This window comes from Acidianus brierleyi (assembly GCF_003201835.2).
In the GTDB taxonomy this organism is placed as follows: Archaea; Thermoproteota; Thermoprotei_A; order Sulfolobales; family Sulfolobaceae; genus Aramenus; species Aramenus brierleyi.
Map to the genome: position 1 here is coordinate 1840434 of NZ_CP029289.2, position 114511 is coordinate 1954944.

At 32.2% G+C, this 114511-nt stretch carries 129 protein-coding genes, 5 tRNA genes and 6 pseudogenes (2 of these 140 only partly in view); 72 read left to right on the forward strand and 68 right to left on the reverse strand.

The annotated features are described in order from the left end of the window. The 18 genes and pseudogenes from rpl18a to glyA form a co-directional block, all read left to right on the forward strand. Positions 1-16: the end of a 50S ribosomal protein L18Ae gene (gene rpl18a, locus DFR85_RS25985; protein ID WP_110270789.1), read on the forward strand. Its footprint begins 245 nt before the window's first position; the window shows 16 of its 261 coding nt (coding positions 246-261); its start codon lies off the left edge, out of view; it ends in the stop codon at positions 14-16. Positions 17-22: 6 nt separating this feature from the next. Further along, entirely contained in the window at positions 23-463 is a 441-nt protein-coding gene (gene pfdA / locus DFR85_RS25990; protein ID WP_110270790.1) for a prefoldin subunit alpha, read from the forward strand. A 116-nt stretch (positions 464-579) separates the two neighbouring features. After that, a complete protein-coding gene (ftsY, locus tag DFR85_RS25995; protein ID WP_432417909.1) occupies positions 580-1533 on the forward strand; it encodes a signal recognition particle-docking protein FtsY in 954 nt (317 codons plus the stop codon). A gap of 31 nt (positions 1534-1564) precedes the next feature. Further along, positions 1565-1744: a protein translocase SEC61 complex subunit gamma gene (locus tag DFR85_RS26000; RefSeq protein ID WP_110270792.1), complete on the forward strand. Its 180-nt coding sequence runs from the start codon at positions 1565-1567 to the stop codon at positions 1742-1744. 7 nt (positions 1745-1751) lie between these two features. Further along, positions 1752-2210 carry a transcription elongation factor Spt5 gene (locus tag DFR85_RS26005; protein ID WP_110270793.1) on the forward strand — a complete coding sequence of 153 codons (459 nt, stop codon included), beginning with the start codon at positions 1752-1754 and terminating at the stop codon, positions 2208-2210. Positions 2211-2221: 11 nt separating this feature from the next. Then, positions 2222-2731, forward strand: coding sequence for a 50S ribosomal protein L11 (locus DFR85_RS26010; RefSeq protein WP_110270794.1), 510 nt, complete (start codon positions 2222-2224; stop codon positions 2729-2731). Positions 2732-2733: 2 nt separating this feature from the next. Further along, positions 2734-3390, forward strand: a complete 657-nt coding sequence (locus DFR85_RS26015) for a 50S ribosomal protein L1 (RefSeq protein ID WP_110270795.1) — start codon at positions 2734-2736, stop codon at positions 3388-3390. Next, a complete protein-coding gene (locus tag DFR85_RS26020; protein ID WP_168367186.1) occupies positions 3387-4397 on the forward strand; it encodes a 50S ribosomal protein L10 in 1011 nt (336 codons plus the stop codon). The genes DFR85_RS26015 and DFR85_RS26020 overlap by 4 nt, the downstream gene beginning before the upstream one ends. 43 nt (positions 4398-4440) lie before the next feature. Continuing rightward, positions 4441-4752, forward strand: a complete 312-nt coding sequence (gene rpl12p, locus DFR85_RS26025; protein ID WP_110270797.1) for a 50S ribosomal protein P1 — start codon at positions 4441-4443, stop codon at positions 4750-4752. A 57-nt stretch (positions 4753-4809) separates the two neighbouring features. Further along, positions 4810-7521, forward strand: coding sequence for an alanine--tRNA ligase (gene alaS, locus DFR85_RS26030; protein WP_110270798.1), 2712 nt, complete (start codon positions 4810-4812; stop codon positions 7519-7521). Further along, on the forward strand, positions 7487-8110 hold the full coding sequence (locus DFR85_RS26035; RefSeq protein ID WP_110270799.1) for a DUF434 domain-containing protein: 624 nt from the start codon (positions 7487-7489) through the stop codon (positions 8108-8110). The genes alaS and DFR85_RS26035 overlap by 35 nt, the downstream gene beginning before the upstream one ends. A gap of 48 nt (positions 8111-8158) precedes the next feature. Continuing rightward, positions 8159-8250: transfer RNA gene (locus DFR85_RS26040), tRNA-Arg, on the forward strand. Positions 8251-8346: 96 nt separating this feature from the next. Continuing rightward, positions 8347-8736 carry an adenosylmethionine decarboxylase gene (gene speD / locus DFR85_RS26045; protein ID WP_110270800.1) on the forward strand — a complete coding sequence of 130 codons (390 nt, stop codon included), beginning with the start codon at positions 8347-8349 and terminating at the stop codon, positions 8734-8736. 146 nt (positions 8737-8882) lie between these two features. Further along, positions 8883-9932, forward strand: a complete 1050-nt coding sequence (locus DFR85_RS26050) for a hydroxymethylglutaryl-CoA synthase (RefSeq protein ID WP_110270801.1) — start codon at positions 8883-8885, stop codon at positions 9930-9932. After that, a complete protein-coding gene (locus tag DFR85_RS26055; RefSeq protein WP_110270802.1) occupies positions 9929-11014 on the forward strand; it encodes a thiolase family protein in 1086 nt (361 codons plus the stop codon). The genes DFR85_RS26050 and DFR85_RS26055 overlap by 4 nt, the downstream gene beginning before the upstream one ends. Before the next feature lie 5 nt (positions 11015-11019). Further along, entirely contained in the window at positions 11020-11421 is a 402-nt protein-coding gene (locus DFR85_RS26060) for a Zn-ribbon domain-containing OB-fold protein (protein WP_110271863.1), read from the forward strand. After that, positions 11414-12647, forward strand: a pseudogene (hmgA, locus tag DFR85_RS26065) (hydroxymethylglutaryl-CoA reductase (NADPH)). Before DFR85_RS26060 ends, hmgA begins: the two are co-directional and overlap by 8 nt. Positions 12648-12670: 23 nt before the next feature. Beyond that, on the forward strand, positions 12671-13966 hold the full coding sequence (glyA, locus tag DFR85_RS26070; protein WP_281351033.1) for a serine hydroxymethyltransferase: 1296 nt from the start codon (positions 12671-12673) through the stop codon (positions 13964-13966). Here the strand turns inward: glyA and DFR85_RS26075 are convergent. From DFR85_RS26075 to DFR85_RS26090, 4 genes are all read right to left on the reverse strand, one after another. After that, positions 13959-14369, reverse strand: coding sequence for a universal stress protein (locus tag DFR85_RS26075; protein WP_110270804.1), 411 nt, complete (start codon positions 14367-14369; stop codon positions 13959-13961). The genes glyA and DFR85_RS26075 overlap by 8 nt on opposite strands. After that, positions 14366-15385, reverse strand: coding sequence for a phosphorylating glyceraldehyde-3-phosphate dehydrogenase (locus DFR85_RS26080; RefSeq protein WP_110270805.1), 1020 nt, complete (start codon positions 15383-15385; stop codon positions 14366-14368). Before DFR85_RS26080 ends, DFR85_RS26075 begins: the two co-directional genes overlap by 4 nt. After that, complete coding sequence (locus tag DFR85_RS26085) at positions 15386-16612, reverse strand: phosphoglycerate kinase (protein ID WP_110270806.1); 1227 nt, start codon at positions 16610-16612, stop codon at positions 15386-15388. Between the two features lie 236 nt (positions 16613-16848). Beyond that, a tRNA-Gln gene (locus DFR85_RS26090) sits at positions 16849-16921 on the reverse strand. Between the two features lie 136 nt (positions 16922-17057). On the opposite strand from DFR85_RS26090, the gene DFR85_RS26095 reads away from it, so the two are divergent. The 3 genes from DFR85_RS26095 to DFR85_RS32330 all read left to right on the forward strand — a co-directional run bounded on the left by DFR85_RS26095 (position 17058) and on the right by DFR85_RS32330 (position 18132). Beyond that, positions 17058-17735, forward strand: a complete 678-nt coding sequence (locus tag DFR85_RS26095) for a hypothetical protein (protein WP_162582757.1) — start codon at positions 17058-17060, stop codon at positions 17733-17735. A gap of 41 nt (positions 17736-17776) precedes the next feature. Continuing rightward, positions 17777-17865, forward strand: a tRNA-Met gene (locus DFR85_RS26100). 168 nt (positions 17866-18033) lie between these two features. Further along, the gene (locus DFR85_RS32330; RefSeq protein WP_110271864.1) at positions 18034-18132 is read left to right on the forward strand and encodes a hypothetical protein; all 99 of its coding nucleotides are present in this window, start codon (positions 18034-18036) and stop codon (positions 18130-18132) included. A 293-nt stretch (positions 18133-18425) separates the two neighbouring features. Here DFR85_RS32330 and DFR85_RS26110 read toward each other — a convergent pair. The 3 genes and pseudogenes from DFR85_RS26110 to DFR85_RS26120 all read right to left on the reverse strand — a co-directional run bounded on the left by DFR85_RS26110 (position 18426) and on the right by DFR85_RS26120 (position 20378). After that, positions 18426-18849: pseudogene (locus DFR85_RS26110) on the reverse strand (conjugal transfer protein). 1 nt (position 18850) lies between these two features. Next, positions 18851-19018, reverse strand: coding sequence for a hypothetical protein (locus tag DFR85_RS26115; protein WP_012713836.1), 168 nt, complete (start codon positions 19016-19018; stop codon positions 18851-18853). Between the two features lie 1069 nt (positions 19019-20087). Next, the gene (locus tag DFR85_RS26120) at positions 20088-20378 is read right to left on the reverse strand and encodes a hypothetical protein (protein WP_110270808.1); all 291 of its coding nucleotides are present in this window, start codon (positions 20376-20378) and stop codon (positions 20088-20090) included. A 471-nt stretch (positions 20379-20849) separates the two neighbouring features. Here DFR85_RS26120 and DFR85_RS32335 point away from each other — a divergent pair. Continuing rightward, positions 20850-21074 (forward strand): annotated as a pseudogene (locus DFR85_RS32335) (conjugal transfer protein); the annotation flags it as partial. A gap of 32 nt (positions 21075-21106) precedes the next feature. Here the strand turns inward: DFR85_RS32335 and DFR85_RS26130 are convergent. Both DFR85_RS26130 and DFR85_RS26135 read right to left on the reverse strand, forming a co-directional pair. After that, complete coding sequence (locus DFR85_RS26130; RefSeq protein ID WP_110270809.1) at positions 21107-22432, reverse strand: IS200/IS605 family accessory protein TnpB-related protein; 1326 nt, start codon at positions 22430-22432, stop codon at positions 21107-21109. Then, positions 22404-23003 carry an IS607 family transposase gene (locus DFR85_RS26135; RefSeq protein WP_110270810.1) on the reverse strand — a complete coding sequence of 200 codons (600 nt, stop codon included), beginning with the start codon at positions 23001-23003 and terminating at the stop codon, positions 22404-22406. Before DFR85_RS26135 ends, DFR85_RS26130 begins: the two co-directional genes overlap by 29 nt. Before the next feature lie 362 nt (positions 23004-23365). Between DFR85_RS26135 and DFR85_RS26140 the strand changes: the two genes are divergently transcribed. The 5 genes from DFR85_RS26140 (at position 23366) to DFR85_RS26160 (ending at position 26165) form a co-directional block, all read left to right on the forward strand. Next, positions 23366-23536: a YybH family protein gene (locus DFR85_RS26140; protein ID WP_168367187.1), complete on the forward strand. Its 171-nt coding sequence runs from the start codon at positions 23366-23368 to the stop codon at positions 23534-23536. Between the two features lie 34 nt (positions 23537-23570). Further along, positions 23571-23768 (forward strand): hypothetical protein, encoded by a 198-nt coding sequence (locus DFR85_RS26145; RefSeq protein ID WP_168367188.1) that lies wholly within the window; start codon positions 23571-23573, stop codon positions 23766-23768. Positions 23769-23791: 23 nt separating this feature from the next. Next, the gene (locus DFR85_RS26150; RefSeq protein WP_168367189.1) at positions 23792-25003 is read left to right on the forward strand and encodes an MFS transporter; all 1212 of its coding nucleotides are present in this window, start codon (positions 23792-23794) and stop codon (positions 25001-25003) included. A 314-nt stretch (positions 25004-25317) separates the two neighbouring features. After that, positions 25318-25710, forward strand: coding sequence for a hypothetical protein (locus DFR85_RS26155; protein ID WP_110270812.1), 393 nt, complete (start codon positions 25318-25320; stop codon positions 25708-25710). Between the two features lie 74 nt (positions 25711-25784). After that, positions 25785-26165: a hypothetical protein gene (locus DFR85_RS26160; protein ID WP_110270813.1), complete on the forward strand. Its 381-nt coding sequence runs from the start codon at positions 25785-25787 to the stop codon at positions 26163-26165. 141 nt (positions 26166-26306) lie between these two features. On the opposite strand, the gene DFR85_RS26165 is transcribed toward DFR85_RS26160, so the two are convergent. Next, entirely contained in the window at positions 26307-26597 is a 291-nt protein-coding gene (locus tag DFR85_RS26165; RefSeq protein WP_168367190.1) for a hypothetical protein, read from the reverse strand. Positions 26598-26659: 62 nt separating this feature from the next. Here DFR85_RS26165 and DFR85_RS26170 point away from each other — a divergent pair, with 62 nt between their 5' ends. Beyond that, a complete protein-coding gene (locus tag DFR85_RS26170; RefSeq protein ID WP_110270815.1) occupies positions 26660-26932 on the forward strand; it encodes a hypothetical protein in 273 nt (90 codons plus the stop codon). Here DFR85_RS26170 and DFR85_RS26175 read toward each other — a convergent pair. Further along, positions 26923-27165 (reverse strand): hypothetical protein, encoded by a 243-nt coding sequence (locus DFR85_RS26175; protein ID WP_246252865.1) that lies wholly within the window; start codon positions 27163-27165, stop codon positions 26923-26925. The two genes, DFR85_RS26170 and DFR85_RS26175, sit on opposite strands and share 10 nt — an antisense overlap. Positions 27166-27361: 196 nt before the next feature. Here DFR85_RS26175 and DFR85_RS31945 point away from each other — a divergent pair, with 196 nt between their 5' ends. Together DFR85_RS31945 and DFR85_RS26180 are read left to right on the forward strand one after the other, a co-directional pair. Then, positions 27362-27541 (forward strand): hypothetical protein, encoded by a 180-nt coding sequence (locus DFR85_RS31945; RefSeq protein WP_110270816.1) that lies wholly within the window; start codon positions 27362-27364, stop codon positions 27539-27541. A 579-nt stretch (positions 27542-28120) separates the two neighbouring features. Continuing rightward, a pseudogene (locus DFR85_RS26180) lies at positions 28121-29114 on the forward strand (transposase). Positions 29115-29274: 160 nt separating this feature from the next. On the opposite strand, the gene DFR85_RS26185 reads toward DFR85_RS26180, so the two are convergent. The 3 genes from DFR85_RS26185 to DFR85_RS26195 all read right to left on the reverse strand — a co-directional run bounded on the left by DFR85_RS26185 (position 29275) and on the right by DFR85_RS26195 (position 31079). Continuing rightward, on the reverse strand, positions 29275-29436 hold the full coding sequence (locus DFR85_RS26185; protein WP_168367191.1) for a hypothetical protein: 162 nt from the start codon (positions 29434-29436) through the stop codon (positions 29275-29277). 708 nt (positions 29437-30144) lie between these two features. After that, a complete protein-coding gene (locus DFR85_RS26190; RefSeq protein WP_168367192.1) occupies positions 30145-30690 on the reverse strand; it encodes a hypothetical protein in 546 nt (181 codons plus the stop codon). Between the two features lie 23 nt (positions 30691-30713). Further along, positions 30714-31079: a hypothetical protein gene (locus DFR85_RS26195; RefSeq protein ID WP_246252866.1), complete on the reverse strand. Its 366-nt coding sequence runs from the start codon at positions 31077-31079 to the stop codon at positions 30714-30716. Between the two features lie 531 nt (positions 31080-31610). Between DFR85_RS26195 and DFR85_RS26200 the strand changes: the two genes are divergently transcribed. The 3 genes and pseudogenes from DFR85_RS26200 to DFR85_RS26210 all read left to right on the forward strand — a co-directional run bounded on the left by DFR85_RS26200 (position 31611) and on the right by DFR85_RS26210 (position 33256). Next, positions 31611-32342 (forward strand): GNAT family N-acetyltransferase, encoded by a 732-nt coding sequence (locus DFR85_RS26200; protein WP_110270818.1) that lies wholly within the window; start codon positions 31611-31613, stop codon positions 32340-32342. A gap of 65 nt (positions 32343-32407) precedes the next feature. After that, positions 32408-32815, forward strand: a pseudogene (locus DFR85_RS26205) (hypothetical protein); the annotation flags it as partial. 93 nt (positions 32816-32908) lie between these two features. Beyond that, a complete protein-coding gene (locus tag DFR85_RS26210; RefSeq protein ID WP_110270819.1) occupies positions 32909-33256 on the forward strand; it encodes a hypothetical protein in 348 nt (115 codons plus the stop codon). Here DFR85_RS26210 and DFR85_RS26215 read toward each other — a convergent pair. Next, the gene (locus DFR85_RS26215) at positions 33228-33563 is read right to left on the reverse strand and encodes a hypothetical protein (RefSeq protein WP_110270820.1); all 336 of its coding nucleotides are present in this window, start codon (positions 33561-33563) and stop codon (positions 33228-33230) included. The two genes, DFR85_RS26210 and DFR85_RS26215, sit on opposite strands and share 29 nt — an antisense overlap. Positions 33564-33759: 196 nt before the next feature. Here DFR85_RS26215 and DFR85_RS26220 point away from each other — a divergent pair. Further along, a pseudogene (locus tag DFR85_RS26220) lies at positions 33760-34746 on the forward strand (IS630 family transposase). Positions 34747-35026: 280 nt separating this feature from the next. Here DFR85_RS26220 and DFR85_RS26225 read toward each other — a convergent pair. The 3 genes from DFR85_RS26225 to DFR85_RS26235 are packed head-to-tail and all read right to left on the reverse strand — an operon-like array spanning position 35027 to position 37681. After that, positions 35027-36112, reverse strand: coding sequence for a hypothetical protein (locus tag DFR85_RS26225; protein WP_246252867.1), 1086 nt, complete (start codon positions 36110-36112; stop codon positions 35027-35029). 2 nt (positions 36113-36114) lie between these two features. After that, complete coding sequence (locus DFR85_RS26230) at positions 36115-36849, reverse strand: 7-cyano-7-deazaguanine synthase (RefSeq protein ID WP_110271865.1); 735 nt, start codon at positions 36847-36849, stop codon at positions 36115-36117. Beyond that, complete coding sequence (locus tag DFR85_RS26235) at positions 36842-37681, reverse strand: hypothetical protein (RefSeq protein ID WP_110270822.1); 840 nt, start codon at positions 37679-37681, stop codon at positions 36842-36844. The genes DFR85_RS26230 and DFR85_RS26235 overlap by 8 nt, the downstream gene beginning before the upstream one ends. A 374-nt stretch (positions 37682-38055) precedes the next feature. Here DFR85_RS26235 and DFR85_RS26240 point away from each other — a divergent pair. Then, positions 38056-38144, forward strand: a tRNA-Thr gene (locus DFR85_RS26240). On the opposite strand, the gene ccr1 is transcribed toward DFR85_RS26240, so the two are convergent. The 9 genes from ccr1 to gcvT form a co-directional block, all read right to left on the reverse strand. Beyond that, positions 38144-38272: an aCcr1 family cell cycle regulator gene (gene ccr1 / locus DFR85_RS26245; RefSeq protein ID WP_110270823.1), complete on the reverse strand. Its 129-nt coding sequence runs from the start codon at positions 38270-38272 to the stop codon at positions 38144-38146. The genes DFR85_RS26240 and ccr1 overlap by 1 nt on opposite strands. A 76-nt stretch (positions 38273-38348) precedes the next feature. Then, positions 38349-39482 (reverse strand): SufB/SufD family protein, encoded by a 1134-nt coding sequence (locus DFR85_RS26250; protein ID WP_168367193.1) that lies wholly within the window; start codon positions 39480-39482, stop codon positions 38349-38351. 1 nt (position 39483) lies between these two features. Continuing rightward, the gene (gene sufB, locus DFR85_RS26255; RefSeq protein WP_110270825.1) at positions 39484-40923 is read right to left on the reverse strand and encodes a Fe-S cluster assembly protein SufB; all 1440 of its coding nucleotides are present in this window, start codon (positions 40921-40923) and stop codon (positions 39484-39486) included. A 63-nt stretch (positions 40924-40986) separates the two neighbouring features. Further along, the gene (gene sufC / locus DFR85_RS26260) at positions 40987-41727 is read right to left on the reverse strand and encodes a Fe-S cluster assembly ATPase SufC (RefSeq protein WP_168367194.1); all 741 of its coding nucleotides are present in this window, start codon (positions 41725-41727) and stop codon (positions 40987-40989) included. A gap of 24 nt (positions 41728-41751) precedes the next feature. Next, positions 41752-42744: an AbrB/MazE/SpoVT family DNA-binding domain-containing protein gene (locus DFR85_RS26265; protein WP_168367244.1), complete on the reverse strand. Its 993-nt coding sequence runs from the start codon at positions 42742-42744 to the stop codon at positions 41752-41754. A gap of 87 nt (positions 42745-42831) precedes the next feature. Next, positions 42832-43179, reverse strand: coding sequence for a hypothetical protein (locus DFR85_RS26270; RefSeq protein WP_162582763.1), 348 nt, complete (start codon positions 43177-43179; stop codon positions 42832-42834). A 5-nt stretch (positions 43180-43184) separates the two neighbouring features. Then, positions 43185-43937, reverse strand: a complete 753-nt coding sequence (locus DFR85_RS26275; RefSeq protein WP_110270828.1) for a proteasome assembly chaperone family protein — start codon at positions 43935-43937, stop codon at positions 43185-43187. Further along, positions 43937-44344, reverse strand: a complete 408-nt coding sequence (gene gcvH, locus DFR85_RS26280; RefSeq protein ID WP_110270829.1) for a glycine cleavage system protein GcvH — start codon at positions 44342-44344, stop codon at positions 43937-43939. The genes DFR85_RS26275 and gcvH overlap by 1 nt, the downstream gene beginning before the upstream one ends. Beyond that, the gene (gcvT, locus tag DFR85_RS26285) at positions 44341-45387 is read right to left on the reverse strand and encodes a glycine cleavage system aminomethyltransferase GcvT (protein ID WP_110271867.1); all 1047 of its coding nucleotides are present in this window, start codon (positions 45385-45387) and stop codon (positions 44341-44343) included. Before gcvT ends, gcvH begins: the two co-directional genes overlap by 4 nt. Positions 45388-45428: 41 nt before the next feature. On the opposite strand from gcvT, the gene gcvPA reads away from it, so the two are divergent. Together gcvPA and gcvPB are read left to right on the forward strand one after the other, a co-directional pair. Then, positions 45429-46799, forward strand: coding sequence for an aminomethyl-transferring glycine dehydrogenase subunit GcvPA (gene gcvPA, locus DFR85_RS26290; protein ID WP_110270830.1), 1371 nt, complete (start codon positions 45429-45431; stop codon positions 46797-46799). Next, complete coding sequence (gene gcvPB, locus DFR85_RS26295; protein WP_110270831.1) at positions 46774-48285, forward strand: aminomethyl-transferring glycine dehydrogenase subunit GcvPB; 1512 nt, start codon at positions 46774-46776, stop codon at positions 48283-48285. Before gcvPA ends, gcvPB begins: the two co-directional genes overlap by 26 nt. Here the strand turns inward: gcvPB and DFR85_RS26300 are convergent. Together DFR85_RS26300 and DFR85_RS26305 are read right to left on the reverse strand one after the other, a co-directional pair. After that, complete coding sequence (locus tag DFR85_RS26300) at positions 48278-48709, reverse strand: signal peptidase I (RefSeq protein ID WP_110270832.1); 432 nt, start codon at positions 48707-48709, stop codon at positions 48278-48280. The two genes, gcvPB and DFR85_RS26300, sit on opposite strands and share 8 nt — an antisense overlap. After that, positions 48696-49019 carry a chromatin protein Cren7 gene (locus DFR85_RS26305; RefSeq protein ID WP_168367195.1) on the reverse strand — a complete coding sequence of 108 codons (324 nt, stop codon included), beginning with the start codon at positions 49017-49019 and terminating at the stop codon, positions 48696-48698. The genes DFR85_RS26300 and DFR85_RS26305 overlap by 14 nt, the downstream gene beginning before the upstream one ends. Positions 49020-49362: 343 nt before the next feature. On the opposite strand from DFR85_RS26305, the gene eno reads away from it, so the two are divergent. Further along, positions 49363-50607 (forward strand): phosphopyruvate hydratase, encoded by a 1245-nt coding sequence (gene eno, locus DFR85_RS26310; protein ID WP_110270834.1) that lies wholly within the window; start codon positions 49363-49365, stop codon positions 50605-50607. 4 nt (positions 50608-50611) lie between these two features. On the opposite strand, the gene DFR85_RS26315 is transcribed toward eno, so the two are convergent. Continuing rightward, the gene (locus DFR85_RS26315; RefSeq protein WP_162582765.1) at positions 50612-50857 is read right to left on the reverse strand and encodes a hypothetical protein; all 246 of its coding nucleotides are present in this window, start codon (positions 50855-50857) and stop codon (positions 50612-50614) included. 174 nt (positions 50858-51031) lie between these two features. Here DFR85_RS26315 and cdvA point away from each other — a divergent pair, with 174 nt between their 5' ends. Genes cdvA through cdvC form a run of 3 tightly spaced genes read left to right on the forward strand, consistent with a single transcriptional unit; the run spans position 51032 to position 53646 of the window. Further along, positions 51032-51748: a cell division protein CdvA gene (gene cdvA / locus DFR85_RS26320; RefSeq protein WP_110270836.1), complete on the forward strand. Its 717-nt coding sequence runs from the start codon at positions 51032-51034 to the stop codon at positions 51746-51748. Positions 51749-51766: 18 nt separating this feature from the next. After that, entirely contained in the window at positions 51767-52537 is a 771-nt protein-coding gene (cdvB, locus tag DFR85_RS26325) for a cell division protein CdvB (protein WP_110270837.1), read from the forward strand. A gap of 2 nt (positions 52538-52539) precedes the next feature. Further along, a complete protein-coding gene (cdvC, locus tag DFR85_RS26330) occupies positions 52540-53646 on the forward strand; it encodes a cell division protein CdvC (RefSeq protein ID WP_110270838.1) in 1107 nt (368 codons plus the stop codon). A gap of 45 nt (positions 53647-53691) precedes the next feature. Here cdvC and DFR85_RS26335 read toward each other — a convergent pair whose 3' ends face one another. The 6 genes from DFR85_RS26335 to DFR85_RS26360 all read right to left on the reverse strand — a co-directional run bounded on the left by DFR85_RS26335 (position 53692) and on the right by DFR85_RS26360 (position 59327). Further along, a complete protein-coding gene (locus DFR85_RS26335) occupies positions 53692-55674 on the reverse strand; it encodes a DNA topoisomerase I (RefSeq protein ID WP_168367196.1) in 1983 nt (660 codons plus the stop codon). Then, entirely contained in the window at positions 55674-55958 is a 285-nt protein-coding gene (locus DFR85_RS26340; protein ID WP_110270840.1) for a DNA-directed RNA polymerase subunit K, read from the reverse strand. Before DFR85_RS26340 ends, DFR85_RS26335 begins: the two co-directional genes overlap by 1 nt. A gap of 37 nt (positions 55959-55995) precedes the next feature. Further along, complete coding sequence (locus DFR85_RS26345; RefSeq protein ID WP_110270841.1) at positions 55996-57114, reverse strand: pyridoxal-phosphate-dependent aminotransferase family protein; 1119 nt, start codon at positions 57112-57114, stop codon at positions 55996-55998. Continuing rightward, positions 57114-58079: a D-2-hydroxyacid dehydrogenase gene (locus DFR85_RS26350; protein ID WP_110271868.1), complete on the reverse strand. Its 966-nt coding sequence runs from the start codon at positions 58077-58079 to the stop codon at positions 57114-57116. Before DFR85_RS26350 ends, DFR85_RS26345 begins: the two co-directional genes overlap by 1 nt. A 194-nt stretch (positions 58080-58273) precedes the next feature. Next, the gene (locus DFR85_RS26355; RefSeq protein WP_110270842.1) at positions 58274-58888 is read right to left on the reverse strand and encodes an N-glycosylase/DNA lyase; all 615 of its coding nucleotides are present in this window, start codon (positions 58886-58888) and stop codon (positions 58274-58276) included. After that, positions 58821-59327 carry a hypothetical protein gene (locus tag DFR85_RS26360; protein ID WP_110270843.1) on the reverse strand — a complete coding sequence of 169 codons (507 nt, stop codon included), beginning with the start codon at positions 59325-59327 and terminating at the stop codon, positions 58821-58823. The genes DFR85_RS26355 and DFR85_RS26360 overlap by 68 nt, the downstream gene beginning before the upstream one ends. Before the next feature lie 146 nt (positions 59328-59473). Here DFR85_RS26360 and DFR85_RS26365 point away from each other — a divergent pair, with 146 nt between their 5' ends. Together DFR85_RS26365 and DFR85_RS26370 are read left to right on the forward strand one after the other, a co-directional pair. Continuing rightward, entirely contained in the window at positions 59474-59692 is a 219-nt protein-coding gene (locus tag DFR85_RS26365; RefSeq protein ID WP_110270844.1) for a hypothetical protein, read from the forward strand. After that, positions 59689-59979 carry a hypothetical protein gene (locus DFR85_RS26370; RefSeq protein WP_110270845.1) on the forward strand — a complete coding sequence of 97 codons (291 nt, stop codon included), beginning with the start codon at positions 59689-59691 and terminating at the stop codon, positions 59977-59979. Before DFR85_RS26365 ends, DFR85_RS26370 begins: the two co-directional genes overlap by 4 nt. Here the strand turns inward: DFR85_RS26370 and DFR85_RS26375 are convergent. Genes DFR85_RS26375 through DFR85_RS26385 form a run of 3 tightly spaced genes read right to left on the reverse strand, consistent with a single transcriptional unit; the run spans position 59943 to position 61592 of the window. Next, complete coding sequence (locus tag DFR85_RS26375; RefSeq protein WP_110270846.1) at positions 59943-60257, reverse strand: hypothetical protein; 315 nt, start codon at positions 60255-60257, stop codon at positions 59943-59945. The two genes, DFR85_RS26370 and DFR85_RS26375, sit on opposite strands and share 37 nt — an antisense overlap. Continuing rightward, positions 60254-60631: a hypothetical protein gene (locus DFR85_RS26380; protein WP_246252868.1), complete on the reverse strand. Its 378-nt coding sequence runs from the start codon at positions 60629-60631 to the stop codon at positions 60254-60256. The genes DFR85_RS26375 and DFR85_RS26380 overlap by 4 nt, the downstream gene beginning before the upstream one ends. Further along, positions 60612-61592: an NAD(P)/FAD-dependent oxidoreductase gene (locus DFR85_RS26385; protein ID WP_110270848.1), complete on the reverse strand. Its 981-nt coding sequence runs from the start codon at positions 61590-61592 to the stop codon at positions 60612-60614. Before DFR85_RS26385 ends, DFR85_RS26380 begins: the two co-directional genes overlap by 20 nt. A 105-nt stretch (positions 61593-61697) precedes the next feature. Between DFR85_RS26385 and DFR85_RS26390 the strand changes: the two genes are divergently transcribed. Continuing rightward, the gene (locus DFR85_RS26390) at positions 61698-64118 is read left to right on the forward strand and encodes a valine--tRNA ligase (protein WP_110271869.1); all 2421 of its coding nucleotides are present in this window, start codon (positions 61698-61700) and stop codon (positions 64116-64118) included. Here the strand turns inward: DFR85_RS26390 and DFR85_RS26395 are convergent. The 9 genes from DFR85_RS26395 to DFR85_RS26435 are packed head-to-tail and all read right to left on the reverse strand — an operon-like array spanning position 64109 to position 71858. Next, a complete protein-coding gene (locus DFR85_RS26395) occupies positions 64109-65314 on the reverse strand; it encodes a pyridoxal phosphate-dependent aminotransferase (protein ID WP_110270849.1) in 1206 nt (401 codons plus the stop codon). The genes DFR85_RS26390 and DFR85_RS26395 overlap by 10 nt on opposite strands. A 13-nt stretch (positions 65315-65327) precedes the next feature. Then, on the reverse strand, positions 65328-66074 hold the full coding sequence (gene trpC, locus DFR85_RS26400) for an indole-3-glycerol phosphate synthase TrpC (RefSeq protein ID WP_110270850.1): 747 nt from the start codon (positions 66072-66074) through the stop codon (positions 65328-65330). A gap of 3 nt (positions 66075-66077) precedes the next feature. Continuing rightward, entirely contained in the window at positions 66078-66659 is a 582-nt protein-coding gene (locus DFR85_RS26405; protein ID WP_110270851.1) for an aminodeoxychorismate/anthranilate synthase component II, read from the reverse strand. A gap of 1 nt (position 66660) precedes the next feature. Further along, positions 66661-67920, reverse strand: coding sequence for an anthranilate synthase component I (locus DFR85_RS26410; RefSeq protein WP_110270852.1), 1260 nt, complete (start codon positions 67918-67920; stop codon positions 66661-66663). Beyond that, positions 67902-68507: a phosphoribosylanthranilate isomerase gene (locus DFR85_RS26415; RefSeq protein WP_168367197.1), complete on the reverse strand. Its 606-nt coding sequence runs from the start codon at positions 68505-68507 to the stop codon at positions 67902-67904. The genes DFR85_RS26410 and DFR85_RS26415 overlap by 19 nt, the downstream gene beginning before the upstream one ends. Further along, on the reverse strand, positions 68491-69537 hold the full coding sequence (gene trpD, locus DFR85_RS26420; protein ID WP_110270854.1) for an anthranilate phosphoribosyltransferase: 1047 nt from the start codon (positions 69535-69537) through the stop codon (positions 68491-68493). Before trpD ends, DFR85_RS26415 begins: the two co-directional genes overlap by 17 nt. Then, complete coding sequence (gene trpA / locus DFR85_RS26425) at positions 69527-70261, reverse strand: tryptophan synthase subunit alpha (protein ID WP_110270855.1); 735 nt, start codon at positions 70259-70261, stop codon at positions 69527-69529. Before trpA ends, trpD begins: the two co-directional genes overlap by 11 nt. Continuing rightward, positions 70258-71535: a TrpB-like pyridoxal phosphate-dependent enzyme gene (locus DFR85_RS26430; RefSeq protein ID WP_110270856.1), complete on the reverse strand. Its 1278-nt coding sequence runs from the start codon at positions 71533-71535 to the stop codon at positions 70258-70260. Before DFR85_RS26430 ends, trpA begins: the two co-directional genes overlap by 4 nt. Positions 71536-71585: 50 nt before the next feature. After that, positions 71586-71858: an acylphosphatase gene (locus DFR85_RS26435; protein WP_110270857.1), complete on the reverse strand. Its 273-nt coding sequence runs from the start codon at positions 71856-71858 to the stop codon at positions 71586-71588. 92 nt (positions 71859-71950) lie between these two features. Here DFR85_RS26435 and DFR85_RS26440 point away from each other — a divergent pair, with 92 nt between their 5' ends. Further along, positions 71951-73027 carry an inositol-3-phosphate synthase gene (locus tag DFR85_RS26440; RefSeq protein ID WP_110270858.1) on the forward strand — a complete coding sequence of 359 codons (1077 nt, stop codon included), beginning with the start codon at positions 71951-71953 and terminating at the stop codon, positions 73025-73027. Further along, positions 72987-73283, forward strand: coding sequence for a hypothetical protein (locus tag DFR85_RS26445; protein ID WP_110270859.1), 297 nt, complete (start codon positions 72987-72989; stop codon positions 73281-73283). Before DFR85_RS26440 ends, DFR85_RS26445 begins: the two co-directional genes overlap by 41 nt. A 5-nt stretch (positions 73284-73288) precedes the next feature. On the opposite strand, the gene ppsA is transcribed toward DFR85_RS26445, so the two are convergent. Together ppsA and cdvB1/B2 are read right to left on the reverse strand one after the other, a co-directional pair. Further along, positions 73289-75625 carry a pyruvate, water dikinase gene (gene ppsA, locus DFR85_RS26450; protein ID WP_110270860.1) on the reverse strand — a complete coding sequence of 779 codons (2337 nt, stop codon included), beginning with the start codon at positions 75623-75625 and terminating at the stop codon, positions 73289-73291. A gap of 115 nt (positions 75626-75740) precedes the next feature. Next, positions 75741-76400, reverse strand: coding sequence for a cell division protein CdvB1/B2 (cdvB1/B2, locus tag DFR85_RS26455; protein WP_110270861.1), 660 nt, complete (start codon positions 76398-76400; stop codon positions 75741-75743). A gap of 75 nt (positions 76401-76475) precedes the next feature. Here cdvB1/B2 and DFR85_RS26460 point away from each other — a divergent pair, with 75 nt between their 5' ends. Next, a complete protein-coding gene (locus tag DFR85_RS26460; protein ID WP_110270862.1) occupies positions 76476-76760 on the forward strand; it encodes a hypothetical protein in 285 nt (94 codons plus the stop codon). Here DFR85_RS26460 and DFR85_RS26465 read toward each other — a convergent pair. Next, complete coding sequence (locus tag DFR85_RS26465) at positions 76732-78174, reverse strand: UbiD family decarboxylase (protein ID WP_110270863.1); 1443 nt, start codon at positions 78172-78174, stop codon at positions 76732-76734. The genes DFR85_RS26460 and DFR85_RS26465 overlap by 29 nt on opposite strands. Before the next feature lie 94 nt (positions 78175-78268). Here DFR85_RS26465 and thrC point away from each other — a divergent pair, with 94 nt between their 5' ends. The 5 genes from thrC to DFR85_RS26490 are packed head-to-tail and all read left to right on the forward strand — an operon-like array spanning position 78269 to position 83641. Beyond that, complete coding sequence (thrC, locus tag DFR85_RS26470) at positions 78269-79453, forward strand: threonine synthase (protein ID WP_110270864.1); 1185 nt, start codon at positions 78269-78271, stop codon at positions 79451-79453. After that, the gene (locus DFR85_RS26475; protein WP_110270865.1) at positions 79440-80774 is read left to right on the forward strand and encodes an aspartate kinase; all 1335 of its coding nucleotides are present in this window, start codon (positions 79440-79442) and stop codon (positions 80772-80774) included. Before thrC ends, DFR85_RS26475 begins: the two co-directional genes overlap by 14 nt. After that, complete coding sequence (asd, locus tag DFR85_RS26480) at positions 80762-81808, forward strand: aspartate-semialdehyde dehydrogenase (RefSeq protein ID WP_110270866.1); 1047 nt, start codon at positions 80762-80764, stop codon at positions 81806-81808. Before DFR85_RS26475 ends, asd begins: the two co-directional genes overlap by 13 nt. Then, entirely contained in the window at positions 81805-82461 is a 657-nt protein-coding gene (locus DFR85_RS26485; RefSeq protein ID WP_110270867.1) for a PHP-associated domain-containing protein, read from the forward strand. The genes asd and DFR85_RS26485 overlap by 4 nt, the downstream gene beginning before the upstream one ends. Then, positions 82418-83641: an Nre family DNA repair protein gene (locus DFR85_RS26490; RefSeq protein WP_168367198.1), complete on the forward strand. Its 1224-nt coding sequence runs from the start codon at positions 82418-82420 to the stop codon at positions 83639-83641. Before DFR85_RS26485 ends, DFR85_RS26490 begins: the two co-directional genes overlap by 44 nt. Here DFR85_RS26490 and argF read toward each other — a convergent pair. Beyond that, on the reverse strand, positions 83634-84554 hold the full coding sequence (gene argF / locus DFR85_RS26495) for an ornithine carbamoyltransferase (protein ID WP_110270868.1): 921 nt from the start codon (positions 84552-84554) through the stop codon (positions 83634-83636). The two genes, DFR85_RS26490 and argF, sit on opposite strands and share 8 nt — an antisense overlap. Before the next feature lie 28 nt (positions 84555-84582). Here argF and DFR85_RS26500 point away from each other — a divergent pair, with 28 nt between their 5' ends. The 5 genes from DFR85_RS26500 to DFR85_RS26520 all read left to right on the forward strand — a co-directional run bounded on the left by DFR85_RS26500 (position 84583) and on the right by DFR85_RS26520 (position 88549). Then, positions 84583-85206, forward strand: coding sequence for a DUF4443 domain-containing protein (locus DFR85_RS26500; RefSeq protein ID WP_110270869.1), 624 nt, complete (start codon positions 84583-84585; stop codon positions 85204-85206). Continuing rightward, a complete protein-coding gene (locus DFR85_RS26505; RefSeq protein ID WP_110270870.1) occupies positions 85184-86239 on the forward strand; it encodes an ATP-NAD kinase family protein in 1056 nt (351 codons plus the stop codon). Before DFR85_RS26500 ends, DFR85_RS26505 begins: the two co-directional genes overlap by 23 nt. A gap of 75 nt (positions 86240-86314) precedes the next feature. Continuing rightward, positions 86315-87034 carry a replication initiator protein WhiP gene (locus DFR85_RS26510; protein WP_110270871.1) on the forward strand — a complete coding sequence of 240 codons (720 nt, stop codon included), beginning with the start codon at positions 86315-86317 and terminating at the stop codon, positions 87032-87034. A 392-nt stretch (positions 87035-87426) separates the two neighbouring features. Beyond that, positions 87427-87753, forward strand: a complete 327-nt coding sequence (locus DFR85_RS26515) for a hypothetical protein (protein ID WP_168367245.1) — start codon at positions 87427-87429, stop codon at positions 87751-87753. Positions 87754-87763: 10 nt separating this feature from the next. Next, a complete protein-coding gene (locus DFR85_RS26520) occupies positions 87764-88549 on the forward strand; it encodes a hypothetical protein (RefSeq protein ID WP_110270872.1) in 786 nt (261 codons plus the stop codon). Here DFR85_RS26520 and DFR85_RS26525 read toward each other — a convergent pair. After that, positions 88500-89198, reverse strand: coding sequence for a hypothetical protein (locus tag DFR85_RS26525; protein ID WP_110270873.1), 699 nt, complete (start codon positions 89196-89198; stop codon positions 88500-88502). The two genes, DFR85_RS26520 and DFR85_RS26525, sit on opposite strands and share 50 nt — an antisense overlap. A gap of 101 nt (positions 89199-89299) precedes the next feature. Here DFR85_RS26525 and thsA point away from each other — a divergent pair, with 101 nt between their 5' ends. Then, entirely contained in the window at positions 89300-90991 is a 1692-nt protein-coding gene (gene thsA / locus DFR85_RS26530) for a thermosome subunit alpha (RefSeq protein ID WP_110270874.1), read from the forward strand. 18 nt (positions 90992-91009) lie between these two features. Here thsA and DFR85_RS26535 read toward each other — a convergent pair whose 3' ends face one another. Then, on the reverse strand, positions 91010-91363 hold the full coding sequence (locus DFR85_RS26535; protein ID WP_110270875.1) for a hypothetical protein: 354 nt from the start codon (positions 91361-91363) through the stop codon (positions 91010-91012). 121 nt (positions 91364-91484) lie between these two features. On the opposite strand from DFR85_RS26535, the gene DFR85_RS26540 reads away from it, so the two are divergent. Then, entirely contained in the window at positions 91485-91787 is a 303-nt protein-coding gene (locus tag DFR85_RS26540) for a hypothetical protein (RefSeq protein ID WP_110270876.1), read from the forward strand. A gap of 3 nt (positions 91788-91790) precedes the next feature. On the opposite strand, the gene DFR85_RS26545 is transcribed toward DFR85_RS26540, so the two are convergent. Continuing rightward, positions 91791-92168, reverse strand: a complete 378-nt coding sequence (locus DFR85_RS26545) for a hypothetical protein (protein ID WP_110270877.1) — start codon at positions 92166-92168, stop codon at positions 91791-91793. Then, a complete protein-coding gene (locus DFR85_RS26550) occupies positions 92155-92358 on the reverse strand; it encodes a hypothetical protein (protein WP_246252870.1) in 204 nt (67 codons plus the stop codon). Before DFR85_RS26550 ends, DFR85_RS26545 begins: the two co-directional genes overlap by 14 nt. A 53-nt stretch (positions 92359-92411) precedes the next feature. On the opposite strand from DFR85_RS26550, the gene DFR85_RS26555 reads away from it, so the two are divergent. The 4 genes from DFR85_RS26555 (at position 92412) to DFR85_RS26570 (ending at position 97452) form a co-directional block, all read left to right on the forward strand. Continuing rightward, positions 92412-94274 carry an arginine--tRNA ligase gene (locus DFR85_RS26555; protein WP_110271870.1) on the forward strand — a complete coding sequence of 621 codons (1863 nt, stop codon included), beginning with the start codon at positions 92412-92414 and terminating at the stop codon, positions 94272-94274. A gap of 2 nt (positions 94275-94276) precedes the next feature. Then, positions 94277-94351: transfer RNA gene (locus DFR85_RS26560), tRNA-Arg, on the forward strand. A 184-nt stretch (positions 94352-94535) separates the two neighbouring features. Next, the gene (locus DFR85_RS26565; RefSeq protein ID WP_110271871.1) at positions 94536-97025 is read left to right on the forward strand and encodes an adenosylcobalamin-dependent ribonucleoside-diphosphate reductase; all 2490 of its coding nucleotides are present in this window, start codon (positions 94536-94538) and stop codon (positions 97023-97025) included. A gap of 55 nt (positions 97026-97080) precedes the next feature. Next, entirely contained in the window at positions 97081-97452 is a 372-nt protein-coding gene (locus DFR85_RS26570; protein ID WP_110270879.1) for a transcriptional regulator, read from the forward strand. On the opposite strand, the gene DFR85_RS26575 is transcribed toward DFR85_RS26570, so the two are convergent. From DFR85_RS26575 to DFR85_RS26590, 4 genes are all read right to left on the reverse strand, one after another. Next, the gene (locus tag DFR85_RS26575; protein WP_110270880.1) at positions 97445-98428 is read right to left on the reverse strand and encodes a hypothetical protein; all 984 of its coding nucleotides are present in this window, start codon (positions 98426-98428) and stop codon (positions 97445-97447) included. The two genes, DFR85_RS26570 and DFR85_RS26575, sit on opposite strands and share 8 nt — an antisense overlap. A gap of 66 nt (positions 98429-98494) precedes the next feature. After that, complete coding sequence (gatE, locus tag DFR85_RS26580) at positions 98495-100387, reverse strand: Glu-tRNA(Gln) amidotransferase subunit GatE (RefSeq protein WP_110270881.1); 1893 nt, start codon at positions 100385-100387, stop codon at positions 98495-98497. Then, a complete protein-coding gene (gatD, locus tag DFR85_RS26585) occupies positions 100380-101705 on the reverse strand; it encodes a Glu-tRNA(Gln) amidotransferase subunit GatD (protein WP_110270882.1) in 1326 nt (441 codons plus the stop codon). Before gatD ends, gatE begins: the two co-directional genes overlap by 8 nt. Before the next feature lie 33 nt (positions 101706-101738). Next, on the reverse strand, positions 101739-101909 hold the full coding sequence (locus DFR85_RS26590; RefSeq protein ID WP_110270883.1) for a 30S ribosomal protein S30e: 171 nt from the start codon (positions 101907-101909) through the stop codon (positions 101739-101741). Between the two features lie 67 nt (positions 101910-101976). Between DFR85_RS26590 and DFR85_RS26595 the strand changes: the two genes are divergently transcribed. From DFR85_RS26595 to DFR85_RS26615, 5 genes are read left to right on the forward strand one after another with little or no spacing between them, the layout of a single operon-like run. Then, positions 101977-103230, forward strand: a complete 1254-nt coding sequence (locus DFR85_RS26595; RefSeq protein WP_110271872.1) for a C/D box methylation guide ribonucleoprotein complex aNOP56 subunit — start codon at positions 101977-101979, stop codon at positions 103228-103230. A 6-nt stretch (positions 103231-103236) separates the two neighbouring features. Next, on the forward strand, positions 103237-103938 hold the full coding sequence (locus DFR85_RS26600) for a fibrillarin-like rRNA/tRNA 2'-O-methyltransferase (RefSeq protein ID WP_110270884.1): 702 nt from the start codon (positions 103237-103239) through the stop codon (positions 103936-103938). A gap of 3 nt (positions 103939-103941) precedes the next feature. Continuing rightward, on the forward strand, positions 103942-104361 hold the full coding sequence (locus DFR85_RS26605) for a DUF61 family protein (RefSeq protein ID WP_110270885.1): 420 nt from the start codon (positions 103942-103944) through the stop codon (positions 104359-104361). Position 104362: 1 nt separating this feature from the next. Further along, the gene (locus tag DFR85_RS26610; protein ID WP_110270886.1) at positions 104363-105262 is read left to right on the forward strand and encodes a helix-turn-helix domain-containing protein; all 900 of its coding nucleotides are present in this window, start codon (positions 104363-104365) and stop codon (positions 105260-105262) included. Beyond that, the gene (locus tag DFR85_RS26615; protein WP_110270887.1) at positions 105243-106382 is read left to right on the forward strand and encodes a tRNA (guanine(26)-N(2))-dimethyltransferase; all 1140 of its coding nucleotides are present in this window, start codon (positions 105243-105245) and stop codon (positions 106380-106382) included. The genes DFR85_RS26610 and DFR85_RS26615 overlap by 20 nt, the downstream gene beginning before the upstream one ends. On the opposite strand, the gene DFR85_RS26620 is transcribed toward DFR85_RS26615, so the two are convergent. The 3 genes from DFR85_RS26620 to DFR85_RS26630 all read right to left on the reverse strand — a co-directional run bounded on the left by DFR85_RS26620 (position 106365) and on the right by DFR85_RS26630 (position 107966). Continuing rightward, the gene (locus DFR85_RS26620) at positions 106365-106736 is read right to left on the reverse strand and encodes a winged helix-turn-helix transcriptional regulator (protein WP_110270888.1); all 372 of its coding nucleotides are present in this window, start codon (positions 106734-106736) and stop codon (positions 106365-106367) included. The two genes, DFR85_RS26615 and DFR85_RS26620, sit on opposite strands and share 18 nt — an antisense overlap. Before the next feature lie 73 nt (positions 106737-106809). Beyond that, on the reverse strand, positions 106810-107688 hold the full coding sequence (locus tag DFR85_RS26625; protein WP_110270889.1) for a transcription initiation factor IIB: 879 nt from the start codon (positions 107686-107688) through the stop codon (positions 106810-106812). After that, complete coding sequence (locus DFR85_RS26630) at positions 107685-107966, reverse strand: H/ACA ribonucleoprotein complex subunit GAR1 (protein ID WP_110270890.1); 282 nt, start codon at positions 107964-107966, stop codon at positions 107685-107687. The genes DFR85_RS26625 and DFR85_RS26630 overlap by 4 nt, the downstream gene beginning before the upstream one ends. Before the next feature lie 174 nt (positions 107967-108140). Here DFR85_RS26630 and DFR85_RS26635 point away from each other — a divergent pair, with 174 nt between their 5' ends. Further along, positions 108141-109100, forward strand: coding sequence for a coiled-coil protein (locus tag DFR85_RS26635; protein WP_110270891.1), 960 nt, complete (start codon positions 108141-108143; stop codon positions 109098-109100). Continuing rightward, positions 109078-110133: a DUF373 family protein gene (locus DFR85_RS26640; RefSeq protein WP_110270892.1), complete on the forward strand. Its 1056-nt coding sequence runs from the start codon at positions 109078-109080 to the stop codon at positions 110131-110133. The genes DFR85_RS26635 and DFR85_RS26640 overlap by 23 nt, the downstream gene beginning before the upstream one ends. Here DFR85_RS26640 and DFR85_RS26645 read toward each other — a convergent pair. The 3 genes from DFR85_RS26645 to DFR85_RS26655 all read right to left on the reverse strand — a co-directional run bounded on the left by DFR85_RS26645 (position 110126) and on the right by DFR85_RS26655 (position 111767). Further along, the gene (locus tag DFR85_RS26645) at positions 110126-110338 is read right to left on the reverse strand and encodes a DUF5622 domain-containing protein (RefSeq protein WP_168367199.1); all 213 of its coding nucleotides are present in this window, start codon (positions 110336-110338) and stop codon (positions 110126-110128) included. The genes DFR85_RS26640 and DFR85_RS26645 overlap by 8 nt on opposite strands. A gap of 31 nt (positions 110339-110369) precedes the next feature. Beyond that, complete coding sequence (locus DFR85_RS26650; RefSeq protein WP_110270893.1) at positions 110370-110933, reverse strand: TATA-box-binding protein; 564 nt, start codon at positions 110931-110933, stop codon at positions 110370-110372. Positions 110934-111017: 84 nt separating this feature from the next. Further along, positions 111018-111767, reverse strand: a complete 750-nt coding sequence (locus DFR85_RS26655; RefSeq protein WP_110270894.1) for a metallophosphoesterase — start codon at positions 111765-111767, stop codon at positions 111018-111020. Between the two features lie 43 nt (positions 111768-111810). Here DFR85_RS26655 and dph5 point away from each other — a divergent pair, with 43 nt between their 5' ends. Next, positions 111811-112575 (forward strand): diphthine synthase, encoded by a 765-nt coding sequence (gene dph5, locus DFR85_RS26660; protein WP_110270895.1) that lies wholly within the window; start codon positions 111811-111813, stop codon positions 112573-112575. After that, positions 112563-113234, forward strand: a complete 672-nt coding sequence (locus tag DFR85_RS26665; RefSeq protein ID WP_110270896.1) for a DUF357 domain-containing protein — start codon at positions 112563-112565, stop codon at positions 113232-113234. Before dph5 ends, DFR85_RS26665 begins: the two co-directional genes overlap by 13 nt. Here the strand turns inward: DFR85_RS26665 and DFR85_RS26670 are convergent. Together DFR85_RS26670 and twy1 are read right to left on the reverse strand one after the other, a co-directional pair. Further along, the gene (locus tag DFR85_RS26670; protein WP_349290782.1) at positions 113225-113875 is read right to left on the reverse strand and encodes a DUF120 domain-containing protein; all 651 of its coding nucleotides are present in this window, start codon (positions 113873-113875) and stop codon (positions 113225-113227) included. The genes DFR85_RS26665 and DFR85_RS26670 overlap by 10 nt on opposite strands. 5 nt (positions 113876-113880) lie before the next feature. Then, positions 113881-114511, reverse strand: partial view of a 4-demethylwyosine synthase TYW1 gene (gene twy1 / locus DFR85_RS26675; RefSeq protein WP_110270898.1) — the 3' portion only. 446 nt of this gene lie beyond the right edge of the window; the window shows 631 of its 1077 coding nt (coding positions 447-1077); the start codon falls outside the window, past its right edge; its stop codon occupies positions 113881-113883.

The following is a 114511-nucleotide window of genomic DNA, read 5'->3' on the forward strand; positions in this document are numbered from 1 at the left end:
TAAAATAATATTGTGATGTATTATGTCAGATCAGCAAGGTAAAATAATGATATCTTTAGAAGATCTTCTAGCGCAGGCTGATTTATTAAAAAAACAGATAGAGGATTTACAGAAAGCTCAATCAGAAATAGCTGACTCCTTAAGCGCAATAAAAAGTGCCAAAGATACTATAGATGAGCTAAAAACTCCTAAGAATGATTTATTCTTATCAGGAGATAAAAAAGGATTTTTAATGCTAAGAATTCCTGAAGCGAAAGCAGATAAAGTAATAGTCTATCTGGGTCTAACTTACTATGCAGAAGTTACACCAGATACTGCAGTAAAGATTTTATCTGATAGAGAAAATGAACTTAATTTAACTTTACAAGAAGTTAATAAAAAGTTAAGCGAGAGTATAAACGCTTACTCACAGATTTCAGATATTCTAAATAGAATCCAAGAGCAACAACAAAAAGGTGAATAAATTGTTTTGATAAGTTAAAAAAAGCTTTTTCCAATTTTTCAAATAAACTTCTTGGAAAAGAAGAGGAAAACATTAACAAAAACGAGGAAACTAGTCAAGAAGTTCATACTGAGGAATTGCAAACAAATAAAACAACAGAAAGTAGTATAGAAGAAAAAGTTGAGAATGCTGAAAATAAAGAAAAAATTACAGAAAAATTAAATATTTTTAATAAGTTAAGATATAAAGAAATTAAGGAGAATGATATATCAGATATAATAGAAGAACTAAGAATGGAACTATTAGAAAGTGACGTATCACTAGAGGTAACAGATAAGATTTTAGAAGATCTTAAAACAAATTTAATAGGTAACAAAGTTAGCAGAAGCGAGGATTTAGAGCAACTTATAAAAAAATCATTAAAAAAGTCATTAAATGAAATTTTACAATATAATAAGATAGATTCAAATTTAGTCGATAATATAAAAAAATCTCCTAAACCTTTTATTATAGTATTCTTTGGAGTTAATGGAGTAGGGAAAACAACTACAATAGCCAAATTTGTTTATTTACTTAAAAAAAATGGTCTGAATGTAATAATAGCCGCAGCAGATACGTTTAGAGCCGCAGCTCAAGAACAATTAGCTGTTCACGCTAAGAAACTTGAAGTGCCATTAGTTAAAGGAAAATACGGAGGAGATCCTGCTTCGGTTGCATATGATGCTATTCAATCCGCAAAAAGTAGAGGAATTGACGTAGTTTTAATAGATACTGCAGGAAGAATGAATACTGATAAAGATCTAACTGAAGAATTAAAAAGAATAATAAGAATTGCAAAACCTAATTTCAGAATTTTGGTATTGGATTCTCTAGCTGGAAACGACGCATTAGAGCAAGCTAGATATTTTGAAGACGCGGTAGGCTATGATGCTGTAATATTAACAAAAGTTGATGCTGATGCTAAGGGAGGAATAGTTCTTTCTTTAGCATATGAGCTAAAGAAACCAGTTATATATTTAGGTATAGGGCAGGATTATGAAAATCTTATAAGTTTTGATCCTAGTTGGTTCTTAGATAGGCTTTTCAGTTAAATTAATATTTTGACTATACAATAAGTTACATATGGATATTATTGAGGAGATTAAGAAACTTCCTGCAGAGTGGAAAAAAATAGTTACAGTGGCTAAAAAACCAGATAAAGAAATGTTCAATCTTAATTTGAAAGTTACCCTAATAGTAATGGCTTTTGTAGGCTTGCTTGCCTTCTTAATCCAATTAGCACTGACTATACTTATTGGGTGAAATTTTCATGGAAACTAAAATTAGAAACTACTATGCAGTAAAAGTTACTGGAGGACAAGAAGTTAATGTAGCATTAATGCTAGAGGAGAGAATCAAGACAAATAATATAAGCGATGTCTATTCTATCTTAGTTCCTCCGGGTCTGAAAGGATACGTTATAATAGAAGCTGGAGGCCCTCATGTAGTTAAACTCTTAATAGCTGGTATAAGACACGTAAGAGGGTCAGTCCCTGGCCTAGTATCAAAAGATGATATAATGAAAATGATATCTAAGAAAGTTGCTGGACCTTTGGTTAAAGAGGGAGATTTGGTAGAAGTTACTGCTGGACCTTTCAGAGGAATGCAAGCACAAATAGTAAGATTTAATGAGAGTAGAGGAGAAGTAGTGTTAAATATTTTAGAATCTGCTTTTCCATTACAAGTAACTATACCTGTAGATCAGGTTAAACCATCAAAGAAATCTTGAGGTGATCGTGTATGCCTAAAAAAACAATTAAAATAGTGGTGGAAGGTGGTAACGTAAAACCGGGACCTCCTTTAGCTCCAACACTGTCACAATATAAGTTAAACATAGGAGAAGTAGTCAAGAAAATAAATGATGCAACATCTCAATTTAAAGGAATGTCAGTACCAGTAAACATCGACATAGATACTGATACAAAAGCATTTGAAATTAGTGTAGGAATACCTACTACAACTTCTTTATTATTGAAAAAAGCTGGAGCTCAAGAACCCTCTGGAGATCCTGCACATAAAAAAATAGGTAACGTTTCAATGGATGATGTAGTAGACGTAGCGCTAATGAAGAAGCCAAGTATGACAAGTAAAAGCTTGAAATCTTCAGTAAAGTCTATTTTAGGTACTGCAAAAAGTATAGGATTAACAGTTGAAAATAAAGATCCAAAAGATTTAGTAAAGGAAATCGATGAAGGTAAATATGATGATTTATTATCTAAATATGAAGAAAAGTGGAATAAAGGTGCATGATTATGATAGTTTCAAATGATAAATTAAAAGAAGGAATTACACTGGCCTTATCCGAGCAAAATAATCCAAAAAGAAATTTTAAGCAAAGTGTGGAATTAATAGTAACTTTTAAAGAAGTAGATATGAAAAAAGGAGAATTAAAATTAAGGGAAATAGTTGCTTTACCTAAAACTCCAAGTAAACCAAAAAATGTTGTCGTAGTACCTTCTTTTGAACAGACAGAATCTGCTAAAAAGGCAGAGCCTAATGTGCTTCTTGCCAAAGAAGATCTTCAGAAACTTCTTGGACAGAAGAGAGCAATCAAAAAATTGGCTATAAATAACGATTGGTTTCTCATTGCACAAGACTCTATGGCACTAGCTGGTAGAATATTAGGCCCAGCCTTAGGCCCTAGAGGTAAATTTCCTACACCATTACCTACATCGTCAGAGATAACTGAATATATTCTTAGATTTAAGAGATCAACTTTAGTAAAAACTAAAGATCAACCACAAACTCAAACATTTATAGGATCTGAAGACCAAAAACCCGAAGATTTAGCAGAAAACGCTTCTGCAGTACTTAGTGCAATAGAAAATAAAATAAAGGGACCTTCCGTAATAAAAGCTATATACATCAAAACAGATATGGGTAAACCAGTAGAGATTAAACTAAAGTGATAGAAATGAGCATAACTATACAACAAAAGAAAATTCCTCAATGGAAGATTGACGAAGTAAAAGAACTAGAGCAATTAATAAAAGAAAATAAGACAATTATTATAGCCAATTTAGAAAAATTCCCTGCAGATAAGCTTCACGAAATAAGAAAGAAATTTAGAGGATACGCTGAGATAAGAGTATCAAAAAATACTTTGTTTAAGATAGCAGCTAAAAACGCAGGTCTTGATATTACTAAGATAGAAAAGTATCTGAATAGTTCTAACGCATTTATATTCAGTAATGAAAATCCCTTTACAATATCAATAAATCTTAATAAATCTAGACTAAAGAGATACGCAATAGCTGGAGATAAGTCTGACGAAGAAATTGTTATACCTGCAGGAGATACTGGAATGCCAGCTGGACCTATATTAAGCACTTTCGGAAAACTAAAAGTCCCAACTAGAGTACAGGACGGAAAAGTAGCAGTAACTAAAGATACATTAATAGCAAAGCCTGGAGATACTATACCAGCAGAAGCTATACCTATACTACAAAAATTAGGGATAATGCCAGTATATGTAAAACTTACTATGAAGGTTGCATATCATGAAGGATTGCTAATACCAGCAGAGGAATTAGATGTCAACTTAGATGATTATAGATCAGAAATAGGCGAAGCATATAGAAACACTATAGCTCTTGGAGTAGAAATAGCATATCCAGTCCCAGATGTATTAAAGATTAGCATTACAAAGGCACAGAATTATTCTCTAAATCTTGCTGGAGAAATGGGCTATATATCTAAAGATACTGCAGAAATAGTATTTATAAAGGCATTAGCTAAAGCAAATGCGCTAGCAGAAGCTATAAATGATAAGGCTAACCTTGGTATACAAGTAGCGCAAAAACCTACAACGCAAGAAGCTAATAAGGAAGATAAGGAAGAAAAGAAAGAGGAAGAAGAAAAGAAAGGACCAAGTGAAGAAAAGTTAGGTGGAGGTTTATCCTCGTTATTTGGATAACAAAGCTTTTTAAATACCAGAATATTAACTAAGGTGATAAGATATGGAATATATATATGCAAGTTTATTGTTACACTCTGCTAAAAAAGATATAACTGAAGATTCATTAAAGAATGTACTTACAGCAGCTGGCATAAATGTAGACGAAGTGAGAGTCAAAGCTGTAGTAGCGGCTCTAAAAGAGGTTAATATTGATGAAGTACTAAAGAACGCAGCAGCTATGCCAGTAGCGGCAGCACCAGCAGCTCAACCAGCAGAAAAGAAAGAGGCTAAGGAAGAAAAGAAAGAGGAAGAAGAAAAGAAAGGACCAAGTGAAGAAGAAATCGCTGGCGGTTTATCTTCTCTATTTGGTTAAAAGAACTAGTTTTTTTACACATACTTTTTAATTCCTGAATATTTATCTTCTTTTAACATGATTGTAGACGAAAAGGAGTACAAGGTAAGGCTATTCAATAATAATTATTATAGGAAGACTTGTAATGTGTGTAAAACGCCTTTCTGGACAAAAGATAAAGAAAGAACTAATTGTGCAGATATTCCTTGCTCAGACTATTATTTCTTAGATTTGGATGTATCAAAGCTTAATCTAAGCGTGAAAGAAGCTAGAAGTAAGTTTCTTAATTTCTTTAAAAGACACGATCATGAAATTATACCACCTAAACCGGTATTAGCAAGATGGAGAGAAGATCTATATTTAACTATAGCAAGCATAGTAGATTTTCAACCCCAGGTCACTAGTGGATTAGTACCACCACCAGCTAATCCTTTAGTTATTTCACAGCCATGCATTAGATTGGAAGACATTGATAATGTAGGCATAACTTTTGGAAGGCATCTGACAACATTCGAAATGGGAGGTCATCATGCATTCAACTATCCAGATAAATACATTTATTGGAAAGACGAAACGGTAGAACTTTCTAAAGAATTTTTTACCGAAGAACTCGGTATACCAGAAGAGTTACTTACATTTAAAGAATCTTGGTGGGAAGGAGGAGGAAATGCGGGACCTTCATTTGAAGTAACAGTGGGTGGACTTGAGTTAGCTACTTTAGTATTTATGCAATATGAAATAAAAGGATCTGATTATATACCCCTTAAACTGAAAATAGTGGATACAGGATATGGTATAGAAAGACTAGCCTGGTTTACTCAAAAGACACCAACAGCTTTCCATGCCATATATGGAAACTTAGTATATACTTTCTTCAAAAAATTAAACCAGGCTCCAGTAGATGAGGAGATGCTAAAAACTGCAGCAAGACTAGCTGGTAGAATAGATACAGATCATCCCGAGTCTATCAAATTACACAGAGAAGAGGTAGCCAAAAAAATAGGTGAAAAACTAGAATATGTAGACTCTGAACTTACAAGAGCAGCTAGAGTATTCCAAGTATTAGATCATACTAAAACTATAGCTCTAATGCTAGCAGACGGTCTAGTGCCATCTAACTCTGGAGAAGGATATTTAGGAAGACTATTAATAAGAAGAACATTAAGAACTATGAAACTTCTAGGCGCTAATGCTGATCTTGTGGATTTGATTTCAGAACAAATAAACTATTGGAAAGAAGATTTTCCAGAAATGTTAAAGAATAAAGATTACATTCTTGACGCAATAGAAAATGAAGAACAGAAATTTAATGAAACCATAAGTAAAATTCCATCAATAGTAAATAACCTTAGTAAAAAGAAAAATATAACTGCTGAAGATTTGGCTCAAGTCTATGATTCTAATGGTGTTCCACCAGAGTTACTTACTGAAGAATTAAAAAAGAAAGGCATAGAACTTCAGATACCCTTCAATTTTTACGCACTAGTAGCTAAAAGACATCAAACTGCTCCTATAAAATCTGAAAAAGAAAAATCTAGATTAACAAAAGACGTAATTGATTTTGCATCAAAATTTGAGCCAACTAAAAAACTTTACTATACTAATCAATATCTAAGAGAATTTGACGGAAATGTAATCGGAGTGTATAAAAATTTTATAATAACTGATCAAACAGTCTTCTACCCAGAAGGCGGAGGTCAGCTTGGAGATAAAGGATTTATAATAACTTCCACTGGAGAAAAGTATTCTGTAATAGATACTCAAAAAGTGTCTGATGTTATATTGCACATACTTGATAGAGAAGCAAAAATTAACGTTGGGGAGAAAGTTCATGGAGAAATAGATTGGCAAAGAAGATACAGATTAATGAAACACCATACTGCAACTCATGTTATACTTGCAGCTGCTAAGAAGCTTCTAGGAGATCATATATGGCAAGCTGGTGCAGAAAAAACTCCAGAAAAAGCTAGATTAGATATAACCCACTATAAAATGCTTTCTAAAGAAGAAATCAGAAAAATAGAAGATATGGCAAACTTTGTTATAAACGATAGGAGGCCAGTTAACGCTTTTGAAATGAATAGGACAGAGGCAGAAACTAAATTTGGAGTATCGATATACGAAGGGGGAGTTCCAAATAAGGCCTCAATTAGATTGCTAGAAATTAAAGACTGGGACGTAGAAAGTTGTGGAGGAACTCATGTATCCAATACTAGTGAAATAGGGGCTATAAAAATTGTTAATGTTGAAAAAATTCAAGATGGAGTAATAAGGCTTGAATACGTTGCAGGAGATATGGTAACAAACTACGCAAGAGAAATAGAAGATGAGATAGATAAAACTTCTGAAATTCTAGGTGTTGATAGGTCTCAATTGGAAATTAGGTCACAAAGATTTATTGAAGACAAGAAAAAAGTTGATGAATTACTTAATGAATATAGAAAATGGTATATAGAATATTTGTTAGAAAATTCTAGTAAAGAAATATATAATGGCGTAAATATATTGATTTTGAAAAATATAATAGATCAGGAGATAGTTAAAGAAATAATGAAAAGATTTACTATTGATAGTTCTAAAGTTGTAGTTAATATATATAACAATAATCAAAAGTGGATTATAGAAATAGCTACGTCTAGTAATATAAAAGTAGATCCAATTTTAGATAACTTGAGAAAGATAGGAGGAAAAGGCGGAGGAAAAGGGACGTACTGTAACGTAAGTTTTGTTACAGTTAAAGAAGATGATATTATAAATGCTATTAAACAAGGACTTAAAGGAAGCCTATAAAGATTATAAATATCTATTAAATAGAGGTTATAGTAGAAAAATCGCTCTAGAATTGATATCGTCTAGATATTTTTTATCTGAATTGCAAAGACTTATTTTATATAGATGTACTCATTCTGATAATGAAATATCTTACATACAGAGCAAGATATCAACTGAAAATAATATTGTCGTTGATGGATTTAATATCGCTATAACACTAATCAATATATTAGATAATGATAACGCATTTTTATGCGATGATGGATTCATTAGAGACTTAGGCTTAGGTAAAAAGAAAGAAGATGAGAGAATCTTAGATATATTAATTCTTGTTTCAGAATACTGTGTCTGGAAAAAATTCTCTTGTGAAATAATATTAGACTCTCAAATAAGTAATAGTGGAAAAATTGCTGAAAAATTAAGGCAAAAGCACGTCACTGCCAAAACTGTTAACAAAGCTGATAAAGAAGTTATAATAAGCAATAAAACTATAGCTAGCAATGATTTTGTAATTCTAATGAATTCTTCAAAAATAGTAGACTTACTTGGTAAAATGGTAAAAGACAGTTATATAAAGTTAGTAAAAATACCAGAAGACCTAAGCTAACCTAAGCTAAGAAAAATCTTTAAGGTAGTTCTAATCTAATTACTCTATGGACCCGTAGCTCAGCCAGGATAGAGCGCCGGCCTCCTATGAAGGTCGGAGCAAGCCGAGGGTCCCGGGTTCGAATCCCGGCGGGCCCGCCACATAGATTAGGTATTATAAAAGTATTCCCTTAGATGATACACGTTACATTTATAAATTCTAAAAGTAGAACTTCACTCGGGGCATAAGAAAAGAAGATGTCAGAGGAAGCAGTTTTCCAAACCTCTTCTGAAGATAGGATAATAGGGAAGCACGTGTTTGGGAATCTATATGGAATTGAACCAGATATCTTAAATGACAAAGATCTCCTACAAAATCTAGTTTTGCAAGCTGTAAAGATAGCTAATATGAATCTAGTTGAAGTAAAGTCTTGGAGTTTCGGTGGAAAGAAGGGAGGCGTATCAGTAATAGCCCTCGTTGAAGAAAGCCATATAGCTCTACATACATGGAACGAGTATAACTATGCAACGCTTGATGTATACACTTGTGGAGAAAACAGCGATCCAGCGGCAGCTTTCAAGTTTATAACAGATAATTTAAAGCCCAAAAAATATCAGGTATTCTACGCAGATAGAAGTTCAGAGTGAGCTGAGGGCTATCATCTATCAAGTTTTTTGTTTCATCACATGATATTTTTTGTTATTTATCTTTAAATTTTTTTATAGACAGTTGTCTATAGGGGTATTAGACAATTGTAGAAAATCTTTAAAAATGTCTATAGCGTATAATAATAATGCATAGCGGTATAGTTGGTTGGGGATCTTATATCCCCAAATATAGAATTAAAGTTGACGAGATAGCAGAAACTTGGGGAAGAGAAAGGGCAGTAGTAAAAACCTTAGGTCTTACTGAGAAATCCGTACCTTCGCCAGATGAAGATTCTACTACAATGGCTTTTGAGTCCACAGTAAATGCTCTAAATCGAGCAAGAATAAATCCAGAAGAAATAGGTGCTGTATTATTCGGTTCAGAATCAAAAGTTTATGCAGTTAAGCCTACATCGTCGTTTATAATAGATGCTATAGGAGCCTCTAATTATTCAGTAAGTGCAGATTTAGAATTTGCTTGCAGAGCAGCATCAGCAGGACTTAGAATGGCATTATCCATGGTAGATACAAATCAAGTTAAATACGCACTAGTTATAGGCTCTGATACTGCTCAATCTAATCCAGGAGATATATTAGAACTTAGTTCTGCAGCAGCTTCTATATCATTTATAGTAGGCAAAGATACGGAATCTGTAGCTATAGCAGAAGCATCAACGTCTTATACTTCAGATACTCCAGATTTTTGGAGAAGAGATGGAGTCCCTTACCCACTGCATGGAGAAGCCTTTACTGGTGAACCTGCATATTTCGCACACATATTATATGCTGTAAATAAATTACTCCAAGATTCTGGACTAAGAATTTCTGACTTTGATTACTTCATATTTCATCAGCCAAATGGTAAATTTCCTCTTCAAATATCTAAAAAACTAGGAATACCTCTTGAAAAAGTTAAGCCTGGCTTAGTCTCCACGTATATAGGTAATCCTTATAATGCTTCTGCACTATTAGGATTAGCAAAGGTTCTAGATTTTGCAAAGCCTGGGCAGAGAATTTTAGTAGCTCCGTTTGGAAGTGGTGCAGGAAGTGACGCATTTAGCTTTGTTACCACTGATAAGATCTCTGAAAGACAAAAATTAGCTCATAGTGTAGATTTCTATATAAATAATAAGAAAATTGTAAGTTATGCACATTATGCTAAATATACTAACAAATATAAGGTGTATGAACAATGAGCGTGAATATTGCTTCATACTCAATGCTAAAAGTAGATAGATATTATGAGACTAATCTAACCAATTTATCTGTAGCTGCTGCAAAAGAGATAATAGAAAATTTGAAAGATAGTTTCAAGCCAGATATTTTAATTTTCGCAAATTCTTATTCAGAAAAAACATCTAACCAAGTTTTATTATCAACAAAGTTAACTAATATATTAGGCTACTCTGTTCCATCATTCAGGATAGAAAATGGAGATGCCAGTGGAGGTGCGGCTATATTTACAGCATACAATTTAATAAAGTCTGGAGAAATAAAATCTGCTTTAATTATTGGTTCAGAAAAACTTTCCGACTTTCCATCAAATTATCTAAACGAAATTCTTACAGAAAATATGGATGAAGAATTCTCAGAAAGACTTGGTATACTACCACAATCATTTGCTGCACTACAAATGAAAACATATATGAAAAAATATAATGTCGACTACGACTACTTTAGTAACTGGCCATATTTCATGCATAAATATGGGTCAGAAAATCCTTATGCATATTTAAAGTTCGCAGTGGATAAGAAAACAATACTGGATTCTCAGCTTATTTCAGAACCTATGAGATTATTTGATACTGCACCTAGAGCAGATGGAGCAGCAGCTATACTTGTTACAAACGATGAAATAGCTAGAAAACTTACTGACTCTCCAGTAAAAATTTCTAAAGTAACATCGTCTACTGCTGACATAAAAATTGGAGAAATTCCTAGCTTAAAGGAGGCTTATAATAAACTTGGAAAATTCAACCCAGATCTTATAGAAATTCATGACTCATATAGTATATATGCAGCTTTAATTTTAGAAGAATTAGGCTTTACTAAGGGAAAATCTTTATCTGAACTAGATAACTTACCAATAAATTATAGTGGAGGACTTAAATCTAGGGGTTACCCCGGAGGAGCTACTGGAATATATCAAATAGCTGAGGCTACAATGCAATTACTAGGTAATTTCCCAGGAAAAAGAGTTCCATCAAGCGAAAAAGCATTAGTAATTTCAATGGACGACTTAGGTAATACAACATATTTAACTCAGTTGACGAGGTGATAAAGATGAAGATCTTTCCACCACAAATATGGAGAAATAAAGAAACTATGTATAGATTAATTGCAGGAAAATGCGAAAAATGTGGCAACATAATATTCCCATATAGGGATGTATGCAATAAATGTGGATCTACGAAAATTAATAAAATAAAACTTAGTGGAAGAGGAACATTATTAACTTATACTACAAATTATCAACAGTTACCTGGATTAGAGAAAGTAACACCTACATATATAGGCTTAATAAGATTAGATGAAGGAATAGAAATCGTGGCTCCATTAACAGATATCGACGAAGATTTGAAAGATAACACGAGAGTAGAAGCTACAATTAGGAGAGTAAAATCAGATTCTAATAATGGTTTAATAGAGTATGGTATAAAATTTAGGCCGGTCGAAAATGAATAAAATAGAAGAAGTAGTAGATAAAGTTGTATCAGGAGAGATCTCCCTACATGATATAGATAATTATTTAGAAGCCAATGCTGCTATGGTAGCTAGAAGATTAGCTATAGAAAAAATTACTGGTGCAAAGTTGCCTTCTATAGGATCTACTATTTTAGATTATTCAGAAATAAAAGGAAGAAATGCCGAAAATGTCATAGGAGGAATCCAAATACCAGTAGGTATAGCAGGACCTATAAGGATAAACGGTGATTACGCTAAAGGAGAGTTTTTTCGTGCCAATGGCTACTACTGAAGGAGCGCTTATAGCTAGCGTAAACAGAGGAATGAAAGCAATACATGAGTCTGGAGAAGTTATAACGAAAATATTTTTCGATGGTATGGCTAGAGCTCCTGTTTTCAAATTCAATAGCATAAAAGATGCATATAATTTTGTAAGATGGGTAAAAGATTCATTTAACAAAATAAAGGATATAGCAGAAAGTACAACATCTCATGGCAAACTTCTAGATATACAGACATTTATTCTATCTAACAATGTATGGCTAAGATTCGTGTTTGAAACTGGAGACGCTATGGGCATGAACATGGCAACTATTGCTTCCGAGGAAATATGTGATTTCATCGAAAATAATTTTGAAGGGGCTACTTGCATAGCAGTAAGTGGAAACATGTGTAGTGATAAGAAACAGTCAATAACTAACACCGTATTTGGTAGAGGAAAATCAGTATCTGCAGAAATTATTATTCCTAAGGATACAGTTAAAAATATTCTTCACACTACTGCAGAAGCAATAACTGAGGTTAATTTAAGGAAAAACTGGCTAGGAAGCGCAAGAGCAGGAAATATTTACCAGTTTAATGCTCATTTTGCAAATATAATAGCTGCAATATTTCTTGCAACTGGTCAAGATATGGCTCAAGTTGTAGAAAGTAGTTCTGGATATACATGGACAGAAAATAGAGACGGTGATCTATACATTTCTATAACACTTCCTTCTTTGGAGATAGGTACTGTTGGAGGAGGAACAAGACTTCCAACTCAAAGAGAGGCATTAAGTATAATGGGAGTAGAAGGAAGTGGAGATCCGGCAGGGAGTAATGCGAAAAAATTTGCTGAAATAACAGCTGCTTCTGTCCTGTCAGGAGAATTAAATCTTTTATCTGCACTAGCAAATAAGGAACTGGGTAAAGCCCACAAGAAACTAGGAAGAAACCTCAAAGCTTAATTTTTTAAACAAAATAGTATCTAATGATGGAAATTCCTAAAGAACTCGAAAAGGTAATTGAATTAACAAAAGAACAAAACAAATGGAGAAGGACGGAGACAATAAACCTTATTGCATCAGAAAACGTGATGAGCCCTATAGCTGAATCTGTTTATATGAGCGATTTTATGTCAAGATATGCTGAAGGAAAACCTTTCAAAAGATTCTATCAAGGAACGAAATATGTGGATGAAATGGAGACATTAGCTATGGATCTGCTTAATGAAATAACCCCAAGTAAGCTCTCGGACCTAAGACCGACAAGCGGAACCATAGCTAATGCTGCAGTATTTAGAGTTTTAGCTAACCCTGGAGATAAAGCCTTAATAACTAAAGTTCAAGCAGGTGCTCATGTAAGTCATACTAGGTTTGGAACTTTAGGAGCTTTGGGTATAGAACACATAGAAATGCCATACGATATGGAGAATATGAACGTTGATGTAGAAAAGGCATCAAAAATGATAGAAGAAGTTAAGCCTAAATTTGTAGTTTTAGGTGCTAGCTTATTTTTATTCCCTCATCCTGCAAAAGAATTAGCCCCAATAGTTCATTCTGTTAATTCAAAACTAATTTATGATGCAGCCCACGTTTATGGCCTAATAGCTGGTAAAGAATGGGATAACCCTCTTGACGAGGGAGCAGATATTATGACTATATCAACGCACAAAACTTTCCCTGGACCTCAAGGTGGCGCAATATTATCCAACAATGAAGAGGTGTTTAAACAAATATCAAAGACAATATTTCCGTGGTTTGTAAGTAACCATCACCTGCATAGATTGCCAGCTACCGCCGTAACTGCCATAGAAATGAAATATTTTGGGAACGAATATGCTTCTCAGATAGTTAAAAATGCTAAAGCATTAGCGTCGTCTTTAGCAGAAAGAGGTTTCAAAGTTATAGCAGAACATTTAGGTTATACTAGAAGCCATCAAATAGCCGTGGATGTCAAAAAATTCGGTGGTGGAGCAAAAGTAGCAAAAATGCTTGAAGATGTAAATATTATAGTAAATAAAAACTTATTACCTTATGATCCTCCAGAAGCTGTCTCAAATCCAAGCGGATTAAGAATAGGTGTTCAAGAGATGACAAGGTTCGGAATGAAAGAAGGAGATATGGAAGAAATAGCAGACTTAATGAAACAAACAGTAGAAGGTAAAGATACTAACGAAATCAAAAAGAAGGTTATAGAATTTAGAAGCAGATTCTTGGAACCAAAATATACATTCAATGTAGATCTAAAAAACTATTCAAATAAAAACATTCCAATGCTTATCTAACTGTTATAACAGTTATAGGTGCATTAGCAGTAACTGATAATGCTGTAGATCCGATGTTTATGTCACTATTTACAGAAGTTCCTCTAGCGCCTAATATTATGGCATCAAAAGTATCTTCTGAAATTGTTTTTAAAATTTCGTTTGCAACGCTACTTTCTTTACTCATATTAATAACCTTAAAATCATATTCTATTTTCTGACCAATTCTTTCCTCTATTTTTTTCTTGACATGTGAAACCTCGTCACATTGTGAGCATACGTATACTACTGTTATCTTAGACCCATATCTCATGCTAAAGTCTTCTGCAAGATCCAAAGCCCTCAAACTGTTCTCAGAACCATCAATTGGAACAAGCACTTTTCTAAACCATAAACTTACTGTATATGTAGGCTCATATGTCATATTATATATCCCCCACTAATTCCTTGTGATGTATTTGTTATTTTTATTGATTCATCAGCAGATATACCATTAATAGCTCTTATAGCATCTATATTTTCTGGCACTACTATAGATTCTTGATGAACTGCATAGGTCAGAAATACCTCAGAACCTTTAGTATATATTGAATCCTCGAATACTACTACCTCCCTAATATCGTTTCTCATTTTACCTAAATCTCTAGCTACTTCTATAATTTCCGCAGTAGAAGAAATCTTAGATCTAGAGCTAACCATAACTATTCTAGGAGTATTTAAGAATATACTCACTATATCTTCCTTATCTATTTGTTGCTTAAAAGTAACATTAAGCAAATGAACATGCATAAGAGTTGTAGGGGCTATTATTGCACTAGTTATTATATCGAGATCTTTAAGCACGCTGTTAACGTCTTTAGCATGATGACTAGGAATAGTAGCTGGGTCTAATACTAATGCATTTATTGGTCCCTTTTTGAATTCTTTAGGATCTGCAGCTCGTCTTACTATAGTAGCCCTTACTTTATCTATCTTTCCTAGTTTTGATAGTGTGCAAATTGTCCTTAAAAGAGCTGTAGTATTGCAAGATACTACTCTTACGTATTTCTTATTTAACGCTTCGTCATAATTACATAATGCTGAAAAGGATACGTCAGCAACATTAGGTTTTTCTCCACCTTGGAAAATAGCTCTTTTTTCATATTTTTCATATAATGTTTTATATTGAGCCCCAACACCGTTTGGAGTAGCATCGACAATAATATCGGAGTATTTGATCATATCCTCTATGTTTCCTGATATCTTTATTCCTGACTCCTCAAATTTTTTTGAAGATTCATCAGGAGAAAATATCTTTATTCCTTTACTTTGAGCAACTAACGCTTCCATATTAGGGCTAGTCTTTGAAACTCCAACTAATTCCATATCTGGTTGCAACATTATAGCTTCTGCAACTCTTTTCCCTATTGTGCCATATCCGTTAACTGATACTCTAATCAATTATTTCACCCCAGAGGTAGATAAAACTTCTAATGCTGGAAGTTTTTCTCCAGCTAAAAATAAAAGTAAAGCTCCTCCTCCTGTTGATATATGAACTTTATTACTGTCTACAGTTACATTTCCCAACATGCTTATCATATGGCCTCCACCAATTATAAGATAACCTGAACTTTCCAAAGCATCAACTAACAATGTTTTACTACCTTCTCTAAATCTTTCATCTTCTATTATACCCATTGGACCTCTCATAACTATTACTTTAGCATCTTTTATAAAAGACGAGTATATACCAGTAGTAGTAGTTCCTATATCTTTAATAACGCCGGTAAGTTTATTTAAAGGCTCTTCTATAACTTTGCCTTCCTTTTCTACCCTAAAATCAACTGGAATCTCTATGGGACCTCCCATTAGAAGTATTTTCCTTGCTCTAGGTACTAGAGATAATATTCCAAGTTTTTCCAAAACCCTAATATTATCCTTACCTATATCGAGACCCTTAGCTACAGCAAAAAGTTCAGCAATTAAGCCTCCTGTAAGTATTCTATCAGCTAATCTTTTTTTAACTAAATTTTCTATTATTCTAACACTATCTAGAACTTTGCCGCCACCTAGTATAAAGACCTTAGGATAATCATCTGGATTAAATATCTTAGCTAATGCTGATACTTCTTTCTCCATTAATCTACCAGCACTAGATTTCAAAACTACAGGAAAACCAACTAAACTAGCCTGACTTCTATGAGAAGCCGCAAAAGCATCGTTCACATAACCATCAAACAATGGAGAAAGTCTTCTAACTAAATAACTCTTAGCATGTTGTGAAGGAGATGCTTCTATTAACTCTTCTGAAACAAACCTAACATTATCCAATAACATGACCCTACCCTTCTCAAGATTTTGTATTTTTTCTCTAGCATATGGCCCCATTACGTCTTCTATAAATTCCACATCAGTATCTAGATATTTGGAAAGTATTTTGGCGTGCTCCTCAAGCGATATAAAATCATTATCCCCAGGTCTTCCCTGATGTGAAATCAAAACTACAGAATTTCCCTTTTCTACTAATTCTCTGATTGTAGAATTATATGCCTTAAGTCTCGAATCATCCAATAAATTACCAGTTTTAGGATCTACTGGTGAATTTATATCTATACGTACGAGAATCTTTTTACTACTAAAATCAACATCGTCTAAAGTAGGAATTAATAGATCATTTATCTTGATCAGAACTTTTCCCCCAAAATACTTTCTAATTAATAGATTTTAATGTTGTTGCGATTTTGTTCTCAAAATCTAGAAATAGATAGATAAAAGTTACATCTATAATTACTGTTTTGTCTATACTTCATTAAATTAGAATAATTCTAATCATAATGTTTACTATATATAGTTCTCTAAATATAATAAAAATGCAAGAAGATATAATTTACACCGCTAAAATGCTTTTTACACTTATTAATCAGTAGCCGGGCAGGGATTCGAACCCTGGTTCCAGGGGCCAGAGCCCTAGATCCTTGGCCGCTAGACTACCCGGCTAAGATGTATTTGTTATTACAAGGTTTTAAAGTTTTTATTGAGATAACTATATGAGGGTAATAATTTGTTTCCAAAGATCTTTAAGCGAGGTTCCAGCAATAACAGTAATTATATCAAGAACGACTTAGGTGAGTGGTTGTTAGTATCTAGAAATCCTGAAATTTCATTTATAGACTGGTCTGTAAGAAAAACAATTAAAAAATTGGGCTGCAAAAAATTTGATTTCTATATTTTACAATATGATAAAGATAACAATATAAAAAATTTCATCTCAAATAAAGTAATGATAATTTCAAAACAAAATTTAAGAGAATCGGACATAATTCAAGGATTAAACAAAACATTAGAGAATTTTGCATTAATAGGAGAAACCAAAATAAGTAAATTAAAAATTTGCGGAGATGTATATTTATTTCTCTACTTCGATATAATTCTGAAAAAGATTAAAAATTATCATACCTCTGTTAAGGTTTTACTTCCTCCTCTTGGAATTAAAACATCTAATATTCCTTACACACCAGAAGATCTCTTTAAGGATATATTAAATAATGCCATGAATACCTCATGTACAACTGAATTTGAAGTTCAAGAAGGAAAGTATGCTAGAATATTAGCTGACTGCGAAAATATATCGCAGTATGATAATCTAAAATATGTAATACCTTATTTTATAGACGCTGGTGAGATGAAAATTTCCATTAAAAAAAGTGAACTAACCAAGAGTGAAATACAATTAGATATTTTTGGATTTAAATCAAAATCTTTAATTCCTCTAGTATGGGATAACTTTATGTCAACATATGCACAATGTTAATATTCAGAAGATTTTTAGCTTAGAAAGATAAAAGAAGTCTTGCCGCCGTAGCTCAGCATGGTTAGAGCGCCGGACTCATACGGCACTCTGGGATATCCGGTTGTCCGGGGTTCAAATCCCCGCGGCGGCACCTACGTACTTTTAACGTAATTTTTGTCAGTATAAAGTGAGAAAAATCCTAGAATTTAACGTCTCTCGATTTTTATTTAACGCATATGTAGGATAACATATCTGACGTAAGAATTTACTAAAATTTAACGCCTAACGGGTTTTTCACGCCGTTAATTTAACACATTTTCTGTTTTCTACTGGATTACTTACACTGTTAAGTACTATACTAACCCAAGACTTTTACACCTTACTCTTTTTCTCAGGAGTAATATCTTCCCTAGGATAGCTGGAGAGAAGGATTGACTAAGGTTACGCGGAAATGGTCTAGCCTCAATCCGAATTGAGTCGCATTTAATTAATCGCTCAGCCTCTTAAGCAATTGGTGTAAGGATAGAGGGAATTAATAGATTTAGCCGAGGTCAATAATACTCCTGCACTGAGGGTTTCGGAAGAACTTCAGAAATATAAGTTAATAAGAGAGGAAAGAGAAACCACATTTCCTAGAAGGAGGTTAATTTAATTTAACCGATGATGGGAAATATGTAGCCGTAAGAATAAAGGAAATTATGGAAGTATTAGTTAAGAATCATCCGCCTTTATAATCAATTTAGCGTTCTTGTCGAAGCATATCATCATTCTCGAAAAGAAATCTTCCCTACCTAAAATAAGGCTTGGAAAAACTCCTTCATAAATGCCGAAATCGGCTACTGCAATAGGTATTTCAAAATTTTCATTTAGCTCTACGAAATGAAATTTTAATTTGTACCTTTTTGTATGTAAATTTAGATTGGTTAATATAATGGTATCAAAGTAATGATCTTCTAGATTATCAAAACACTCGTTTAACGTTCTCCTAATTTATTAAAGAAAATCTACTACCGCTATCTGGTAATGCGTATATCAAAACATCTTCCCCAGACTTAGGGCACTCCATCCTTACTTTTATTAAAGGTACTGAGTAACCTTCGGCGTTAATAAAAGGGATCTCTATTTCTTTACCCATACTAACTCTTTTCTTGCTTCACTACCGTTAAAATATCATACTGACTCCTTTTATACCCCTTCTTTTCCATTATTTCCTCGACTTCCTCCCACGAATTACCCTCAGCCACTATGTTTCTATTCTCATCTATCGCCAAATACTTTCTTACGAGCTTAATGTTCTCAGACATGTTCTCAAATTAAATATAAACTTGTAGAACTATAACTTTATCTACTGCACTCTATTGTTTCAAATTTTTGAACTAGAGACGTGCTTGTCCTTTTAGTATTTAAAAGATTAAAATATGCTTTCACTTATGGAAATAAGTGTTATGAGACGATAATAGCAATATTAGCTGGAAAAAGTTAGTATACTATACGATTATTTAATGTAAAAGCTTGAATGCGACAAAAATCTTTTTTAGCAACATTTTCTAAAATCAAACAGGAAATAATATTCAGTTTATAGATAAGTTATTGTGGTAAGAAGTTCACAGAATTTATACGGAGATGAGGAGAACTGACAAATAATTGAGGTATTTAAGGGTTTAACGTCTCATACTATGTAGATTCTTTCATCTAATAATTAATCTAAATTATAATATTAGAATGAAAATTAACCCTTTAACATAAAGGTATTAAATCAAACCTATTAATTTAACGTCTTAAACATCCGGTTGTCCGGGGTTCAAATCCCCGCGGCGGCACCTCCCTAATCTTTTTCATGAATTAAAATAGTTTTTATGTTATCATGAGAGGAGGATGATTGGGAACATCTAAAGTTTCTAGAAATGTAACAATAATATTTATCAGTAAGAATATGATACAAATTTTATTGTGTTTTTCAATTTACTAGAAGATTAGGAATTTATAGGCTATACTTAAGAAGAACTCTTAAATTTAGGAATAGATAGTACAAATAGCTAATGGCGAAATAGATAAGAAGATTTATACTATGTCGATAAAGTTTCTGAATTTTTGACTAGAGATAATAGCTAGTTTTTCCTTCTATAACTAAAGGCTGATTCTATTTAGCATCACCTTTTAAAAAATGTACAATATAATAAAAAATATTAATTCTTATTTATCAGTAAATCCTACTGAACGTTACATGCAATAGCTAAACCTATACAGTAATCAGTACATGTAACTCCATCTAAAACTTCTATGTCATTGTCACCAGCACAGTCGTATACGAGACACTAATAAAAACAAACATAAGAAGCATCTGGATCTGGTGGATCATTCTTTACGCACATCTTATTTCACCTTTTTTATCTCTATTTTTTCTGGTTCATAAGTAGTCAAAACGTTTGAAAGTGCGTTTCCTTTTATTTCATATCTGCCTGATACTACTTTAGTTACCTTATTTTCTCTTAATAAATAAGATTCAGCAGTAAATACTTTCTTATCTCCTTCTCTTTTAATATTCTCCAAAATATTTAATACTACAACGTGACCCCTATTTTCTTCTGCGACAATGAAATGATACTCCTTATCCTTTTCCTTAATTATGACCTCGTATCCTACTTTCCCGTCCTTAGCTTTCACAAATGCGAAAGAGTAGTTTCCTATCTGTATATGATCTCTAATTTCAAATTCTACCTTATTACCTTTATTTAATCTATCTATATATTGCTTTCTCTTTTTTACGATATCATCTATAATATCAAATTTCTGTGTAAGATCTTCAAACTCTATCGTTTATCACCTCAATATATATTACGTGTAATCAGCTTTTTTTTTAACTCTCGTTTACTCTAAAAAGTTTTAATAAATAATGGATATAAAGTTTCTTAATACTAAAAAGTCTGTAATACATTTAAGCAAGAACTAAACTAATTTTAGCAGAACTAGCTTCTTTGCTTTTGCGTTATCCTTTTTATATAAACGCAATAATTTCACTTATTATCTTTCTCTAAAGCGGTACTTGTAAGTCTCGATCTTACATCTCAAATTATCAACAAGCAATTTAGTCTCAAAGCTCATATTCTTTTCCTTCATGGCCTCCTCAGCTTTTGCCGTTTAGTCGATAAAGTTATGATTTCTAATATACTCACTCCAAAAGAAAGGTATAGCATAAAATTTCACTTCGTAGAACTTAATGGGACGTTACAGATACCAGTAGCACCTTTAGATTTCGTAAACTTAGGTGAGGGTATATATCCCAGCCTAATTTTAGGTAGAGATGATTTCTTTTCAAGAACAATAATATACTTTGACAGGAACATAAGATTAATTATTAAGGCTGATAGTGTTTACATTAAGGCTGATAGTGTTTACCCGTGGCGTAACTTTTCCTTACTTTTAATTACTTCTAATTCCGCCACTGGCACCCCTCTCAAGGGATCATACACAGTCACCCTTAAGTCCTTGGGGCTAGTCGAGGGAAACACCAATACCCTCCCATCCACCTTTTTCACAATGTTAAGAGGAGCAATAGAATCCCTCTCCAACAAAACTTCACCACTCTCCAAATACCTAGCGTTCACCTTGAAAACTCTAATACCCCCACCCTCGTGAGCAGAGCCCGTCATCAGGTAGGGGTTAAAAACCTTGATAACCTTCTCAACTACTTGCTTACCCTTCCTCAACTTCTCACCGTTAAATGGGTTAATAGAGGAAGTATATGACTCAGAAACCTCCGCAACCTCTATCGGCTGAGTTTTCAACATATCCACGAATTTAACAACACTCCACTGGTGAATCCTATGCCTAAGCTTATCATTTTTATTACTCTCCATCTTCTCCTTAGACCTTGAGGAAAACTTACCTACTACAACTTTAGCCTTTAAATCCCTAGCAAGCTCTGTTATCCTTTTTACAGTCTTCCTCAAAACGTCAATTTTCCTCTCTTTTTCCCTTAATTTCCTCAACTTCTTCTTAACCAGTTCGTCCTTAGTTGAGTGTCCTTTAGTAATCTCCTCCCTCCTCAGGGAATAGTTCATGACAATCCTACCTAACCCGGTCTCATATCTCCTCAACTCCTTGAGTTTAAAACCTTCAAAAACCGCTAAAGTGACGTTATTCTCATTAACGTCAATAGAAATATAATTACCCTCCTTAGACTCAACCTCAACCTCCTTCTCAAAAGTCAACCAAACTAGGACTTTCCTACCTATTAACCTCAGCTTAAGCTCTTGTGAAACCCTCCAACCTTCATATACGTAGCGGGTAAATTGTTTAGTGAACTTGAGGGGTATCTCAACCCAACCCTTGTGAGTTACGACACTGACAGAAATTCTATTAAACCTCCAATTAACCATGTTAGGAATAGTGATTACAACTCTCTTGTACTCCGGTTTATCCTTCCTCGTTAGCCCTTTCTTCCTCCTCTCCCTAAAGCTCTTAACAATCCTTCCGGCTACGATATAAGCACCTTCAATAACTCTAGAAGGTAGGAAGGGGTACTTCTCCTTATAATGATTGTAAAATCTTTCATGCAACTTCTTCCTAGTGGTTGGTAAAGCCTCGGAGAGTATTATCTCAATCATTTCATTAACAATCTTCTTCTGATATTCCTCAACCTCCCTAAGAACGCGGTATTTCCACTCGTTCAAGAAGTCGCTCTCTACCCTAACCGTCCTTTTTAAGGTCTTCAACACATTTTACCACCTTCTCATACTCTTGGCCGTAAATTCTAGAGGCGAACGATTTAACGATTTCAACAAAGTCCTCAACCAACTCTTGCATGTAATCCTTATCATCTTGGAAAGCTACGACTACGTTTGCTCCGTATGCTTTGAATAACTTCACTTCGAAACCGAAACGCGTTAGCCTGTCCTTGTAAGCTACTACTACTGCGTCAATTTGCCTCCTCTTGGCTAATTCTATTAACTTCTTTAAACCTTCTCTATCCTCTTTCAATCCAGAACCTATATCCTTAATTTCTATTACACTCACTTCTCCGAAAGTTTTCTTAACCCATTCTCTCAATGCGTCCAACTGCCTCTCCAAGTCGTCCTTTTGTGTGTTTGATGAAACTCGAGCATAAATTGCCACTTGTTTAACCCTTCCACCGCCAGACAGTAATCTTTCAATTTCGCTGTAAGGTATTCTCCACCTACCGTTAATCTCAACAGCCTTTATTTTTCCCTCCCTAATCCACTTAATAACACCACTCCTACTCATGCCGAATATTTCAGCGACCTCACTAGGTGTTAAATACCTCTCCACAGTAATTAAAAGTATTTAAAAGTTACGTGAAAGTGCTATAGTCTTTAACTTAGTAATTTTCTTTGGATATATAAACGTTTATAAATTGTTACGCTATGAAGAAGAGAAGAGTGATAAGCAAATTTTTAGGCAAGGAGTAACGTATGAAAATGCTTCATCTAGGATAATCCAATAGAGTCAAGTAGTAGTTAGTATAATATTCTGCTAGTCTCTGCTAGCATAACTCGTTAAAGTGCACTAAATTATTCTATATCCCATTGTAGAAATAAAGTGAATTTATAGTGAACATATTAAATCTTCTATGGATTATTACCAGCAGGATTTTTAAATTGTGTTATATAAGCTTAAAATGATAAAGAAATATGTTTAATTATCAAAAATTTGAAAAAGATTTCATAGAAGCATGGAATTCACACGACATAGAATATTTGTTAAGTTTTTACACAGACGAGTTAGTTTATATACACCCAGGTGAGCATCCTAGAGTAATTAAGGGGAAAGAACAATTTAAAAAGTACCTAGAAGTTTTTTAAGACATTTCCTGATTACAAATTCGAATTAATTAATGTGGCATGGAATGACAACATAGGATTCGGCGAATGGATAGGGAGGTCAACTTTTAATGGCAAGAGATACGGATTAGAAATTAAAAATAAAAAATTCGAAATAATGGGTGTAGATATATTAATTATCGACAAGGAAAAAGAATTGGTAAAAGGAGAGAGTATATTACAATCTATTATCGGTTTTAGAACAAATATGTAAAAACTTGGAGGTGAAGTGTAAGGATGAATGAATTATCTAAATCAGTCCTTTTCTCTTCATTACCTTCGTTTATCTCTTCAGTTGAAGCTACAATGATATTGATGGTCATTCCATTAATAGCTAAAGATTTTTCAATAACTTATATAAAAGCCTCAACTATATTGTCAATTTATATCGTCACTGAGGTCTTACTTTCCATTCCATTTTCACTTTTAGCCGAAAAAGTTGGAGTAAAAATGGTCATAATATTAGGGACAATGATAATGGCTTTATCGTCCTTTCTCATAATTTTTTCTAACTCTTTTTTACTTATACTCATTCTTAGGATTTTTCAGGGTATTGGGGCTTCAATGGTTCTTCTAACGTCTTTGTCTTACGCCAGTCTTATAGGCTCGGATAAAGAGAGAGGGAAAATGATAGGGTTAAATCACACTATAGTTAGCCTGGGTTACGTTTTTGGCTTACCCCTTGGAGGAATAATTGCTGAAATTAATTGGAAATACTTATTCGCGATAACATCGGTTCTTTCCTTTATCTCACTGTTCTTAATACTATCCCTTAACGAGGTACATGCAAAGTCGGGATTAGGGATTAATATAATTTATACTTCGCTAATATTCGACGGTATAATCTTAGGACTATATTACCCACTGTTCTTATTACTATCCTTAGTAGGTCTAGTTATGACTTTGTGGAAAATAAAGTTAGGTAAAGTATTTTATTTAACTAGTCTTTCGGGCTTTTTACACTCAATTACAAGGAATATGATAGCCGCTTTCTTTGTATTTTATTTATACTCCTTACATTTACCTGCTCTAATCATTGGCTCTTTAGTTCTCCTTTACCCTCTTTCCTTTACATTTGTCTCATTTTACGCTGGTAAGCTTCACGATAAGTATAAGTTAAGGGTTGCGTCTTTCGGTTTTGCCTCAATGGCCTTATCCTCCTTGTCTCTTTTCTTCAACGTCATTTTGGGAGAATTTTTACTGGGTGCCTCCTCTGGAATTGCTACTACTTCAAACACTGCTTATACAATGTCTTCAGTTAGGAATAAGGATAGAATAGTAGCCTCTGGAATAAGAAGCGTTCAAGGAGTTGTAAGTAATACTATAGGGTTAATTATTGCCTCATATTTCAGAACGTTCTTGACTCCTTACGTCGAGATTACAGTCCTTCTAAACTTAGCGTCACTTCTTATCTTAGGTATTGTTATCTTTTCCCAAGCAAACACCTAGTAAAAACTTTATTAGTATAAATTATATTTGTATTGTAGATATTTTAAGGGCGGTAATCATTAGACTGAGAGATCATCTTTGCCCCACAAAAAGGATATCTACTTTAAAATATGTGTTTACCCGTGGCGTAACTTATCCTTACTTTTAACTCCGCCACGGTAAACACTAAAAGAATAGAGAATAAGGAGATATTGATACCAGATAAACTATGCCAACCTTTATGCCAGAAAGCTGGTTTATGTTGGTAATAAAATTTTACTTTATAAACAAATTTAACTAAGGAAAAAGTTATGGAGGGAAAGAAGTTATTTTTTTTGAAATGGCTTTACCGTCTGAGGACTCCTTATACGTCTTATACTAATCCTAGTACTGTGCAAATATGTGGTAATCCTTCTGCAATTACAAATGATTGGCAGCCTTGTGGGATCAATAATGCAGTATTAATTGTACTTAAGCAGGAACACAAGCCATTATGCATAAATCTTACAATACATTTCAGTTGTTATTTCGCAACAGGATTTAGACATACTGGGGATGTAAAAACTAATATAGGGATTTATTCTGGGTCTTTTTACGGTCAGATTGAGTTCGGAAATTACTTTCTCGGTGCATATTCTGGTGTATGGCCTTTTGAGGGATTTCAGTGTATATTACTTAATTATCTCACGGTTATGTTTTCCCACTGGCTTTTTGCGATGTTGGCTTAGGAGTTCTAACATCATGTAGTCATTTAGTACTTAAAACTAGGTGTGCTTGGGATTCAGTAAAGGGCTTTAATTATTTGCTAAGTATACATATTAATTGTTGTTGTCAGATTTACATCGAGCTGTACAAAGAATGTAATGGAAAGTATATTCCAGTAAAGTTACCTTATATAACTCCTGAATACGCAAAGTTTTATCCTTGCCCTTGCAAACCTGTAGCGAAATTTGAAGGAAATTATAATGAGACGAAATGGGGATATACGAGATGCTACATGTGTGTTCTAAAATCTATCTCTTGTGTTGTTCCATTCGGAGAAATAAAGGCTGCTGTAAAAGTTGTAGGCTATGCAAGTTGTGGTTTCTGTCCGGTAGAATATCCTTATGATCCCTTAGGAGTCGCAGTAGAAATAATGTGGGGAACATCAGTCTACGTCTCCGGCATTCAAATAGCAAATTAAATATACGTAAATTATTTCTTGTTTTTAGCTCTTCTAATAAGCAAAAATTCTTATATAGTACTTTAATTTTATTCATTGTTTTATACTTATCATTAGCTAATAATTGATAAAAGACAATTATTCTATTGTATACTATTGTAGTCATAAGTTTTTACATTCTTCTACTGACGAGATCTCTCCTTTAATTAGTTTAGTTGCGCATTCTAACCCTCTGTGAGTTAGCTGATAAGTAGTAGAACCTCTAGTAGGGTGTAACGTCAATAGCCCTCTTTTGATCAGTTCTTTAATACACCTCCTTACATCTCCTCTTAAATGACCTGGAAACCTCCTCAATACTGCTTCTAAAGGGACGTGAGCAGATAATGAACCGTTGGTGGCATCAAAAACAGCTACTAATATTGCATTAAGTGTCTCGATACTGCATTTAGCCATTTTCTGCCAGAATCACTTTATTCATAACAAGATTTATAAGTTTTTATCAGAAAGTGATAATTATGGAAAGTAAACAAGCAGAGAAAGGAGTAGTTTTCGTAAGCAAGGTTTCCGTAACTAAAAGTAAGAAAAACGGTAAGGAGTATATTACTTATAGGATAACCATTCCTATGGAGAAGGCTAAGGAATTGGAGTTAAACGACGGGGATTATTTGTTAGTAAAGGCTAAGAAGGCTAAGTGGTATCACCTCTTAAATTGGGAGGAAATGAAGAACGTTTACAACATGTTACCGGAAGAAATAAAAAGGGAAGTTGATGAACTGAATCATAAATAAGGTTTCAACATATCTCTTGTTAGAAATATTATAGCCTTAGGAAAATCGGTCTCCCTATTAAGGTCAGCTTTGTCGGATAAGTCTAAAAATTTGTTTCTAGCTTCCTCATCATCGTTTGCTACTGCCATTATTCTAGGTGGTGTACCACCTATAATTAGATATTTATCAACAAGCTTCTCCAACTCATCTATGGGTAACGATAGTCCAGGGTAGATTTCTATTGTAGGTTTCATACTATACCTCTGGATGGGAATGATCTTTGAGCTCGGCGTTAGGATGGGTATACTCAGCTCTCTGCCAAGGAGTTCATCGTTCCCACTATTGATTCGGGTTTGCATCTCTCATTTGGTGAGCAGTAGGGCTGAATCCTTTTTCACGTTAATAGAAATCTTTTTATATCTGTTTATAACAAATTTTTGTTGATAAATAATGATCTCTCACACCGATGTGGGCTATGCCCAAAAGGGTGGGAGTGATTGCAGAGATGTGAGCCCCGTGCCGTTGGGCTCGAAGGAGTCCCATGACCCACCTACAGTAAGTGGGTGGTTGAGGGCTAAGTCCCTACACTCTATCATGAATTATCATAAAATGATTGAAATGAAAGTGTAGGGACAAACGGTAGCCAGAAAGTCCCTCAAGAGGGGACTTTCATCCAAATTACGTCTAGTCCCTTTGAGACGTCGCTAGTTGCTCCTCCCTCACTTCCATTAAGCCCTCAATCGAGCCGGGAAGCTTCCGGTATAAAAACTTTTCCTTAAAAATTGAGCATAGTCCACACTACTTATGCAATAAAACCTGCTTTACTCATTAGCGTTAAACTGCTTATTATTAGTACAATTAATTTATCTTTTGATACGTCTATTCCTGCAACTGGGGGCTCAATGTATACTCACCCTTATGTTTTATTCGGGCTTTAAGCCCAACTTCCGGTCCGAATTGGAGGCGGCCAAGCTCCCCATCGGGCTTTAAGCCCAAGGAGCGTCACGGCCTACACCCCAGTCAGATCTGTATTACACAGATCTGACTAATATGTTTTATATAAGGAGCATCGTTAGCGTCTCTAAAAGAAATTAGGAAAAAGAAGTATTTAAATATAAGGGGGTTATCCATCCCTTGACGAGGCTTTCCGCCCCCTTAACCTATATAGATTAATTAGTTGGGGAGAGTAATACTCTCCAACTGGGAAACATGGTCGACCCCTTGACTGAAGCAAAGTCTTCGAACGGGGGCGTGACAAACCCCCTACCATCGGACTGAACATTGTGATAATATGCACGGATATGTGATAAAGAGGTAGGGATCCTAGGAATAGACATATCAAAAGATCATGTGACGAGTGAGGGGAGGGTCTACACAACAAGAAGGGTTATGAAGAAATACTAAAAGTGAAACTAAACACAATAGTGGTCGAACCGACAGGAGCATCAATAAAACCATGTCAATACTTCAAGGAAAAAGGGATCAAGATACTACAAGTAAGCCAAAACTATGGAAGGAGAAGGACTTGAGAGGAAAACAGATTTTTACTACAAAAACTAGTAAACATGGCAAACAAGGCAAAGGAGTACAACTACAACCCATTGAAAGAACTAGTAACACTATACGTCTTCCTAAAAGTTGAAAGTAAAGTACAAGAACAGGGTAAAAAGAGCATCCTAAGTGACGAGGAAAAATAAGCAAGGAAATTGAAGAATTCTCTAAAGGAAACTTCAAAATACAATTATACAACTTGGAACAAAGATCGTACTTGAAGAAATCGAAGTATTATCTAAAGCACTACTGGAAACAAGCGAGAAAATAAAAGAAGTAGAGAAAATGATACAATTACAGTCTGAAAATCACGTTCTACTAACTATACCGGGAATAGGAAAACTTTCTGGATAATAATAGGCATTGTTGGAGACATTAAACGCTTTCCTAACCCTGAGTCCTTCGTATCTGCGGTTTAGACCCAATGAGAGGAGCGGTAAAGCTACTGTAAGGGAATATCGAAGAAGGGTAATAAGTACTTGCGCAGCTTGTTCTCCTCGCTGAGATGAATTACTCTCGTAATCCTACATTACTAGAATTTTACGAGAACCATAAGGAAAAGTTGAAGGGAAAGAAGTTGTCTGCTTTAGCCAGGAAATTGAGGATAGTTTGGAGTGTTTGGTATAATAATAAGCCTTATGAGCCTAAGTGACCATAAATCGCCACGTGGATTGAAAGGTACACGTGGCAATCTTAGTTGACATTATGCTTGAAGTTCAACCGAAATATTTATTACTGAACGCCCCTTTTTGTAAAGGTAAAAACGTATCATTAACCTTAACAAAAGGTACCTCTATTCTCGCGAGACATTATCAACTCTCTACATACTTGATGGAAACTAAAATGTCGTAAGTCCCTTTCTTGTAACCCTTCTTCTCCATGATCCTATCAATCTCTTCTTCAGCCTCAGCCACAATCCTCCTATCATAATCTATTGCGTAGTATTTCCTCACAACCTTGATGGCAGTAGTCATGCTCTCAAATTAAATATGAACTTGCAGGGCTATAACTTTGTCTACTATACTACGCTCTATTATTTTACGATACTGGATATTAAATAGATGTGTTAAACATCTAAATTAAAGCACGAAACATAGTTTTGCTCACGATAAAAGGAAAAGTGACGTTATAAAAATGATAATTCAGAATACAAAAGCTATAATAATTGGTTTTAATCTAAAAGCTTCAGTATAGTAGAAATTTAATTTTATCAAATTTTAAAAAATAAAAATATCAGATAATAGATAAAATATGATGGTAAGAAGTTCACAATTTATACAATAAAAGAAGGAAAATTGGTAAAGCGACTCTGGATAATTTTAAGGGTCTAACCTTGGACTAAATTGGTACACATGAAATTATACTAACTTTTAGTGTATAATAATAAAAATAATACTCTAACGAAGAGATGTTAAATTAGTCGTCTTAATTTCGACGTTTTAGACATCAAGTTGTCCAAGATCAAATATCTGTAGCATTGCCTTCGTTATCTAAAGCGAGAATGGTGCTCTCATTAATAGGATGATAAAGTTTCGAAAATAAAAAGAGAAATACAGCGTTAGTTTATAGAAATGTAATAAGGTATTAGAGGATATAGGTATTAAAGTATTTAATACTGGCTAGATAAAAAGCTTATTTATTTTAAATATTCAAGAAAAATTATAGAGTTCTTAGATTAATAATTAGAATGAGATTATAGCTAAAGACTGAGTAATCTTATGATAAAATACCATGTAATAGTGCATTCCAACTGTAACTAATACTTCATGTCCAAGAACGTTGTTTAAATTTATCGGAATTGACCAACCAGGGTCAAAAATTATTCCGGACGATGTTATTCTTTCTCCTTTTAAATTCAAGCCTGTTACTTTACAAGCTACAAATATGCCCATAAATGGTTTTTTAGCTATCTTTTCCGTCAAATTTTTGGAAATTCTCATAGAAATAATTTTTACTATATCTACGGTTTCAAAAGAGATGTAATACGCTGATAATAAATTATATAATGGCTCAGGTACTTCTAACTCGGTGTTTATATTCTCTATGTTTTTCCTATCTAATATGAAGAATTGAGCTTTATTTAAATCATAGCTTGATAAAAAAGGTATATAGAATGATACCACCCTTAACGAAGGGCTAGAACTAGCTTTATTAAGCTTATCTATAGCTTCTTTTACAATTCTTAATATATCTTCAGAAGGTTTGCTTGACTTAAGTTGGATTTCCATTTTTATATTATCACCTAGTAGTTTTAAACAATTAATCTTTGAACACCACAAAGTGCAATGCAACCCGGTGCTGTACCAATTCTTACCTCTACTCTTGTCCAAGGTTTTGTACCACTCTTCTGAAGTTGCTCAATTGCACTACCCTCGGCCGGATAATAATTATTATTAGAGTCAATCCAGTGCATATGAAAACCTTCATCCTTTAAATTCTGAGGCATTTTAAAGCCATATTTTTCTGCCACACTAAAAGGGTCTTTTATAAACTCTGCTCTAAGTTGAGGAGATGCTGCAAGTTCTCTATCTAATTCAAATAAGGGTTTAAGATCTAATTTAGCTATTTCTTCGAGTACCTTTTTTGTTCTTTCTAATATTTTTTCTTCTTCTCCCATCTTAATCGCCATAATAAATTATGTAATAAACAGCTTTTTTTTACTCTCAATAAGTATGAAAATTTTTTAGATATGCCTAGTCTAAAATATGCTTAATCTTAACAAAGTTTATTACTAATATTACTTAATTTAACCAATTATTAAATTCCTACTTATTAACATAGAATGCTATTCATTACTAATTAAGATAAGGATAGAATGCCTTAAATATAAAAAATTGTGCTTGTAGTGCCAGATAATAATAAGTTTTCTTTAGCATATGAAAGGAGTTAGATGAATATTTTGACAAGCTAAAATCAATCGTTTTGATGTTATGATATTAAATTACTCGAAATTCCATATACACACCAGTAATATGTTAAAATTTTGTTTCATAGAACTAAAAGAAGAATTTGAAAATCCAGTCACAGTAGGGAGTACCTGAGGAGTTTTCCGAGACTTATTCCAAGCATTGATAGCTTCTTCAAAGACGGTAATTTATTGATTATAGTAGAAGCTAATTTATAAATTTCCTAATAACTACTATTCGTCATGCTAAGTCAATTAGAGAAGTTATTCCTTACGGATCATGTTAGATTCGCATTTGAGATTTACGACTTAAGGTTTGATAAGGAATATACTGAATTTAAGATGACTAGGGAAGGTTATTTAATGATATACAGAAAATTTTATCCACCAAGAATAATTCTTCACGCAGATAAGGAGTGCACTGTGAGGGAATTACTTTCAATATTAAAGAACGAGGAGAGTAAATTTGTTCTATTCATAGAACCAAAATGGTCACGGCTACTAAACTTTCCTAATATGAAAATTTATCCAGAAATATTAATGACTTGTGATAAACCTAACGTGTTCAGAAAAGAAAACGTGAGAAGACTAGGTATTGAAGATAAGGAGGAGATTTTAGCCCTTTATGGTCAAGGTCTGGGTGATGTATTACTCCAATTACTAAGAGACAACAAAACCACTGCATATGGACTGTTTTTAAATAGCCATCTAGTTTCAGCTGCATATACATTGATCGAGCTAGAGAACGTTGCTGTAATAGGAGGAGTCTTAACTAAGGAGGAGTTAAGGAATAGGGGCTTAGCAACTTCAGTCGTATCAACATTGACTAAATACCTTACTAAAAGAGGTAAGGTAGCGTCATTATACGTGAGAGAAGATAATAGTCCCGCAATTCATGTTTATAAGAAAATAGGGTTTAAAGAATATTGGAAAAGGTTATGGATATCTGTAAATACTGATGAAAAACCATTATAGTACTCACGTTTAAGGTATTTTAATGACTATAAATTGTGAGATATTATAATATTCAGATAGTGTAATACCAAGGTATTCCCATAAAACTACTCGTTGTAGATAATTATAAGGGTTATGATAGGAGGTACTTCTTCTCCACAAACGTTAATGATACTGCAAAGGACATCTTGACTACCTTGGAGAATCGTTGTGATATTGAGATCTTAATTAGGGAATTGAAGACTTTAGGACTGGAGAAGGGTTCTTTCCTCACTTGGTTGAGGAATACTAGTTTCGTGACCTTGAAGACCTTTTCTTTGTTTACGATATTGGTCTTCAAGTATTCCTTAGGTTTGAACCTAGGAGCTAAGAGGCTCTCTAGGCTGATAAAAAGAATTTATCAAAGAGATGGAGGAATCAAATATTTGTTTAAACGGAAGGTAAACATTAGTAATTTCATAAAATTCTTAGCCAGTTCTTCTATGGAAATATAATAGTAACAAAACTTACAAACTTATTGGATTTACTAACGTGAACTAGTATCTGAATATTTAAAGAAAATCTATAATAAGCTTAAATAGATAATAATGGTTAAAGTCACAGATATCGGCAAGGCTGTTGGTTATATTACTGGAGGAAGTGTAGTTTCGGTAATAACTGAGGCTTTTACTCACCTTTCTCCTCTCTATATTTCCCTTACAGTAATTGCGTATCTCCTTACGATCATAGTAATCACTTTCATGCTTATTCGATTTGAGAAAGGATCAGAAATTGACAAAATTAAGGCCGAAATACTAGCAGAAGAAGATAAGACAATACTTGAGATTCTAAACAATAACTGCTTAAACGCTAAAGTAACACAAAAAGATCTCTGCGAAAAATTAAAAGAATATTTAGAGGCTAGAATTAATGCTTTTTCAAACTTGGAGAAGTAAAAGTTTCGTAATAAATTTTTAACATATCCTTTAATATTTTACTAACCTTTACTCCGAATTCAGTCAAAACTATCATGTTATATTTCCTTTCGATTACTCCTAAATCTTCAAGTGACTTTACTTTCTCTTTAACAATTTCTGGAATGTTATCTAAATGAAGTTTCTCTCCAACTTTCCTCTCCAATTCTTCTTCAGATGTCCCATTGTTAGTTATAATGGTTGACATAACTAATGTCATAATTCCATCACTAAATATCTTTGAAGCAGTTTCATGAACGTCCTTCTCCCTATTAAATACGCTTAACATTTTGTAACACCTCACTTATTAGTATATTATATACATAAAGAGACTAAATTCTTTGTACTTGATCTCAACTTCGTTTCATACTGTTTAAATTAGAAACATCTATATACTTGTTAGTGTCTAAAACTTGAAACAAATATTATACTTAGTCAGACCTTAAAGGGCAAGATTTATATTTGATAAGTAATACTAGCTTGTTATGCTGAAGTCTAGCATGCATGGAATAAGGCTTAACAAGAAGCAAGAGGAAGAGAGGAGGATTAACGCGGTAAAAGACGTGAGGAACGGAATGAGTATAAGGGAAGTGGCGAAGAAGTACGATGTTTCCATCTTCACCATGTACAAGTGGTTGAGGAGGGAGGATTTGAGCGCTAAGCCTAGGAAGGGATCTACGAAGCTGAAGGATAAGGAAAAGCTCGTCCAAATCTTAGAAAAGAGTTCAAGAGATTTCGGGTTAAACTACGACTTCTGGACCTTGAAGCTCATAGCCTACTTGAGAAGGAATTTGGGATAAAATATAACCCGAGGAGTTTAAGCCCAGTCCTCAAGAAGTTGGGCTTCAAGTACAAGAAGGGTAAGAGGACCTACGTTAGAGATGAAAAAGCAATAGAAGGATAAAGGAACAAGGGGAGAGGCTTTTAAAAAATAAGGGAAGGGTACAAGATACATGTCTTCGACGAGTCGTACGTGTTCTACATAAACAAGGGTAAAGGTTGGATGAAGGTAGGAGGAGGAATAAATGTTAATCCAAAGAGGAAGATTGCAGTAGTGGGAGGGATAACGATCAGTAAGGAGGGAATAACTTTCTTCTAAACCTATAAGAAGCCTTAACTCAAAAGATATCATACTTGGGAAAGGTGGTAAAGGACGAGAAGATCGTGATAATAATGGACAACGCTAGAATTCACGGTAATGAAGTGAGGGAATTCCTTGAGGAAAATAATGTGGAGTTTATCTACCTACCGTCTTACTCTCCAGACAAGAGCCCAGCTGAGGGACCTTGGGCAGTCCTCAAGAAAAAGCTTTACTCAAAATCTACACGGACTTCGAGACCTTAACATGGGACGCAAAGAGGTTCTTGCGCTCCATATCTAAGAGAGTAAATGACCTCATATACAGTGTGAATAGATGCGGTGAACCTTGGACGTTAATACTGAATGAAGTTACCTTGCCCTTTAAAGTCTGACTAAGTATATTTTCCAGTTAAATTTCCTTAAAATCCATGCAGCATTTCACATGTTTCTCTTTTGTTTAAACAATTTTCTAATATATCAATTTTCTAAACTTAAATATAATGTGCAATATTGGCTGAACTACTTCTATAATACTTTGTATATATCATAAAAATATACTTTCTTATACCTTAAAGTACAAGGTTACATAATAAGCTAATAATCTGCAATCAACCATATTATATAATAGTTTCCTTGGCCTTTAGAGTATAAGGAAATATAACTCTTAAGTTCTTATTTTGTTTTATCATAGCTTATCAACTTATAAATGATTATATTTAACGAAAATGAGGCTAGACCTACTACTATAAAGATAACATAATATAAATCAAGTTTTATCAAAAAAGCAAGAAAAGTAGACGCTAATGATGAAAACATTACATCTATCAGTTGAGACAATGCTGAAAGTTTCGTATTGAAACGTAATAACCTCATCATTATTTCTTCAGACGCTGGTGCTCTTAAATAAGCAGTAGCATTGGCTAACAATATTAATGATAAGAAAATAAATATAGAAACGCTGTAAAATAAAGATAAGATTAAAAACATAATAAACTCTATTATTGAAGTAATCAGAAATAATTTGTTACTTATCTTATATCCTATATACAGAAATACAAAAAGAGGAATCTGAAATAACGCCAGATAAAGGCTAATTTTCTGTGAGGAATAAGTTAAAAATACTGAGAGAAGAATTAAAGGTATATAACTAGTTATTAAAGTTCTTCTTAAAGTTGAGAAAAATTTTACTGGAAATATAATTTTTCCTATAGATTTTAAATTACGATAAAAATCCTTTAAACTTTCTTTAGGTTCTTCATATTTGATTTTAAATGATATTATTGCATTTAAAATTAGAACTAAAATTAGCGCACTCAGTATTATATTTATATTTTCAAACGAACTTAGATAAAATAATCCAATACCTACTATATTCAATATAGCCGTTAATGCCATTAGTGTCGAATAGTCCTTTCTTATAAAATCCTTTTGAATTATTATTACAGATGAAAATATAGAATTAGATATACCCATTATAATTGCTATCAAAAGAAAACCATAAATATTTCTAAAAAATAGCAGAAAAAATCCAATTAAGATCTCCAATATAGTAGTAATAACTATATTCCTAACAATAGAGAAGAATATTAGTATTATATAAGAGACTAATTGAACTATCATACTTAAGGTTAATATTAAACCTATCTGAAAGCTCTCTAGTCCGGAAACTTTCATTAATGCTATATATGCGAAACTCATGAATCCTACAAAAAGTGAAAAAATCGATCTAAACAATATGACATATTGTTTTTGATGCAATATTATCCACTATATTTCTTCATTATATTTACATAGTTATATACAAATTCTTCTGTATATTCGTTAGTATATTTAAGGAAAGGTTTAAGATACTTCTCATAGAATTCCTCAAAGCTTAGTTTCTTAGCAAGTTCGTCCATTTGATCATAGCTCATATTATAATAATAGCTAGTTGGATCTTTTATCTTAGCCTCTTTAAAAGCCCTCTTTCTGGATCTGCAAGGTACACAAATTCCGCAATGTATCTTTCCAGAGACTATACAACTCCACGTTTTAGAAAAATCTATTCCTAATTTATTACCCATTTTTATTACATCACTTTTAGTAATCTCAGAAAAAGGAGCTACTATCTTAATTCTAAGAAGCTGTTGAAGTTTATCTATTATGTCTTTTTTATTATTCCACTCGCCTTTTAACCAACCTACAAACAGAGTATCAAAATCTGGATATGCTGAGAGTGTAGCAAGAATCTCAATTAAAAATTGGTATTTTATTAGATAATTCATTGTTGATATGGGAGGTAAATCAAAAGATTTAATATATGACGAAAAATCAATAATTTTAAGTTCAATACCAAGATTTTTTGTTAAATCTTTAACTAATTCCATTTCTTTATGTTGAGGTGCATAATCATAGTTAATAGAAACTCCATATAGTTGATATTTTTCTTTCAGATAATATGCTAAAACTGTAGAATCTATTCCTCCTGTTAACTGAATTATTACCTCATTATCCATTTTTATTACCAAATGGTTCTTTGGCTGGCATATAATACGCTATATGTTCTAATGAATCTATTCTTTTATTGTTCCTTATTACGTTAAAATCGCTTTTAGTATACTTGAAGATCATAATTTCATCAAATGGTAGTCTTCTGTTGCTATAACTTCTGTACTCCCTAATAGCTTCCTCGTAATATAGTTTGCCATCTACTCCTTTTTGCAATTGGTTATATAGCCCTAATATTGTATTATCTTTCTGAGTTAAATATACTGCATAGCCTGGAGAATTTAGGAGCTTAAACTGCTCATCTATAAATCCCCAAACCTTAGTTTTAGCGATTCTTATACCATTAATATTTCTAAGTATAGTTTTCTGATATCCTTGAAAAATTGTTTCTCCGTCCTCATTTAATGTTAGATATGTTACGTCTACGTCTAAAGGAAGACCCTCTAGAGTTCCCGTAATACTGCTAATATTAAATGAACCATGATATGCTCTTGAGAAAGTAGAATAAAGGCAGCAACTAGAAGAACCTCCACTACCTGCTTGTACTTCATATTTAGGTACTGTTTCCCACTCAAAAAACAATGTTGAGATGTTTGTCTTAATATCATAAGATCCAAGAGAAAATCCTCTATATATATCATCATTTAAAGTGAAATCTAAAATAAATACCGTATCTATTTTTGTCATATCGCTTTTATGATAGTACCTTTCAAAAAAGTCTTTAAATTGTTTATCTTTAATCTCGTTCTCTTCTATTATAACCTTAATATCTTTAAATTTTAACTTTATATCATATAATAAACTAGATGTTTTTCCTAATATTTTATTTTCCACTTCCATACTTTATCACTAAAATTATTAAATTAAACAGCTTTTTTTTTTAACTATAAATGAATGTTAAAAATTTTTAAGAAGGCTATATTTGATAGATCATGAAAATTAATAAATTTCATAAAAATCCTAACTTGTATTGAATATTTTCTAAGTATTGTAATGATAAAAGAGGATATAAAATATTCAATAGCTTTATATAGATCAATATTTACATTTAAGTCCACTATTTTCAGTAGTATTCCTCTAAACGATCTTTTATAAAATATATAATATTGATACTAAATTGATCGTCACTTGTAAACGCATAATAAAAATTAGTTATGAGCATGCATTATACTAGATAAACTTTAATCCCATTTTAGTAAAACATTAAAGTAAGAGCCACCGTAGCTCAGCTGGCAGAGCGCCGGCCTTGTAAGGCTATTACCAAGGTAGCCGGCGGTCGCGGGTTCAAATCCCGCCGGTGGCTTAAAAAGAATCTAAATATTTCTTTAGAGCTTCTCTAATTATCTCACTTCTGGATATTCTTTTATTAGCTGCATACAAGTCTAATTTCAAGAGTAAATCTTCTTCTGCTTTGAATGTGATTACTCTCATAATTATCAGTATTACCTTCTCAAAAAAGTATATATTAAGAATTATTTGACAAATGTAAATGGAGGGATAACCGAAACTAATATCCAAGATCCGAAATTATTTTTTCTACCATTTCCTTTACTATGCTTATGTCATTTTCGTCATTTAAGAATCCCCTTATTATTAATCCTTCTGCAGTTTTTCTATCAAAACCTCTGTTTTGTAAGTAAAAGACTAGATCTTCATCTACTCTAGATACAGCGGCGGAATGCTTAGCAGTTATCACTCTGCCAGTCTTTACCTCGAGCATAGGAGCAACTATAGCTTTGGATTCTTTCCCTAGCATTATAGCTCTACCTATAATAGATGTAGAGGAATCATGTGCTGTCTCTCCGACTTTAGCGTCTCCTCTAATTACTGTTAATGAAGTATTAGCTGCTACTGCCTTCATACTTCCAGTGCTTACACTCTTTTCTCCTATATGCGTTACGTCACTTACAATATCGATATTGTTATCCTTTACTCCCAACGCTTTAACATTAAATGACGCATTAGAATAAGATCCTAATATTGATTTATATTCTATATGAGCTTGAGAAGACCCAGAAGCAAATATAGATGAGTTTATAGAACCATCTACTTCAGCTTTAGCATAAACAAAAGAGTAAGAAGAATTACCTTTAACTATAGTAGAAAAATTAACAGTAGCGTCTTTACCTACTTTTAAATATATTGTTGAGCTTGGCATAGACTTACCAAACGATTCAGAATAATATACTATATCTGTTATATCATCATTTACATTTATCTCAATATTTATAGGAGAATAGAGTTCTTGATCAGTATAATGGTAAATAAAATATTTTCCTGGTCTGTCTATGATAATTTTTTTAGCTAGAGCTAAATTTAGGGCAACCAGTTTATGCTCTTTGGGATCTATTCCAGAGTTTTTAGGTGAATCAAGAACTTCTGTGCCTTCTACTATATTATTTGCAATAGAAATTAATTTATAATCTTTGAGTGGAGAATCAAGATTTTTCTTTGAGCCATAGTCAATTTTTAGATCTAAATTATCGAATAAGTCCCAATCAGTATAATGTTTTATTGTAGGAGAATCATGAATTAATTGATAGGGAATTTCTTCATAAATTGAAAAAAGTTTTTCTCTATCTGATACATTGCCTAATTTTTGGATATAGTTAATTGCTGAATCTTTATCTACTATAGCCATTTTATGCTACAGCCCCTAACTTGTCAAGTTCTAATTTAATAACCTTATTCAGCATTGTAGCATATTCAAATGGCAGTTCTCTCATTATGTCATCAATGAAACCTAAAACTAGCATTGATGTTGCTTCTTTTTCATTTATTCCTCTGTTCATTAAATAAAATAATTGATCCTCACTCATTCTGAAAGTATGTGCCTCGTGGGCTACATCTGCATCGTCTTCAAACACTTGATTATGAGGGAAAGTATAGGCTTTTGTTTTCTCGTCTAACATTAATGAATCACATTTTACAAACGCTTTTGAACCTGTAGCACCCTTGTTAACCTTAACTAGTCCTCTATATATGTTAACCCCACCGTTGAATCCTATGTTTTTGTTTATTATTTTACTCTTTGTATTAGGTGCTGCATGAATCATCTTAGAACCGCTATCTTTCCATTCGCCTTCTCCAGAAGCCATAGTTACTACAAGACTAGTAGAGGTAGCATTTCTTCCTCTAAGTATAGTCGTAGGATATACAAAGCTATACTTAGATCCTAATGATCCTTCTACCCACTCTATCATAGAATTCTCGTCTGCCCATGCTCTTTTATTATTGAAATTAATCACATTCTTACTCCAATTCTGTATAGTAGTGAATTTAATGTGAGCGTTTTTCTTTGCATATAGTTCAACCATTCCATCATGGAAAGAGAATTTCTTAAATTGAGGTGCGCTACATCCTTCTATAAAATGAATATAAGAACCTTCATCTGCAACTACTAAAGTATGTTCAAATTGGCCTTCCATTTCTGTACCTATAACAAAGAATCCTTCTACTGGAGTAGTTATTTTGACTCCTTTAGGCACATAAACAAAGACTCCACCACTCCATAAAGCTCCGTGCAAGGCTGCAAATTTATGATCGGAAGCAGGGAATATCTTCATAAAATACTGTTTTATTAAATCTGGATATTTCTGAACGGCTTCGTCTGGTGGCATCATTATGACCCCCTTTTTAGTTAGTTCCTCCTTTACATTAGAATAGATGGGCTCGGATTCTAATACTGCGACCAATCCTCCAAGATATTTTTTCTCAGAGTCTGGTATTCCTAGTTCATCATAATAGTTCTTGACGTCTTTTGGTATTTCGTCCCAACTATTTGTTTGCTGTATTCCAGGTTTGACATATAATTCCAATTTAGAGACATCTAATGTTCCTAAGAAGTCAGGTAACCAATTAGGAGTGGGAATTTTCTCGAAAAGTTCTAACGCTTTTAGTCTTAACTGTAACATCCAATTAGGCTCCTTTTTCATCTTTGAAATTTCTTCTATAGTGCTCTTAGATAGACCTGCATTAACTATTTGCCTGTGAAACTCCATTTCACTCAATTTCTCATGCTTTGCCTGTATAGAAGCGTTGAGAATTTCATTTATATCCAATGAAAGTTTTTCCTCAGTCATTTTAAAACCTCTATCTTTAACTATGTTAAAGAAAACATATAAACCTATCTATCTTAAGGAAAATTAATTCTTGATTACACTTTCGTATCCTTTTTCATCTATCAGCTTAGCTAAACTCATATTGCCTGTAGCTACTATTTTTCCTCTGTATAGTACGTGCACCTTATCCGCATTCACATAATCTAAAATTCTTCTATAATGAGTTATAATAAGATACGCAGTATTCATTTCGTTCTTCATTTTGTCCACTATGTCAGAAATTATCCTCAAACCGTCTACATCAACACCAGAATCTGGTTCATCAAGAATTGCAAATTTAGGTTTCAGTATTAGCATTTGTAAAATTTCAGTTCTCTTTTTTTCACCTCCACTAAAACCTTCAAATACTCCTCTATTTAATAGAGTTTCAGATATTCCTACAGATTTTGTAAAATCTTTAACTTTTTGAAAGATTTCAGTTGCCATTTGTCCTGAACCTTGAACTCTATTATACTCTGCTACTAAAAGTGTTGAGAGCTTTACTCCCCCTATTTCTATAGGATTCTGGAAAGCTAGGAATAAACCCTTCTTTACTTTTTCATCTGTATCTATGTTTGTTATATCTTCGTTATCTAAAAGTATCTTACCTTTTGTTATTTTATACTTAGGGTGTCCCATTATTGCTAGTGATAATGTCGTTTTACCACTGCCATTAGGTCCCATTAAAGCATGTATTTCTCCACTATGAATTTCAAGGTTTATTCCTTTTAGAACTTCTTTACCTTCCACTTCAACATGAAGATCTTCAATTTTTAAAGTGGACATTTTATCTCATCTCATGTTTTAGTTTTATGCGGTTAAGTTTCTTTCTATCCATGGCATATCTTCCAAAAATAATGTGCAAGAGGAATTATCTAATGCTGACTCTAAAGACGCTATTAAATCTTGTAAATAATTAAATAGTAATGGATATTTTTTATCGTCCAATGTAGATATATTGTATTTAACTTGCTTTATTAACATGATTCCATTTGAAACTCTTTTTATACTTGGAAATAGAACTGTCATAACGACTTCATCAAGCAAATCATTTACCTTTTGTAAAGTATCTTTAATTACTCCTTTCTCTGTTTCTGTTAATTCCTCACTTTTTATTAATTTTGTTAATTTATCTATTAAATTCCCAGTATTTAGTAAAAGTATAGAATTCATCACAATAAAGAAATTTTTAGTTATATTCTTTGATGTATCATACTTTATGCTCATTACACGTCTCAATAGCATAAAATATATTCTCCTAAGGTCCTCATTATTGTTTAAATTATCTTTTATAGGTTCGTTAGTTATATATGCAACTATATCATCGACTTTTTTTGAAATTACATTTAGCATCCGTCTTAATAATGATTCTAAACCTACTTTTTCAGAATCTAGGAGACATTCAACTTTTATTCTACCGTCTGATGCTTCAGTTACTTCTGAACCTACCATCTGTTTGGTAACGTCTATTATATCTTCTATGTCTTTCTGCATTAAAGGTTTTTTAGATTCAAAAACTATTTCATCATATCCTAGAGAATATAAGCATGGTATAATACTCGGCATTGGTTGTTTTAGTGAATCTACGTCTATTTTTATAGATTTTTTATTAATAATTAATTTTACTTTTTCTGCAAGTAATTTCAAAGATCCGTCATCAGAAACTTCTATCAGAATTTTATCTCCTGGCTTTATACTCCACTTATTTATCCATTTTTTTGGTAAAGTAATAAATAAAGATGAAGAACCTAACTTTTGAACTTTCCTAGTTTCAATATCTTTGGAACTATCAAACTCTTCCAAAGCTTTCACATATATCTTTTCTTAAACGGCGTTTATAAATATGTTGCAAAATGTTAATAACACTTTTTAAAATAAGTTTTTAAACCCTTATGTTTTGCTTAGTACTATTTTTACAAATCCTTTACGATTAATTACCTTTACATCGTAATTCTGATATTTTTCTGGAATTTTTATTCTTAGTGTATATTTCCTCTGTTTCTTATCTTGACACGAAAAATCAAGATGATTTTTCTCTATCTTTACATAAACCGTAGAGTAGTTTATGAACGGCACGTCTATAATATAATATAAAGATCCTCCTTCTTCATATCTTGTATAAAGCGGAATCATTCCTTCTATCTCTTTTTCTGCCTCATTTATAGTGTTCTCTATTTCCTCTTCCTCTTCATCCATAAGCTGTCTTATCATTTCGTATAAGTCTTTAAATGCTGGCATAGTTATCACGTATATGTCATAGGCTTTCCAACAGAATATGAAGGAAGTTCTTTCTTTGTTTGTTCCATTAAGCCTTTTATTTTTTCTCTTATTTCTTCTGCTTCTTGTAATAGAGAACTCACATCCACTTTAAAACCTATATATTTAGAAAGGACATCTAACGCAACTGCAGAGGCTTCCGGATCCGGTAGATCTAGAAATGACTCTATAGCTATAACAAAATTATCTATACCAGCCTTTGATGATTCTAAGAGTATTGGAGCATATGGGCCAGCTATATATCCATCTCCAAATTTCTGCATAATGCCTATTTTTTCCAATTCCTGTGATAAATCAGAATTGCTTGATATCCAATATGCTGTGGGTTTTTCTATATCTAGCCTATTTTGAATAGGAAGCCCAGTTATAGAAATAATTTTACTAATAGAATATTTACTAGCATATTGCACTATAAATTTTGCTAAAGGATATATAGAAGATGAAGGCAGTGCAGTCCATGAATGAAAGACTATTATGTTAGGGTTCTCAGAGTAATAAAGTCTTAAAGGAGATTTAGCTATTCCGTTTGTAACATGCATTATTGGAGGAATATATTTAGTAGAATATAATTCTCCAAATTCCTTTAAACTAAATTTTTCTATAAGGAACTCAGTACTAATTGCTCCAACTAATCCAGCGTCAGGAAGACCAATAACCATATACGAGGGTTTAGAAATTCTTGGAAGCGAAAACTCTTTTACTTCAAACTCAGATTGCATTATTCTCCCCTTATCTTTTCACTATATTTTTCTGAAGTTAATAATTTTTCCTTTCCTTCATCAGTTGTAATCTTTAATTTGAAAATCCAACCCTTACCGTATGGATCTTTATTTATAAGTTCTGGATGTTCTGTTAGATCTTCGTTAATTTCAATAATTTTACCTGAAAGAGGCGCATAAATATCTGCTGCGGCTTTAACAGACTCTATTACTGCCACACTATCTCCAAGTTTAACTTCTTTACCTAATTCTGGCAAATCTACTCCAACTATGTCTCTTAATTTTTTCTGAGCATAATCAGTTATCCCTATAATCGCCTCGTCGCCAGAGATCTTTACCCATTCATCAGTTTCTGTATAATATCTATCTGTTAGAATTTCGTACTTGCCAACTTTTATGCTCATTATAGTTTCACCAGAGGAAAATCTGAAAACTTAATAGAATATTTTTTGTTCCTTATTTCAACATCTGCTGAATATCCTAAAACAAAGTTTTTAGACTTTATATATCCCATTCCTATTGATCTTGAGAGATAAGGGGAATAAGTGGAACTAGTAACATATCCTATATCTACATCAAGAATCTTTATCCTTTGACCAGATCTTGGTAGGGCTCTCTCTCCTTTACTTAACTTAAACCCTATTCTAAATTTATCGACACCATGCTTTAAATAATTAATAATCATCTCTTTTCCTATAAAATCCTTATCTAAAGAGAACACCCAATATCTAGCTTCTATAGGATTTATATCCTCATTGATATCCTCGCCATATAAAACAAATCCCATTTCTTGTCTTAGACTATCTCTTGCTATAAGCCCTGCTGGAAAAACTCCTTTATTATATAATTTTTCTATTATTTTCTTTGCACTATCAGGTTTAGCCCAAACTTCTATACCATCCTCTCCAGTCCAGCCTGATCTACTTAATAAGAATACATCTTCTCCTAAGAAATGAGTATTCAGCCTAAACTGTAAATTATTTAAATCAACTTTTTCAAGACGTTCCCAAATTCTTCTTCCTTGTATAGCTAGCATAACGTAATTTAATGTTAGATCTTCTACGTCTAATGAGGAGTTATTTTTTATCCATTTTATTACCTTCTCCCTATTTAGAGCATTAGTTACTATAAGAAATTCATTTTCTGATACTTTATATGTCATAACATCGTCTATGAATCCACCTTTATCATTAAGAAAAGCTGTAGGCCCTATCATGTATCCGGGTTCCTTTTTGCTAAGAGATTTAGCTACTAATCTCTCTATTTCTTCAATTTTTCCATTTATTCTTAATCTTCCCATATGAGATAAATCAAAAAATGCAACGTCTTGCCTTACTTTCATATGTTCTTCTTGATACGAAGAATATTCCATCGGCATTTCCCATCCTGCAAATTCTCCAAAATTAGCTCCCAATTTTTCTTCTATATCTTGAACTGGACTACGAAACATTATTATTCCACTTAATACTGGTTGTTTGTTAAGGAATTTATATGGAAATGCATCCTTGGTTACCAAATCTAAAATACATTGATGAAATGCTAACTACAATAGGAGCAAAAAATATAGACGATTTATTTAATGATGTACCTAAGGAAATCCTATTAAATAGACCGTTAAATATAGGTTATCAGAAACCACTATCAGAGTATGAAATAAGCTCTAGAATAGAAGAATTAGAAAGAAAAAATAAGCAACTAATATTCCCTCCTTTTCTAGGAGGAGGATTTTGCCCTCATTATATTCCACAAGCTGTTAAAATGATACTTTCTAGATCAGAATTTTATACCTCGTATACTCCTTATCAGCCTGAAGCTAATCAAGGCTTGTTACAAGCTCTTTTCGAATACCAAAGTTATATGGCAGAATTACTACAAATGGAAGTAGTAAATTCGTCTCTTTATGATTGGGGAGGAGCACTTGCTGAAGCAATTTTAATGTCCAACAGAATTAATGGAAAAAGAAGAATAATAATACCAAAGAATATGAACCCATTACATAGGGATGTAGCAGAGACCTGGACAAGAGGGAAAGGAATAGAGTTTGTAGATGTTAACTATAATTCTGAAGGAAAAATAGACATTAACGATCTCGAAAATAAAATTTCAAACGAAGTTTCTGCGATTTATTTTCAGCAACCTAACTATTTTGGTATTTTTGAAACAGAAATTGAGAGTATAGTAGAATTAGCAAAAAGGAAGGGTATAATAACTATAATGGGCGTTAATCCTTTATCTTTAGCCTTAATAAAACCTCCAGGAGAATACGGAGTAGATATAGCTATAGGAGACGCACAAGAGATTGGCATTCCTCTAAATGCAGGAGGCCCTTCTCTAGGAATTTTCGCAACCAGATGGGATAGTAAGTTAGTAAGGCAAATGCCTGGAAGGATTGTAGGACTAACAGAAGACTCGTCAGGTAAACGTGGATTCACACTTATCTTACAGACTAGAGAACAATTCGCTAGGAGAGAAAAAGCAACTTCTAATATAACAACTAATGAGGCATTATTAGGTATAGCTGTTTCAGTATATTTGTCACTCTTAGGAAAATATGGAATAAAGAAACTTGCTGACGAAGTCTATTATAGAAGTCATTATGCAGCAAAGAGATTACAAGATAGAGGCTTAGGCAAAAGACGCTTTACTGGAGATTTCTTTGAGGAATTCCTATTCGACTTTCCTATAGATTACAACAAAATTAACTCCTATTTACTTTCAAAGAATATACAAGGAGGATTACAAATGGATGCAAAATCAGCCTTATTTTGCTTTACCGAATTGCATTCAAAACAAATGATAGATTTTTTAGTAGAACAAATAGAGGAAGTAATAAAAAATGTGGAAGCAAGCAAGTTGGGATGAGCCTATAATATTCGATTTTAAAGGAAAACAAAGACAAGGTATAATAATACCAGAGGATGATGAAATAAAAAATGAAATACAAGTCGAAATACCAGAAAAAATTAGGCGAAATTCAGAATTAGAGTTCCCTCAAATGTCCGAACTAGAGGTTGTTAGACACTATACTAGGTTATCTCAAATGAGTTTTGGTGTAGATATAGGCATGATGCCACTAGGTTCGTGTACTATGAAATATAATCCAAAAATAGAAGAAAAAACACAAGAACTTGTAGAAAATGTTCATCCATTACAAGATATAAGTACCATGCAAGGGGTATTGGAATTATTATATGAAATGCAAAAGTGGATAGCTGAAGCAACAGGAATGGATAACTGTAGTTTCCAAGTTCCTGCAGGTGCGTCTGGAGAGCTAGCAGGAGTTTTGATGACTAAAAAATTTCATGAAAATAAAAATCAAAATAGAACAGAAATGCTTGTAGCAGATACAGCTCATGGAACAAATCCAGCTAGTGCAGCAATGGCTGGATATAAGGTAATTTATGTAAAAACTAATGAGAAAGGTCTTGTAGATTTAGATATACTTAAAGAAATTGTAAACGAGAATACAGCCGGCTTTATGCTAACTAATCCCAATACTCTCGGATTATTTGAAGAGAACATTATGGAAATCTCTAAAATAATTCACAATGATAACGGAGTATTATATTACGATGGAGCTAATCTTAATGGAATACTTGGAGTAGCAAGACCTGGAGATATGGGCTTTGATATAGTTCACGTAAATTTACACAAAACATTTGCAGTGCCCCACGGAGGAGGAGGACCTGGGGCTGGTGCAATATGTGCTAAAGGGGAGCTAGCAGAATACTTGCCATATCCAATAATTGAAAATATAGATGGTAAATTTGAGTTCGTAAAACCTAAGAAGTCTATAGGGAAAATGTCTACTTTCTACGGAAATGTAGCTAATATAGCAAGAGCATATTCGTATATACTAGGAATGGGAGCAGAAGGAATATCTATGGTAGGTAAAATGAGTACATTAGCTACCAATTATTTGATAACCAAGTTAAAAGGAGTAAAAGGAATGGAATTACCTTTTTCTGGAATATATAGAAAACATGAAGTAGTATTCAGTGTAAAGCAATTAATGAATGATACAGGAATTACAGCTTTTGATGTAGCGAAGGCTCTTCTAGATAGAGGATTTTATGCACCTACAATATATTTTCCTCCAATAGTGGAAGAAGCATTAATGATAGAAGCAACAGAAACAGAACCTAAAGAAACTTTAGACGAATTTGCGGACGCGTTAAAAAATATTCTAGAAACAGCATATGCTAATCCTAAAGATATTTTGGAATCTCCTCATAATACTTCAGTTAGGAGGTTAGATCAAGTAAAAGCTAATTATCCATCTACTATAACACCAACATACCTAGTGAAAAAACTTAGAAACCAAAACAAAATAAATTTACTTAAATAATAGAATTTATTAAAATTGATATATATCCTAAATAAGGTATTGAAAATATGATTCCATGAAATTCGTCTACCTTACCTAGTACATAATTAGACGGAATACCTTGTGGTGGTTCTAATCCTATCTTACTGTCAGGGACTGGATTAGATATTCTATCAACACCTTGTGTTATATAATGTTTTACTTCGTTATAATTATCTACATACACAACTCTATGAATAACGTAAGCATCTATAGCTGGAGATTTATATATTATTATATTTCCAATAGTAATATTATGTGGAGATGCATAAAAAGTAAGTGAACCATTCTGAAAGACTGGATACATAGAAACTCCTTCAACGCTTGCCGAACTTATAACATTAGAAAAATACAATAAATATATTACAAGAATAAGTATTATTAATATTATGTCACTCTTCTTCATCTAAATCACTAAGATCTAACTCTATAATATCCCCCTGATCACGTTTCTGTTCCTTTTTCTCTTCTCCGCCAAATTTTTTAACTCCTTTTTTACCTTCAACCTCTACAGAAGAGTCTCCTGCTTTAATCTTAGACACTACTGCCCTCCATTTATGCCCACATTTAGGGCATGTATACGAACCCATTACAGTTATTGTTATTCTTCCGTAGGAATCAGGCAAAGGAGATATTAAATTCCATGTCTTTGTAGGCTTATCAACAACTGTCCCACAATTAGGGCACACGTTTGACTCTTTTTGCTTCTTTGGCATAAGTAGTGTTTTGTTTCATAGTTTATAAAATAGCACTATAATAACAGCACTAATAAAAAATAATAAACCATCGTATAAATGTTTGGTCTTATTAGCAATAAGAAGAATATATCCCAATATATTAAATATAGCTAATAAAAATATTAGAAAAATATTACAATAGAAATAAGATACTAAATAAGGAGCAGTTATCCATGCAGTTAAGAAATATTTTTCATTACTAAGCCTACCTCTTAATATTCTAAAGTAAATTGGAGAAAGTAGGCCATAGATTATGAAAATTAGCGCAGCATAGTATAACATAATAACTCTTAGCTAATAAAATAAACATGTGATTAAAAAAATGTCGGATATTTTTGAGATAAAAAAGGTAGAAGGATTAGAAATAATAGATTCAAGAGGAAACTTTACCGTAAGATCTTTTGTAACTACAAAAGGCGGAGTAAGAGATTTCGGTGATGCACCAGCAGGAGCCTCTAAAGGAGAACGAGAAGCAGTAGAACTCAGAGATAAAGATGGAGGAGTTAGAAGCGCTGTGCGTTCAATTAACTATTATATAAATTATGCCTTAGCTAAGCTTGATGTAAGAGATCAGGATAAGATAGACAGGCTTATGATAGAATTGGATGGCACAGATAATAAGTCAAGATTAGGAGCAAACTCAATGATATCTACATCAATAGCAGTAGCTAAAACTGCAGCAAAGGCAATGGGAATTGAGATTTTTAATTACATAGGAGGATTTCGATCGCATAAAATTCCGATTCCATTACTTAATATACTTAATGGAGGAATGCATGCAGGCAACGAACTTAAGATACAAGAGTTTCTCATAATACCTGTAGGTTTTAGTACCTTCAGTGATGCAATAAAAGCTTCGACAAGCATATATAGAACGTTAAAAAATTTAATATCAGAAAAATTCGGGAAAATATACACTTCGTTAGGAGATGAAGGAGGAGTGTCTCCTCCATTATCTAAAACCGAAGAAGCCTTAGATCTTGTTTATACTGCAATAAAAAATTCTGGATATGACAATGAAATTTTATTAGGAATGGACGCGGCGTCTTCCGATTTCTATAATTCTAAACTGAACGTATATGAAATTGACGGTACAAAAAAAACTCCGGATGAAATGATAGATTTCTATAAGGAACTATGTGAAAGATATCCTATTCTTTATTTAGAAGATCCTTTTGATGAAAATGATTTTGAGAGATTTTCCAGATTACAGAGTAAACTCTCAAAAGTTATAATAACTGGAGATGATTTATATACTACTAACATTAAATATCTTAAAAAAGGTATTGAAATGAAATCTACTACTGGAGTTATAGTCAAATTAAATCAAATAGGTACAGTTACAGAAACTTTAGATTTCTTTGACCTAGCTAGGGAAAACTCAATTAAAACAGTAATAAGTCATAGAAGTGGAGAGACTGAAGATAATTTCATAGCAGACCTAGCTGTAGGCTTAAATAGCGATTTTATAAAAACAGGGGCTCCAGCAAGAGGCGAAAGAACTAGCAAATATAATAGATTATTGGAAATTGAGAAAGAATATGAATTCAAATATAATAAAATTTAACTTTTTACGGCAATATTATGCCTATCACTATAAGCATTCCTGCTAATATCAGTAAAAACAATAGAAACTGTCTCGTAGTCATTCTAGGTATTGATGAAAATGCCTTAAATAAACCATACGAAATCCCACCTAGAAGCATTAAGCCTATAATTGCTAATCCTATGATTATTAAAATCTCAGAAACTGAACCACTATTCACATGACTATTAAATATTTGTGAAGTTATGTTATAAAGGGATCCTAATGCCATTTTCCTCAAATATATAGCTACCATCATAAAGTTTATTTATAGTCTTACACGTAATATTACTAAGCCGATGATGAAGGTTAAAAGCTCTTATAGGATGAAGAAAAAGACCTTCTGAGGAGCACTAATCCTTTTAAACAATATAAAACGAACAATTAACTTTGAGGAGTATTACCTATGGTAGTATCATCTGAAATTTTAATGAAATTTATAGGACAAAAAATCAAAGATCCGTACAATAGGGACTTTGGATACTTAGTTCATGTTTATACAGAAATAGATGGAACAGTAACAGGTATAGAAATAAATCAAGGAAGCACATTTACTACTATAGACCCTTCTAGGGTTAAGCTCGACAACGATAGTTTAATAATTTTACCAGATTGGAAAGCTGCTGCAATAAGAACATTAACTTTAATGGAAAAAATTAGAAAAAGACAAAGAGCATTAGACGAGTTATATTCTAAGCAAGAAATTCCAAAATCTACATACGATGATATGAAAAGGAAATTAGATAGTGAAATGCTGAAAATAAAGGATGAATATATAAAAATAAAAAACTCGCTAAAAAATAGATTAAATGAAGTTGAAGATCAACTAACACAAATAGATAAAGCAATGATAGCAGTTAAAATGAGTTATATATCTGCTGAACTATCAGAATCAGCATATAAAGGTTCAGCAGAGATACTTAGATTAGCTAAAGATAGTTACACATTAGAGAAAGACGATATTAGAAAAACATTAGAAAAATTAGATCTGCTAGATAAAGAAGGTATTGATATAAAAACCCCCGGGCAAGTAATAGGCTCACAAGATCAGGGTACTAAGAACGACCAGAACAAATCGGAAATACCGGTTCCAATACCAGTAAAGGTAATAAATACTTTATGACTAAGCCAGTGAAATAGGATGCTAAAAAAGTTATTCCTTTCTTACTTTAATTCTGACAAGAAAAAAAAGGAACAATTAGGTAGACTTCTAACTGAAATATCAATAAAATTAAAAGATCAGCAAACAAGATTAGATGAATCTATAAGGAGATTAAAAGAAAGAGATAAGGATCTTTTCGATAAAGTAGTTAGAGCACAAATAGATGGAGATATAGCTAGAGCTACTATTTATGCACAAGAAATTTCGGATATAAGAAAAATGATTAAAATAATATATACTGCATATCTAGCTATTGAAAAGGTTAGATTAAAACTTGATACTGTTCAAGAATTACAAGGAGTATCTTTGGTGTTGTTCCCAATTGTAAAAATACTAGGAGAATTAAAAGATCAAATAAGAGGAATATCCCCTGAAGTCGCAATTGCCTTAGATTCTATAACGAGTAGCGTAAATAGCATTGCAATAGAGACAGGAATGATAAATGATAAAGGTATAATGCCAGCTTCGGTTGACGAGCAGGCTAAAAAAATTATGGAGGAAGCACAGAAGAATGCAGAAGTAAAGATGAAAGAACTGTTACCAGATTTACCTCATCCTCCTTCAGAAGTTCCATCAAAAGCAGAAATTAAGAGAAAACTAAATGAAAAGGAAATACTAAACTACATCTCAACTACAGGAGGTTTCCTTGATATAGACTTCATATCAAAAACATATGGCGTAGAAAAACAAGAAGTCTTTACTCTATTAAAGCAAATGGCTAACAAAGGATTGATTAGCTTAGAGGGATAGAAATGAGTGCACAAGTAATGTTAGAAGAAATGGCCAGAAAGTATGCAGTATTAGCTGTAAAAGCTGATAAGGATGGCAATTCTAATGAAGCAGTAAATTATTACAAAAAAGCCATAGAAATTCTATCTCAAATAATTACGTTATATCCAGATTCAGTAGCAAAAAACGCTTATGAGCAAATGATTAAAGAATACAAAAAAAGAATTGAAGTATTGAGTGAATTAGTACCAAGCTCTCAGACTCAGGATAAAGAAACGACAGCGGAACTATTAGTTAAAGATAAACCTAAAGTATCATTTAATGATATAATAGGCCTTGATGATGTAAAGGAGACATTAAAAGAAGCTATAATTTATCCTAGCAAAAGACCAGATTTGTTCCCATTAGGTTGGCCTAGAGGAATCTTACTATTTGGACCTCCTGGATGTGGAAAGACCATGATGGCTGCTGCAGTAGCTAATGAAATAGATTCTAACTTTATCCAGCTTGACGCAGCATCAATTATGTCAAAATGGCTAGGAGAAGCTGAAAAAAACGTAGCGAAAATATTTAACACTGCAAGAGAAATGTCAAAAAAGGAAAATAGACCATCTATAATATTTGTAGATGAATTAGATGCCATACTTGGTGTTTTTAATAATGAGGTAGGAGGAGAAGCCAGAGTAAGAAACCAGTTTCTTAAAGAGATGGATGGTCTATTAGATAAGAGTGAAAATTATAAGGTTTATGTAATAGGTGCTACTAATAAGCCTTGGAGACTTGACGAACCTTTCCTCAGAAGATTTCAAAAAAGAATATACATTCCTCTCCCTGATTTTCAAGAAAGAATAGCACTATTGAAATATTATACTGATAAGATAGTTACTGAAAATTTAAACTTGGAAGAAATATCTAAAGCTACGGAAGGTTATACTGCTAGCGATATTAGAGATATAATTCAAACAGCACATATGAAAGTGGTAAAAGAGATGTTCGAAAAAAATCTTAGTATGCCTAGAGCCGTGACTACTAATGATGTAATGGACGTGCTAAAATATAGAAAGCCAAGTGTAAACCAAGATTTAGTAAAAGCGTACTCTACTTGGTATGAGAAATTTAAGGCATTATAAAATCAGATACCCCAGGTTTGACCTCATCTATCGGTTTGGCATGTCTTACATCATTATATAATTGTTGTTTATCAAATCTAATATTAGTTTTCCTGTAGACTTTGACTTAGATAATTTGCTTACAATAGCTTTCCTATTATATCCAGTTTTTTCTTCCCATTCTGATAATCCAGATTTAAGTCTCTCTAACGCAATTAAATGATATTTACATAAGCCGTCTTTTTCTTCTTCGAAATCACAAAACTTACATTTATTGTATGATAAATAACCAAGTCCCTTAGATATCTTATTCCCTATTTTTTCTTTATTTTTATTATACTCTTCCATATACTTTCCTATTTTTTCTTTTATTTCGTTTACTACATCATCGCATTTTATTTTGCCATAGATTATATCGTTAAGTTTAGATTCCATCTCAGATGTCATTTTTATACTAGTTAGTTCTGAAAAATAATCATTAAGAACTTCAGCTATTGTTATTCCAAGTTTAGTTGGAACTATGAATTTCCCTTTGGGTTCAACATATTTTCTCGAAAATAACGTCTCAATTATTTTACCCCTAGTAGCTTCAGTACCAATTTTTACACTTTCCATCCATTTTAGTAGTGACGTTCTATTATATCTAGGTAATGGTTTACTTAAAGATAGTTCTAAGGTTATTTTCTTAACATCTACTTCTGCATTTTCCTTTATATTAATAAGTTCGTCCTCTTTTATATTGTATGGATATATAGTAATCCAACCCTTATATAGTATATTTTGTAAATTTAACGACACATCTACATTATTTTTAACAAATTTTAATATTATATTTTGTTTTTGAATTATAGCATCTTTAGAAATTGATGCTAAAAATCTTCTTACTATTAGTTCATAAATTTTATACGCATCCTTAGAAACTTTCCTAAAATATCCAGTAGGATAAATAGCAGGATGCGCTGGATCATCCTTTTCTCCTTGTCGTACGATGTATTTCCCACTAGTTAAATTATTAAGTATGCTTAAAATCGATCTAAAAGGTCCCTTAGCTATTCCATTCACTATTTCTACTAAGTTTACTGTAGAAGGAATACGTTGACTATTAGTTCTTGGATAACTTATAAGACCTTCTAGATATAGTTCTTCAGCTAACCTTTCAACTTTATATGGAGAATAACCAAAGAATTTTCCAGCCTCTAATTGCAAATCCATTAGATTAAATGGAGATGGCCTTGATAATTTGGTCTTAAAAGAAGAAACTGAGGTTACAATTAGTTTATCATTTTTGAGTTTAGACACGAGTTCTTTTGCATCATATATCGACTCAAATTTCTTATTTAAAAAAACATAGAAATCTTTATTATCTAAATTTATAAGGATTTTTATTCTAAATTCAGGATAAGGAAAGTATAACGACCTTTCAATTTCTCTGTTTACTATTTGAATCAAACTAGGACTTTGTACTCTACCCGCACTCAATATTACTTTCTTACCAGATGCGGAACGAGTCGATATCATTAATGCCCTACTCACGTTTATACCCCATAACCAGTCTACTTTGTGTCTTGCAATTCCAGCGTTAACCATGTTTATATCTAACTCGGACAAACTACTGTAAGATCTCAAAATTTCTTCTTTGGTTAGTGCAGAAATTTTCATTCTTTTTGCTTTCTTTAAATCGCCGAATTTTTCAATTAGAATAAAACCTATGACTGAACCTTCTATATCGTAATCGCAAGCATTTATATATTTTTCTGCATTTTTTGAAAAATAACTTATTGTGTTTATATATTTCTTAGTATATAAATTCTTCTTATCTATCTCCCATAAAGGTTTCCATTCCATAGTATATACTGGAAAAACGTTAGGGCCTGTTATTCCGAATAAATGACCAGCAGCTGATACTATGATTATATTTTCGTTATTATATGTTAATTGCCAATATTTAACTCCTCTATAATTAATTTGCTTGTAAGAACCAAACGCTTCGGCTATCTTTTTAGCAGCCTTAGGTTTTTCGGCTATTATTAGAGTATAACCTCGTATCATTATCCCCTTAAGCTTCTAACAGAAATTAATTCGGTTTTTCCATTAGGAAATCTTCTTCTTACAGTTATAGGCAAAACGTTTCTCTTAAGCTCTTCTTCTGCTATACTTATTGAATTAAGTTTTTTAGAATCCAAAGTACTAATATCAATGAGGGGAGAAGCACCCATAGCTAATTGTAATGCCCTAGCGCTTATTATTCTTGCTTTTTCATAAAGAGTAAGCCTTACTTTCCAACTTTCTATGAAAGTATAATTTAAGGAAGTTATATATTCACTCTCAGACATATCATGAAAACTAATAGAACTTAAAAATAAAACTTTCTTACCATTCTACTTCTGCTCTAAGGAAATCTGGAAGACTACATTCTTTTGGAATATTTAACTCAACTTCCTGTCTTAGTATGTCTGACATAGCTATTGTTAACCTAGATATAGCTCTATCATCCACTACACCTAATATTCCTATTCTAACAATTTTGTCCTTAAGTTCTCCCATTCCGCCAGATATTTCTATGCCTCTTTTCCTTAGTTCATTGATAAAAATTTTAGGCGGTAAAGGAGTTTTTCCAGCAACTACAGTATTAGAGAAATTAGTGTCATCACCAAATAAAGAGAAATCTAATTTACTTGTTATGTTTCTAAGATATTTAGCACACGCTTCATGTCTATTCCATCTCTTCTCTATGCCTTCCATTTCTAGCAATTCGGCTGCTCTGAGAGTAGCAAAAAATATGCCTACTGCTGGCGTAAAAGGAGTTTCATGCTTTTCTTGAAACTTCAAGCTAAGACCAAGATCAAGATAATTAGGTATCTCATTAGAACGCAGTTCAGAAATTCCCTCTGAAGATAATGCAACAAAACCCATACCTGGTAATGAGGCTAATGCTTTTTGGCTACCAGTTGCTACAGCATCAATTTTCCACTTATTTACGTAAAGCTCATATGCGCCAAATCCTGAGACAGAATCTACAAGAAGTTTTTTACCAGAATCTTTTATTATCTTTGAAACTGTTTTAAGGTCTCTAAAAGCTATACCAGTGCTGGTCTCATTATGCACAAGAGCTACAGCATCGGCGTCTTTATTATTCTCTACAGCACTCTTTACTTCTTCTATAGAAAAACCTTCCCCAAAATTTTTTCTATATACTATTGGAATAGCACCTCTACGTTTTATAGAATCTAAAAGTCTATTACTGAATTCTCCATATGTAAATACAATGGTCTTCTCATCTTTATGTAAAAGAGAATAAACCATTGATTCTACTGCTAATGTACCAGAACCAGTTAATAATGCCACTCTATCAGAATTGAATTCCTTAGCTAAAGTATTCTCTAGCTTAAATACAACTTCTCTAAAAGTGTCAGACCTATGATTAATTACTTTAGTAGCCTCATATTCAACACTTTTAGGTACATTTACTGGACCTGGAATTAGTAGCATTATTTTACACCTATTTCAGCTAATGCATCTAGTAGATTTTGAGTTGTCATCACTGCTACTCTATATTGCGCCTCTTTGGTCTGAGCTCCTATATGTGTTGTAACAGTTACTCTTTCATGCTTTAGTAATTCCATTTCCCACTCTTCCTTAGGAGGTTCATGCCAGAAGACATCTGCAGCGTAAGCTAATACCTTATTTTTATTTATATATTCCAGAAGAGCCTTTCCGTCTATAGCTACTGCACGGCTTGTGTTTACTATCATTACGCCATCTTTCATCTTTTCGAATTCATCCTTGCCTATTATCGGCTTGGCATCTTTTCCTACAGTAACATGGACACTTATTATATCGGACTTCCTAACTAGCTCGTCTAAACTAACACTAGTAGCTCCTATCTCTTCAGCACGTTTACGTATATCTATAACATCATACGCTAAAACATTCATACCCATAGACTTAGCTATTATACCTACTTTAGTTCCTATTCTTCCAAAACCTATTATACCTAAAGTTTTACCCGCTAATTCTATTCCTGAAATTTTCTTAAAAATTCCAGATTTAGCTAGATTCATTGATGTATAGAAATTTCTAGCTCCAGCAACCATTAAACCAATTGTAAGTTCTACCGCAGAATCTGTAGATGCTCCAGGAGCATAGACTACTTTTATTCCTCTATTTTCAGCCTCGTCAGTGTCAATATTATCTAGACCTATACCGGCTCTAGCTATTATCTTTAGTCTTTTGCCTTTTTCTATAATTTCTTTATCAACTTTAGTTCTACTTCTAACTACTATTACATCATAATTTTCTATAATTTTCAAAAGCTCTTCTCTTTCAATACTAGGACTATATGTAACTTTAAATCCCTTTTCTTTCAATGACTTTAACATGTACTCATTCATGGGATCAGTTATTAGTATTTGAAGGTTTTCTTTATTTATAGAATTAACTTTCTCGCTCTGCATAGAATACCCCATTCTGAATCACCATAAATTTAGAAGTCTAATCTAACATGATGAATATGATGACCATGAGAAAATACTTATTAAGAAAAAGCTAAACGTAACAAATTTATCTATTTTCGCGGAATTATGCCCAAATCTAGCAATATCCATTTTACCTCACATATACACTACATTTCTGGTTTATATACTTTTATTTATTTTACTATCATTTTGGTCTCTTTAAACCATATAAACAGATCCAATAGTCCGGGATACAAATTAAAATAAGTTGAGATACTTCTTAAAATTGATTCTAAGTATATATATTCTGACCTTGATAATTGTTTATTCCTTATTTCTACATAATCACTCAGAAAATTTAATATATGTCTATCTATTATTGCAAGATTGAAATAGCCTACGTTCCTTAAAAAATGACTAGCTTCTTTCATTCCTATTCCATAAAGCTTTAGTAAATATTCTCTAGCTTTTAACTGATCAGTCTCTGCTATATTCTTTATAGTATTTTTTAATTTACCATATATTAATTCTCTATCCTTTACTATATAATAAGATTTAATATTATAAAACCTATAACCAGATTTTTTTAATGATAGAGAGATATTTTCTTTATTTTCGTAAAAAATCTTGTCTCCTAGATTTTGTAAAGCATTATACGCAGATATAAACGATGAATTAGCCGTTAATATACAAAGTACTAGCTCCCTAAACCACACATTCTCATTAGATAAATTGTTTAGCTTAAACTCTTCTGCTCTTTCTAGAACTCTTGCCCTTAACTTTACGTCTTTTAGAAGATTTCTTAGCACGCTTTTTCTTTACTGATCTAGATTTTTTAGTTTTAGTTTCTGCTTTAGTTTCTTTTACAGGTTTTGTATCTTCCATATCTGATTTAGAGATTATTCTAAATCCTTCTGAAGTTTCAAGAACTAAAAAAGGAATCTTATTATAATCCATTTTAATTCCTATAATAGGATAATCTGAATTAACTTGTATATAGTTTATTTTAACAATTTCAGAAGTTATATCTGCTGGAACTCCTACTTTATATACTTTAAGAGGATATGGAAACTTAAATGATGTATCTAAGTTACTATTTATTATTTTACCATCTTTGGTGTTTATTATAACTACTTTATTATCCAAAAAAACATTATCTAAATCTTCTTTTCCATCTATAGCTGTTTCTCCCTCTTTCTTTATGGCTATAAGTGAGACACCTTCAATAACTTTAATCTCTTCAGGCATATAATACTCTTCAATTACACTCAAGGATATCTATATATAATTATGAAAACGGCTATTAAAAGCCTAGTATAATAATAAAGGTAAAACCATGTAATCTCATGCGAAAAGTATATATAATATACAATATGATAAAAGTTGGATAAGATATGAGCTTAAGAACAAAAGGAATAGATGCTTATGGACATATGGGATGGTTTACAGTACATTGTAGGATATGCAATAGATCGCTCAGAATAGGTATTGATGTAGTTTACAAATGTCCAAAGTGCGAAAAGAAATACAACGCTTATTTCTGCGAGGCAGATAAAAGAACGTTAAAAGGCAAATGTCCATACTGCGGTAGTGATTTGGTACCTGTAATATGATAAAGCAATATTTAATAGATAATAAGAAAGTTTTTGTTATTTTAAACAATTCTACGGTATTGTATGCAGATACAGATATAAAAACAAAGATAGTATCTAAGGAAAATATAGAGTATAAGGATGTGAATATCCCTTTTGAATATGGAAAAATAGTAAAAATAGTTACATGTAAAACCTCAATATACACTTATATATGTAATGCTGTAGCCTTGCTAGATAATTTTAATGATAACTATATGACGGAAATTTATCATAGTTTATTGAAAGAATTAACTAAATTGGCATGAATACCATTTTCTTTCAATTTATTATTTATATGCTCAGTTATTCTTATAATTTCTGTAGCACTAGTACTTTCTACTCGTATAATCATTAAAAATTTTTTAATATCGTCACTTAAAAATACAGTTATTAATGATTCTGGAGAAGGTGAACATATATATGAAGCACCTATTCTTAAAGGTTTGCATAGATCTTCTAAAAAATTATCGAAACCTAAAAATACATCTCTAATCCTTTGAGGTTCGGACATTACTGAAATATCAACACTAAATATACTGTTCATTTTAAATTAGCCCTCTTTACTGGAATTTTAACTTGATCTAATACTCTTTTTACATGCTCATAAAACTGAGAATCTCCGTTAATTTTTTTAATCTTAAGCTTTCTATAATTGAGAACTAGTACAATATTTCCCTCATTTATAACAATTATTTTCCCCTTAACTTTATTATAGATATTCTTTATCAAAGTTATGTATACATAAATACCTTTAGAAGGTATATCTGTCAAATAAGCTTCTCCTACAGTATAAGTTGGTTTAACCTTAGAACTAAATTTTTTCTCTTCATGAATATTATTATCTATTTTATAAAGCAATGTTCTAATGACATGTTTGCCTGATTTGCTTTTAGAGTTATCAATTACTAATTGCACCATCTTTAATCGCCTTAACTGATTCTGATATACCTTCAAAATCTATTTTATCTTCTAAAAACGCATCTATAAGTATCCCATTCCTTAAAAATACTTTAAGCATTGATTTCCTTAAACTCTCATTAAGGTTAATATAAATTTTTAATAATGAATACTGTATTTTTATCCTTTTTTCTAGTTTATACAACTTATTATTTAGGGTCTCATTAAAATCTTCTCCCTTAGTTAAAGCGTCAAATGCGGCTTCTGCTGATATTGCAGACGGTCTTATTCCTTCTCCGCTCATAGGGAAAACTAGACCCCTGGCTTCTCCTATTTTCCAATTTTTATCAGATATTAGATCCACAGTTATTGGAGCACCTCTAGTATCTATAATTTCATATTTTTTTAGTTTAGATTTAATATATTGTAATAAAAGTTCCTTTGAATTCTTATATTCTAAGAATCCAGCACCTATATTATATATCCCTTCAGAGTCAGGGAAAATCCAGTAAAATCCAGTAAATTTAGAGTTAAATTCTAATATTGCTTCATCATTAAATTCTTCAGTCTTAACTAAAGACCTTGTGGTATATACTACTTTTCTGTCCATAAGATATGGACCCATAGCGTTTATTATAATATCGTATCTTTCTCTTTCCGGTTTTTCGTTTCCGATTACCTTTTGTTTTATATTATCTAACATACTATTAATCCATTCTGACTTATCTATAACATTCCATTTAGTGTGTCTATATCTTACATCGTATATTTTTTCTCCGTCTAAATAGAATGCAAAATTCTTAATTCTATATTTTATATTCCAATTTATTTTTGGTTCATAAATATTAGGTACTACATCTCCACAAGGCTTAAAATATTTGCCTTTTAGATCAAATAGTGTAACGTCGTAATTGGATTTTTGAAGTAAATTAGCTAGATAAGAACCGGCTACTCCGCCTCCTCTTATGGCAATCTTGTCCATAATTTAGAATCTTAAGTAAAGTATAAAAAGTAGCTTTGTTCTAAAAAATTTAATATCTTGTGTGGTGGTCAGTTATTGTTGAGCCAAGACGAAATTTTAAAGAAAATGGAAGAATGGCCTAAACACTATGAACCAAAAGAAATTGAGCAAAAATGGCAAAATACCTGGTTAAGTAAAGATTTTTGGGATAAGGTTTATAAATTCGATGAAAATTCTGAAAAGCCAGTATTCTATATTGATACACCACCGCCTTTTACTAGCGGAGAGCTTCATATGGGACATGCTTATTGGGTAACCATTGCTGACACTATAGGCAGATTTAAGCGCTTGCAAGGTTACAATGTACTCTTACCACAAGGTTGGGATACACAAGGATTACCTACTGAACTTAAGGTTCAATATAAGTTAAAAATTCCAAAAGAAAATAGAGATCTATTCCTTCAGAAATGTGTAGAATGGACAAATGACATGATAGATAAAATGAAAAAAGCTATGATAAAATTGGGTTATAGACCTGATTGGGAACAGTTTGAATATAAAACATTTGAGCATAATTATAGAGTAATAATTCAGAAAAGTTTGATAGATATGTATAATAAAGGTATAGTAAAGATTAAGGAAGGGCCAGTATATTGGTGTCCAAAATGCGAAACAGCATTAGCTTTAAGTGAAGTAGGATATCTGGAAAAAGAAGGATACCTAGTTTACATAGGTTTTCCATTGAAAGAAGGTGGAGAAATAGTAATAGCAACAACCAGACCAGAATTAATAGGTGCTACTCAAGCTATAGCAGTTCACCCTAACGATGAGCGATATAAGGCTCTAGTAGGAAAAGTTGCTATTATACCTTTATTTAACAAAGAAATAAAGATAATAGCAGATGAGGACGTAGAAAAAGATTTTGGAACTGGTGCAGTAATGATAAGCACTTATGGAGATCCGCAAGACATAAGATGGAAGTTGAAATATAACTTGCCTGCAGTAGAGCTTATAGATAATAGAGGAAGAATAAAAGGAACTGGAATAATAGATGGATTAAAAGTAGAAGATGCTAGGAAAAAGATAATAGAAATTCTTAAAGAAAAGGGTTATGTAAGAAAAATAGAAAAGATAAAACATAATGTTCTTTCTCATACTGAAAGGAGCGATTGTTTATCTCCAATAGAGTTTTTAAATAAAAAACAGATATATATAGATGTACTGCCTTTTAAGGAGAAAATGTTAAAAGAATATGAAAAAATGCAATTCAAACCGAGTAGAATGTCATATTATTTACAAGATTGGATAAGAAGCTTAGACTGGGATTGGAATATAAGTAGACAAAGGATCTATGGAACTCCATTACCTTTCTGGTATTGTGATAATAATCATCTAATACCTGCTAAGGAAGAAGATCTACCTATAGATCCAACTAAAGCAAAACCACCCTACGAAAAATGCCCATATTGTGGACTACCATTAAAGCCAGTAACAGATGTAGCAGATGTATGGATAGACTCTAGTATAACAGTTCTTTATCTGTCAGGATTTTATACAGATAAGAAAAGATTCTCTAAAGCTTTTCCAGCATCTTTAAGATTACAGGGTACAGATATTATTAGAACTTGGCTATTTTATACCTTCTTTAGAACATTAGTATTAGCTAACGATGTTCCCTTTAAACAAGTGCTAATAAATGGCCAAGTATTAGGTCCAGACGGAACAAGAATGAGTAAGAGCAAGGGAAACGTTATTTCTCCTCTAGATAGAATAGACGAGTTTGGTGCAGATTCTATAAGAATGACATTACTTGATGCTGCCATAGGCGATGATTTTCCATTCAAATGGGAAACTGTAAGAAGTAAAAAACTTCTCCTACAAAAACTATGGAATGCATGTAGACTTTCATATCCGTTTATAAGTAATAACATAGAAAAGCCAGAAAATCTAAATATCTTAGACAAATGGGTATTAGCAGAACATAAAAAATTCATAGAAAAATGTATAAATGCTTATAATTCATACGACTTTTTCATAATACTTCAAGAAATATATAGTTATTTCTGGGAAATAATAGCAGATGAGTATCTAGAATTAATAAAATATAGATTATTTCAAAATGATAAATCTGCAATATATACACTAAGTAGAATATTAAAGGATATAATAATCATATTGCATCCAATAGCTCCACACATAACAGAGGAAATATACAATAGGCTATATCATATTAAGCCAAGCATACTTCTAGAGAATCTTCCTAACACAGATGATATAGAAATAGATCCTGAAGCAGAAAAAATAGGTAATAATGTCAAAAAACTTAATTCTATGATAAGAAGTGCAAAAATAAATAGTAGACTATCCATGAATACATACATAAATGCGAAAATATATGGAAACAGAAATTTTATTGAAGATATAAAGAAGGCTGAAGATGACATAAAGAAAACACTAAAGATAGACAATATAGAATATATAGAAAATAGTGAAGAAAAAGTCGAAATAGAAAAATCAGACCATGGGAGTTCAAATCATCAATCATGAGTAGACTTTTCATCAACTTCTTCTATTACATTCTTAATTCTATTTATTCCTTCTTTAATCTTATCTTCGCCTATAGCAAAACTCATTCTCAAAAATTGTTTTCCTCCATTTAGCGGAAAAACCTCTCCCGGAACAGTTATAACTCCTGCTTCTTCTATTAATTTTATAGCTAGCGATTTCGTATCAAAATTCCATTTTTTTAGAATATTACTTACTTCCGGAAACATATAAAAAGTTCCTGGAGATTTATATATCTTAAACTCTTTTATTTTCTTTAATTCAGAATACATTATGTCTCTTCTTCTTCTAAATAGTTCTATCATATTCTTGACATCATCATAAGTGTTAAAGGCTTCTAATGCGGCTTTTTGTACAAAACTAGTTGCACATGTGTATATATTTGATGCTAATATGCCTATTTTGTCTATAATCTCTTTTTTAGCTGCTATATATCCTAGTCTCCAACCAGTCATGCTAAAAGTTTTACTAAATCCATTTATGTATATAACATAGTCTCTCCAATCAGGATCTTGCAAAACACTTCTCATTTCTCCTTCGTATATAAAATGGTCATAGATTTCATCAGATAATAGAATTATTTTATTTTCTTTAATAATTTCTTGAAGCTTGATTATCTCTTTTGATCTGAAAACCATTCCTGTAGGATTATGCGGATTATTAAGAACTATCATCTTAGTTTTTTTATTTATAAGTTTGGATATTTTTTCTATATCTATAGAAAAACCCTCGCTTTCTGAAAACCTCAATTCTGCATATACTGGCTTCCCACCAAGGAGTTTTATAACTTCAGAATACGAATAAAATGCCGGATCTATTAATATTACTTCATCTCCTGGATTAATATAAAGTAGAAACGAGACAAAAAGTGCAGTTTTCGCTCCAGGAGTTATTGCTATCTCCTCTTTCTTGATATTCCCGTATTTTTCACTTAGTTCTACAGCAATTTTTTGCCTAAGATCGTCTATACCTAATGCTGGAGTATAAGCAGTAAAACCTTGATCTAAAGCTTGTTTTGCAGCTTCACGAATTTTGGAAAATGTTACAACATCTGGCTGGCCTATTCCGAAGTTTATAGTCTTTATTCCTTTTTCTTTTTCTATTTTCCTAGCTATTTCTTGATATAATAATGTAGATTCACCAGAAAGGTTTCCCAAACTAGTTGCAAAGTTTTGCATTGTTAATTAAATGTTATAATAGCTCTTTAATTTTAGCTGGTTCTTTCATTAATAACGTTCCTATTAGAAAAGCGTCTGCACCACTTTTCTTTAAATCTTCTATATCTTCCCTTGATGAAATTCCACTTTCTGCTACTTTTAATTTATCATTAGGAACTAATGGCAAAATTTCTTTTACATTCTGTAATTTCAATTCTAATGTACTTAAATTTCTAGAATTTATTCCTATTATTTTGGCTCCAGAATTTAAAGCTATTTCTAAATCATCTATATCATGTACCTCCACTAATGGTTCTAATTTATAAGACCTTGCATAGTCTAAAAGATTTATAAGTTCTCTTTCAGTAAGTATCCTTACTATTAATAGTACACTATCTGCTCCTAAATTATATGCAGTATCGATTTGTCTTTCCGTAACAACAAAATCTTTCATTAATATAGAGATTTTTACTGTATTAGCAATATTTCTAAGATTCTCATATGAACCTCCAAAAAACTTATCCTCAGTAAGTACACTTAAGCCTATAGCACCATTCTCTTCCATTAGTTTAGCGTACTCGATCGCGTCTCTTTCAGCAAAAAAGCCAGATGGAGAACGTGTCTTATATTCAGCTATAATTGCAGTCCTTTTTTTCTCTTTAGCATTCAAAATACTTTCATATAGTGAATAAATTGGCCTTGATCTTTGCATACTTATATATGGTCTATTAAGAGCATTATCTACTACTTCCTTTAACCAACCACTAAGATATCTAGGCATCTATCATACTCTATTCAGAAAATTATAAAATATCTTTTGACCAACTGCTGTTCCTATACTTTCTGGATGAAATTGAACACCGTATATCCTTAGATCAGAATGATGAATAGCCATTATCTCATTATCTTCCTTTGATATAGCATCAATTATTAGAGGGTATTTAACATCGTCTATGACTAGACTATGATACCTAGTAGCCTTAAACTCTTGAGGAATAGCAAAATATAATGACGTATTTGAATTATGTAATATATTACTTACTTTACCATGAAATACCTTTCTTGCTCTTCTTATTCTAGCACCAAAAGCATAACCTATAGCCTGATGACCTAAGCATATACCTAAAATAGGAATTTTCTTGCCTAAATTTCTAATAACGTCTATAACTATTCCTATATCTTCTTTCTTATCTGGAGATCCAGGACCAGGAGAAATAATTATCCTATCTGGATTCATTCTTTCTACTCCGCTTAGAGTTATTTCATCATTGCGTATGACTATAGGATATGTTCCTAATTCACCAACAGACTGTGCTATATTATATACGAAACTATCGTAATTATCTATAATGAGCGTAATATCCATTTTACTTCCCCAGAGCAGCTAATAATGCTTTCATCTTATGTTCAGTCTCTAAATATTCCATTTCTGGAATAGAATCATAGACTATACCTGCTCCTGCTTGAATTCTAATTATGTCATCGTTAATAAATGCTGTGCGAATAGATATGGCAAACTCACCAAAGTTCTGGGATAAAGTTCCTACTACTCCCGCATAAGGACCTCTTTTATAGGGTTCTAATTCTTCTATGATGTTCATAGCCATAGGTTTTGGAGCTCCGCTAACAGTACCTGCAGGAAACATAGCTTTCAATACATCAAGCACAGTGTAATTTTTCCTGATTGTCCCAATTACTTTACTTACTATATGTTGCACATGACTATATTTCTCGACATACATAAATTCTGGAACCTTAACAGTGCCTGGAACAGAAACTTTTCCTAAATCGTTTCTTGCTAAATCTACAAGCATTAAGTGTTCCGATCTTTCTTTTTCAGAAGATATCAACTCTTGTTCTAAAGAAAGATCTTCTTCTTTACTAGAACCTCTAGGTCTAGTACCTGCTATTGGATATGTTTCTGCTATATCATTTTGAAGGGAAAAAAGCAATTCTGGACTAGATCCTATCAATTTTCTCTTATCAAACTTTAAATAAAACATGTATGGAGATGGATTTATCTTCCTTAAGTTATAATAGAGCTTCATTATATCGCCCTTAAATGCGTATCTATAAAACCGAGAAAGAACAACCTGAAATGCGTAGCCAGCTCTTATATATTCAAGAATCTTATTCACACCATTTTCAAATTCCTGTTTTTTCATAGATTCGTCATAGAAATTTACCTTTAGATCTTCCATTTCTCCACAATTATATGATTTTAAATCGCCCTCTACATACACTTTTCCAGAGTTATGATCAAATACTATAACATTTTCAGGCAAGAAAAATTCTGCGTATGGCCAGTCTTCAGAACTTGGCTTAAGATCCTTAACTCTTTCCCATTGTCTAATTACATCATAAGATATATATCCTATCAAATTCCCTAAGAATCTTGGATTAAATTCATAATTTGTAGGCGTTATATTTTTTGCTACTTTATCTTCAAAATTTTCACTGGCATGTACATTAATGTAATTTTTAGCACCCCAAGCTATTATACTATATCTTGACATATTTTGAGGTCCACTGACACTTTCTAATAAGGCAGCATATTTCTCAGAACTTTCTATACATTTGAAAACTTCGTATGGTTGAGCAAAAGAAGTTATTGGATATACTTCCATTTTAATACGCCAATTATTGTTTTTATTTTATCTAAATCTTTTTTTCCAGGAAATGATTCCACGCCACTGGATATATCTATCCATGCAGGGTTGAGCTCAATATAATTTTTAATATTTGAAGGATTTATACCACCTGCTATTCCTAAATCTGGATAGTTATTAAGAACTTTCCTTGCATAACTTAAATTCAATTTTTCTCCTTTTCTTGGAGAATCTAACAAAGCCAAATCTGTAACTTTGTATACTTTATCTATGTACTTTTCATATTTTTCGTCTCCAGGAACATATAATATGAATTTTCTATTATATGTAGTAAGCTCATCTAATTCATTGTCTTCTAGAATCCTGTGTATTTGGATTATATCGGCTTTTTCTCCATCTTTAATTATATCACATATTTTCCCATTTGCTCTAACATAGACTATAGGTTTAGTAGAAAAATGCTTAGCTATCTCTAAAAATTGAGATTTAGCGAACCTAGGACTGTTCTTTTCGCTAACGATTCCTAGCATATCAACGTCCATATTGGAAATTTCAATAATATCCTTTAAGGTAGAAATTCCACATATCTTAATCTTTGTTGACACCTGCTTCCACCATTAGGCTTCTTAGTTTAGAAATATCACCATTACCTTCTATAATTTCATATATTTTTCTGAAAACTGTTTCAAATAATTGTGAAGATAATTCATAACTATCGTATAAATCTTTTGTTACTCCAGTAACATAAAGAGCGAAAGCCGAATTTATTTTTATAAAGTTCTTAATATATTCGTCTTTATTATTAATTGCTCTCAGTATTCTTATTGCGGAATCCTTACTATCTTTTACTATAATTTTGTCAATAGATATTTTTTCTTTTAGAAATTCCGAATAATTTACGATATAAGATTCTATTTTATTGCCTTTTAGCTCATAGACATATGTATTACCGCATGGACTTACTTCGTCTATACCAGGTTCTCCATGAACTAATAATAGTCTATCATACCCTAAACTTAAGCCTGCAGCAATAATTTTCTCTAGATATGCCCTCGAAAATACTCCTATTATTTGCTTCTTTATTCCAGCAGGATTAGTTAAAGGTCCTAAAATATTAAATATAGTCCTTATACCGAGCGTTTTTCTTATGTTGGCTACATTTTTCATTGCAGGATGATAAAGTTGAGCGAATAGAAATACAAATTTATACTTGTCAAATAGTAGCTTTGCCTTTTCTGGAGTAATAGATATATTATATCCTAACGTTTCAAGTAAATCAGCACTACCACTTTTACTACTTGCTGCTCTGTTTCCATGCTTAATTACTGGATATATTTGACTTACGAGTATAGCGGATATTGTACTAACATTCACTGTGCCATAGCCATCTCCTCCAGTTCCTGCAGTATCTATAGCATCGCCAAGATAAACCTTTAGCGCATGAGAACGCATAGATTTAGCGAAACCAGATATTTCACTTACACTTTCACCTTTAGTCTTTAATGCTGACAAAAAAGCAGCAGATAAAATCTCTGGCATAGAACCAGACATTATACTATTAGCTATTTCCTCAGCTTCAGTTTCTTCTAAATCTAGTTTTTCTGTAACCTTATTGAGAAGTTCTTTAGAACTCATTTAAAACTCCCCTGAAATATTTAACAAGAGAAATTGCAGAGTTTATTCCGTTTTTCTCTATTTCTTCAATATATGCTGTACCTATAGCTATTCCGTCTGCTCCTGCTCTCAATGCCTTTCTCATATCATTAACATCTGAAAGACCAAATCCTACTACTAGTTTATTTTCAACTAATGTTCGTACGCGTGTTATTAAAGAATCTACACTAACTGGTATTGGTACACCGGTAGTAGGTCTTACACCATAATATAAAAACATATCAGAATTCTTTGATACATTATGAATCATAGTATCTGGAACTGATGGAGCGGTAAATATAACAGCCTTTAAACCTTTTTCCCTTATCTTATTAACATATTTTTCATATTCATCAACAAAATCTATCAGCAAATCAGGGAATAATATACCGTCTATTCCTATATTATGGAGTTTTTCAAGGAAAGTATCTAATGAAGGCAACCAATCTTCTAAATATGTTAATATAACTATAGGAACATCTATTTTTTCTCTAGTTTCCTTCAACAATTTCCAAGTTTCTTCTTCTGATAAATTAACTGCTTTATAGCTTCTTCTTATAACTGGCCCATCATACTTAGCATATTTAGGTTTCATCCCTATTTCTAATATATCAGAACCTTCTTTTACTGAACTTTGCATAAATTCTAGGAAATCTTTGTTATTTGGATATCCCAAAGTTAAATATGATACTAACCATTTACTCATTTTTGACTCCTGTTAAGCATTAATTCGTAATTAGGAAGATCCAACAATCCGTGACCACTTAAGTTAAACACTATAACCTTCTTTTCATTATTCTTCTTAGCCTCTAAAGCCTCATCTATCACTGCCTTTATAGCATGAGCTGATTCTGGAGCTGGTACTATACCTTGAGCTTGCATGAAAATCTTAGCTGCCTCAAATATTTCAGGTTCACTGTATTCTCTCCATTCGATCATTTTTTCTCTTATTAGCAGACTAAGAGATGGAGCAGCTCCATGATATCTTAATCCTCCAGCATAAATAGGAGGTGGAACGTAGTCCTTGCCTAACGTTATCATCTTAACTAATGGCAACATCCCTGCGCTATCTGGATAATCGTACATATAGTCTCCCTTACTAAATTTTGGAATTTCGTATGAACCAACTGCAATATACTTTTCTCCTTTTTTAGCACCTAAAAACGGAAACGCAAATCCACCAAAATTACTTCCACCACCTACGCATCCTATAAGTATATCTGGTTCTTCTCCTATTTCATCCATTTGTCTCATAGCTTCTTGTCCTATTATACTCTGATGTAATATCGCAACGTCTAGAACGCTTCCTACAAGATATTTATATTCGTTTTTTAATGCGTACTCTATTGCTTCACTCATAGCAATACCTAGTGAACCTGGATGATCTTTGTTTTCAGACAAGATTTTCTTTCCAAAATCTGTTATATCTGTAGGACTAGCATAAACATCTGAACCATATAATTGCATAATAGTTCTTCTTTGCGGTTTTTGCTGATAACTAACCTTAACCATAAATACGGTAGCTGATATATCAAACATTCTCGCTGCAAGTGCAACAGCAGTACCCCATTGACCAGCACCAGTCTCAGTAACTACATGAGTTATTCCTTCTTCTTTAGAGAAATACACTTGTGGAAGGGCAGTATTTATCTTATGTGAACCCGTTGGAGTAGCTCCTTCAAATTTAAAGTATATTTTTGCAGGCGTGTTAAGCATTTCTTCTAGTCTTTTTGCCCTTAAAAGAGGAGTAGGTCTACCTAGATTAAGATATGCGTCCCTAACTTCTTCCGGAATCTTTATAAAACGTTCTACAGTAAATTGTTGCCTTAAAACTTCTTTTGGCATTATTTTTCTTAACAGATCTATTCTTGAGAAATCTGCATCTTGTGGATCTCGTGGAGGAGGCAAAGGCTTAGGTAGATCTGGAATTATATTATACCAATATTTTGGTAAAATTTCTTCTCTTTCTTTTTCTACCATTGGTACAACAAAGACACCAAAAGTAAATAAAAGTTCAGCTATATAAATGCTTAGTATGTATCAAAAGATGAAAACTCACCCTTATATTCCTCAAGTTTATATTCTATGTTTTCAACTTTAGACAATGGAGGACCTTTTCTTATTATATCAAGGAGTTTGTTTAATGACTCATCATATCCTTCCGCTACAACTTCAACACTACCGTCTGGTAAATTCTTTGCATATCCCTTAATTCCTAATCTTATAGCATTTATCTGAATATACCTCCTAAAACCTACTCCTTGTACTATTCCAAATATTCTTACATACATTCTTTTTAACATTAAATCACCTCAGTGTCGCTCCACTTCTTCACTGATCTGATTTTTCCCTTTCATCACAAATATATTTTAACTCTTTATCTACCTTAAAAGTAATGATCAAAGTCGCAATAGCTGGTTTAGGAAACTGTGCCTCTATGTTAATTCAAGGTATCTATTATTATAGACAAAAAGGAAGGAATTATATAGACGGTCTTATAACTCCATTTATAGGTAATTATTCTGTAAGTGATATAGAAATAGTAGCTGGTTTTGATATCTCAAAGAATAAAATAGGAAAAGATCTTTCGGAAGCTATTTTTGAAAGACCTAATATAACACCTAAAATTATTGATATGGAAAAAACTGGCATAAAAGTAAAGAAAGGTCCATTACTTGACGGAGTAGCACCACATATGCAAAATGTCTTTAATCCAGAAGATAGCGGAAGGGAAGAAGATGTAGTTCAAGAACTTAAGGATAGTAAAGCAGATATCTTAATAAACATGTTGCCTGTGGGAAGTGAGAAAGCGTCGAGAGCTTACGCTAAAGCCGCATTAGATGCTAATATAGCATTCATAAACGCAATTCCAGTTTTTATAGCAAGCGATCCAACTGGAGAATTTCCTAGGCTATTTAAAGAGAAAAACCTTCCTATAGCAGGAGACGACATTAAAGGCCAAGTAGGTGCTACGATATTTCATAGATCCATAACTTCTTTATTTAGAATGAGAGGAGTTAAAGTAGAAGAGACTTATCAATTAAATGTTGGCGGAAATACTGATTTTCTTAACATGAAAACCGAAGAGAGACTTTATTCTAAAAGAATAAGTAAGACTAAAGCAGTAACAAGCACTTTAGATGACCCAGAAGAAATAGAAAGCGAAGGAAAAATTAGAATAGGCCCTAGTGATTATATACCATTTTTAGGCAATACAAAAGTTGCTTACGTCTACGTAAAAGGATATGGATTTGCTGGAATGCCAATAAAAGTAGAAGCTAGTTTAGAGGTTGATGATAAGTCTAATTGTGCTGCGGTTCTTGTTGATGTCATAAGAGCAGTAAAACTGGCTTTAGATAGAAAAATTGGTGGGCCATTAACTCAAGTATCGGCTTTCTACTTTAAACATCCCCCTACACAAGCGAAAGATGATGAAGAAGCATACAGATGGTTTAAAGACTTCATTATGTGAAATTTGCGAAGAAAAAGAAGCTAATTATGTATGCAGATTATGTAAGAGAAAAGTATGCGAGAATGATTTCAATAAAGAAAAAGGGATATGTAAAGTTTGCGAAATGAGTATTTGCGAAATTTGTAATGAAAATCTATCCATAGGCTACTGTGAAATTTGTGGAAGACTAATATGCGAAAAATGTACAGCTTATTCCAATGGTACAAGTAGAATATGCGTCGAATGCATTTCGAAAATAAATAAAGGTAAAAATTAATTATTTTATCTAGATTTATTTAATATTAACTTCTGCTCTACACTAGCTACTAATCTTCTGGTATAGATAACAGTATCGGGATTTACACTTATACTGTCTATTCCTGATTTTACTAGAAATTCTGCAACTTCTGGATAAACACTTGGAGCTTGTCCGCAAATAGACACTGTCTTACCATATTTATGTGCAGTCTTTATTAAGTTTCTCATGGATCTTAAAACAGCTGGATTTCTTTCATCGTAATATCCCATTCTTCCAAGTATTTCGGAATCTCTATCTACTCCAAGTGTAAGTTGTGCCAAATCATTACTACCTATGCTAAATCCATCAATTATCTTAGAGAACTCATCAGCTAATATTATAACTGAAGGAACTTCTGCCATTATCCACACTTTAAAATCACTTCCTCTCTCTAATCCCTCATCTTCCATAATCTTTATTGCCTTCTTAAGCTCTGGAACAGTTCTAACAAACGGGAACATTACCCAGACATTCTTTAGCCCCATCTCCTCTCTAACTTTCCTTATTGCTTTAACCTCTAATCTAAATGCAGGCTCATATTGTGAACTTATATATCTAGAGACTCCTCTCCAACCCAACATTGGATTTCTCTCTTCTGGCTCGAACTCTTCACCACCTATAAGTCCTCTATACTCATTAGTCTTAAAGTCAGAAAATCTTACCACAACTGGTCTAGGATAAATTGCACTAGCTACTTTAGCAACACCGTCTGCTAATTTATTTACAAATTCTTCAGGCTTCCCGGTTTTAATAAGATAGAGAGGATGATATTTAACCCATTCACTGACTATGAACTCTATTCTCATTAATCCTATTCCATCAAATGGTAAATCAACATATTTTTCTACTATATCTGGCTGTCCAAGATTCATATATATCTTAGTACCTGTTATAGGGTAAAGGCTAAGCAAAGTATCCCTACTTAATCCTTGCACACTTTCTGTTGCCTTCTCCTCTTTCTTTTCTTCTATAATTCTGCCTTCATATACAACTCCTCTAGTAGCATCTACAGTTATTTCTTCTCCATCTTTTATTACCTTTGTACCTTCTTTTGTACCTACTATTGCAGGAATACCTAGTTCTCTAGATACTATAGCCGCATGACTAGTTATTCCTCCTTCATCAGTAACTATACCAGACGCAATTTTCATAACTGGAACCCAATCTGGATCAGTCATCCTAGTTACTAATATGTCGCCTTTTTGAAAATCTTTAGCATCTTTTACTTCTAATATTACTCTAGCCTTACCACTAGCTATACCTGGACTAGCAGCTAGTCCTTTAACTAGTATTTTCCTTTCGCCTATCTCTTTAGTAGTTTGGGTAGTTTGAGGTTTTCTAGAGCTCCAAAAAGTTTCTGGCCTTGCTTGTACTATAAACACATTATCTGGAAAAGATAAATCAGAATCTATAGCCCATTCTATATCCATTGCTCTTTCATAATGTTTTTCTATTTTTAATGCGAGTTTGGCCAATTCTATAGCTTCATTATCATTTATACTAATTTCATCCGCTTCTTTACCCAAAGTTACTTCTTTATTAGTATTTTCATTTGGATCATAGAAAATTTTAATATTTTTATGAGATGTTTTCTTTTCCACTATTTTCAAAGTAGATTTTTCAATAACTATTTCATCTGGAGTTACTTTTCCTCCTACTACAGTCTCTCCTAATCCCCAAGAAGATTCTATAACTATATAATTAGTGTCGCCAGTAGCCGGATGCAAAGTGAACATAACTCCAGCCGATCTAGAATTAACCATTTTCTGAATTATCACTGCAATCCCAACTTTTGTTGAATCTATGCCTTTTGCAAGCCTATATTCTATAGCTCTAGCATTAAATAAGCTAGCCCAAACTTCTTTAATTTTATTAAGAAGCTCATTTCTCCTTACGTTAAGATATGTATCTTGTTGACCAGCAAAACTTGCATTAGCTAGATCTTCTGCAGTAGCTGACGATCTTACAGCCACTAGGATTTCTTTTCCAATTTTATTAGCTAATTCGTCATATGTAGAAAGAATAGCCTCTTCCAGATCTTTAGGGATTGGAGAAGAAAGAATAATTTCTTTTATTTTGCTACTAGCAACTTCAGAATCTTTTTCCTGAACTAAAATCTCGTTAATTTTCTCATGAATACTATTATACGAAATAAAATAATAATATGCCTTAGACGTAATGACAAATCCCGGCGGAACACGAATGTCGAAACTTACAAGCTCGCCTAAATTAGCGCCCTTGCCCCCAGCAAGCTCTATCATGTCTTTTCTAAGTTTTGAAATATCAAGAATATAATCCCCTTTTAGAAGCTGTTCGACAATAGGCTTTCACCATATATAGATTCTAATTCTAAGTTTAAAAATCTGCTTAGAATATATAAACTAACAAAAAACATAGTATATAAAGAAAATAATAATTTACAGAATTTACTTCATATTACTTTTGAGGAGCATTAGCCTTCTGTGCGGATGTAACGAAAGAAGGCAATTCTGGGAAGTTTTCTTTCATTCTCTGCTCTGCTATAGTAGATGCTTCAGCCAAGATCTTTCTAGCCTCTGGACTAGATGGAGCTTGTTCTATATTACCTCCAGTAAAGTCTCCTGCCTCTATCACAACTTCTTGCAATCCTTCTTCTACATCAGCTAACTCTAAACTTAGTTCTGGCATCATTCCATGCATGGATGTCCTTAATTCCTTAACTACACCTATTACTGGGATAAGATTTGTAAATACGTCTCCTAACTCTGTAACAGTTTCAAGTCTTAATTCAACTTGCTCTAATGCTATTTCTGTGGCTATTAGCTGTTTTGTAACTTTTCTTATTTCGGATATCTCATTAGCATACATAGAAGCTCTTGCTGAATCTTTTGACATTTGAGCTTCAACTACTCTCTCGAATAGAGTTCTATCTCTTTCCTGCATTTTCGAAATATAGACGTCTAACCTGCTTATAGTAGACTTTAATTTATAGTGCGCCATTACTAATTTATATCGTAATGGCTGTTGAGTCTTAAAAGCGCCTTTAAGTTTCTCAGCCAAACTTTGTTCTTGCTTACCGTTCCAGCCTTTAACGAATTCTTCTACCTTATTTGCCATTTTAATCTAAGTGTAAACTTCACAAGATGCTAATTTAATACTCAAAGCATATAATACGTCGTGGTGCTCCAGTAAATGTCGACCAAATTTTCTGTTAAATTACTAGGAGGAAGGCTTATATTGGAAAACATTTCTGGAAGAAAATTATTGATTAGAGAAATTATATTAAGATATAAAGTATCTACAATTACTCCAGAAAAAGAAGTTGGACTTAAAACTATTTCAGACGAAATAAGGATGGAGAAAGAAATTGAAAATAATTCAAAAGTTGAAATTCCATTAACTATAAACGATGTAGTAGAGATATCGATAATTTATAAAGACGGTGATTTTACTTTGAGGGAGGATATTTCCTTATAATTTTCTCTATTATAGGAGAAATCTTTTTAACAATATTCTCATCGCTTTTCAATTCTTCAGGCCATTCTCTACCTAACTCCTCCTTAAATTTCCTAGTAGCGTCTATTCCTATTTTACTTCCTAAAGGTGGATATAGTGTTGTATGATCTAAGGAATCTGTAAGAGCGTTAGAGATTACAATAACGTCTCTAGAAGGGTCTACGGTAGATGCTATGGCATATATAACTTGATTTACATCATGAATATTAACATCAGAATCAACAATTATTATCATTTTTAGTAAGCTCAGTTGTCCATTTCCCCATAATGCCATCATTACTCTTCTAGCCTGTCCAGGATAATATTTCTTAATAGAGAATATTCCTATTCCAGTAAAAAGTCCATATTCTGGTAAGTTCATATCCACCAAATCTGGGATTATCATTTTAAGAAAAGGTAAGAATAATCTCTCGACGGCCTTGCCTATCCACGCATCTTCTAATGGAGGTTTACCTACAGAGGTAGCATGAAAAATTGGACGTTCTCTAGTAAAACTTTTTTCAAGCTTGAAAACTGGATAATAGTCCTGTGGAGTATAATAACCTAAATGATCTCCAAAAGGTCCTTCCAATCTTAAATCATTAAGATCTACATATCCTTCTAGTACTGATTCTGCATGAGACGGAACTAATATACCGTTGTCTAATTCATGTACATCTACTCCTTCGCCTCTTAAAATTCCAGCAAATAAATACTTATCTAATCCTGGCGGGACTGGAGAAGCTGCAGTGAAAGCTATTACTGGATCTACACCATTGACTATCGCTATTGGAATCTTATTTATTCCGCTTTCTTTATATTTCATTGCTGTTAAAGCCCCGCGTTTAAAAGCCTGCCAGTGAATTATAGCCTCTTTATCGTTCAGTATCTGAACCCTATATACACTTAGATTGTTCACTCCAGAAGGATCTTTAGTTATAATTATAGAATATGTTAAATATCTGCCTGCGTCTTTTGGCCATGTCTTTAAGGCTGGAATTTCATTAAATGTTATACTTGAATCTTTAAAATCTGGTTTTTTGGACTTAGGCAAATATTTACCCATCTGCATCATATCTGGTAATGATCTGATTTTATCGAAAAAATTTATTGGTAGATTATTTAAATTAGAAAGAAAAGATTCAGTTATAGATTCTAAATTGTTTGTTCCAAAAACATCATATACGTTATTTATAGAACCAAAAACGTTTGTTATTATCTTCCAATTTTTAAAATTTTTAATATTATCAAAAATTAGTGGGGGTAGACCAAGATATGTACATCTTCTTGATATTTCTGCTATTTCTAAAATGGGATCTACTTCATCTTCAATATGTATAATTTTATTCCTGCTCTCCATAAATTTTATATAATCTCTCAGATCTTTGAATGCCATAGTATAAAGTAGAATAATACAAAAAGCTTATATTTTTATGGAAATCAGCTTTTGCGGTTGGTGACAAAAAGTTGGAAACAAACTAGACGGATTCATGAAATGCCTTAATTGTGGATACGAAACTTCATTAGATCAGCATAATATAACATGTCCAAAATGTGGTGGAATACTAGAGATAATAATTGAATTAAAAAATTTCACGTTCAATAATCTTAAGGGTAGAGGAGTCTGGAGATATAAAGACGCCATACCTGGAAACTATACTAAAATCGTAAGTATGAATGAAGGAGGAACACCACTTATAAAAACAAAAGAAGAAGGTAAAGAGATATACTATAAATTCGAGGGAGCTAACCCAACTGGTAGTTTCAAAGATAGAGGAATGACAGTAGCTGTAAGTTCTGCTTTAAATACGAATTATAAAGTAGTTGTAGCAGCATCTACTGGAAACACGGCGGCATCGGCTGCGGCATATGCTGCACGAAGTGGACTGAAGATCTTTTTAGTTTTACCTAAGGGTAAAGTCGCGTTAGGCAAATTAGCCCAATCAATACTTTATGGAGCTAATATAATTGAAGTAAATGGAAGTTTTGATGTAGCAATGAATTCAGTACTAAAAATGTATAAAGATCTAGGAATAGTATATCCATTAAATTCTTTTAATCCTTGGAGATTAGAAGGGCAAAAAACTATAGCTTACGAGATCGCTGAGGAAATAGGAGTTCCCGATTCAATAATAGTTCCTGTTGGAAATGCAGGAAATATATACGCAATATGGAAAGGATTTAAAGAACTAATGGAAAATGGAAGTATAAATAAAATACCTAGGATGATAGGAATTCAAGCTGAAGGAGCTTCACCTATTGCTAAAGCAATAGCTAAAGGTTCGGAATTACCAGTATTTACTAATAACCCTGAAACTATTGCAACTGCTATAAGAATAGGTAAACCAGTAAACTGGATTAAAGCAATGAAGGCTATACATAACTCTAATGGTACAGCATTATGTGTAAGCGATAATGAGATTATAGAAGCTCAAAAAGAATTAGCAAGAAAAGAAGGAATAGGTGCAGAGCCTGCATCAGCAGCAGCATTAGCTGGATACAAAAAAGCTTTACATGAAGGTATAATTAACGAGAAAGAAAAAACTGTATTAATACTCACTGGACATGCACTAAAAGATCCTGATTCAATGCTAAGAATAAATACAAAAATTATGTCACTAAATCCAGAAGAAATAGAAAAAAATGTTTTAGGTGAAATAAATGTTAATAATTAAGATTGGTGGATCAATACAAAAAGACGAGAAAGATTTTAATTTAATTATACAAAAAATAGAGAAATATTTGGAAAACACTGATAAAGCAATTATAGTTACTTCAGCGCTAAAAGGCGTTACAAATCAGTTGCTCTACGCTACAGAAAATAGAGAAAAAGCTGTAGAGATAGTTAGTGACGTTTATGATAAGCATATCAAGTTATTATCAAAAATAGCAGAAGGTCCTTCCTTTGAATTTGCTTTTAGAGAAATTTCAAAATTGGCTGATGAGTTGTTCAAAATTGCATGGTCTATAAGAGTTTTAGACGAAGTTACACCTAGAGTTAAAGATTATATATTATCATTCGGAGAAAGAATGTCGACCCTAGTTTTAAACGCTGTACTGAATTCATCAAGAATAAATTCTGAGGCGTATCCAGAACCTCCTATAATAACGGATGAGAATTTTGGAGATGCTAAAGTAATAGAGAAACTGTCGCTTCAAGAAAGCTCCAAAATTTTAGAAAAAAAATCTAAAGTAATAATTGTTCCAGGATTTATTGGAAAGACTCAGACAAACAAATATACAACACTAGGCCGAGGAGGTAGTGACTATACTGCGACTATTCTGGGAAAACTTCTTGATATTAAGGAGGTACGTCTTATTACGGAAGTTCCAGGTATAATGACAGCAGATCCTAGAAATTTTCCTAATGCTACTACAATAAAAAGATTATCACTTGAAGAAGCCATTGAACTTTCGCAAATGGGAGCCAAAAGGTTACATCCAAGAACATTTGAACCATTACTAAATAGTAACGTAAATGTTATAATTGAAGGACTCTACGATCCTGGATATACTATAGTTAGAGGTGATTGTGACAACGATAAGGGAATTAAAGGAATAGCGGTTTTAGACAATTTAAAACTAGTAACAGCCGAAAGTACTGATATTGTAGGAAAAATAGGTTCTGCAGCAAGAGTAATGAATGAGGCTAAAAACTCAGGCGTAAATATAATTTCAATTTCTCAGCCTGCGTCTGAAACTACTATACAGCTAATAGTTAACTCACAAGATTCAGAAAAATTATCAGAAAGACTTATGACATTACCAGAAATAGAAAGCGTAACTACTGAAGACGTAGAAGCAGTAAACGTAGTAGGATGCGGACTTAAATACAAAGAAATATTTAAAGAAGTAATGAAAGAAATCTCAAATTATGAGATTTTATCTATATCTAGAGGTCTAAATAATGTAAGCGCTACATTTATAGTAAAGAAAGAAGAAGGAGATAAGTTAGCCAAAGATTTACACGAGGTAGTTCTCAAATGGACAAACTAAGAGTTTCTCTACTTGGATCTACAGGAATGGTAGGGCAAAAAATGGTAAAGTTACTTTCAAAGCATCCATATATTGAATTAACTAAGATTAGCGCATCACCGTCAAAAATAGGTAAAAAATATTCTGAAGCTGTAAAATGGGTAGAAGGAGGGGAAATTCCAGATAATGTAAGAGAATTAAAGTTAGTTTCTACATTGCCGGAGGATCATAAAGACGTTGACGTAGTTCTTTCTGCACTACCAAACGAACTAGCTGAAGATATAGAACTTAAGTTAGTCAGAGAAGGCAAAATAGTGGTTTCCAATGCTAGTCCATATAGAATGGATCCAGAAGTTCCATTAATAAATCCAGAAATTAATTGGGAACATTTAGAGTTACTAAAATCACAAAAAAGCAAAAGAAATTGGAAAGGATTATTAATTAAAAATCCAAATTGTACTGCGTCTATATTATCGTTACCTCTGAAGCCACTATTGAGAGATGTAAAAATGAATAAAATACTAATAACAACATTACAAGCAGTAAGCGGTGCAGGATATAATGGACTTTCCTTTATGTCAATAGAAAATAATATAATTCCATATATAAAGGGAGAAGAAGAAAAAATACCTAAAGAAATCAATAAAATGTTAGGAATCATAAATACTGACAAATTAATAGAGGCAAACTTAGATGCCAACGTAACATCTATTCGTGTCCCAACAAAGGTTGGGCATATGGGAATTATAAATATAATGACAGACGAGAACAAAGTAGATGAAATAAAGAAGTCTCTTAAGTATTTTAAATCATTACCACAAGAGAAAAACTTGCCTACTGCACCAAAATCTCCTATAGTGGTAATGGATCAAGAAGATAGACCACAACCAGAGATAGATCTAAAGAGCGGAAATGGAATGGAAACCTATGTGGGAAGAATAAAATACTCAGACGGAATTTTAAGAATGATAGTGTTAGGAGATAATTTGATAAGAGGAGCTGCAGGCATAACAATCCTTACAGTAGAAGTAATGAAGGAGCTAGGATACATTTGAAAATAGATTTCCATACTCACACGTGCTATAGTGATGGAAAAGAGACACCAGAAAATTTAGTTAAGTATGCTGAAAAAAGAGGTATATTTTTAGCAATAACAGATCATGATAATAGTAATGGGATAAAACATGTCCTTGGTAAAGTAATCCCAGGACAGGAGGTTACAACACAATACGGGCATGTTGTAATAATTTGTAATTTTATTCCACATCCTCCAAAAGATATACATGAGCTTATAGATTATAGTAAGGAAAATTCATGTATAGTCTTTCCATCTCACCCTTTTGATATTTTCAGAAAAGGAATAGGAAATCACTTGTTTGATTATAAATTTGATGCTATAGAGATTTTCAATTCTAAGGCACCAAAAAATGCTAACAATAAAGCAGAAGAAGTATCTAAAAAACTCAATTTACCCGGACTATCCAATAGTGATGGCCATGTAAAAGAAGCAATAGGTTCTGCTTATAACGAATTCGATATTAATGAGTTAAAAATTGACGATATATTTGATCTTCTTATTGGTAAAAAATTTAAACCTATTAAAGTGGGATTGACCAAAACTGCTAAATTAAAGATTATAGAATGGCATATTCAGAGGAAGTTGTTTGAGAAGAATACCTGCAGAACTATGTATCAAATGCAAGGGTAGTAAATTACTTTGTGGGCTTAGAACATGCCCTATATTAGAGAGATTCAGAGCAATTGTAAATACTTCCTTGAAGATAGATCTAGAGAAGGAGAGTATAGAAGGTGCTACTCCACCTAGTGTTGTAGTTGGAGAAAAGAATTATCCAAAAGTTACTATTTCTTTTAACGTCCCCCCACAAGTTTATGGAGAAGAAGCAAAGGAGTATGAAAATCCTAGAGGTTGGTGGGGTAGAAAATCTATATATGAAATTATAGATTATAGATCATCTTTAGTTTCTAATTTACTCAAAACTAAAGCTGACGACGTTTGGAAGTTATATGAGAAAGAATTACCATTAACTGCAGTTTCGTACTCTCCAGTAGGTGCTGAAAGTAAATTAGAAGGAAAAATAGAAGCTAAATTAAGATTTAATGGATACATAATGCCAAGAGGACCTTCTGCAAATATAAAAGATTTCAAAATTGTAGATAATCCAAAAATCTCCAAAGTTATGGATAAAATAATATTTGATGACGTTAAAGCTCAAGACGCCATAAGGGAATTATACACATCTGGAGAAGATATATATAATATAATTAACGCTATGTCACTAGGGCTAATTGGAAAAAAGAAAAATAGGAAATTAGTACCAACTAGATGGGCAATAACTGCAGTAGATACAACTATAGGGAGAGATATACTAAATAAGATAAAAACGTATCAAAGTATAAGTGAAATTCAAGTATTTTATCAAAAATATCTAGGAAACTATTTCCATATAATACTTTATCCATCAAATTATAATATAATATGGATAGAAATATGGCATCCATTAACACTATGGTCTAACGAGCTAATTATTTCAGAATTGAAAGAAAACTACTGGGGAGAGTATGATTTTCTTGATGGTGGTTATATAGCAGCTAGGACTTCTATCTTAGAGTACCTAGAGAAAGTAAGAAAATCTGCAGGTATCGTAATAATAAGGGAAATTACATCAGAATATTTTGCTCCACTAGGAAATTGGCACATAAGAGAAACTGTTAAAAACGCAATGGATAATAAAATAGGTAAATTTGAAAATATAGAAAGTGCAATTCAGTTTATCCAAAATAGACTAAATGGAAAAATAGACTTATTTAAGGTTAAAAGTATTCATGACCTAATTAAGCAAAAAACTATAGACTCGTTCTTTAGATAAATAGTGAAAACACTGACATAGCAGTATATAATCTATTTTCAGCCTGATCCCAAACAGCACTTTTATTTCCGTCTATTACAGAACCTTCTACTTCTTCTCCTCTAACCGCGGGAAGGCAATGCATAAAAATTCCGCCCTTTGCAGTATATTTCATTAAATCTTCGGTAACCTTATAGTCCTTTAGCATCTCTCTTTTTTTCGAAGCAATCTCTTCTTGGCCCATACTTACCCATACATCAGTATAAACAGCGAAGCTACCTCTAACAGCTTCGTAAGGATCATCATAAAATTCAATTATAGCTCCAGAATTTTCTGCCTCTTCCTCTATTCTCTTCCATATATCTTCTCTAGGTCTTAATAATTTTGGAGTACCTACTCTTATTTCTAAACCTAATTTAGCTGCAAAAGCCATTAAGCTTACAAGAACATTGTCACTTCCGTCTCCTACAAATGCTATAGTTTTATATTCACCAAATTTTTCCTTTATTGTCATATAATCTGCTAATGCTTGCAAAGGATGAGAAAGATCACTTAACAAGTTAAATGTAGGTAATCCAGAAAAATTTGAAAGTTTAATTAATGTCTCATGATTTAAAACCCTAGCTCCAATACCATTAACCATTCTTCCAAGAACTCTAGCAGTATCCTCTACGGGCTCTCCTCTACTCCATTGGATATCATTTTTATTCATTACAATCGGAACTCCTCCCAAAAGAGAAATAGCAGTTTCTGAACTTACCCTAGTTCTAGTACTCGGTTTTTCAAATATTAATGATATTCTCTTTCCTTCTAAACTTTTGGGAATTGAATTCGAATATACATTGTCTTTCATTAAGAATGAGACTTCCATTATTTTTTCTATCTCTTCTTTCTTGAGATCAAGAAGGCATAAGAGATTTTTACCTTTTAACATATTTTTAGTTAAACGCAGGGATTAAAATATGGATCTCATGAAAGTTATAGAAGAAGCAGTAAAGCCTAAGCAAGGTAATAAGCCAAAGTACGAGGAACCGCACGTAATCTTAGCATTAGAAACCATAAATAAAGAACAGCCTATAGGAAGACTTAGTTTAATGAAAAAGCTGAATCTCTCAGAAGCCCCTATAAAAACATTACTTAAAAGATTGAGAGAGATAGGAATAATCAAGGTAGATAAAGTAGGAGGCGCTGAACTTACTGAAGAAGGTAAAAATTTAGTAGATGAATGGAATAATAAGATATTTATTTCACATGTAAATTTAAATAGTATAAAATGGAAATCTATTGAAATAATTCTGAAAAATGGTAGAAATATTTTGGATAAAATAGGTGTTATACCATTAAGAGATTCAATAATTAAGACAGGAGCAGATTCTGTATTAATAGCTATATTGACAGATAAAGGAATAGAGCTGCCACCAAAAACAGATGAGCTTTCTATAGGAGATTTACTTAATGAGATAAAAAATAACTGTACTTTTTGTAATAAAAACGATTTGATAGTTTTCATTATTCCAGAAGATAACTATATTGCATACAAAGTTGCACTACTTTTAATTAAATATGAAAGTGGGATTTCTAGTTAACCCTTATGCCGGAAGCGGTGGTAGATTAGGCAAGAAAGGAAGTGATAATATATACATAGAGAATCCTGAAATACCTATAAGAGTTAAAAGATTTATCAATAATTTACCTTCTACGATTACTTATTTTACTCCCCGGTTTAAGATGGGAGAAATATATTTCACTAACTCATTAATTAGGCCATTTGTAATTAATTGTGGTAAGGAACGGTCTACAAGAGAAGATACAATAGCTAGCGTGAAAATTATGCAAGAACTAGGAGTAGATATTATAGTCTTTGTAGGTGGAGATGGTACAGCAAGAGATATAGCTGGAAGCCTAAACAAGCAGATACCTATCCTAGGAGTTCCAGCGGGAGTAAAAATGCATAGTGGAGTTTTTGCCTCTACACCAGAAGCTGCTGCAAAAATACTAACAGATTTTAATGATGGCAGAGCTAAAATAGTAAAAGCGGAGGTTCTAGATATTGATGAAGAAGAATATCGGAAAGGAATTTTTTATGTAAAATTATATTATGTTGTAAATAGTGTAAGTTCAGGAAATCTACTCACTCCTGGAAAGGAAGAATATAATTATTCTACTGACGATATCTCAGAATATATTATTGAAAACATGAATAATGATACATATTATATTCTAGGTCCAGGTAAGACTGTAAAAGATATTGAAGAAAAGCTAGGTTATTCACCCAATTTTCTTTCTACGGATGTATTTTTAGGAAAAAAGTTGTTACTATCTAACGTATCTTATTTTGATTTATTGAAAATAACCGGGGAGTTAAAACTAATTTTGACACCTATAGGAGGTCAAGGATTCTTAATAGGAAGGGGAAATCAGGAAATAGGCCCATCAATTCTAAGAAAGATAGGTAAAAATAATATAATAGTAGTGTCATCAATTGAAAAATTAAGAAAAATAGAATGTCTCAGAATTGATACTGGAGATCTTGAAGTAGACAATATGCTACAAGGTGTTTATAAAGTAGTAGTAGGTTATAACGAGTTTATGGCGATAAGAACATGCAGTAATACATAATCTAAATATTATTTTGCTAACACTCATTCTCATTTGGGTACATATTAAAAGCTATTTTTACGAATTATATAGGCAATGAAAGGAGACGACGATATTAATGAAATTGCTGAAGAGATAACAAAACAGTATCTTAAAGGTTCTCCTAGATCTAAGCTAGTCGAAGCAGTTATTGTCCTCCTTCATGCTAGGCCATTAAGAACTTCTGAAATAGCGTCGAATTTAGGTTATGAGACAAAATACATAAGCAGCTATCTAAGTTATTGGAAAAGAAAAGGCTTAGTCTATCAAGAAGGAGGAAGATGGTATTTATCTCCAGATGGAGAGAATTTAGCGAAATCAATAGTAGATTCATATTCTAACTCTAGATTTAGAGAAATGCTAGTAATAGCTAAACAAGTACTAGAACCAGTTAATCAGTCAATAAACAACAACAATTCACAAAAAGACACAAAAAACGGTAAGGAAGTTTTGTCGTTTATTGACTCTAAAACCAGTAATAAAATCAATAAACGACAAGATAGAGATATAACGGTTTGTATATCAGAAATTCTAGAAAAATTAGACGCTGATGAAAGAGATATATTAATATTCCTAGTAAACAGATATAAACAATGGCAATCTACTTATATTTATATAGATCAGTTACAAGAAGAATATAAAGCAGATTCTACTTGGCTCTTTAAGGTTCTAAGAAATCTACAGACAAAACGAATAATATATCTATATAATGATCCTAGATTAGGTTTTAGAATAGGTTTTTCACAATCGTTTAAACGAAGGATAGAAAACTGCTGAAAAGTTAAAATATAATTCTTAAAAAATCTTAAGGATATTCTACGTTCTATTAACCTATTCTAAGTTTTATGTACAAGAAGTATTATTAACTATTGATTAGACTGATGAATAATATTAAGTCAAAATATTGTATACGTTATGATAATGTTTTGGCTAATATAGGTTATGTAAGTATAGGCTCGTCTAGTCCTTTTAATTAAAGTCTGATTTTCAAGCTTTACTTACCGTTTTATGAGTAAACTACTTCTCTATTTTTTGTTTGATAGCTAATTTACTAATAGTCTAAAAATCTTAAATTATACAAACAGTATTTAGCCAATATTTTTGGTTAACAAAAAAGAGTAGTAGTAATCTATATAACTCATTTCACTAAAAGGGTATTAGGTGAAATGTTGTCTTCTAATAAATCTGTAAAAATGTCAGAAGATGAAATAGACCAAGCACTGGCTAAGGCCGAAAAAGAAGCTGAGAAAAAGGATCATAAAAAAATATGGATAGATAAAATGATAAAAAGTGCTAAGACATACTATAAGGTATGTCCTTACTATGATAAAAAAACTTCTAAATGTTTTTTAGACTTAGCAAATAAATGTACAAGAGAAGGAAGATATGAGAATTGTCCAGTTTTTATGGGATTTCTAGATAATAAATACCAAGATCTTACATCGAAAAAGAAAATTTTACCGTTAGATTTCTTAGATTTAGCTCAGACTACGTAAGTGAAATATATTGCCAAAAAAGAAAAAGAATGAAGATAAGGCCAAGTCAGAGAAATCTAAGAAGAAATCCTCATCTAAGGAGAAATTTATAGACCCGGAAAAGTTATTAGATGAATATTTAGATGAAGCAATAGTCAGTCTAAATATTTCTTATTTAGGTTTAGACAGAGACGAATATAAAGAATTAATAAAAGAGCCATTCACAGCTGCCGTAGGCCAAGTTAAAAGCAAACCTAAGCTTTCTACTATTTTAAATAGGCTTTTAGCTAATAGAGATGGATTAATGGAATTTCTAGCTATTAAATTGGCTAAAATTAAAGAAATATCTACAATGAATGATTCTCAGTTAGAATTTTTAGTATATAATACTAAAAAAGCAATAATTTCCTTAATTCAGCCTTTATATCATGAAGTATTAAAAAGAAATAGAAGCGACTTAATGGATATTCTAAGATATAACTGGGATTTATATGGCATACGATCTCCCATAAAATGTAGTAAATGCGGATTTAATTCTATTATGCCAGATTTTAGCTGTAAAGTATGCGGATATGTCATGAGCATGAAAGAAGTTAAATCTCAAATAGATGTTATAAATATATTGAAAGATCTCTCGAATATTGATCCTGAAAGCTTTAAAGAGATACTTTCTGCTGGTTATTTTTACTATACTGCGGAAGGCCCTATAGCGCCTTCTAAACTAAAGCCTGAGCCTGGATATTTGTTTTTTGAAATTATATTGAATTCTAATGAGAAAAAGACCTTAAGCAGTATTCACAGTACTCAGCAGACTTAATATATGCTCCGCATATTTTACATCTATTATTCTTAAAAACTATTAATGAATTCTCAAATGTGTGAAATATTTCATTATCGCTAAATTCCATACTAGACCATTTCAATATTTCATTTAGTAATGGATCATTAGTATTTAACTCCCCAGTTATTTCATTGAATCCCTTCAGCTCTTTTAACGGTGTATTATATAACGGAATAAAGAATATCTTCTGATTAAAAATACTAGTTAAACCATAATAACTTAAAAAACCATAATTAGAAGTAGAAATTGAATAAATCATATAAGATAAAAAGAAATCGGCAGTAAAAGGAAGAATTATTTTATTAGCATCTAATTTCATTATATTTGTGAAAAATCTCCATAAATCATAGTTTATTTCCATACTTTTAAATTCTACTTTAGTTTCTTCAAAATCTAATTTGCAATCTTTACATATCTTTAAAATAATATTTTTTATTAGATTAGCTACATTCTCATAAAAGTCAGGGTATATTAGGATAACTTTATCTTCTCTATTTAAGAATCTTGTTTCTGAAAGCTCTCTTCTTATTCTTTTTATTATCTCATTTCTTGCGCATTGTTTACATAATAGTTTTCCACTAACACTTACTTCTGCAGGATTTCTATTACACTTTACGCAGAGCACTTCAATCAAAATATATAATACTGATTAAAATAACTTCCTAATAATGATAGAAAAATTTATATATAAGCGATACTAATGGTCTGCAGAAAAGGTGCGTAAAAATGTCATCAGGAGTTCCAGTCTTACTGTTTAAAGAAGGTACTTCAAGAAATAGCGGAAGGGATGCACTTAAAAACAATATACTTGCAGCAAGAACGTTAGCCGAAATGCTTAGATCTAGTTTAGGACCTAAAGGATTAGATAAAATGTTGATAGATAGTTTTGGAGATGTAACTATAACAAATGATGGAGCTACTATAGTAAAAGAAATGGAAATACAGCATCCTGCGGCTAAATTGTTAGTAGAAGCTGCTAAAGCTCAAGATTCCGAAGTTGGAGATGGAACAACTAGTGCAGTAGTCTTGGCAGGCCTATTTTTAGAAAAAGCAGAAAGTCTTGTTGACCAAAATATTCATCCAACTATAATCATTGAAGGTTTCAAGAAGGCTTTTAATAAGTCTTTAGAATTGTTACCTCAATTAGCTACTAAAGTTGATGTAAGCGATTTGAACAGCGCTACTGCCAGGGACGCATTAAAGAAGATAGTATATACTACAATGTCAAGTAAATTTATGGCAGAAGGTGAGGAGTTAAACAAGATAATGGATATAGTAATAGATGCTGTAACTACTGTTGCAGAGCCTTTGCCAGATGGAGGATATAACGTATCGTTGGATCTTATAAAGATTGATAAAAAGAAAGGAGGAACAATAGAAGATAGTCAACTTATACGCGGAATAGTACTAGACAAGGAAGTAGTACATGCTGGAATGCCAAGAAGAGTAGAGAAAGCTAAGATAGCAGTTTTAGATGCCTCATTAGAAGTAGAGAAGCCTGAAATATCTGCAAAAATAAGCATAACTAGTCCAGATCAAATAAAGGCATTCCTTGATGAGGAAGCTAAGTATTTGAAAGACATGGTAGACAAACTAGCTTCAATAGGAGCTAACGTAGTTATATGCCAAAAAGGAATAGATGATATAGCTCAACACTTCTTGGCAAAAAGAGGAATTTTAGCAGTAAGAAGAGTTAAGAGAAGTGATATAGAGAAATTAGAAAAAGCATTAGGAGCTAGAATAATAAGTAGTATAAAGGACGCTACACCAGAAGATTTAGGTTATGCAGAGTTAGTAGAAGAAAGAAAAGTAGGTAATGATAAAATGGTATTTATTGAAGGAGCAAAGAATCCTAAAGCCGTAAATATATTGCTAAGAGGTTCAAATGATATGGCGTTAGACGAAGCAGAGAGAAGTATTAATGACGCACTATACTCTTTAAGAAATATATTAATGGAGCCATATATTGTACCAGGCGGTGGAGCAATAGAATTAGAACTTTCTGCTAGATTAAGGGAATATGCTAGAAGTGTAGGTGGAAAAGAGCAATTAGCTATAGAAGCATACGCAGATGCTCTAGAGGAAATTCCAATGATATTAGCCGAGACTGCAGGACTTGAGCCGATATCTGCATTAATGGATCTAAGAGCTAGGCATGCCAAAGGTTTGACAAATTGTGGAGTAGACGTGATTAATGGTAAGATAATTGATGATATTTATAGCATAAATGTAGTCGAGCCAATAAGAGTAACAAGACAAGTCTTAAAGAGCGCAACTGAAGCAGCAACGTCTATAATGAAAATTGATGATTTAATAGCAGCGTCACAATTAAAGTCTAGTGGAAAAGGAGCAGGAGCAGGCGCTGGTGGAGAAGGAGCAGAAGGTGGAGGAGCTCCATCAATGGAGGGTTTAAGCTAAAATTTAATTTTTAACTTTTTAGTATTTCTTATACATTACGACTGCGTCTGAATCTTCCATATCTTTATATCCATCAATTTCTTGTAAAACTTTTTCTGCAGCTTTCTTTATATTTTCATCATTATAACTATTTATTATTTCTTGGAGCAATTTTTTAGCTAATTCTACACCTATTACTAACTCTAATTCTGTAAAGTCTGGACTTAATAAATAGTCTGTAATCTTTTTAGGATCTCCTCCATAAGAGGAGAACTTATATTTAGACTCTGCATATGCAAGCAGTCTTCTTACATCATCTAATCTTTTCAGATCTAAATTATTTGGCGTAAGCACCTTACTTGCCACATGCCTTAAGAAGTCGGGTTGTTCCAAACTATTTCGCCTATAGAAGTTTTATTCGGTATCGTGTATAAAAGGATTCTACTTAATTAAGTTTGAAACTCTTAATGAATACTTAAAAGCAAATTGTGATATAATTATCATAGTGTTAAGTATGAGTGTGAGGAAAAGGAAAAAGAGGGCTGATAGTGAAGAAACAGAAGAAGTTGAAAATAAACTAAAAGTTGTTTACTCTGATAAGGACGTTGTAGTAATGACTGCGCCAAACGAAGAAGAATTAAAACAAATTCTACTTGACCTGTTAACAGAAAAACCTATGAATCTAAAAGAATTACATAGTAAACTTTCTGGCATAGCTAGTGAAGATAAGATAAGAAGAGCATTAGCTAGCCTATCTGAAAAGGGGCAAGTGACTCTTCTTGAAGACGGAAAGTATGCCAAACTAGGCACAGAATAAAGTTTATTTCGACTCTCTTATTGGACATTTTTGCCAATATTTGCTACATAAATTGGCATTGGCAGATGTTATTATTCTGCCAAGAATTTTACAATAAGCTATGAAGCCAGATTCTATTTTCATTAATTGGAAATACTCACAACTGCTATCTATTTTTTCGCTCAATATGTTAACTTCAGGATAAAATTTAATTTCCTGATCTATTTTCTCGTTAAATACTTCCAATCCTTCTTTTTCTTCGTTTTTGTCAACGAAATATCTGCAACCTTTAAATGTCTTAAAACATCTAGATGGGCTAACAATGGTATCCGTAGGACTTTCTAACATAGGTGACATACAATATCCATTTTTGTAATATGGGCATATATCACGTTTCTGCAACTTCTCTCACTATTACATGAATGCCCAATATATCATTATCTTCCGTATCCCACTTAGGTATATGTATTGTGCTTACAATAACGTTTTCTACATTATTTTTCTTCATTTCCATTATGGCTTCTTTCACTTTTTCCTCATTTATCTTCTTACCGCTAAAATCTTCCACAACTAAAACTTCTGCTATTTTCATAATTAATGACTTTAGTTAGCAAAGCATTAAAAGCTAAATTCCATATTAGTTGTGTGAATATCATAAGGGAAGCTAAAAAAGAGGCCTCACAGATAATATCAAAGGCTATTGGAATAAACGAGGACATAATTTTAAATAATATTGAATATCCACCTAAAGGAGATTTAGGAGACTTAGCTTTACCTTTACCTTCAGTTACTAAGAATTTTAATGTGAATGTAACTGGAAAAGGATATTATATTAAAAATATTGAAAGATCTGGAGTGTTTATTAATATATTTCTTGATGAATCAAAAATATTTACTACAATATTTTCTAATTTTGACGAAAAATACGGTATTGAAAAATCTGAAAATCCTAAAAAAATTGTAGTAGAACATACAAGTGCTAATCCAATACACCCATTGCACATAGGTCATTTAAGAAATTCAATACTAGGAGATACTTTAGTAAGATTATTAAGAGCCAGAGGACATGATGTAAATTCTAGATTCTATGTTAACGATAGCGGAAGGCAAGTTGCTATTTTAATCTATGGTCTTTCTAAATTGAACTATCCTGAGCCTCCTTCAAATATTAAAAAAGACGAATGGTTAGGTTTAATATATGCTATGACAAATGTAATAATCGAAATAAAGAAAATTACTGACGAGTTAAAAAATTCTGGAGAAAATGAGTATAAAGAAAAAATTTCCAAGAGGGACGAACTTGTAGCTACAGCTAATGAATTGAGAGAGAGAAATCAAGAATATTTTGATATTTTAACTGAAAATATTATGAAAGATATTGATCCAGAAAAGGAAATTCTTGAGATTATAAAGAAATATGAGACTGGAGACGCAAACACTAAGGTTATAGTAAGGAAATATGTAAGCTATGCTATAGATGGGTTTTTGGAAAGTTTAGATAGACTTCACATCTCATTCGATGTATTTGATTATGAAAGTGATATTTTATGGTCGGGCGAGGTTAAACAAATACTCAATATTGCTCTCGACTCGCCTGCAAAAATAAACTACAAGGGCACATGGGCTTTAGACCTTCAAAATTTTATAGACGATAAAACTAGAGAAGAATTAAATATTCCTAAAGATCTTGAGCTTCCGCCTTTAGTTTTAATGAGATCTGACGGGACAACATTATATACATTACGGGATGTAGCATATACTTTTAGGAAATTTTCTGACTTTAAGGCAGATATTGTAATTAATGTTATAGCAGAACAACAGTATATGCCACAGATACAGCTAAGGGCTTCATTATATATCTTAGGATATCCTGAATATGCTAGAAACTTGTTACACTATTCGTACGGAATGGTTAATTTACAAGGTATGAGAATGAGTGGTAGATTAGGTAAATATATATCGTTAGATGATATTTACGATAAAGTAAAAGAAGTAGTGGAAACTAAAATAAAAGAAAAGAAGGGAAACGTAGAAAACTTGAATGAGATTGTTAATTCAGCCATAAGATACGCGATAGTTTCAGTTTCTGCAAATAAGCCTATATCATTTAATATTTCTAAAATAACTAATCTTGAAGAAAACAGTGGGCCATATCTTCAGTATACATATGCTAGAGCATATAATATCCTTTCAAAAGTTAACGAGAAATTAGATTTAAGTAAAGCTGATTTGAATGAACTTTCTGGAGACAAAAGGAAAATACTGATTATGATATCTAAGTTTCCGGAAATTTTTGGAAAAGCCGCAGACGATATGAAACCTGAAATTTTGGCTATTTATCTAAGACAATTTTCTGACTTATTTAATTCATGGTATGATAAGGAAAGAGTTCTACAAGAAACTGATGAGAATAAAAGAACTACTAGAATTTATCTAGTGAAAGGAGTAGAGGGAGTTTTAAGAAACGGGTTAGAAATTTTGGGGATAACGCCTTTATCAAGAATGTAAATGGACCCGTAGCTCAGCCAGGATAGAGTCCAGGCCTCCGGAGCCTGTGGTCCCGGGTTCGAATCCCGGCGGGTCCGTTATGTTAGTTTATCTATATATTGAGTTAGAAACACTTTTCACTAATGCACTACTATTTTGAAAATTTATATCTAGAATCCCATATTAATTAAAAAATACCGCTATATGCTATCTTAAGGTAATACTATCATCTACATTAGATATAGTTTAAAGCCAAAAGACTGAATAATTATAATGGTTCAAATGCAAGCTAGTGCTAGCATTCTCTCTCTTAATAAGATCTCAGTGATAAAGCGGGATGGTAACAAGGAAGAGTTTAAACTTGAGAAGATTTTATCCAAGCTGGGCTTTATTCCAGATAAGGTCATGGAGGGAATAACTAACGATGTAATGCAGATTGCTAAAGATAATATTATAGACTCTAGGACATTAGCTGATATAGTTGAAAGGAATCTTATTGAGAATTCTCTTGAATATCCAGAACTCTTGGATTTAGCTAAGAGATTTGTTTTATCTAGAATATATAATCATGTTTATGGTAAAGGAAAGTGGAAAGACTTTGATCAAAAGGATCTTCTTCTTTCATATAATGCTCTAAAAGTGTTGGAAGCTCGTTATTTATTAAAGGATCCTAACACGTTACGTTATATAGAGACACCTCAAATGATGTTTAGAAGAGTAGCTAAGTTCCTTTCAAATGTAGAAAAAATATATGGGAAAAGTGAAGAAGAGATTCATCATATTGAAGAAAAGTTTTATGAAAAAATGAGTGAATTGAAATTCTTGCCTAATACGCCAACTCTTATGAATAGTGGTACAAGGTTAGGTATTCTTTCAGCGTGTTTTGTACTTCCTGTAAAAGACTCTATGACTACTTCTCAGGGAGACGGAATATATGATACATTAAGGGCTATGGCTCTAGTTCATCAGCAGGGTGGAGGTACTGGATTTGATTTCTCTGAACTCAGGCCTAAAGGAGACATAGTAGCTTCAACAGCAGGCGTAGCTTCCGGTCCCGTATCTTTTATGAAAATATTTGACGTTTCTACAGATGTTGTAAAACAAGGTGGTAAGAGACGAGGCGCTAATATGGGTGTAATGCATGTATGGCATTCTGATATAGAGGATTTTATCCATGCTAAAACTGGTCAGCTTAAAGATGTGCAATTACAGAATTTCAATATTTCTGTAGGCGTATATGATTATTTTATGGATAAAGTAGAAAAAGGTGAAGAAGTACCTCTTATTACTCCTAGGAAAACTAAGATACCTGGTACTGACCATGATTATTATATAGTAAAAGCAAGAAATTACATGAACGAAGAATGGGTACAAGAAGAGATATTAAGTGAATTAGAAGAAAAAGGTTCAGTCTATCTAGATGAGAGTAAGATTGTTACAGTGGATGAAGCGCTATATATTGCCGAAAAAGAAGGCGCTATAATTAGGTGGATTAACGCTAGAACTATTTTTGACGAAATAGTAAAAGGTGCATGGGACGGAGGAGATCCAGGACTTCTTTTTATTGACGAAATAAATCGAAGGCACCCAGTATGGTATCTAGGTAAAATTCAAGCTACTAACCCATGTGGAGAAGAACCTCTTTTATCTTGGGAATCCTGCAATCTAGGTTCTATTAATCTTGAGAAATTTGTAAAAGGAGAAGAAAAAGTCTATGTTGATTGGGATGGTTTAGCAGATACTATAAAATATGCTGTTAGATTGCTGGACAACGTAATAGATGCTAATAGGTATCCTTTAAAACAGGTAGAAGATGGCACTAAGAGAACAAGGAAAGTTGGTTTAGGTGTTATGGGGTTAGCTAGAATGCTAATAAAACTTGGAATCCCTTATGATAGTGTCGATGCAGTGTACTTTTCATATCAGTTATCTAAGTTTATTTATTATCATGCATTTAAGGCATCTATAGAACTTGCAAGGGAAAAAGGATCATTCCCAGCATATGATCCTACAAGATATAGAGAAATATGGGATTCTTCTAGGCCGTTTGACTATCTTCTTTCAGTTACTGGAATTAATGAGACTCCTTCAACGAGGATAAAAGAACTTACTAAGATTGTAGACTCACTTGATTTTTCTGCACTTAAAAAGGACAGAATAACTTTTGGATTAAGAAATTCTACAGTAGTTTCTATAGCACCTACAGGCACAATTTCTATAATTGCGGGTACATCATCTTCTATAGAGCCGCTCTTTGCTTTAGCGTTTATCAGAAACGTAGCTGTAGGTAAATTTATGGAGATAGATCCATTGTTTTTGGATTACTTAAGAAGATATGAATTAGATAACTCAGAAGTTGTTAAAAAGGTAGCAGAAACTGGGACGGTAGCCGAAAATCCATTTATGCCTTCTACGATAAGGAAATTATTTAGGACAGCTCATGAGGTATCTCCGGAATTTCATGTCTTGCATCAGGCAGCGTGGCAACAATGGAATGATTCTGGAACTTCAAAAACAATAAATCTTAGGACAGAAGAACCACCAGAAACTGTAGAGAAAGTATATATGATAGCGTGGAAGTTAGGAATAAAAGGAATAACAATCTATAGGGATAAATCGAAATCGCAGCAAGTAATATACTTTGGAATAAAGAAAGAGAGAGAAGAGAAAGAGAAAAGACAACAACTTATCCCATCTGGAATGAGGTTAGAGAAGAAATATGTTGAAGTTAGCGAAAATTATGCAGGCGGATGTAAAACTTGTGAATTGTAACATAAAATAAAAATTTTTTTATACTTATGTGCAGAGTGTTAATATGGTAAAGATTATGTCTATTAGCTTACCATGTGAATTTTCAGTTAAAGAATTACTGCCTGCTATAAGATCTATAATAGCGGTTAAGTTAGTAAAGGAGAAAGGAATGCCAATATATAGAGCGTCAAATCTTATGGGAATAACGCCTGCAGCTGTTGCCAATTATATGACTAAAAAGAGAGGAGTTGCTATACGGGATTTGATTGAAAGTGATGAGAGAGTAATGTCGCTTATAAATGATCTTGTAGATAAGTTAGCTGCAAATAATGCCGATAATCTATCTTCTTACTATTGTATATTATGTTCAGAAGGTAAAAGAGCTCTAAAGAAGAAAGGGTTTGATATACCTGCGTGTATGTATGAAACTACTACGATTGTTAGATAATTTTTCTCTTAAGATATTGTTCTATCAGTTTTCTTATTTTTAGCCTTATTATATGAATTCCCCATTTTCTAAAAGGAATTTTTACTCTATCAAACTCCGTCATAATCTTCTCATTTTCATCTAAAATTTCAGCTTCTAAAATTCTTGCAGCAAGGTATAACGTAGAGATTACTGGAATATCTGACATATTAATGAGCTCTAAAATTAGCTCACCGTTATTATAATTTATAAATAACGGTATTATGGAACTAGGTTCAATTCTATATAAGCTAATATTATACTTAGGTTTACAATCAATATCTATAACTGGATTAGATAAATTCCAACTTATTCGATGAGGTTTAATTTCCTTCCAATTTCTACCATACTCCACTAATAAATCCATACCTTCAGCAATTACTTTGCCTTTATCAAAATCCAACTTAATCGGTCTTGATGATATGATGCATAATGTCTTATCTAGTTCTATACATATAAATGAAGAACTATTAACAGGTTTAGAAGATAATTGAATAAAAAAAGGATTAAGAAATATAAATGAAGGATTATAAAAACCAGTATTAATTTTTATTTCATTTTTCAAATTCTCTTTAGCTATGTAATGGTCAGTTATTTCTCCAGGCTTTAATTGATCTCTTTCCCATGGTGAAGGATTTATATATCCATTACCTTCATTACATGGTATTAAATCGAATATCATTTTTTTAATGGAATAAATATCTAATCTGTTATAATTCCATGGTATAGACTTTAATATTAATGGTGTTCTTACTAGAACTTTATTTCCTTCTCCAATAGTCTCTATATAGCTTTCGTCAGGGCCTATAATTTTTGCGTTATATTTCCATTCAATTTCTTTAGGTTTAGAAAGATTAAGTAGCTGTGGTAATTGTTCAATAGATAAATCTTCATCCGTTATTATTACCTTATTATAAACCTCGAAAGGATAAGTTGAGAATTTATTAAAATCAATCAAAAATCATAACACCTTCAGACAAATGCCTTTTCTTCACCTTTCAGGATCGGGGGTAATTCTTCACCATTAGATGATTTGTAATTCCCTCTTAATTAATTCAGCTACTTTCTTTCCTTCAGCTTTTCCTCTTACTTTTGCCATTACCCTACCCATAACTAAACTGAAAGCTTTTTCTTTTCTCTTATAAATCTCTTCCTTATTTTCCTCTATTGTCTCTCTAACTATTTTCTCTAGTTCACTATCAGAAATCATAGAATATTTATTTATTATATCTTCTATTTTGCCATTTCCTCTAGAATATTCAGTTAAAATTTCTGGTATAGAATCCTTATTTATATTTCCCTTATATATTTCGTTTATTACCTCATCAATTATATCATCAGTAATTAAATCTGGATTTCCTCCCTGAGTTTTAACATATTTTACAGTATTTTCTATAGTGGTAGCAATAATCATTGGTGGTACTTTAGGAGAATACTTTTTAACAAGATCTTCAAATAAATCTATTCTTGGGTTATTTATTAATTGTTTAGCTAATTCTTCGCTTATACCAGTACTAAGCAAACTCTTTATCTTATCCTCCGGAGTAGGTGGAATTAATTGTTTAGCCTCTTCTATTAACTGTTTAGATACTCTAGTTGGCATTACGTCTGTTTCTGGATACATTCTTGCAGAGCCTGGCTGAGGCCTTAAAAACTTTGTAGTGCCATCTTCGTTGGCTCCTCTAGTTTCTTTTGGTATACCATCAAATGCGTAAAGTATTCTTTCTTTTATTACATTGGTAGCCAGGTCTAGTTTATCTTTAGGTCCTACTATTAGTACAAAAGCATCGTTAGTAGATGTATTTAGATTTTCTTTCACTTTGCTTATCTCTTCTTCAGTTATTCCATAATTTGGTAGCTCGTCTGAATGAAATATTCCACCCAGTCCTGCTAATGCTTTTACGTAATCAGATACTTCTGTTCCAAAACGTCTTTTAGGCACTAGTTCTTTTCCGAATATTCCTCTAAATCCTGCTACTTTTATTCCGTACACTTTTCCGTTTGATTTAATTGCTGAAAGAATAACTTTACTTTTAGTGTTTTTAAATAGATCTGTGAGATCTTTTATGATAAAGTTTTTCTCTATCTCCTCTTTCGTAATTTTTTTCTCTATCTCCTCTTTTATTTTTAGAAGATTGTATTGTCTTAATACTTCATATTTTATTATCATAGGAATAAGATCGAGTTCTTGTACACCTTTTATCTCTATTTTGACACCACCGGTAATAGAGACATTAAGATCTTGTCTTATTGTTCCTAATCCTCTCTTTACTTTTCCAGTTAATCGAAGCATTTGTCCTATCTTAAAAGCTACTCGTTTAGCTTGTTCTGGCGAATGTATATCGGGCGCAGTTGAAATTTCTATTAGTGGTATACCCAATCTATCTAGATTGTATATAATTTCTTTTCCTTTATCTTCTATTTTTCTTGCAGCATCTTCTTCTATAGCTATTGTCTGAATTCCAATCTCGCCTTCTTCATCATTTAGATTGCCTCCTAGACCCACTATTGAAGTTCTCTGAAACCCAGATGTATTAGACCCATCTATTACTTCTTTTCTCATAACGTAAATCTCATCAACTATATTTCCTCCAAACGCTAATGTCATTGCTATTCCAATTTTTAATGCTTCCTCATTAAGATTATGAGGAGGTTCTTCATCATATTCTACTAGACAAGTGCTTTTTTCTGGAATTCTATAGATGTATTTTTTACCTTTCTCCCACTCAAATAATGCTGCAACATCGACTTCTCCTACTTCGCTCATTACAGGCCTTAAGAATCTTTCTATAGTAAATTTATACTCATCAGTTAGCAAAGTTGGACAGTTACAGAATAGTTTGCTTTTAGTATTAAGTTGTTGATGAATTTCTAAGCCAACCTTTAAACCTAATTCTTTATAATTAAGCTCACTCATGATACCACCTTGGAAAGAAATCTAATGAATGTCTACTGTTAATTTCCCCTACAAGATTAGTTAGCATTAAGTTCTTTATTTTTTCTATATCGTTTTCATGGGCTAAAACCCACATTAGCTTAACTAACGCTACCTCTGGTAACATATCCTCTAATGGTACTACACCGACTTGTTGAAGTAATCTACCAGTAGTATAAACGTTCATATTTACTCTACCAAAAATACACTGTGAGGTCATTCCTAAGAATATGCCGTCTTTTGCAGCTTTTTTAAATGAATCAAGGAGCTCTGTAGATGTATGGCCTAATCCAGTACCTTCTATTATTATCCCTCTAATTTTTTTTGTATCTACCAAATAATCTATGAAAGAAGGATCAAAGCCAGGATAATATTTTAGTAAAAATACTCTATTATCAAACTTAGAATCTACGGTAGTCTCTTCGTCTTTTGTATGATAATCTGGTCTAAGTATTTTGATTTCCTTTTCAAGCCACAAAACCTTAGCTAACGGTTTGTCATTTATACTTTGAAATGCGTCTCTTCTACTTGTATGCATTTTCCTAACTTTAACGCCCCTATGAGCTAGTGTATATAAATCAGAGCTTTCTCCATGCATGTTAATTACTACTTCACCAAACGGAGCTTTTTTAGCAAGCAAAACTGAAGAGTATAAATTTATGGGGGAATCGCTACTTGGTCTATCGCTACTTCTTTGTGATCCTACTAAGACTACCGGCCCTTGCAATTTTTTAAGGGAAAAAGATAAAGCTGCAGCAGTATACGCTAAAGTATCAGTTCCATGAGCTATAACAACTCCTAAATTTCCTTTATCAAAGGCAGATTTTATAGCTTCAGCTATTTTAATCCATTTATCCGGTGACATGTTCTCGCTTAATATACTAAATAATATTTCTGCTGAAATTTTGGCTATTTCGTTAATTTCTGGCATAAATTGTATTATTTCTTCAGTAGATAGAGCTGGCCTAACTGCGCCAGTTTCGTATTCTATTTTACTTGCTATAGTTCCTCCTGTGCTAATTATTTTAACTTCGCTTTTTTCTTCCTTTTCTGGCATAACGTTAAGTGGTTTTTGGATTCTTTTCTCTAAAACAGATATTTTTGAATTATCAACAGATATTCCAACATTATATCCATTTTCCATTTTTATGACAATTATACTATCATCCCTAGAATACGATGGCATTAGAATACCTTTTATTTTAAAAGAATCTCTAGAAATTTCTATTATATCGCCAATATTAACATTTAACTTAGATAATATATCCAGAGCTTTTCCTCTATAACCTTCAAGTGACATTTAAGAAAAAATACATTAACTTATCTAAAAACCTTATGAACCTTTGCCTCTTTGTTGTGGAGTTTTTGAAGATTTCACAATTCTTTTCTCAAATTCCATTCTATTTCTTAATTTAGGTGGTTCTTTAGATTTTTCTTTTGGCTGAACCTTTGGAGTTTGGCTTCTAACTTTCCCAGCTTTAGTCAGTGAACCATGAGACGGCATTTATTTATCATGTTATAATGTGAAAACAAGAAATTTAAACTTAGAGCTTTAAGTGTTCTGGGCAATAATGAGAATATATTTGGTAGAACATGTTATTGGTTCATTTGCATTTGATGAAGACGGAAAGCTTATAGATTACGTTCTTAATCCAAGAGAGTTAGGTAAAGTTGTTGAAATGCTTATTTCTAACGAGGAAAAAGGCGATCCTTTACCATCTACTATAGAATTATTACAAAAAGTTAAACCTAATGAGGCTATAATAGAAAACGAGACAGAAGTTTCTAAACTACAAAATCTAGGAATAAAAATTAGCGCTACAATACATCATTTAGGAGCTAAGGAGTTTAGACAATCGTTAGCAAAATACGCACTTGAGTCAAAATATGCCTCAAATGAGAATGATCTCTACTCATTTCTTTATCAAGTAGCATTTGAGTATACTAGAAGAAAACTAAGAAAAGCTGCTCAAAAAAGAGATTTATTAGCAATACAAGCAATAAGAGCTATAGACGATATTGATAAGTCAATTAACTTATTTTCGGAAAGATTAAGGGAATGGTATAGTCTTCATTTCCCAGAATTAGATAAAATGATAGAAGATCATGCTCAATATTCAAGGATAGTAAGTGAATTAGGATATAGGGACAATATAACGCTAGAATCGCTTAAGGATATAGGATTTAATGACGCTAGAGCTAATAAACTTGCAGAAGCTGCTAAGAAAAGTATTGGAGCCGATATATCAGAAGATGATATAAATTCAATAAAAGAATTATCAGATACAATTTTAAATCTATATAGAATAAGAAACGATCTATCAGAATATGTAGAGTCAGTTATGAAGGAAGTTGCACCAAACGTTACTGCCCTAGTAGGCGCTACATTAGGAGCTAGACTATTAAGTATAGCAGGGAGTTTGGAAGAATTATCTAAGATGCCAGCTAGCACTATACAAGTTCTTGGTGCAGAAAAAGCATTATTTAGAGCGCTAAGATCAGGAAGTAGGCCACCAAAGCACGGTATAATATTTCAATTTCCCGCAATTCATACTTCACCAAGATGGCAAAGGGGTAAAATTGCTAGAGCTTTAGCAGCTAAATTAGCTATTGCTGCTAGAGTCGATGCATTTAGTGGGAGATTTATTGGAGATCAATTAGTGGATCAATTAAATAAAAGAATAGAGGAAATAAAAGTTAAATATGCGCAGCCTCCGCCTAGAAAGCAAGCTCCTCAAAAAGAGACTCATGAAAGAAGAGATCATGAAAAAGGTAGAGGTAGGAGAGAGAGAAAAGGTAAAAAGGGTAAAAACTATAGGAGGTAATGAAAAATGTCTGAATCTATAAAAACTATTAAAGAAACTAAAATGGAAAACGTATTTGAGTGCATCTATGTTGATGGGACAACAAGGCTGTGTACCAAGAACTTTGCACCTGGTTTTTCAGTATATGGAGAAAGATTAGTTAAATATGAAGGAATTGAATATAGAGAATGGAACGCATTTAGAAGCAAATTGGCAGGTGCTATTCTTAAAGGATTAAAACATAATCCAGTAAAAAAGGGCACGAAAGTTCTTTATTTGGGTGCGGCTTCTGGTACAACGCCCAGTCATGTTTCCGATATAGTAGAAAACGAGGGTAAAGTATACGGTGTAGAATTTTCAGCAAGAGTAGTCAGAGAATTAATATTAGTAGCGCAGCATAGATCAAATCTATTTCCAATTCTTGCTGATGCTAGATTTCCTCAAAGCTATAAGTTACTTATAGAAGATCCTGATGTATTATATGTAGACATAGCGCAGCCTGATCAAACTGATATAGCGATATATAATGCTAAATTCTTCTTAAAAGATAACGGATATTTACTTTTGGCAGTAAAAGCTAGAAGTATAGATGTTACCAAAGAACCAGAAGAGATTTTCAAGACAGAAGCAGAAAAGCTTAGGAATTCTAATTTCGAGGTAGAGCAAATAATTAACTTAGATCCTTATGATAAAGATCATGCTATGATATTAGCCAAATTCAAAGGCTAGATAATGTTAGATAAAATAATCGATCTTGGGTTTAAAGATATTCTATCTTCTTTACCATCAGAGTTTGTAACCTTAAATGACGCAGTACAAGGTAAAAATAAGATAAAGCTTAAAAATGGTTTTATTCATGAAATGGATAAAAACGAAATACTAAAGTTATCAAATATTATACCATTATACTTATGGGCTTTGATAAAGGTCCCATTTATAATATTAAAATTGGAAACTCCCGGAGAATATACAATAAACGGATCTGAATGGGATAAAAAAGCTTTATCTATTGTTCTAAATAAGGACACTGGAAAATTCATTTCGTCTCTTGATGTAGAAAAATTAATGAAAGATTATAAGTCATTAATATTTATAACTTTGTCATATAGTATATTTAATACTAGTGATAATAACATAGAGGAAGGAATGTAATATGGAACATAACATTCAGCACATAGCCGATATCTTAGAAAATGAGGGGTTAGATTACTCTATAATAAATTATCCAGAAAAAAATAAAAAATCGATAGATATAATAGTTACATATGATTCAAAAAGATTAGTAATAAAGGTATCTACAGATAAAATATCTAAAGAGGAACTAATGGACCTAGAGAAATTCTCATATATTGCAGAAAGTTTTCCTATAATAATTACTGATGAAACAGAAGAAGATATTGCACTACAGAAAGATAAAGTTGTAGGATTATCACTAGATGGATTAAAAAGAGTTATAGAAGGAGACAAGATTTATGTATATAGAACCCGTGGAGGAATGTTTGTAAGGATAAGGTCAGACGTCTTAAGAAGGAAAAGAGAAGAAATGAAGTATAGTATGGGAGACTTAGCTAAAATGCTTGGAGTCTCTAGGAAAACTATTTATGACTATGAAAATGGAGAATCTGACGTTTCAATAGAAATAGCAGAAAAACTTGTAGATATATTTGGTCCAGATGTAATTGGGGACATATTTCAAGATTTACCTACTAGAATAGAAAACTTTGATATAGACTTTAAAAAAGATAAAGGATATTTACATCTTTTAGATATATTATCTGCTGAAGGATTTAATGTTGCTAGGCTTAGACTTACGGCAGCGGATATAATAGCCGCTAAGGATGGACAAAAACTATTAGTTACAATGGAACCTAAGAAACAAGACTTTGCACTTAAAAAGATAAATGAAGCTCATAAAATAGCTACTAAATTTAAGTTAAATTTAATTATAGTATCTAAGACTTCTTCTTTTGCGAAAGAGTTAGAAAAAGATGGATTTAAAGTATACTTAGAAAACGAATTAGATAGCCTAAAAGATGAGATTAAAGGAGATTGACGAAGGTAAAGCTAAATTATTAATACCAGATCCAGAGGAATTTAGAAAAGAAGGGAAATTTGATCCTTCATGGGCTCCAGTATTTTATAATCCAAGGATGATATTTAATAGAGACTTTAGTGTAGTAATAGTTCATTTTTTATCTCCTAAGACCATTGTTGATGCTCTTTCAGCTACTGGCATAAGAGGAATAAGATATTATTTAGAATCTTACACTGCAGACGAGATAATTTTTAATGATAGAAATAAAGATTCTGTTGAACTTATACAGAAAAACATAGAATTGAATAAAGTTCCTAATACCAAAGTATTTAATAAAGACGCAAATTCTTTACTCTATGAGATTAAATCTGACTTCGTTGATATTGATCCATTTGGATCTCCTTCACCTTTCATTCTATCGTCTATTAATGCTGTAAAAAGGGGAGGATTTGTAGCGTACACTGCTACAGATTTAGCACCGTTAGAAGGTAGAGCAAGAAGATCATGCTTGAGAAAATATTTTACCTTCAATTATAAACTTAGTCTATCTAAAGAAATCGGATTAAGAGTATTAATATCGAAAGTAATACAAGAATCTGCTATAATGGAAAAATCTGTATATCCACTAATTTCCTATTACTCAGATTACTATTATAGAGTATTCTTTAGAGTTATTAACGGAGCAAAAAAAGCCGACGAAGTATTAGAAAAATTAGGATTTATCTATGAATGTCAAGATTGTGGCTATCATGAAATATCGCATACTCAATGTATAGATAAATGTTCGTATTGTGGAAGTAAAAATATAAAAACTGTAGGTCCGTTATGGCTTGGGAATTTGATAGATAAAGATTTCGTTAACGGTTTGTCTCAGAATTTGGAAAAATTTAGTTATCTAAAGTATTATGATAAGATACGAAGTATTGTAGATTTACTTCTAAACGAAAGTAATTATGTTGGATATTATAATCTAGATTTTCTGGCATCAAAACATAAGACAAATGTGCCAGCAGTCAGTAAAATGATAGAATGCTTAGGTGATGCTTCAAGAACGCATTTTGATACAAAAAGTATAAAAACTAACAAAAAATTTGAAGATATATTATTATGTATTAAAAATTTATCTTATTATAGATAATATCCATTCTGAAAGTTTTGAACATGAATTTGGATTTACATGGGCTCCATTATTACACTTATAGAGAAATTTACATGAAAAGCATGGTATATCAGAAATATTTCTAAGTTCTATTAAGATCTTAGGCTCGTTAAACACTTGTATAGCAAATAGTTTAACAATGCTTTTGCCATTTTCCTTTATCGATTTCTTTATAATGAGTTTTTTTTCTATGAGCCTTTTAACTATAGTACTTAATTCACGTGTTGAGAGCCCTACTGATTTAGCAAGCTCTTGTTGTGATATTCCTTGACTCCCTCTTTCAATTATCTTTTGATGTATTAAATCTTCATAAGTTGAAATTTTTGATTCCATTCAAAAACACCTGTGTTGGCTACATATATATTATACTTTATTCTAGCTTATTTAGTTTGCTATATCATTAAATCTATAAACTAACTTCAATATCGAAATTATTTATAATTTCTTTATATCTATTCCTTATTGTAACTTCAGTTATTTTTAAAGACTCTGCGACTTCTTTCTGAGTTTTCTTTACATCCATTAATGTGCTTATTAAATATACTGTAGCAGCGCTTAGGGCTAGATACCCTTTACCGCTAGTTAAACCATTTTTATACATTATATCTACAACCTCAGCAGATTTAGTAGCAATAACTGAAGGTAATTGTAATTTTTCTATTATTTCAGGTATATATCCTACAGGTTTTACTTTTGGTCTAAAATTTTGTATAGTTTTTGATATTTCTTGAACTCTTTCTAGGGCTTTCCATAATTCACTGGATGATAGAGCATATCGAGTTTTAATTTCTTGTAAATGTTTTGGAATATTATTAATTTGGCATGAATAGTATAATATTGCTGCTATGAGCGTATACATCTCAATTCTTCTTGCAAGACCTGTTTCTATAAGTTTTCTTAATATTAATGCAGACGTCTCTTTTACATATTCTGGCAGTGCTAATTTTGCAGCTTCATTATTAAGTACAGATAAATAAGTTACCAGCTTTTTATCCTTTGAAGAGACTCTAAGTTTATTTTGTAGTCTTTGCATTTTTAGAAGTTTTACTTTATCTTTTACTTTTCCATATCCGATTTTTGTTGTTAACCCTTGGTCATGAACTTTGAGCGTTAATGGGGATCCAGTTCTTTCTTTTATTATTCTATCTTCGTAATTATATGCTCTCCATTCTGGACCAGAGTCTATTACATTATCCTCTATTACATATCCGCAATTAGAACATATATATTGCCCTCTTTCATAATCGTATCTTATATTTTCTGATGAGCAATTAGGACAATTCATCTTCTATTCCTCCGTTTCTTAGATTCTCTATTTGTTATCTCTAAGTATAACTTAGTTTTTGGCTCGTCTTCTGTCAAAGGATATGCTAATATGTATGGCTCATTAATATTTCCAATTACATCTATTACTTTAGCTACTCTTTTCCCTTGTTCATCAATAATTATTTTTCCAATAGGATTTAAGTGAACATAGTCATTTTTGTTTGCCTTGATGAGATATTTGTTTTTTAAAGTCTTTTTTTCATACGTTCCAAGTTCAATAAGTCTACTGCGTGTCACATTATCTAATTACTACTTTCATATGCTTATTATTAACTTTTAATAATACCTCGATAAAATCGACGTGGATATTACCAGGCTAAGATAGAGGATTATTTGGCTAATTGGTTTAAATAGCATCTGTAAAAGGCTATATGGAAAAAATTATTAACATATGTCTCTATATACAAGTCGATGACTGATTCAACAACAGACAGTGAAGAAGAGGCTCTTTACAGGAAAATTTCAGAAATAAGAGAAGAGTTGGGAAAACTTAAGGATAAAAAGAGATCACTTTTTGAAGATTTAAGTAAGTTAAAACAGAAAAGAAGTGAAAAAATTAGTAAATTAAGATCAATAAGAGAACAAGTTTTTACATTGAGGAACGAATATAAATCCAAAATTGATGAGTTAAATCAATTGAAAGAAAAGAAACAGAGTTTACTAAGTTATATTCAAGAGATGCGTAAGGAATTTGAAGAAATTAGAAATCTAATGAAACAGTCTCAAGGAATGAACCCAGATATGTTAGAGAAAAGAATAAAATCACTTGAATGGAGAATTGAAACTTCTAGCCTAAGTTTAGAAGAAGAAAAAAAGATAATTCAAAAAATAGCCGAATTAGAAAAGAAACTTTCAGAATCTAAAAAGTTCTTAAAAATAAAGGAAAAAGGAAGCGAAGAAAGAGCAGAATTTTTAGCAAAAAGAATAGAACTTTCTACTGTTAGAGAGCAAATGTCTAAATTGATAAATGAAATAAGTGAAAAAAGAAAAGTATTGAAAAGCTTAGTAGATGAACGAAATAAACTCAGGAAGGAATTAGACGAGATTACTGGAGAGATAAATAAGAAGAAAGACGAGATATCAAAGCTAAATTCTGAATTTAGTGTCAAAAAGGATGAATTAAATAAGTATACAAAGCAATTAAGCGAATATAAAAATGGCATATATAATAGATATTATGCTGAAAATAAAAATATAGATATTAAAAAAGGTATTGATAATTTCGCTGAAATAGGTAAAAATAAGGACTTGCTAGAGAAAAAGAAAAAAGTTGTAGAAGAAAAGTTGAAGAACGGAGGCAGACTTTCATTTGAGGAACTTTTAATACTTTATGGTAACGAAAATAAAGATGATGGAACAGCTAACAAATAAGACAGCTATCATTTATATTGATATTGATGATGATTTAGGCGATATAGGAATAAAAACTCCAGTGATAGGAGAAAAAGACGCTTTTTTAGCAATTCAAAGAGCATCTGAATATATTCCTGATGATTCTGATTTTAATTCCATGGTAGTAGCATATAATTTGTATAATAAGTTAAAAAGCAATAACAATGTAGAAATAGTTTTTATAGCAGGATCTAAAAAAGGTGGGCTGGATGCTCAATTAAACTTATCAAAGGAATTAGAAGAAGTCATAAAAAAGATAAATCCAGAACAGTCAATCTTAGTTTATGATAGTCCAGAAGACGCAAAAGCTATTCCAATTATTGAGTCTAAACTAAAGATAATTGGCATTCAACGTGTTATAGTAGAGCAGCATAGAGGTGTGGAAGAAACTTACGTACTATTAGGGAAATACTTAAAAAAGATAATCTCAGAACCTAGATATTCAAGAATTTTCCTCGGTGTGCCAGGAATTATATTTCTCATAGCTAGCGTTTTTTATATTCTTGGAATAGCTTCTTATCTTTTACCTGTAGTATTACTAGTTATTGGAATAGCTATGCTAGTTAGAGGATTTGGAGTAGATGATATGATAGAAAAATGGTGGGAGAATTCTACAATAATGGTAGTTGTAGGTATCTTGTCCATAATTTCTTTAATAATAGGTATAGTGGAGGGATATTTAACCTCTCAGACGATTAAGGGTTCTTATATTTTTACTATATCTTCTGAGATAATATCAGTTCTTCCTTATTTGACATTCTCTGTAATTATTCTTTTTGCTGGTAAAGCTCTAGAAAATGCATTAACTAGAAACATGAGAGTATGGCATGATCTGTTAAAGATAGTAGCCATAGTATTATCATACTATATAATATCTGGTGCTCTAAAAAATATACAAGAAGGAATTTATGTATTTCAAGTTCAATTACTATATATGTTATCAATTTCCTCAATGATTCTAATAACAATATATATAGCTTTAAGTATATTAGAAAAATATAAATTTACATAGTTGATTTTGTTATTTTATCTCTAACTTCTAATGGTATATCATCGATTTTGACTATGTTTGCTTTTCTAAATTTATGATTTGAGATAATATCAAGGACTATGTATCTATCTGGTGAATTCTCATCTCTATTTTTTAATACTCTTACTTTAACATATTTTCTTTTCCCAGTATCTACATATACATATTTCTTTTGCTTTAATGACATTTTTAATCACCAATAGTATTACTTAGAGATTTTAAATTTCTAGCTCTTCTTCCTCTTCTATTGCTCTTACGCAGTCTAGTTCTTCTAATTTATCGAAAATCTTTTTAACAGCTTTATATACTTCTTCTTCTCTTTTTGCCCCAGTTATTACCATTTTTCCGCTACTAAATATTAATAATACTACTCTAGGATCATCCATTCTGAATATAAGACCTGGAAACTGCTCTGGTTCATACATGTTATTTTCTAGTAAAAATGCGGCTTTATCTAGATTTACATGAACATGCATATTTGCGGACGCTACTATATTTTGTATTTGAATTTTTGGTTTTCCTGAAATTTTTATGCTATATTTCTTTAGAGTTTTGATTATTCGTTTTACCGACTTTATAAGCTCTTCAGTACTTTTAGCTCCTGTAACTACCATTTTTCCAGATTTAAATATTAGGGACGTTACTTTTGGAGTTTCTAATCTAAAGATTAAGCCTGGAAACTGATCTGGATCATATTCAACGTTTGGTACACTTCGTTCCATTGCATATAAATCTAATGATTCGTCTAATGTTACTGTTGCTACTATATTTTCTATACTTATAATTGGTTTATAAGCGATCGGATTAGAGATAATAGCTCACCATATATAATATCTTATAAACTCATTTATAAACCCCAAAGCTTTTTAAAAGAGAATGTTTTTAAGCAAACCTAATTCTGGAAACTCCATTATACCTTCTTTTTCAATAATAACATACGGTTTTGCTTTTTCTAAAATTCCAAAATTTCTTATTATTGGACTCATATAATTATTATGAAGTAACGAGACATCATTTCCTGATTGATATGTTCCTATAGAAGGAAGAACTATAACATTAGAAGAATTTTTAAGAGGAATATTTAGAAAACATTGCAATTTTCTTGAAAAACCTAGTTTATCTTTTATTGAAATTCGCGGATGCTCATGACCTATTATGTATGTTGTATTGTCTCTTAATTTAACATCCTTATGGCCGTGATATATATATATATTTCCAAGATCTAAATTATCTACTAATTCGACGTTATCAAATTTTTCAGTAACTAAACTGATATAATTATCGTGGTTTCCCTTAATGACTATTACCTTAATATTATCATTTTTTAGAATATTGAAAATATCATTTAAATCACTTCTTTCTTCTTTACCTAAAGAGTTAAACATATGTTTAAGATCGCCGTCTATTATTATCTTATCAAATTTGAATATCTTTAGGGATTTATTATATATATCAATAAATTTCTTTTTTTGTACTTTTGGAAGGAAAATTCCTTTTTTAGCCATTTCTTCTTCATATCCTATGTGAACATCAGACAGTATCATTGAGTTCATTTTTTTAAAATATAGTCCAGGAATATCAGATTCTATAAATAAATCTTGAGAAATTTCTAACATAACCTCACCTATTTATAAGCAATATAAATATAGTATAGCAAAAATGTCATACCTATATCTAATAGGCTTAGGACTGTCAAAAAAGTTTTTTACAAATAAGGCATTAGAGGCTTTAAAACAATCAGACATTATATTTTTAGATTACTACACATCGTTTTCTTGTGATTTAACTAAAGAATTTTTAGAGAAAATTACTGGAAAAGAAATTACATTAGCTTCAAGAAATATGCTAGAAAATAATTCTAATGAAATTATGAATCTTTTAGATTCAGGAAAAAATGTTGCTATAGCTTCTATAGGAGATCCTATAATAGCAACTACTCATGTGAGTATAGCAGTTGAGGCTAATCGAAAAGGTCATATAGTACAAGTAATTCCAGGTATTTCTGTTCATTGTTATATTATATCAAAATCTATGCTTTCATCTTATAAATTTGGAAAATCTGTGACTTTAGTATACCCATATGATAATATAATGGATTTTACACCATATGAAGTGATAAAATCCAATAGAGCATTAAATCTTCATACTATAGTATATCTAGATATAAAGGACGGGAAATTTATGAATGCAATAGAAGGTTTAAAATATTTAATTGAGATGGAGAATGTAAAAAAAGAGAACGTTATATCAATGGACGATATTGCAATTATAGGGCAAAGATTAGGCTGTGACGATGAGAAGATCTCTGCTGTGAAACTTTCTGATTTGGAAAATGCAAAACTAAGAGATCCACCACACATAATAATAATTCCTTCCAAAAATCTACATTATATGGAGGTAGAGGCAATACAATGTCTTCATTGAGAAATAGAGCCTTAAAATATATTGAAGGCATGGAAAAGAGATTAAAAAATATAAATATGCCAGAATTCCAAAAAATATTGGATTTAGCTAGGCAATATACCGATGACGCTAAATATTATCTGGAAAAAGGTGACGAAGAGACTTCTCTAGTAGACATAGCATATGCAGAGGGATTGTTAGATGCGATTTTAATTCAAAATAATATTGATCCAGATTCAGACATTTCAAAGAAAGTATTTGTAGGAGGAACTTTTGACATTATACATCCTGGTCACATAGCGTTTTTAAAGGAAGCCTCAAAATTAGGAAGAGTATATGTTTCTGTTGCTAGAGATAAAAATTCCGAAAAAATTAAAGGTAGAAAGCCTATAAATAATGAAGATCAACGATTAGAAGTAGTAAAAAATATAAAATATGTATATTATGCGTTTTTAGGCGATGAAAATGATTTTATAAAAAGTGTAGAAAATGTAAATCCAGATATTATCTTTCTTGGTCCAGATCAAAAAGTTAATGAAGAACAGTTTAAAGAAGAATTAAGAAAGAGAGGAATAAATGCAGAAATTCTTAGAATGAAAGAACGACTAAACAAGTGGGAACATAATAGTACTACTTCTATCATAAAAGAAGTTCTTAATCGATACTGTAATCACACGTAAGACTCTATTTCTACTTCATCTCCATCTTTTATATTTAGCTTTTCTCTGAGGTAATAAGGTGAAATTACTTCTATAACGCTTTTAGGATGAGTGCTTCTTAAAGGGAAAACTATAGCTGCAGGTCTAATTCCGTTTATTGATGCAGGAAATACTTTTACTGCTCCTAGTACTCTATTTTCATCCTTATATTCTGGAATAAGGATATGTTTCTCTGCATCTAGAATTATTCTATTTTCTAAAGATAATCTATCATATATTACTATATTTAATGTACCTGGATAAGGAGTAAATCCTAGGAATTTCTTGAATGAGTCTTCATAATAAGGTAACGAAAGAAATATTTTACCTTCTCCTAAGCCAGAGGTTACCATACCTTTTATCTTAAGTGCATGTGACGATATTATAGCTTCTCTGATTAATGAGAGACATTGAGATAGCAAATCTTCGCCTTTAGTAGTTAATGATATAATTTCACCATCTGTTGTTATAGTTCGTTTAATGATCTCCTTATCTTCCAATTCTTTTAATTTACGTGAAACTGATTGTTGAGAAAGATTTAATTCTTTAGCTAAAGTCTCTTGAGTGATTTCACTGGATTTAGCTAAAGATATAATTTTCGCTATTATACAAGCATCATTCAGCATCTTTACTGTTCCTCTGTACAGCCTAATTCAGCTTCTTTATATTCTCCATTTATATCGTCTTCAGAATCTTTAGTACTCCAGCTCCATTTTTGTGTCCATGCATTACCTATTTGAATAGGCTTTTCCAGCTTGCTTAATAGTACAATCCTACTTGGAATATGCTCTGATAATATTTTATATCCAGTAAATTTGGAAAGAGTTTCTGCAAATTCTCTTATCTCACTATGTCTGGGCATTGCATCTTTACTTAATCTATATGTAGATGGGCCAACATGCATGTATGCCTTTACTTCAATATAGGTGGGCATAGCAAGTTTAATTAAATTAGCAAATTCTTTTGCGTCTTCTATTCCCATGTTGAATCCCTTTATCATAGTCATTCTAATTACTGTAGGAGAACTAAAGCTTGGTAACATTTTTAGAGTTTCCATTACTAAATTCCATGAATTTGCAACTATAGGTCTATTAATGAGTTTATGTTTTTTCTCGTTTGGAGCTTGAAGAGATACGAAAAGTTGTGTAGGTTCTTCTTCAAGGCTAGCTAATATATCTGGTCTTACTCCACTTGTGACTAAGAATGTTGTCATTCCCTTTTTATGATATTCGCTTATTAATTCCCCTAACTTATCATAC

What these genes read in the sequence shown, in the direction of transcription:
- pfdA (WP_110270790.1), top strand. Translation starts at nt 23, where the DNA reads ATGTCAGATCAGCAAGGTAAAATAATGATATCTTTAGAAGATCTTCTA.
- DFR85_RS26565 (WP_110271871.1), top strand. Translation starts at nt 94,536, where the DNA reads ATGCAAGCTAGTGCTAGCATTCTCTCTCTTAATAAGATCTCAGTGATA.
- DFR85_RS26010 (WP_110270794.1), top strand. Translation starts at nt 2,222, where the DNA reads ATGCCTAAAAAAACAATTAAAATAGTGGTGGAAGGTGGTAACGTAAAA.
- cdvA (WP_110270836.1), top strand. Translation starts at nt 51,032, where the DNA reads ATGGTAGTATCATCTGAAATTTTAATGAAATTTATAGGACAAAAAATC.
- DFR85_RS26305 (WP_168367195.1), bottom strand. Translation starts at nt 49,019, where the DNA reads ATGCCAAAGAAGCAAAAAGAGTCAAACGTGTGCCCTAATTGTGGGACA.
- DFR85_RS26005 (WP_110270793.1), top strand. Translation starts at nt 1,752, where the DNA reads ATGGAAACTAAAATTAGAAACTACTATGCAGTAAAAGTTACTGGAGGA.
- DFR85_RS26075 (WP_110270804.1), bottom strand. Translation starts at nt 14,369, where the DNA reads ATGACATATGAGCCTACATATACAGTAAGTTTATGGTTTAGAAAAGTG.
- eno (WP_110270834.1), top strand. Translation starts at nt 49,363, where the DNA reads ATGTCGGATATTTTTGAGATAAAAAAGGTAGAAGGATTAGAAATAATA.
- DFR85_RS26195 (WP_246252866.1), bottom strand. Translation starts at nt 31,079, where the DNA reads ATGGGAGAAGAAGAAAAAATATTAGAAAGAACAAAAAAGGTACTCGAA.
- DFR85_RS26635 (WP_110270891.1), top strand. Translation starts at nt 108,141, where the DNA reads ATGACTGATTCAACAACAGACAGTGAAGAAGAGGCTCTTTACAGGAAA.
- DFR85_RS26055 (WP_110270802.1), top strand. Translation starts at nt 9,929, where the DNA reads ATGAGCGTGAATATTGCTTCATACTCAATGCTAAAAGTAGATAGATAT.
- DFR85_RS31945 (WP_110270816.1), top strand. Translation starts at nt 27,362, where the DNA reads ATGATCTCTCACACCGATGTGGGCTATGCCCAAAAGGGTGGGAGTGAT.
- DFR85_RS26550 (WP_246252870.1), bottom strand. Translation starts at nt 92,358, where the DNA reads ATGAAAATAGCAGAAGTTTTAGTTGTGGAAGATTTTAGCGGTAAGAAG.
- DFR85_RS26370 (WP_110270845.1), top strand. Translation starts at nt 59,689, where the DNA reads ATGATAAAGCAATATTTAATAGATAATAAGAAAGTTTTTGTTATTTTA.
- rpl12p (WP_110270797.1), top strand. Translation starts at nt 4,441, where the DNA reads ATGGAATATATATATGCAAGTTTATTGTTACACTCTGCTAAAAAAGAT.
- thsA (WP_110270874.1), top strand. Translation starts at nt 89,300, where the DNA reads ATGTCATCAGGAGTTCCAGTCTTACTGTTTAAAGAAGGTACTTCAAGA.
- DFR85_RS26185 (WP_168367191.1), bottom strand. Translation starts at nt 29,436, where the DNA reads ATGACTACTGCCATCAAGGTTGTGAGGAAATACTACGCAATAGATTAT.
- DFR85_RS26595 (WP_110271872.1), top strand. Translation starts at nt 101,977, where the DNA reads ATGAGAATATATTTGGTAGAACATGTTATTGGTTCATTTGCATTTGAT.
- DFR85_RS26150 (WP_168367189.1), top strand. Translation starts at nt 23,792, where the DNA reads ATGAATGAATTATCTAAATCAGTCCTTTTCTCTTCATTACCTTCGTTT.
- DFR85_RS26505 (WP_110270870.1), top strand. Translation starts at nt 85,184, where the DNA reads ATGAAAGTGGGATTTCTAGTTAACCCTTATGCCGGAAGCGGTGGTAGA.
- DFR85_RS26360 (WP_110270843.1), bottom strand. Translation starts at nt 59,327, where the DNA reads ATGCCTGAAGAGATTAAAGTTATTGAAGGTGTCTCACTTATAGCCATA.
- DFR85_RS26390 (WP_110271869.1), top strand. Translation starts at nt 61,698, where the DNA reads ATGGAAGAATGGCCTAAACACTATGAACCAAAAGAAATTGAGCAAAAA.
- DFR85_RS26465 (WP_110270863.1), bottom strand. Translation starts at nt 78,174, where the DNA reads ATGGCATTCAAAGATCTGAGAGATTATATAAAATTTATGGAGAGCAGG.
- DFR85_RS26620 (WP_110270888.1), bottom strand. Translation starts at nt 106,736, where the DNA reads ATGGAATCAAAAATTTCAACTTATGAAGATTTAATACATCAAAAGATA.
- DFR85_RS26410 (WP_110270852.1), bottom strand. Translation starts at nt 67,920, where the DNA reads ATGGAAGTATATCCAATAACTTCTTTTGCTCAACCATACGAAGTTTTC.
- alaS (WP_110270798.1), top strand. Translation starts at nt 4,810, where the DNA reads ATGATTGTAGACGAAAAGGAGTACAAGGTAAGGCTATTCAATAATAAT.
- DFR85_RS26275 (WP_110270828.1), bottom strand. Translation starts at nt 43,937, where the DNA reads ATGCAATCTGAGTTTGAAGTAAAAGAGTTTTCGCTTCCAAGAATTTCT.
- sufC (WP_168367194.1), bottom strand. Translation starts at nt 41,727, where the DNA reads ATGTCCACTTTAAAAATTGAAGATCTTCATGTTGAAGTGGAAGGTAAA.
- gcvT (WP_110271867.1), bottom strand. Translation starts at nt 45,387, where the DNA reads ATGTTTCGTAGTCCAGTTCAAGATATAGAAGAAAAATTGGGAGCTAAT.
- gcvPB (WP_110270831.1), top strand. Translation starts at nt 46,774, where the DNA reads ATGTGGAAGCAAGCAAGTTGGGATGAGCCTATAATATTCGATTTTAAA.
- cdvB (WP_110270837.1), top strand. Translation starts at nt 51,767, where the DNA reads ATGCTAAAAAAGTTATTCCTTTCTTACTTTAATTCTGACAAGAAAAAA.
- speD (WP_110270800.1), top strand. Translation starts at nt 8,347, where the DNA reads ATGTCAGAGGAAGCAGTTTTCCAAACCTCTTCTGAAGATAGGATAATA.
- DFR85_RS26395 (WP_110270849.1), bottom strand. Translation starts at nt 65,314, where the DNA reads ATGCAAAACTTTGCAACTAGTTTGGGAAACCTTTCTGGTGAATCTACA.
- gatE (WP_110270881.1), bottom strand. Translation starts at nt 100,387, where the DNA reads ATGAGTGAGCTTAATTATAAAGAATTAGGTTTAAAGGTTGGCTTAGAA.
- thrC (WP_110270864.1), top strand. Translation starts at nt 78,269, where the DNA reads ATGAAATGCCTTAATTGTGGATACGAAACTTCATTAGATCAGCATAAT.
- DFR85_RS26375 (WP_110270846.1), bottom strand. Translation starts at nt 60,257, where the DNA reads ATGAACAGTATATTTAGTGTTGATATTTCAGTAATGTCCGAACCTCAA.
- DFR85_RS26615 (WP_110270887.1), top strand. Translation starts at nt 105,243, where the DNA reads ATGAGATTAAAGGAGATTGACGAAGGTAAAGCTAAATTATTAATACCA.
- DFR85_RS26035 (WP_110270799.1), top strand. Translation starts at nt 7,487, where the DNA reads ATGCTATTAAACAAGGACTTAAAGGAAGCCTATAAAGATTATAAATAT.
- ccr1 (WP_110270823.1), bottom strand. Translation starts at nt 38,272, where the DNA reads ATGAGAGTAATCACATTCAAAGCAGAAGAAGATTTACTCTTGAAATTA.
- DFR85_RS26385 (WP_110270848.1), bottom strand. Translation starts at nt 61,592, where the DNA reads ATGGACAAGATTGCCATAAGAGGAGGCGGAGTAGCCGGTTCTTATCTA.
- DFR85_RS26475 (WP_110270865.1), top strand. Translation starts at nt 79,440, where the DNA reads ATGTTAATAATTAAGATTGGTGGATCAATACAAAAAGACGAGAAAGAT.
- DFR85_RS26365 (WP_110270844.1), top strand. Translation starts at nt 59,474, where the DNA reads ATGAGCTTAAGAACAAAAGGAATAGATGCTTATGGACATATGGGATGG.
- DFR85_RS26500 (WP_110270869.1), top strand. Translation starts at nt 84,583, where the DNA reads ATGGATCTCATGAAAGTTATAGAAGAAGCAGTAAAGCCTAAGCAAGGT.
- DFR85_RS26570 (WP_110270879.1), top strand. Translation starts at nt 97,081, where the DNA reads ATGTCTATTAGCTTACCATGTGAATTTTCAGTTAAAGAATTACTGCCT.
- DFR85_RS26000 (WP_110270792.1), top strand. Translation starts at nt 1,565, where the DNA reads ATGGATATTATTGAGGAGATTAAGAAACTTCCTGCAGAGTGGAAAAAA.
- DFR85_RS26610 (WP_110270886.1), top strand. Translation starts at nt 104,363, where the DNA reads ATGGAACATAACATTCAGCACATAGCCGATATCTTAGAAAATGAGGGG.
- DFR85_RS26430 (WP_110270856.1), bottom strand. Translation starts at nt 71,535, where the DNA reads ATGGTAGAAAAAGAAAGAGAAGAAATTTTACCAAAATATTGGTATAAT.
- DFR85_RS26015 (WP_110270795.1), top strand. Translation starts at nt 2,734, where the DNA reads ATGATAGTTTCAAATGATAAATTAAAAGAAGGAATTACACTGGCCTTA.
- DFR85_RS26350 (WP_110271868.1), bottom strand. Translation starts at nt 58,079, where the DNA reads ATGCAGAGCGAGAAAGTTAATTCTATAAATAAAGAAAACCTTCAAATA.
- gatD (WP_110270882.1), bottom strand. Translation starts at nt 101,705, where the DNA reads ATGTCACTTGAAGGTTATAGAGGAAAAGCTCTGGATATATTATCTAAG.
- DFR85_RS26640 (WP_110270892.1), top strand. Translation starts at nt 109,078, where the DNA reads ATGATGGAACAGCTAACAAATAAGACAGCTATCATTTATATTGATATT.
- DFR85_RS26435 (WP_110270857.1), bottom strand. Translation starts at nt 71,858, where the DNA reads ATGTTAAAAAGAATGTATGTAAGAATATTTGGAATAGTACAAGGAGTA.
- DFR85_RS26405 (WP_110270851.1), bottom strand. Translation starts at nt 66,659, where the DNA reads ATGGATATTACGCTCATTATAGATAATTACGATAGTTTCGTATATAAT.
- DFR85_RS26200 (WP_110270818.1), top strand. Translation starts at nt 31,611, where the DNA reads ATGCTAAGTCAATTAGAGAAGTTATTCCTTACGGATCATGTTAGATTC.
- argF (WP_110270868.1), bottom strand. Translation starts at nt 84,554, where the DNA reads ATGTTAAAAGGTAAAAATCTCTTATGCCTTCTTGATCTCAAGAAAGAA.
- DFR85_RS26655 (WP_110270894.1), bottom strand. Translation starts at nt 111,767, where the DNA reads ATGTTAGAAATTTCTCAAGATTTATTTATAGAATCTGATATTCCTGGA.
- asd (WP_110270866.1), top strand. Translation starts at nt 80,762, where the DNA reads ATGGACAAACTAAGAGTTTCTCTACTTGGATCTACAGGAATGGTAGGG.
- glyA (WP_281351033.1), top strand. Translation starts at nt 12,671, where the DNA reads ATGATGGAAATTCCTAAAGAACTCGAAAAGGTAATTGAATTAACAAAA.
- dph5 (WP_110270895.1), top strand. Translation starts at nt 111,811, where the DNA reads ATGTCATACCTATATCTAATAGGCTTAGGACTGTCAAAAAAGTTTTTT.
- DFR85_RS26175 (WP_246252865.1), bottom strand. Translation starts at nt 27,165, where the DNA reads ATGAAACCTACAATAGAAATCTACCCTGGACTATCGTTACCCATAGAT.
- DFR85_RS26270 (WP_162582763.1), bottom strand. Translation starts at nt 43,179, where the DNA reads ATGCCAGCATTTAAAGACTTATACGAAATGATAAGACAGCTTATGGAT.
- trpD (WP_110270854.1), bottom strand. Translation starts at nt 69,537, where the DNA reads ATGAGTTCTAAAGAACTTCTCAATAAGGTTACAGAAAAACTAGATTTA.
- DFR85_RS26380 (WP_246252868.1), bottom strand. Translation starts at nt 60,631, where the DNA reads ATGGTGCAATTAGTAATTGATAACTCTAAAAGCAAATCAGGCAAACAT.
- DFR85_RS26170 (WP_110270815.1), top strand. Translation starts at nt 26,660, where the DNA reads ATGGAAAGTAAACAAGCAGAGAAAGGAGTAGTTTTCGTAAGCAAGGTT.
- DFR85_RS26590 (WP_110270883.1), bottom strand. Translation starts at nt 101,909, where the DNA reads ATGCCGTCTCATGGTTCACTGACTAAAGCTGGGAAAGTTAGAAGCCAA.
- cdvB1/B2 (WP_110270861.1), bottom strand. Translation starts at nt 76,400, where the DNA reads ATGGCAAATAAGGTAGAAGAATTCGTTAAAGGCTGGAACGGTAAGCAA.
- DFR85_RS26140 (WP_168367187.1), top strand. Translation starts at nt 23,366, where the DNA reads ATGTTTAATTATCAAAAATTTGAAAAAGATTTCATAGAAGCATGGAAT.
- DFR85_RS26235 (WP_110270822.1), bottom strand. Translation starts at nt 37,681, where the DNA reads ATGGAAGTGGAAAATAAAATATTAGGAAAAACATCTAGTTTATTATAT.
- DFR85_RS26165 (WP_168367190.1), bottom strand. Translation starts at nt 26,597, where the DNA reads ATGGCTAAATGCAGTATCGAGACACTTAATGCAATATTAGTAGCTGTT.
- DFR85_RS26300 (WP_110270832.1), bottom strand. Translation starts at nt 48,709, where the DNA reads ATGAAGAAGAGTGACATAATATTAATAATACTTATTCTTGTAATATAT.
- DFR85_RS26440 (WP_110270858.1), top strand. Translation starts at nt 71,951, where the DNA reads ATGATCAAAGTCGCAATAGCTGGTTTAGGAAACTGTGCCTCTATGTTA.
- DFR85_RS26115 (WP_012713836.1), bottom strand. Translation starts at nt 19,018, where the DNA reads ATGTCTGAGAACATTAAGCTCGTAAGAAAGTATTTGGCGATAGATGAG.
- DFR85_RS26445 (WP_110270859.1), top strand. Translation starts at nt 72,987, where the DNA reads ATGAAGAAGCATACAGATGGTTTAAAGACTTCATTATGTGAAATTTGC.
- DFR85_RS26510 (WP_110270871.1), top strand. Translation starts at nt 86,315, where the DNA reads ATGAAAGGAGACGACGATATTAATGAAATTGCTGAAGAGATAACAAAA.
- DFR85_RS26345 (WP_110270841.1), bottom strand. Translation starts at nt 57,114, where the DNA reads ATGCTACTAATTCCAGGTCCAGTAAATGTACCTAAAAGTGTTGAATAT.
- DFR85_RS26050 (WP_110270801.1), top strand. Translation starts at nt 8,883, where the DNA reads ATGCATAGCGGTATAGTTGGTTGGGGATCTTATATCCCCAAATATAGA.
- gcvPA (WP_110270830.1), top strand. Translation starts at nt 45,429, where the DNA reads ATGGAAATGCATCCTTGGTTACCAAATCTAAAATACATTGATGAAATG.
- trpA (WP_110270855.1), bottom strand. Translation starts at nt 70,261, where the DNA reads ATGAGTAAATGGTTAGTATCATATTTAACTTTGGGATATCCAAATAAC.
- DFR85_RS26060 (WP_110271863.1), top strand. Translation starts at nt 11,020, where the DNA reads ATGAAGATCTTTCCACCACAAATATGGAGAAATAAAGAAACTATGTAT.
- trpC (WP_110270850.1), bottom strand. Translation starts at nt 66,074, where the DNA reads ATGCCTAGATATCTTAGTGGTTGGTTAAAGGAAGTAGTAGATAATGCT.
- DFR85_RS26625 (WP_110270889.1), bottom strand. Translation starts at nt 107,688, where the DNA reads ATGAATTGTCCTAATTGCTCATCAGAAAATATAAGATACGATTATGAA.
- cdvC (WP_110270838.1), top strand. Translation starts at nt 52,540, where the DNA reads ATGAGTGCACAAGTAATGTTAGAAGAAATGGCCAGAAAGTATGCAGTA.
- DFR85_RS26605 (WP_110270885.1), top strand. Translation starts at nt 103,942, where the DNA reads ATGTTAGATAAAATAATCGATCTTGGGTTTAAAGATATTCTATCTTCT.
- DFR85_RS26645 (WP_168367199.1), bottom strand. Translation starts at nt 110,338, where the DNA reads ATGTCATTAAAGCAAAAGAAATATGTATATGTAGATACTGGGAAAAGA.
- sufB (WP_110270825.1), bottom strand. Translation starts at nt 40,923, where the DNA reads ATGACTGAGGAAAAACTTTCATTGGATATAAATGAAATTCTCAACGCT.
- DFR85_RS26335 (WP_168367196.1), bottom strand. Translation starts at nt 55,674, where the DNA reads ATGATACGAGGTTATACTCTAATAATAGCCGAAAAACCTAAGGCTGCT.
- DFR85_RS26540 (WP_110270876.1), top strand. Translation starts at nt 91,485, where the DNA reads ATGAGTGTGAGGAAAAGGAAAAAGAGGGCTGATAGTGAAGAAACAGAA.
- DFR85_RS26190 (WP_168367192.1), bottom strand. Translation starts at nt 30,690, where the DNA reads ATGGAAATCCAACTTAAGTCAAGCAAACCTTCTGAAGATATATTAAGA.
- DFR85_RS26600 (WP_110270884.1), top strand. Translation starts at nt 103,237, where the DNA reads ATGTCTGAATCTATAAAAACTATTAAAGAAACTAAAATGGAAAACGTA.
- DFR85_RS26315 (WP_162582765.1), bottom strand. Translation starts at nt 50,857, where the DNA reads ATGGCATTAGGATCCCTTTATAACATAACTTCACAAATATTTAATAGT.
- DFR85_RS26665 (WP_110270896.1), top strand. Translation starts at nt 112,563, where the DNA reads ATGTCTTCATTGAGAAATAGAGCCTTAAAATATATTGAAGGCATGGAA.
- DFR85_RS26215 (WP_110270820.1), bottom strand. Translation starts at nt 33,563, where the DNA reads ATGTTAAGCGTATTTAATAGGGAGAAGGACGTTCATGAAACTGCTTCA.
- DFR85_RS26230 (WP_110271865.1), bottom strand. Translation starts at nt 36,849, where the DNA reads ATGGATAATGAGGTAATAATTCAGTTAACAGGAGGAATAGATTCTACA.
- DFR85_RS26340 (WP_110270840.1), bottom strand. Translation starts at nt 55,958, where the DNA reads ATGTCTGAGAGTGAATATATAACTTCCTTAAATTATACTTTCATAGAA.
- DFR85_RS26460 (WP_110270862.1), top strand. Translation starts at nt 76,476, where the DNA reads ATGTCGACCAAATTTTCTGTTAAATTACTAGGAGGAAGGCTTATATTG.
- DFR85_RS26210 (WP_110270819.1), top strand. Translation starts at nt 32,909, where the DNA reads ATGGTTAAAGTCACAGATATCGGCAAGGCTGTTGGTTATATTACTGGA.
- DFR85_RS26250 (WP_168367193.1), bottom strand. Translation starts at nt 39,482, where the DNA reads ATGGCTATAGTAGATAAAGATTCAGCAATTAACTATATCCAAAAATTA.